117 protein-coding genes and 3 tRNA genes (2 of these 120 running past the window's edge) are annotated in these 108,888 nt (G+C 63.2%); 72 read left to right on the plus strand and 48 right to left on the minus strand.

Going from position 1 to position 108,888, the window contains the following annotated elements:
• On the plus strand, nt 1-683 hold the 3' portion of the coding sequence (locus tag AB7A72_RS15355) for a DUF429 domain-containing protein (RefSeq protein ID WP_369460448.1). Its footprint begins 175 nt before the window's first position; the window shows 683 of its 858 coding nt (coding positions 176-858); the start codon falls outside the window, past its left edge; it ends in the stop codon at nt 681-683.
• Nucleotides 684-770: 87 nt separating this feature from the next.
• Entirely contained in the window at nt 771-1,430 is a 660-nt protein-coding gene (locus AB7A72_RS15360) for a LysE family translocator (protein ID WP_369460449.1), read from the plus strand.
• A gap of 33 nt (nt 1,431-1,463) precedes the next feature.
• Here AB7A72_RS15360 and AB7A72_RS15365 read toward each other — a convergent pair whose 3' ends face one another.
• Entirely contained in the window at nt 1,464-1,856 is a 393-nt protein-coding gene (locus tag AB7A72_RS15365) for a tautomerase family protein (RefSeq protein ID WP_369460450.1), read from the minus strand.
• Nucleotides 1,857-1,960: 104 nt separating this feature from the next.
• On the opposite strand from AB7A72_RS15365, the gene AB7A72_RS15370 reads away from it, so the two are divergent.
• Nucleotides 1,961-2,818: a LysR substrate-binding domain-containing protein gene (locus AB7A72_RS15370; RefSeq protein WP_312529491.1), complete on the plus strand. Its 858-nt coding sequence runs from the start codon at nt 1,961-1,963 to the stop codon at nt 2,816-2,818.
• Nucleotides 2,819-2,822: 4 nt separating this feature from the next.
• On the opposite strand, the gene AB7A72_RS15375 is transcribed toward AB7A72_RS15370, so the two are convergent.
• The 7 genes from AB7A72_RS15375 to AB7A72_RS15405 all read right to left on the minus strand — a co-directional run bounded on the left by AB7A72_RS15375 (nt 2,823) and on the right by AB7A72_RS15405 (nt 11,062).
• Complete coding sequence (locus AB7A72_RS15375) at nt 2,823-4,163, minus strand: tetratricopeptide repeat protein (RefSeq protein ID WP_369460451.1); 1,341 nt, start codon at nt 4,161-4,163, stop codon at nt 2,823-2,825.
• A 17-nt stretch (nt 4,164-4,180) separates the two neighbouring features.
• Entirely contained in the window at nt 4,181-5,587 is a 1,407-nt protein-coding gene (locus tag AB7A72_RS15380; protein ID WP_369460452.1) for an amidase, read from the minus strand.
• Nucleotides 5,588-5,695: 108 nt separating this feature from the next.
• Nucleotides 5,696-7,186 carry an ABC transporter substrate-binding protein gene (locus AB7A72_RS15385; RefSeq protein ID WP_239810837.1) on the minus strand — a complete coding sequence of 497 codons (1,491 nt, stop codon included), beginning with the start codon at nt 7,184-7,186 and terminating at the stop codon, nt 5,696-5,698.
• A gap of 92 nt (nt 7,187-7,278) precedes the next feature.
• Nucleotides 7,279-8,130, minus strand: a complete 852-nt coding sequence (locus AB7A72_RS15390) for an ATP-binding cassette domain-containing protein (protein ID WP_369460453.1) — start codon at nt 8,128-8,130, stop codon at nt 7,279-7,281.
• The gene (locus tag AB7A72_RS15395; protein WP_239810839.1) at nt 8,127-9,152 is read right to left on the minus strand and encodes an ABC transporter ATP-binding protein; all 1,026 of its coding nucleotides are present in this window, start codon (nt 9,150-9,152) and stop codon (nt 8,127-8,129) included. Before AB7A72_RS15395 ends, AB7A72_RS15390 begins: the two co-directional genes overlap by 4 nt.
• 28 nt (nt 9,153-9,180) lie before the next feature.
• Complete coding sequence (locus AB7A72_RS15400) at nt 9,181-10,092, minus strand: ABC transporter permease (RefSeq protein WP_312529501.1); 912 nt, start codon at nt 10,090-10,092, stop codon at nt 9,181-9,183.
• A gap of 7 nt (nt 10,093-10,099) precedes the next feature.
• Nucleotides 10,100-11,062, minus strand: a complete 963-nt coding sequence (locus AB7A72_RS15405) for an ABC transporter permease (protein WP_312416349.1) — start codon at nt 11,060-11,062, stop codon at nt 10,100-10,102.
• A 199-nt stretch (nt 11,063-11,261) separates the two neighbouring features.
• On the opposite strand from AB7A72_RS15405, the gene AB7A72_RS15410 reads away from it, so the two are divergent.
• The gene (locus AB7A72_RS15410; protein ID WP_239810842.1) at nt 11,262-11,519 is read left to right on the plus strand and encodes a YfhL family 4Fe-4S dicluster ferredoxin; all 258 of its coding nucleotides are present in this window, start codon (nt 11,262-11,264) and stop codon (nt 11,517-11,519) included.
• Between the two features lie 69 nt (nt 11,520-11,588).
• Here the strand turns inward: AB7A72_RS15410 and pth are convergent, their stop codons facing one another.
• From pth to AB7A72_RS15445, 7 genes are all read right to left on the minus strand, one after another.
• Nucleotides 11,589-12,197, minus strand: a complete 609-nt coding sequence (gene pth, locus AB7A72_RS15415) for an aminoacyl-tRNA hydrolase (protein ID WP_239810843.1) — start codon at nt 12,195-12,197, stop codon at nt 11,589-11,591.
• A 105-nt stretch (nt 12,198-12,302) separates the two neighbouring features.
• The gene (locus tag AB7A72_RS15420) at nt 12,303-12,893 is read right to left on the minus strand and encodes a 50S ribosomal protein L25/general stress protein Ctc (RefSeq protein ID WP_116927040.1); all 591 of its coding nucleotides are present in this window, start codon (nt 12,891-12,893) and stop codon (nt 12,303-12,305) included.
• A 129-nt stretch (nt 12,894-13,022) separates the two neighbouring features.
• On the minus strand, nt 13,023-13,988 hold the full coding sequence (locus tag AB7A72_RS15425; protein WP_239810844.1) for a ribose-phosphate pyrophosphokinase: 966 nt from the start codon (nt 13,986-13,988) through the stop codon (nt 13,023-13,025).
• Nucleotides 13,989-14,044: 56 nt separating this feature from the next.
• Nucleotides 14,045-14,121 (minus strand) — tRNA-Gln (locus AB7A72_RS15430).
• 40 nt (nt 14,122-14,161) lie between these two features.
• Nucleotides 14,162-15,019: a 4-(cytidine 5'-diphospho)-2-C-methyl-D-erythritol kinase gene (gene ispE, locus AB7A72_RS15435; RefSeq protein WP_312451905.1), complete on the minus strand. Its 858-nt coding sequence runs from the start codon at nt 15,017-15,019 to the stop codon at nt 14,162-14,164.
• Between the two features lie 22 nt (nt 15,020-15,041).
• Nucleotides 15,042-15,548 carry an outer membrane lipoprotein LolB gene (locus AB7A72_RS15440; protein ID WP_239810846.1) on the minus strand — a complete coding sequence of 169 codons (507 nt, stop codon included), beginning with the start codon at nt 15,546-15,548 and terminating at the stop codon, nt 15,042-15,044.
• A complete protein-coding gene (locus AB7A72_RS15445; protein ID WP_369460454.1) occupies nt 15,545-17,320 on the minus strand; it encodes a tetratricopeptide repeat protein in 1,776 nt (591 codons plus the stop codon). Before AB7A72_RS15445 ends, AB7A72_RS15440 begins: the two co-directional genes overlap by 4 nt.
• Before the next feature lie 45 nt (nt 17,321-17,365).
• Here AB7A72_RS15445 and mutM point away from each other — a divergent pair, with 45 nt between their 5' ends.
• The 3 genes from mutM (at nt 17,366) to AB7A72_RS15460 (ending at nt 19,650) form a co-directional block, all read left to right on the plus strand.
• Nucleotides 17,366-18,178 carry a bifunctional DNA-formamidopyrimidine glycosylase/DNA-(apurinic or apyrimidinic site) lyase gene (gene mutM, locus AB7A72_RS15450; RefSeq protein ID WP_369460455.1) on the plus strand — a complete coding sequence of 271 codons (813 nt, stop codon included), beginning with the start codon at nt 17,366-17,368 and terminating at the stop codon, nt 18,176-18,178.
• A gap of 86 nt (nt 18,179-18,264) precedes the next feature.
• Nucleotides 18,265-19,305 (plus strand): A/G-specific adenine glycosylase, encoded by a 1,041-nt coding sequence (gene mutY / locus AB7A72_RS15455; RefSeq protein WP_369460549.1) that lies wholly within the window; start codon nt 18,265-18,267, stop codon nt 19,303-19,305.
• 108 nt (nt 19,306-19,413) lie between these two features.
• A complete protein-coding gene (locus tag AB7A72_RS15460; protein WP_239810849.1) occupies nt 19,414-19,650 on the plus strand; it encodes a DUF2789 domain-containing protein in 237 nt (78 codons plus the stop codon).
• A gap of 9 nt (nt 19,651-19,659) precedes the next feature.
• On the opposite strand, the gene rapZ is transcribed toward AB7A72_RS15460, so the two are convergent.
• From rapZ to AB7A72_RS15475, 3 genes are read right to left on the minus strand one after another with little or no spacing between them, the layout of a single operon-like run.
• Nucleotides 19,660-20,556 carry an RNase adapter RapZ gene (gene rapZ, locus AB7A72_RS15465; protein ID WP_312416317.1) on the minus strand — a complete coding sequence of 299 codons (897 nt, stop codon included), beginning with the start codon at nt 20,554-20,556 and terminating at the stop codon, nt 19,660-19,662.
• Nucleotides 20,546-22,204: a DNA repair protein RecN gene (gene recN / locus AB7A72_RS15470; RefSeq protein WP_312451896.1), complete on the minus strand. Its 1,659-nt coding sequence runs from the start codon at nt 22,202-22,204 to the stop codon at nt 20,546-20,548. Before recN ends, rapZ begins: the two co-directional genes overlap by 11 nt.
• Nucleotides 22,201-23,103, minus strand: a complete 903-nt coding sequence (locus tag AB7A72_RS15475) for an NAD kinase (RefSeq protein WP_239810852.1) — start codon at nt 23,101-23,103, stop codon at nt 22,201-22,203. Before AB7A72_RS15475 ends, recN begins: the two co-directional genes overlap by 4 nt.
• A 322-nt stretch (nt 23,104-23,425) precedes the next feature.
• Here AB7A72_RS15475 and hrcA point away from each other — a divergent pair, with 322 nt between their 5' ends.
• Both hrcA and AB7A72_RS15485 read left to right on the plus strand, forming a co-directional pair.
• On the plus strand, nt 23,426-24,427 hold the full coding sequence (gene hrcA, locus AB7A72_RS15480) for a heat-inducible transcriptional repressor HrcA (RefSeq protein ID WP_239810853.1): 1,002 nt from the start codon (nt 23,426-23,428) through the stop codon (nt 24,425-24,427).
• Between the two features lie 52 nt (nt 24,428-24,479).
• A tRNA-Ile gene (locus AB7A72_RS15485) sits at nt 24,480-24,556 on the plus strand.
• A 154-nt stretch (nt 24,557-24,710) separates the two neighbouring features.
• Here the strand turns inward: AB7A72_RS15485 and AB7A72_RS15490 are convergent.
• Together AB7A72_RS15490 and AB7A72_RS15495 are read right to left on the minus strand one after the other, a co-directional pair.
• Nucleotides 24,711-25,043, minus strand: a complete 333-nt coding sequence (locus AB7A72_RS15490; protein ID WP_312529540.1) for a type II toxin-antitoxin system PemK/MazF family toxin — start codon at nt 25,041-25,043, stop codon at nt 24,711-24,713.
• A complete protein-coding gene (locus tag AB7A72_RS15495) occupies nt 25,040-25,339 on the minus strand; it encodes an AbrB/MazE/SpoVT family DNA-binding domain-containing protein (protein WP_239810855.1) in 300 nt (99 codons plus the stop codon). The genes AB7A72_RS15490 and AB7A72_RS15495 overlap by 4 nt, the downstream gene beginning before the upstream one ends.
• A 129-nt stretch (nt 25,340-25,468) precedes the next feature.
• On the opposite strand from AB7A72_RS15495, the gene AB7A72_RS15500 reads away from it, so the two are divergent.
• A complete protein-coding gene (locus AB7A72_RS15500; RefSeq protein WP_369460550.1) occupies nt 25,469-25,951 on the plus strand; it encodes a GreA/GreB family elongation factor in 483 nt (160 codons plus the stop codon).
• On the opposite strand, the gene AB7A72_RS15505 is transcribed toward AB7A72_RS15500, so the two are convergent.
• Nucleotides 25,948-26,754 carry an IPTL-CTERM sorting domain-containing protein gene (locus tag AB7A72_RS15505; RefSeq protein WP_369460456.1) on the minus strand — a complete coding sequence of 269 codons (807 nt, stop codon included), beginning with the start codon at nt 26,752-26,754 and terminating at the stop codon, nt 25,948-25,950. The genes AB7A72_RS15500 and AB7A72_RS15505 overlap by 4 nt on opposite strands.
• 677 nt (nt 26,755-27,431) lie before the next feature.
• Between AB7A72_RS15505 and AB7A72_RS15510 the strand changes: the two genes are divergently transcribed.
• Entirely contained in the window at nt 27,432-28,475 is a 1,044-nt protein-coding gene (locus AB7A72_RS15510; RefSeq protein ID WP_239810857.1) for an NAD(P)-dependent alcohol dehydrogenase, read from the plus strand.
• Nucleotides 28,476-28,638: 163 nt separating this feature from the next.
• Entirely contained in the window at nt 28,639-29,502 is an 864-nt protein-coding gene (gene ygiD, locus AB7A72_RS15515) for a 4,5-DOPA-extradiol-dioxygenase (protein ID WP_369460457.1), read from the plus strand.
• On the opposite strand, the gene pdxR is transcribed toward ygiD, so the two are convergent.
• Complete coding sequence (gene pdxR, locus AB7A72_RS15520; protein ID WP_369460458.1) at nt 29,503-30,981, minus strand: MocR-like pyridoxine biosynthesis transcription factor PdxR; 1,479 nt, start codon at nt 30,979-30,981, stop codon at nt 29,503-29,505.
• A 125-nt stretch (nt 30,982-31,106) separates the two neighbouring features.
• Between pdxR and AB7A72_RS15525 the strand changes: the two genes are divergently transcribed.
• Nucleotides 31,107-32,000, plus strand: a complete 894-nt coding sequence (locus AB7A72_RS15525) for a dihydrodipicolinate synthase family protein (protein WP_369460459.1) — start codon at nt 31,107-31,109, stop codon at nt 31,998-32,000.
• Between the two features lie 13 nt (nt 32,001-32,013).
• Here AB7A72_RS15525 and AB7A72_RS15530 read toward each other — a convergent pair whose 3' ends face one another.
• Nucleotides 32,014-32,982 carry a LysR family transcriptional regulator gene (locus tag AB7A72_RS15530; RefSeq protein ID WP_369460460.1) on the minus strand — a complete coding sequence of 323 codons (969 nt, stop codon included), beginning with the start codon at nt 32,980-32,982 and terminating at the stop codon, nt 32,014-32,016.
• 273 nt (nt 32,983-33,255) lie between these two features.
• Between AB7A72_RS15530 and AB7A72_RS15535 the strand changes: the two genes are divergently transcribed.
• The 4 genes from AB7A72_RS15535 (at nt 33,256) to aldA (ending at nt 38,091) form a co-directional block, all read left to right on the plus strand.
• Nucleotides 33,256-34,554, plus strand: coding sequence for an MFS transporter (locus AB7A72_RS15535; RefSeq protein WP_369460461.1), 1,299 nt, complete (start codon nt 33,256-33,258; stop codon nt 34,552-34,554).
• Nucleotides 34,555-34,578: 24 nt separating this feature from the next.
• Nucleotides 34,579-35,766 (plus strand): L-rhamnonate dehydratase, encoded by a 1,188-nt coding sequence (gene rhmD, locus AB7A72_RS15540; protein ID WP_369460462.1) that lies wholly within the window; start codon nt 34,579-34,581, stop codon nt 35,764-35,766.
• 80 nt (nt 35,767-35,846) lie between these two features.
• Nucleotides 35,847-36,647, plus strand: coding sequence for an HpcH/HpaI aldolase family protein (locus AB7A72_RS15545; protein WP_313336604.1), 801 nt, complete (start codon nt 35,847-35,849; stop codon nt 36,645-36,647).
• A gap of 10 nt (nt 36,648-36,657) precedes the next feature.
• Nucleotides 36,658-38,091, plus strand: coding sequence for an aldehyde dehydrogenase (gene aldA, locus AB7A72_RS15550; RefSeq protein ID WP_369460463.1), 1,434 nt, complete (start codon nt 36,658-36,660; stop codon nt 38,089-38,091).
• A gap of 105 nt (nt 38,092-38,196) precedes the next feature.
• Here aldA and AB7A72_RS15555 read toward each other — a convergent pair whose 3' ends face one another.
• On the minus strand, nt 38,197-38,784 hold the full coding sequence (locus AB7A72_RS15555) for a TetR/AcrR family transcriptional regulator (RefSeq protein ID WP_369460464.1): 588 nt from the start codon (nt 38,782-38,784) through the stop codon (nt 38,197-38,199).
• A gap of 87 nt (nt 38,785-38,871) precedes the next feature.
• Here AB7A72_RS15555 and AB7A72_RS15560 point away from each other — a divergent pair, with 87 nt between their 5' ends.
• Nucleotides 38,872-40,155 carry an MFS transporter gene (locus AB7A72_RS15560; RefSeq protein ID WP_369460465.1) on the plus strand — a complete coding sequence of 428 codons (1,284 nt, stop codon included), beginning with the start codon at nt 38,872-38,874 and terminating at the stop codon, nt 40,153-40,155.
• Here the strand turns inward: AB7A72_RS15560 and AB7A72_RS15565 are convergent.
• The 3 genes from AB7A72_RS15565 to AB7A72_RS15575 are packed head-to-tail and all read right to left on the minus strand — an operon-like array spanning nt 40,152 to nt 43,377.
• Entirely contained in the window at nt 40,152-41,165 is a 1,014-nt protein-coding gene (locus tag AB7A72_RS15565) for a Bug family tripartite tricarboxylate transporter substrate binding protein (protein ID WP_369460466.1), read from the minus strand. The genes AB7A72_RS15560 and AB7A72_RS15565 overlap by 4 nt on opposite strands.
• Nucleotides 41,162-42,178, minus strand: a complete 1,017-nt coding sequence (locus tag AB7A72_RS15570) for an NADPH:quinone oxidoreductase family protein (protein WP_369460467.1) — start codon at nt 42,176-42,178, stop codon at nt 41,162-41,164. Before AB7A72_RS15570 ends, AB7A72_RS15565 begins: the two co-directional genes overlap by 4 nt.
• A 14-nt stretch (nt 42,179-42,192) precedes the next feature.
• The gene (locus AB7A72_RS15575; RefSeq protein ID WP_369460468.1) at nt 42,193-43,377 is read right to left on the minus strand and encodes a CaiB/BaiF CoA transferase family protein; all 1,185 of its coding nucleotides are present in this window, start codon (nt 43,375-43,377) and stop codon (nt 42,193-42,195) included.
• 151 nt (nt 43,378-43,528) lie between these two features.
• On the opposite strand from AB7A72_RS15575, the gene AB7A72_RS15580 reads away from it, so the two are divergent.
• Complete coding sequence (locus tag AB7A72_RS15580) at nt 43,529-44,467, plus strand: LysR family transcriptional regulator (protein ID WP_369460469.1); 939 nt, start codon at nt 43,529-43,531, stop codon at nt 44,465-44,467.
• 16 nt (nt 44,468-44,483) lie between these two features.
• Here the strand turns inward: AB7A72_RS15580 and AB7A72_RS15585 are convergent, their stop codons facing one another.
• From AB7A72_RS15585 to AB7A72_RS15620, 8 genes are all read right to left on the minus strand, one after another.
• Nucleotides 44,484-44,789: a hypothetical protein gene (locus tag AB7A72_RS15585; RefSeq protein WP_239810872.1), complete on the minus strand. Its 306-nt coding sequence runs from the start codon at nt 44,787-44,789 to the stop codon at nt 44,484-44,486.
• Nucleotides 44,782-45,225 (minus strand): DUF3325 domain-containing protein, encoded by a 444-nt coding sequence (locus AB7A72_RS15590; RefSeq protein WP_369460470.1) that lies wholly within the window; start codon nt 45,223-45,225, stop codon nt 44,782-44,784. Before AB7A72_RS15590 ends, AB7A72_RS15585 begins: the two co-directional genes overlap by 8 nt.
• On the minus strand, nt 45,222-45,545 hold the full coding sequence (locus AB7A72_RS15595; protein WP_239810874.1) for a hypothetical protein: 324 nt from the start codon (nt 45,543-45,545) through the stop codon (nt 45,222-45,224). The genes AB7A72_RS15590 and AB7A72_RS15595 overlap by 4 nt, the downstream gene beginning before the upstream one ends.
• A complete protein-coding gene (locus tag AB7A72_RS15600) occupies nt 45,542-47,131 on the minus strand; it encodes a PepSY-associated TM helix domain-containing protein (RefSeq protein WP_369460471.1) in 1,590 nt (529 codons plus the stop codon). Before AB7A72_RS15600 ends, AB7A72_RS15595 begins: the two co-directional genes overlap by 4 nt.
• Nucleotides 47,132-47,182: 51 nt before the next feature.
• Complete coding sequence (locus AB7A72_RS15605; RefSeq protein WP_369460472.1) at nt 47,183-49,771, minus strand: TonB-dependent siderophore receptor; 2,589 nt, start codon at nt 49,769-49,771, stop codon at nt 47,183-47,185.
• Nucleotides 49,772-49,895: 124 nt separating this feature from the next.
• Entirely contained in the window at nt 49,896-50,891 is a 996-nt protein-coding gene (locus tag AB7A72_RS15610; protein WP_369460473.1) for a FecR family protein, read from the minus strand.
• The gene (locus tag AB7A72_RS15615; protein ID WP_369460474.1) at nt 50,891-51,358 is read right to left on the minus strand and encodes a sigma-70 family RNA polymerase sigma factor; all 468 of its coding nucleotides are present in this window, start codon (nt 51,356-51,358) and stop codon (nt 50,891-50,893) included. Before AB7A72_RS15615 ends, AB7A72_RS15610 begins: the two co-directional genes overlap by 1 nt.
• 226 nt (nt 51,359-51,584) lie before the next feature.
• Nucleotides 51,585-53,594: an IPTL-CTERM sorting domain-containing protein gene (locus AB7A72_RS15620; protein WP_369460475.1), complete on the minus strand. Its 2,010-nt coding sequence runs from the start codon at nt 53,592-53,594 to the stop codon at nt 51,585-51,587.
• Between AB7A72_RS15620 and AB7A72_RS15625 the strand changes: the two genes are divergently transcribed.
• The 6 genes from AB7A72_RS15625 to AB7A72_RS15650 all read left to right on the plus strand — a co-directional run bounded on the left by AB7A72_RS15625 (nt 53,581) and on the right by AB7A72_RS15650 (nt 60,205).
• A complete protein-coding gene (locus tag AB7A72_RS15625; RefSeq protein ID WP_369460476.1) occupies nt 53,581-53,937 on the plus strand; it encodes a hypothetical protein in 357 nt (118 codons plus the stop codon). The two genes, AB7A72_RS15620 and AB7A72_RS15625, sit on opposite strands and share 14 nt — an antisense overlap.
• 80 nt (nt 53,938-54,017) lie before the next feature.
• Nucleotides 54,018-54,533 carry a sigma-70 family RNA polymerase sigma factor gene (locus tag AB7A72_RS15630; protein ID WP_239810881.1) on the plus strand — a complete coding sequence of 172 codons (516 nt, stop codon included), beginning with the start codon at nt 54,018-54,020 and terminating at the stop codon, nt 54,531-54,533.
• Entirely contained in the window at nt 54,530-55,498 is a 969-nt protein-coding gene (locus AB7A72_RS15635; RefSeq protein WP_369460477.1) for a DUF4880 domain-containing protein, read from the plus strand. Before AB7A72_RS15630 ends, AB7A72_RS15635 begins: the two co-directional genes overlap by 4 nt.
• 108 nt (nt 55,499-55,606) lie before the next feature.
• Nucleotides 55,607-58,165, plus strand: a complete 2,559-nt coding sequence (locus tag AB7A72_RS15640; protein ID WP_369460478.1) for a TonB-dependent siderophore receptor — start codon at nt 55,607-55,609, stop codon at nt 58,163-58,165.
• Between the two features lie 299 nt (nt 58,166-58,464).
• Nucleotides 58,465-58,899 carry a LexA family protein gene (locus AB7A72_RS15645; RefSeq protein WP_369460551.1) on the plus strand — a complete coding sequence of 145 codons (435 nt, stop codon included), beginning with the start codon at nt 58,465-58,467 and terminating at the stop codon, nt 58,897-58,899.
• Between the two features lie 13 nt (nt 58,900-58,912).
• Nucleotides 58,913-60,205: a Y-family DNA polymerase gene (locus AB7A72_RS15650; protein ID WP_369460479.1), complete on the plus strand. Its 1,293-nt coding sequence runs from the start codon at nt 58,913-58,915 to the stop codon at nt 60,203-60,205.
• Between the two features lie 212 nt (nt 60,206-60,417).
• Here AB7A72_RS15650 and AB7A72_RS15655 read toward each other — a convergent pair whose 3' ends face one another.
• A complete protein-coding gene (locus AB7A72_RS15655) occupies nt 60,418-61,494 on the minus strand; it encodes a phage portal protein (protein ID WP_369460480.1) in 1,077 nt (358 codons plus the stop codon).
• Nucleotides 61,491-63,269 carry a terminase large subunit domain-containing protein gene (locus tag AB7A72_RS15660; protein WP_407064991.1) on the minus strand — a complete coding sequence of 593 codons (1,779 nt, stop codon included), beginning with the start codon at nt 63,267-63,269 and terminating at the stop codon, nt 61,491-61,493. The genes AB7A72_RS15655 and AB7A72_RS15660 overlap by 4 nt, the downstream gene beginning before the upstream one ends.
• Nucleotides 63,270-63,582: 313 nt before the next feature.
• Between AB7A72_RS15660 and AB7A72_RS15665 the strand changes: the two genes are divergently transcribed.
• From AB7A72_RS15665 to AB7A72_RS15810, 30 genes are all read left to right on the plus strand, one after another.
• The gene (locus AB7A72_RS15665; RefSeq protein WP_369460482.1) at nt 63,583-64,437 is read left to right on the plus strand and encodes a GPO family capsid scaffolding protein; all 855 of its coding nucleotides are present in this window, start codon (nt 63,583-63,585) and stop codon (nt 64,435-64,437) included.
• Between the two features lie 41 nt (nt 64,438-64,478).
• On the plus strand, nt 64,479-65,495 hold the full coding sequence (locus AB7A72_RS15670) for a phage major capsid protein, P2 family (RefSeq protein ID WP_369460483.1): 1,017 nt from the start codon (nt 64,479-64,481) through the stop codon (nt 65,493-65,495).
• Nucleotides 65,496-65,563: 68 nt separating this feature from the next.
• Nucleotides 65,564-66,289 carry a phage terminase small subunit gene (gene gpM / locus AB7A72_RS15675; protein WP_369460484.1) on the plus strand — a complete coding sequence of 242 codons (726 nt, stop codon included), beginning with the start codon at nt 65,564-65,566 and terminating at the stop codon, nt 66,287-66,289.
• A gap of 101 nt (nt 66,290-66,390) precedes the next feature.
• Nucleotides 66,391-66,879 carry a head completion/stabilization protein gene (locus tag AB7A72_RS15680; protein WP_369460485.1) on the plus strand — a complete coding sequence of 163 codons (489 nt, stop codon included), beginning with the start codon at nt 66,391-66,393 and terminating at the stop codon, nt 66,877-66,879.
• Nucleotides 66,876-67,094, plus strand: a complete 219-nt coding sequence (locus tag AB7A72_RS15685) for a tail protein X (protein WP_369460486.1) — start codon at nt 66,876-66,878, stop codon at nt 67,092-67,094. Before AB7A72_RS15680 ends, AB7A72_RS15685 begins: the two co-directional genes overlap by 4 nt.
• Nucleotides 67,095-67,099: 5 nt before the next feature.
• Nucleotides 67,100-67,768 (plus strand): hypothetical protein, encoded by a 669-nt coding sequence (locus tag AB7A72_RS15690; RefSeq protein WP_369460487.1) that lies wholly within the window; start codon nt 67,100-67,102, stop codon nt 67,766-67,768.
• Nucleotides 67,765-68,208, plus strand: a complete 444-nt coding sequence (locus tag AB7A72_RS15695; RefSeq protein ID WP_369460488.1) for a hypothetical protein — start codon at nt 67,765-67,767, stop codon at nt 68,206-68,208. Before AB7A72_RS15690 ends, AB7A72_RS15695 begins: the two co-directional genes overlap by 4 nt.
• On the plus strand, nt 68,201-68,752 hold the full coding sequence (locus AB7A72_RS15700) for a lysozyme (protein WP_369460489.1): 552 nt from the start codon (nt 68,201-68,203) through the stop codon (nt 68,750-68,752). The genes AB7A72_RS15695 and AB7A72_RS15700 overlap by 8 nt, the downstream gene beginning before the upstream one ends.
• Entirely contained in the window at nt 68,749-69,303 is a 555-nt protein-coding gene (locus AB7A72_RS15705) for a hypothetical protein (RefSeq protein WP_369460490.1), read from the plus strand. Before AB7A72_RS15700 ends, AB7A72_RS15705 begins: the two co-directional genes overlap by 4 nt.
• 2 nt (nt 69,304-69,305) lie before the next feature.
• Nucleotides 69,306-69,830 carry a phage tail protein gene (locus AB7A72_RS15710; protein WP_369460491.1) on the plus strand — a complete coding sequence of 175 codons (525 nt, stop codon included), beginning with the start codon at nt 69,306-69,308 and terminating at the stop codon, nt 69,828-69,830.
• A 2-nt stretch (nt 69,831-69,832) separates the two neighbouring features.
• Nucleotides 69,833-70,306, plus strand: a complete 474-nt coding sequence (locus AB7A72_RS15715; RefSeq protein WP_369460492.1) for a phage virion morphogenesis protein — start codon at nt 69,833-69,835, stop codon at nt 70,304-70,306.
• A 69-nt stretch (nt 70,307-70,375) separates the two neighbouring features.
• Entirely contained in the window at nt 70,376-70,954 is a 579-nt protein-coding gene (locus tag AB7A72_RS15720) for a phage baseplate assembly protein V (RefSeq protein ID WP_369460493.1), read from the plus strand.
• 2 nt (nt 70,955-70,956) lie between these two features.
• On the plus strand, nt 70,957-71,310 hold the full coding sequence (locus AB7A72_RS15725) for a GPW/gp25 family protein (protein ID WP_369460494.1): 354 nt from the start codon (nt 70,957-70,959) through the stop codon (nt 71,308-71,310).
• Nucleotides 71,307-72,155 (plus strand): baseplate J/gp47 family protein, encoded by an 849-nt coding sequence (locus AB7A72_RS15730; protein ID WP_369460495.1) that lies wholly within the window; start codon nt 71,307-71,309, stop codon nt 72,153-72,155. Before AB7A72_RS15725 ends, AB7A72_RS15730 begins: the two co-directional genes overlap by 4 nt.
• On the plus strand, nt 72,155-73,093 hold the full coding sequence (locus AB7A72_RS15735; protein WP_369460496.1) for a phage tail protein: 939 nt from the start codon (nt 72,155-72,157) through the stop codon (nt 73,091-73,093). The genes AB7A72_RS15730 and AB7A72_RS15735 overlap by 1 nt, the downstream gene beginning before the upstream one ends.
• Nucleotides 73,090-73,611, plus strand: coding sequence for a hypothetical protein (locus tag AB7A72_RS15740; protein WP_369460497.1), 522 nt, complete (start codon nt 73,090-73,092; stop codon nt 73,609-73,611). Before AB7A72_RS15735 ends, AB7A72_RS15740 begins: the two co-directional genes overlap by 4 nt.
• A 16-nt stretch (nt 73,612-73,627) precedes the next feature.
• Entirely contained in the window at nt 73,628-75,805 is a 2,178-nt protein-coding gene (locus AB7A72_RS15745; RefSeq protein ID WP_369460498.1) for a DUF4815 domain-containing protein, read from the plus strand.
• The gene (locus AB7A72_RS15750) at nt 75,795-76,823 is read left to right on the plus strand and encodes a virulence-associated protein (protein ID WP_369460499.1); all 1,029 of its coding nucleotides are present in this window, start codon (nt 75,795-75,797) and stop codon (nt 76,821-76,823) included. The genes AB7A72_RS15745 and AB7A72_RS15750 overlap by 11 nt, the downstream gene beginning before the upstream one ends.
• A 9-nt stretch (nt 76,824-76,832) precedes the next feature.
• Complete coding sequence (locus tag AB7A72_RS15755) at nt 76,833-77,348, plus strand: hypothetical protein (RefSeq protein ID WP_369460500.1); 516 nt, start codon at nt 76,833-76,835, stop codon at nt 77,346-77,348.
• On the plus strand, nt 77,345-77,830 hold the full coding sequence (locus tag AB7A72_RS15760) for a hypothetical protein (RefSeq protein ID WP_369460501.1): 486 nt from the start codon (nt 77,345-77,347) through the stop codon (nt 77,828-77,830). Before AB7A72_RS15755 ends, AB7A72_RS15760 begins: the two co-directional genes overlap by 4 nt.
• 44 nt (nt 77,831-77,874) lie before the next feature.
• Complete coding sequence (locus tag AB7A72_RS15765) at nt 77,875-78,366, plus strand: hypothetical protein (RefSeq protein ID WP_369460502.1); 492 nt, start codon at nt 77,875-77,877, stop codon at nt 78,364-78,366.
• A gap of 162 nt (nt 78,367-78,528) precedes the next feature.
• A complete protein-coding gene (locus AB7A72_RS15770; RefSeq protein WP_369460503.1) occupies nt 78,529-79,725 on the plus strand; it encodes a phage tail sheath protein in 1,197 nt (398 codons plus the stop codon).
• A 26-nt stretch (nt 79,726-79,751) separates the two neighbouring features.
• Nucleotides 79,752-80,258, plus strand: coding sequence for a phage major tail tube protein (locus tag AB7A72_RS15775; RefSeq protein ID WP_369460504.1), 507 nt, complete (start codon nt 79,752-79,754; stop codon nt 80,256-80,258).
• Nucleotides 80,259-80,359: 101 nt separating this feature from the next.
• Nucleotides 80,360-80,752, plus strand: coding sequence for a phage tail assembly protein (locus tag AB7A72_RS15780; RefSeq protein ID WP_369460505.1), 393 nt, complete (start codon nt 80,360-80,362; stop codon nt 80,750-80,752).
• An 8-nt stretch (nt 80,753-80,760) separates the two neighbouring features.
• On the plus strand, nt 80,761-80,913 hold the full coding sequence (locus AB7A72_RS15785; protein ID WP_369460506.1) for a GpE family phage tail protein: 153 nt from the start codon (nt 80,761-80,763) through the stop codon (nt 80,911-80,913).
• Between the two features lie 9 nt (nt 80,914-80,922).
• Nucleotides 80,923-83,487: a hypothetical protein gene (locus tag AB7A72_RS15790; protein WP_369460507.1), complete on the plus strand. Its 2,565-nt coding sequence runs from the start codon at nt 80,923-80,925 to the stop codon at nt 83,485-83,487.
• 6 nt (nt 83,488-83,493) lie between these two features.
• Nucleotides 83,494-83,961, plus strand: coding sequence for a phage tail protein (locus AB7A72_RS15795; RefSeq protein WP_369460508.1), 468 nt, complete (start codon nt 83,494-83,496; stop codon nt 83,959-83,961).
• Between the two features lies 1 nt (nt 83,962).
• Entirely contained in the window at nt 83,963-85,072 is a 1,110-nt protein-coding gene (locus AB7A72_RS15800; protein WP_369460509.1) for a contractile injection system protein, VgrG/Pvc8 family, read from the plus strand.
• Between the two features lie 151 nt (nt 85,073-85,223).
• On the plus strand, nt 85,224-85,373 hold the full coding sequence (locus tag AB7A72_RS15805; RefSeq protein WP_369460552.1) for a DUF4160 domain-containing protein: 150 nt from the start codon (nt 85,224-85,226) through the stop codon (nt 85,371-85,373).
• Nucleotides 85,316-85,834 (plus strand): DUF2442 domain-containing protein, encoded by a 519-nt coding sequence (locus tag AB7A72_RS15810; RefSeq protein WP_369460510.1) that lies wholly within the window; start codon nt 85,316-85,318, stop codon nt 85,832-85,834. The genes AB7A72_RS15805 and AB7A72_RS15810 overlap by 58 nt, the downstream gene beginning before the upstream one ends.
• A 498-nt stretch (nt 85,835-86,332) precedes the next feature.
• On the opposite strand, the gene AB7A72_RS15815 is transcribed toward AB7A72_RS15810, so the two are convergent.
• From AB7A72_RS15815 to AB7A72_RS15825, 3 genes are all read right to left on the minus strand, one after another.
• Nucleotides 86,333-86,869, minus strand: a complete 537-nt coding sequence (locus AB7A72_RS15815) for a hypothetical protein (protein ID WP_369460511.1) — start codon at nt 86,867-86,869, stop codon at nt 86,333-86,335.
• A gap of 289 nt (nt 86,870-87,158) precedes the next feature.
• Entirely contained in the window at nt 87,159-87,569 is a 411-nt protein-coding gene (locus tag AB7A72_RS15820) for a hypothetical protein (RefSeq protein WP_369460512.1), read from the minus strand.
• Between the two features lie 15 nt (nt 87,570-87,584).
• A complete protein-coding gene (locus AB7A72_RS15825) occupies nt 87,585-88,391 on the minus strand; it encodes an XRE family transcriptional regulator (RefSeq protein WP_369460513.1) in 807 nt (268 codons plus the stop codon).
• A gap of 37 nt (nt 88,392-88,428) precedes the next feature.
• On the opposite strand from AB7A72_RS15825, the gene AB7A72_RS15830 reads away from it, so the two are divergent.
• The 14 genes from AB7A72_RS15830 (at nt 88,429) to AB7A72_RS15895 (ending at nt 96,800) form a co-directional block, all read left to right on the plus strand.
• Complete coding sequence (locus AB7A72_RS15830) at nt 88,429-88,647, plus strand: hypothetical protein (protein ID WP_369460514.1); 219 nt, start codon at nt 88,429-88,431, stop codon at nt 88,645-88,647.
• Between the two features lie 106 nt (nt 88,648-88,753).
• Nucleotides 88,754-89,098 (plus strand): DNA-binding protein, encoded by a 345-nt coding sequence (locus AB7A72_RS15835; protein WP_369460515.1) that lies wholly within the window; start codon nt 88,754-88,756, stop codon nt 89,096-89,098.
• Between the two features lie 21 nt (nt 89,099-89,119).
• Nucleotides 89,120-89,872: an ogr/Delta-like zinc finger family protein gene (locus tag AB7A72_RS15840; protein ID WP_369460516.1), complete on the plus strand. Its 753-nt coding sequence runs from the start codon at nt 89,120-89,122 to the stop codon at nt 89,870-89,872.
• A 109-nt stretch (nt 89,873-89,981) separates the two neighbouring features.
• Nucleotides 89,982-90,275: a hypothetical protein gene (locus AB7A72_RS15845; protein WP_369460517.1), complete on the plus strand. Its 294-nt coding sequence runs from the start codon at nt 89,982-89,984 to the stop codon at nt 90,273-90,275.
• Nucleotides 90,272-90,433 (plus strand): hypothetical protein, encoded by a 162-nt coding sequence (locus AB7A72_RS15850; RefSeq protein WP_369460518.1) that lies wholly within the window; start codon nt 90,272-90,274, stop codon nt 90,431-90,433. The genes AB7A72_RS15845 and AB7A72_RS15850 overlap by 4 nt, the downstream gene beginning before the upstream one ends.
• Nucleotides 90,430-90,900: a hypothetical protein gene (locus AB7A72_RS15855; RefSeq protein ID WP_369460519.1), complete on the plus strand. Its 471-nt coding sequence runs from the start codon at nt 90,430-90,432 to the stop codon at nt 90,898-90,900. Before AB7A72_RS15850 ends, AB7A72_RS15855 begins: the two co-directional genes overlap by 4 nt.
• Nucleotides 90,901-90,903: 3 nt before the next feature.
• On the plus strand, nt 90,904-92,964 hold the full coding sequence (locus tag AB7A72_RS15860) for a replication endonuclease (RefSeq protein ID WP_369460520.1): 2,061 nt from the start codon (nt 90,904-90,906) through the stop codon (nt 92,962-92,964).
• Complete coding sequence (locus AB7A72_RS15865; RefSeq protein ID WP_369460521.1) at nt 92,955-93,245, plus strand: hypothetical protein; 291 nt, start codon at nt 92,955-92,957, stop codon at nt 93,243-93,245. The genes AB7A72_RS15860 and AB7A72_RS15865 overlap by 10 nt, the downstream gene beginning before the upstream one ends.
• On the plus strand, nt 93,242-93,457 hold the full coding sequence (locus AB7A72_RS15870) for a hypothetical protein (protein WP_369460522.1): 216 nt from the start codon (nt 93,242-93,244) through the stop codon (nt 93,455-93,457). Before AB7A72_RS15865 ends, AB7A72_RS15870 begins: the two co-directional genes overlap by 4 nt.
• A 4-nt stretch (nt 93,458-93,461) precedes the next feature.
• On the plus strand, nt 93,462-94,634 hold the full coding sequence (locus tag AB7A72_RS15875; RefSeq protein WP_369460523.1) for a DNA cytosine methyltransferase: 1,173 nt from the start codon (nt 93,462-93,464) through the stop codon (nt 94,632-94,634).
• Between the two features lie 20 nt (nt 94,635-94,654).
• Nucleotides 94,655-94,861 carry a hypothetical protein gene (locus tag AB7A72_RS15880; protein ID WP_369460524.1) on the plus strand — a complete coding sequence of 69 codons (207 nt, stop codon included), beginning with the start codon at nt 94,655-94,657 and terminating at the stop codon, nt 94,859-94,861.
• A gap of 38 nt (nt 94,862-94,899) precedes the next feature.
• Nucleotides 94,900-95,355, plus strand: coding sequence for a hypothetical protein (locus tag AB7A72_RS15885; RefSeq protein ID WP_369460525.1), 456 nt, complete (start codon nt 94,900-94,902; stop codon nt 95,353-95,355).
• A 95-nt stretch (nt 95,356-95,450) separates the two neighbouring features.
• Nucleotides 95,451-95,729, plus strand: a complete 279-nt coding sequence (locus AB7A72_RS15890) for a DUF4224 domain-containing protein (RefSeq protein ID WP_369460526.1) — start codon at nt 95,451-95,453, stop codon at nt 95,727-95,729.
• A 3-nt stretch (nt 95,730-95,732) separates the two neighbouring features.
• Nucleotides 95,733-96,800 (plus strand): tyrosine-type recombinase/integrase, encoded by a 1,068-nt coding sequence (locus AB7A72_RS15895; RefSeq protein ID WP_369460527.1) that lies wholly within the window; start codon nt 95,733-95,735, stop codon nt 96,798-96,800.
• 22 nt (nt 96,801-96,822) lie between these two features.
• Here AB7A72_RS15895 and AB7A72_RS15900 read toward each other — a convergent pair whose 3' ends face one another.
• The 6 genes from AB7A72_RS15900 to AB7A72_RS15925 form a co-directional block, all read right to left on the minus strand.
• Nucleotides 96,823-97,440, minus strand: a complete 618-nt coding sequence (locus AB7A72_RS15900) for a hypothetical protein (protein ID WP_369460528.1) — start codon at nt 97,438-97,440, stop codon at nt 96,823-96,825.
• Nucleotides 97,441-97,505: 65 nt separating this feature from the next.
• Nucleotides 97,506-97,595, minus strand: a tRNA-Ser gene (locus AB7A72_RS15905).
• Between the two features lie 202 nt (nt 97,596-97,797).
• The gene (locus AB7A72_RS15910) at nt 97,798-99,456 is read right to left on the minus strand and encodes a Na/Pi cotransporter family protein (protein WP_369460529.1); all 1,659 of its coding nucleotides are present in this window, start codon (nt 99,454-99,456) and stop codon (nt 97,798-97,800) included.
• A 200-nt stretch (nt 99,457-99,656) separates the two neighbouring features.
• Nucleotides 99,657-100,175 (minus strand): signal peptidase II, encoded by a 519-nt coding sequence (gene lspA, locus AB7A72_RS15915; RefSeq protein ID WP_239810885.1) that lies wholly within the window; start codon nt 100,173-100,175, stop codon nt 99,657-99,659.
• Nucleotides 100,175-103,030, minus strand: a complete 2,856-nt coding sequence (gene ileS, locus AB7A72_RS15920) for an isoleucine--tRNA ligase (RefSeq protein ID WP_369460530.1) — start codon at nt 103,028-103,030, stop codon at nt 100,175-100,177. Before ileS ends, lspA begins: the two co-directional genes overlap by 1 nt.
• 150 nt (nt 103,031-103,180) lie before the next feature.
• On the minus strand, nt 103,181-104,221 hold the full coding sequence (locus AB7A72_RS15925) for a bifunctional riboflavin kinase/FAD synthetase (protein ID WP_239810887.1): 1,041 nt from the start codon (nt 104,219-104,221) through the stop codon (nt 103,181-103,183).
• Between the two features lie 202 nt (nt 104,222-104,423).
• Between AB7A72_RS15925 and AB7A72_RS15930 the strand changes: the two genes are divergently transcribed.
• Complete coding sequence (locus AB7A72_RS15930; protein WP_239810888.1) at nt 104,424-104,981, plus strand: HNH endonuclease; 558 nt, start codon at nt 104,424-104,426, stop codon at nt 104,979-104,981.
• A gap of 88 nt (nt 104,982-105,069) precedes the next feature.
• On the opposite strand, the gene AB7A72_RS15935 is transcribed toward AB7A72_RS15930, so the two are convergent.
• Complete coding sequence (locus AB7A72_RS15935) at nt 105,070-106,389, minus strand: methyltransferase (protein ID WP_369460531.1); 1,320 nt, start codon at nt 106,387-106,389, stop codon at nt 105,070-105,072.
• Nucleotides 106,390-106,509: 120 nt separating this feature from the next.
• Here AB7A72_RS15935 and purN point away from each other — a divergent pair, with 120 nt between their 5' ends.
• On the plus strand, nt 106,510-107,091 hold the full coding sequence (purN, locus tag AB7A72_RS15940; protein WP_369460532.1) for a phosphoribosylglycinamide formyltransferase: 582 nt from the start codon (nt 106,510-106,512) through the stop codon (nt 107,089-107,091).
• A 16-nt stretch (nt 107,092-107,107) separates the two neighbouring features.
• On the opposite strand, the gene AB7A72_RS15945 is transcribed toward purN, so the two are convergent.
• Complete coding sequence (locus tag AB7A72_RS15945; protein WP_312529598.1) at nt 107,108-107,353, minus strand: DUF1653 domain-containing protein; 246 nt, start codon at nt 107,351-107,353, stop codon at nt 107,108-107,110.
• 84 nt (nt 107,354-107,437) lie between these two features.
• Here AB7A72_RS15945 and AB7A72_RS15950 point away from each other — a divergent pair, with 84 nt between their 5' ends.
• Nucleotides 107,438-108,888 carry the 5' portion of a M48 family metallopeptidase gene (locus AB7A72_RS15950; protein ID WP_369460533.1) on the plus strand. 511 nt of this gene lie beyond the right edge of the window, so the window shows 1,451 of its 1,962 coding nt (coding positions 1-1,451); it begins with the start codon at nt 107,438-107,440; its stop codon lies off the right edge, out of view.

Raw genomic sequence — 108,888 nt, forward strand, 5'->3', positions numbered from 1 at the left:
AGCCTGCCTGGGTCGGGGGTTTTGACCTGCCGTTTGCACTGCCGCGCGAACTGGTCAGCCAACTGGGCTGGCCCAGCGACTGGCAGGCCTGCATGCAGCATTACGCCAGCATGGCGCGCAGCGAGATCCGCACCCTGTTCAAGGCCTTTTGCGATGCCCGGCCTGCCGGCGGCAAGTTTGCCCACCGCGCCACCGATGGGCCCGCGGGCTCCAGCCCGTCGATGAAATGGGTCAATCCGCCGGTGGCCTGGATGCTGCACGCCGGTCTGCCCCGGCTGCAGGATGTGGGGGCGGATTTTCCAGGTCTGCTGCGCCGAGAAAGCGCCCGTGTGGCGCTGGAGGCCTACCCCGGCATGCTGGCGCGCGAGCTGATTGGCCGCCGCAGCTACAAAAGCGACGACCGCCAGCGCCAGACGCCCGAGCGTGCCCAGGCTAGGGCAGAGTTGCTAGATGCCTTGCAGCAAGGCCAGCACCGTTTGGGGCTGCGTCTGCTGGCTGATACCGCGCAACTGCAGACCATGGCGGCAGATGCCAGTGGCGACCACCTCGATGCCGCCATCTGCATGTTGCAGGCTGGCTGGGCGCTGGCCCAGCATGCGGCGGGCCATCCGCTGTATGGCCTGCCGCCCGGCATTGACCCGCTGGAAGGCTGGATCGTCACTGCGCCGCTGTCACGCCCGTAAGCGCAGGCAGATCTGGTCGGCTGGGCCGCAGGCCATAATGTGCCGGTTCTTCGCCGCTGGTCTGCGGCTCATTCCCGAGACATTCCTATGCCCACTTTCCAATCCCTGCTGGCCTTTTTTGGTGTTGCCGTGTTGCTGGCGCTGTCGCCAGGGCCGGACAACCTGTTTGTGCTGATGCAATCGATACAGCGCGGCTGGCGCGTGGGCATTGCCGTAGTGGTAGGCCTGTGCCTGGGCGTGGTGGTGCACACCACGGCGGTGGCGCTGGGGCTGGCAGCGGTGTTTGCCGCGTCCAGCATTGCATTCACGGTGCTCAAGTGGTGTGGCGCGGCCTACCTGGCCTACCTCGCCTGGGGTGCCTGGCGGGCACCGGTGGCTGCAGATGCATCTGCTGGCGGAGCGGCCGCCAGCGGAAGCGGTCGGACGGACATCGCAGGCAAGGACCTGCTGGTCATGGTGCGCCGTGGCTTGGTGATGAACCTCACCAACCCCAAAGTGCTGATCTTCTTCCTGGCCTTTTTGCCGCAGTTTGCCGACCCTGCCATCGGCCCGGTCGGCCCGCAGATCTTTGTGTTTGGCGCCGTGTTCATCCTGGCGGCCTTCCTGGTGTTTGGCGCCATTGCGCTGTTCTCGGGCGCCTTTGGCAATCTGCTGCTGCGCTCGCCGCGCGCACAGTTCTGGCTCAACAAGATTACCGCCGTGGTATTTGTGGGCCTGGCGGTCAAGCTGGCCACCGCGCAGCGCTGAGGCGCTGCCAAGGGCGCCTGCGCTGGCGGCGCATCAGCTGTGGTGGTAGCGGTATTCCTGCGTCTTGCCGCCATAGCCATAGGCGGCGGCGCGGGCATCGATCACATGCACATAGGATACCGGGTGCAACTGCGGCATCAGGCTTGCCATCGTGTCATACACCGCTTGCAGGTAGCGCGCTTTCTCCGCCTTGGTATTGGTCTCGTCGGTGATGCTGATATCCAGCTGAAAGGCCGACTGCCCCAGCTCCTCCAGCGTGTGGCCTGCAATCCACCAGTCCTGCGCTGCGACCTGGGTAAAGGCGATGGCAATCACCTCGGGGCGCTTGCCCAGAATGTCTTGCGTCAGCCGGGCAATGGCCTGGCTGATCTGTTGCTGGCGCTCCGCATGGCGGGGGCCGGAGAGTTGGATGGCGATATGGGGCATGAAAGGCTCCTGGGTGGGACGATGGGGCGATTGTGCGAGTCCTCTTTGCATTTGAAAAACGGGAAGATATGATCGTATCCATCTGTTATGCCGTTGGATAGACCATGGCCCATCTGGACCTCGCCCAGCTCCGCACCCTGATCGCCGTTGTCGAGGCCGGCAGCCTCACGGCCGCCGCGCCGCAGCTGTTTCTATCGCAGTCGGCGGTGAGCGAGCAGGTCAAGAAGCTGGAAGACTGCATTGGCAAGCCGCTGCTGCTGCGCAGCAAGACCGGCGTGCTGCCCACGGCGGCCGGCACCCAGCTGCTGGGCCATGCACGGGCGCTGGTAGGCATGGCCGACCATGCCTTGCGTGACATGCGCGGCCTGGCACTGCAGGGGGCCCTCAAGCTCGCCGTTACCGACTACTTCAAACCCGATGCGCTGGCGCGCATGCTCAAGGCCCTGGCCGAGCGCCACCCTGCTGTGCGGCTGGAGGTCAGCGTGCTGCGCAGCGCCGAGGTGGAGGCCGCCTATGCCCAGGGGCAGTGCGACCTGGGCGTGGTGATGGCGCTGCCCCCTTTCAAACAGCGCCTGCAGTTGCTGGGGCCGGAGGAGCCGCTGGTCTGGGCCCGTGCCCGCCAATGGGTGGCCGAGCCCGGCCAGCCGCTGCCGCTGCTGGTGCTGCCCGACAGCTGCGCGCTGCGCCACTATGCCGAGACGCGTTTGCGCCAGCAGGGCGTGGACTATGTGGTGGCCCACCAGGCCTCTGGCGTTGCCGGCCTGCAGTCGGCCATTGCGGCCGGTCTGGGGGTGGCCTGCATCAATGCGGCGGTGCTGACCGAGGCGATGGCGCCCGTCCTGCCCGCTGCGGGCTTGCCGCGCCTGAGCCGTGTGCGTTTTGGCCTGCTGCCGGTGCAGGGGGCCGAGCCTGCGCTGGTGCAGCAGGTGCGGGCCTTGCTGCAATCGGATTGGGTCGCCTGAACCTTCACGCGGCCAGGGAGGGCGGCAAGCCCAGGCCCTGGTAAATGCGCCGCATATGCGCGGCCAGCCGTTTGGATTGCGGCTGCTGGTTATGCCAGGGCTGCACCAGGTTTTGCAAGGCCGTCCACTGGCCGCTGTGCCGCAGCGCGCTCCAGTACAGCTGGCTGAACAGGTCGCGCTGGGCATGGCTGCCGCCTATCTCGACCAGGCGCGCAATCAACGGGCCCAGCAGCTGGGCAGCCTGCAGATACCGGCCCTGTGCATGGGCCAGCAGGCCCCGCGCCGCGGGCAGGCAGACATCCTGCCAGACGGTGCGCAGCCGGGGCTGCACCTGCGCATCGGCATGGCTTTGCATGCTGGCCAGCAGCTGCTGCGCGGCCTGCCACTGCCCGGCGCGGGCGAGGCCGTACAGGTACTGCAGGTCGAGAAACGGCAGCACATGGTCATGCTGGCGCTGCAGCAGGTAGGGGCTGAGCTGCTGCCAGCGCTGACCCACATCGACGCCTTCGAGCTCCAGCCGCGCCAGCAGCGAGATGGAGCCGATCTGGTCCTGCGAATAGGCGGGCACCACCCCCCAGACCTGGCGGTCATGCAGCTGCAGCGCTTCGTCGTGGCGCGCATCCTCCATCAGGAACAGAGCCAGGTGCCACCAGTTGTGCGTCTGCATGAAGGAGTTGAGCCCCGTCCAGCTGCCGCTGGCGCCTTGCATGAAGGCCAGGCCTTCATCCACACGGCCTTCGGTCAGCAGCACATGGGCCAGCGCATGGTGGGCCCAGGGCTCTTTGAAACGCAGCTGCAGCGCATGGCGCGCTGCGCGCTCGGCCGGCCCGAGCAGATGGCATTGCTCATAGGCAAAGGCCAGCATGCCGTGGAAGTAGGGGATATCGGCGCAGTGCGGCAGGGCGTTCAGTGCCATGCGCAGCATGGCCGGTGAATCGCCCAGGTTGAAGGCATGGTAGTGCGCGAGCTTGAGCGCAGCCAGATCGCGGGGGTAGTGATGGACCAGCGCTTCCAGCCTGTGCGCGGCCAGGGGCGTGTCGCCATCGGCCCAGGCCTCGATGGCGGCCAGCCATTGCGCTTCGCGGTCATGGGCCTGCGCCAGCTGGGTGCGGGCGCGCTGCAAAAAGGGCCGCGCCTGCTGGGCGGCCTGGGCGTCTTCGGCAAACAGATGGAGCGCCGCGCACCAGGTCTGCACCAGCGGGCTGGGGTCCTGCGCGGCGATGTCCAGGATGCGCAGCACGCGCATCTCGCAGGCGGCAAAGCCTTCTGCAAAATCGTTCAGGTAGGGCAGGGCGGCCGCATCGCTGCTCACCGGGTTGCCATACAGGTCGTGCTGCATACCCATGCGTTTGTCTCCTCGGCTCAGGCCTTGGGCGGCTGGGGCCAGGGCTTTTGCGGGCCACGGATCTGCTCGAAAGCCCGCGACAGCTGCAGCACGCCCAAGTCGTCAAAACGCGCGCCGGCAATCTGCAGGCCAATGGGCAGGCCGGCAGCGGTGTAGCCGCAGTTGATGGAGGCGGCCGGCTGCTCCGACATGTTGTAGGGCACGGTAAAGCCGATGTGCTCCAGCGGGCGCAAGGGGTCATTGGTCGGCGATGCCCATTCGGCATCAAAGGCGACGTGGGGCGCCACCGGCGAGATCACAAAGTCGAACGCGCTGCAGGCCTTGACGGTGGCCAGGCGCACCTGGTGGAACTGCTGGCTGGCCTGGAAGACCGCGCTGCCGCTCATGCCCTCGGCGCTTTCGGCCCAGGTACGGATATACGGCAGCACCTTGTCGCGCTGCGCGCTGCTGAGTGCCTGCAGGTCGGTCAGCGAGCGCATGCGCCAGAAGCGGTCCATGCCGTCGAGCATCGCGGGCGTCATGAAGGCGGGCATCGGCGTGATCCGGGCGCCAGCGGATTCCAGCAGTGCAGCAGCCTGCTCGATGGCGGCGCGCACCTCGGACTGCAGCGGCAGGCCGCAGCCCGCATCGAGCAAGAGGCCAATGCGTTTGCCCCGGATAAAGTCCGCACCGGTGGCGGCCACGGTGCTCCAGGCCATCTCCTGCGGCGGCAGGCTCATGCTGTCGCGCGCATCGGGGGCCGACAGCACCTGCATCATCAGCGCCGAATCGTCCACGCTGCGGGTCATCGGCCCCGCAGCGCGGCCTTGGTACGGTGGGTCGATGGGAATGCGGCCCAGGCTGGGCTTGAGACTGTAGATACCGCACCAGCTGGCCGGCAGGCGCAAGGAGCCACCGATGTCGGTGCCGATATGCAGCGGCCCGTAGCCTGCGGCTGCCGCCGCACCGCCACCGGCGCTGGAGCCGCCCGGGCCCTTGCTCAGGTCCCAGGGGTTGCGCGCCAGCGGGTGGAAGCTCGACAGGCCCGACGACAGCATGCCGTAGTCCGGCATCGTGGTCTTGCTGAAGCAGATGGCATGGGCCTCGCGCAGGCGGGCTGCGGGCGGCGCATCCGCAGCCGCAGGCACCAGGGTGACGGCCGCTGTGCCTGCGGGCAGTGGGTCGCCCTCGGTGGCGATGTTTTCCTTGATCGTCACCGGCAGGCCATCGAGCAGGCCGGCGGGTGTGCCCTTGTGCCAGCGTGCTTCGCTGGCGCGGGCCTGCGCCAGCGCCTCTTCAGGCCGGTACAGGTAGGTGGCGCACAGATGCGGCTCCCACTGCCCGACATGGTCGATGACGGATTGCATGACATCGACAGGGGAGAGTTCTTGCTTTTGGTAGGCGGCCAGCAGCGCTGTGGCGGGCCAATCGTGCAACGCGGTCATATCGGGCAGGGGGTGTGAAAAGGGTAGGGACGCGGAAAGAAAAAACGCCCATCTCGGCAGGCCGTAGATGGGCGGTGTGCTGGTTTGAAGCCTAGCGCAAGACCGGGTTCAAGCCCAGTACATGGATGACAGGTCGTTGATGAAGATCGGCATGTCCTTCCACAGGCCACGCACGTTCTTCGCGGCAATGGTCACCCACTGCGGCTGGTACAGGTAGACGTTGGCGGCATCTTCGGCCAGCAGGCGCTGGGCCTCGCCCAGCAGGCGCGAGCGGTCGGCCGGGCGGGCTTCGAGCTTGATCTGTTCGAACAGCTTGTTGAACTTCTCGGACTTGTAGCCCCAGTAGTAATCGGGCCGGGTGTAGTTCTCCAGGTCGAAAGGCTCCACGTGCGAGATCAGCGACAGGTCGTAGTTCTTGTTGGTGTAGGTGCCCGAGAGCCACTGCGCCCATTCCACGTTCTGCAGCTTGACCTCGACGCCGATCTTGGCCAGTTGCGCGGCAATGATCTCGCCGCCCTGGCGCGCATACGGCGTGGGCGGCAGGGTCATGCTCAGGCTCAGCGGCGTCTTCACGCCGGCCTCGGCCATCAGCTTCTTGGCCTTTTCCACATCAAAGGGGTTGATGCCGGTGGTGTCCACATAGCCATAGGCGCCGGGCACGTAGTGGCTGCCAATCGGCACGCCCAGGCCTTCGGCCGCACCGGCGATGACGGCCTTGCGGTCGATGGCCGCAGACAGTGCGCGGCGCACACGCACATCGTCCAGCGGCTTGCGGCGCTCGTTGATGGCGACGATGGTCTTGGCGCGCGAGCCGGAGATGACCACCTGGTAGCGCGGGTTGGTCTTGAACTGGTCGATGCCACGGGCCGAGACACGCGCGAAGATGTCCACATCACCGGCCAGCAAGGCGGCCACTTGCGCGGCGGCATCCGAGATGAAGCGGAAGGTGGCGCGGCGAATGCGGATGCTGCCGGGGTTGCGGTACTGCGGCCAGGCATCCAAGGTGATCGATGCCCCTTTGCTCCAGTTGCCCAGCTTGTAGGGGCCGGTGCCGATGGGCTTGGTCGCGTTGCTGTCGGCGCTCTTGGGCTCCACGATGATCGAGGTGGCCTGGCCCAGCACGAACAGCAGGTCCGGGTCGATTTCCTTGTTGAGGATCACCACCGTGTGGTCGTCCACCACCTGGGCCGTGAGGTTGGCGAAGGTACGCTTGTCCTTGTTGGTGCTCTTCTCACCGGCTGCGCGGTCAAAGGAGAACTTGACGCTGTTGGCGTTGAAGGGCTCGCCATTGTGGAAGCTCACCCCTTTGCGCAGCTTGAAGGTGTAGGTCTTCAGATCGGGCGAGACCTCCCAGCTCTCGGCCAGCAGCGGCGAGACGCTGCCGTCCGAATTGATCTTGGTCAGCGTCTCGTAGAGGTTGTAGTGGGTGATCTCGGCAATCGACGAGGCGGCGCCGGCGGTGGGGTCCAGCCCTGGCGGCTCCAGGGTCATACCCAGCACAACGGTGTCTTTCTTGGCCTGCGCCTGGGCGATGCCAGGCAGCCACAGCGGCAGCGGTGCCAGGGTGCCTGCAGCAAGCAGGTGTCTACGGTTCAGCATCCGGGACTCCTTGGATAGGGTTTATTCAATTTATGGGGAAAGCTGGGCAGTGGCGCCGCCGTTGCCGGGCGCGCCGGGAAGCTCAAGCACGGTTATACAGGACTTGCGCCAATCCCTGCTGGCATGCGGTGACGCCGGGGCCTGACCTGGGGTACGGCCTGCACCAGTTTTTGTGTATAGGGGTGCTGGGCATGCTGGAACAGCTGGGCGGGCGTGCCGCGCTCGACGATCTCGCCCTGGTAGAGCACCACCACCGCATCGCAGAGGTGGTTGATGACGGCCAGGTCGTGGCTGATGAGCAGGTAGGTGATGCCGTGCTCACGCTGCAGGTCCTGCATCAGGTTGAGCACCTGGGCCTGCACCGACACGTCCAGCGCACTCACGGGTTCATCGGCGATGATCAGCCGGGGCTTGGTGATCAGTGCGCGGGCGATGGCGATGCGCTGGCGCTGGCCGCCGGAGAACTCATGCGGGTATTTGTCCACATCCTGCGCGCGCAGGCCCACCTGCTGCAGTACCTGGCTGGCGCGCTCGCGCTGCTCGGCCCGCGAGCTGGTGTTTTGGGCCTGCAGCGGTTCGCTGACGATGCGCTCGACGGTCTGGCGCGGGTCGAGCGATCCGTAGGGGTCCTGGAAGACCATCTGGAAATCCTTGCGCGCGCGTTGCAGCGCCTCCGCTTCCATGCGGTGCAGGTCCTGACCTTCCAGCAGCACCTGGCCGGAGGTCGGCTGGTCCAGCGCCATCACCAGGCGCGCCAGGGTGGACTTGCCCGAGCCCGACTCGCCGACGATGCCCAGGCTCTGGCCGGCATGCAGGTCAAAGCTCACGCCCTTGAGGGCGCGCACCGTCGGAGGCGCGGAAAACAGCTTTTCGCGGGGCAGCGTGTAGGTGCGCACCAGGTCGCGCACTTGCAGCAAGGGGGTGTCGTGGGAGGCTGCCGTCATGCGGGGGTCTCGTCAGGGGTCTCGGTGGCGATGGCGTAGGCCTCGGGCCGCAGGCAGTGCACCTGGTGCGTCTCGTGCGGATGGGTCGATGGCAGTGCCACACTGGGCGGCTTTTGCACAAAGCAGGGGGCCTGGGTAAAGCTGCAGCGCCCGGCAAAGGTGCAGCCAGCCGGCAGGTCGACCAGCTCGGGCACCGAGCCGGCAATGGTGTGCAGGCGCTGGGGCTGGCCCTGCAGGCGCGGCTGCATGCTGGGGCGCGCGGCCAGCAGGCCCCGGGTGTAGGGGTGGGCCATGTGCTCGAACACGGCCTCGGTGCTGCCCGATTCGACGACGGTGCCGCCGTACATCACGACCATCTTGTCGACGTTCTGCGAGATCACACCCAGGTCGTGCGAGATCAGCAGCAGGGCCATCTGGCGCTCTTCGACCAGGCCATTGATCAGGTCCAGGATCTGCTGCTGGATGGTGACGTCCAGCGCCGTCGTGGGTTCGTCGGCGATCAGCAGATCCGGGCCGCAGGCCAGCGCCATCGCGATCGTGATGCGCTGGCGCTGTCCGCCCGAGAACTGGTGCGGATAGGCATCAAAGCGCTGCGCCGGCTGGGCAATGCCGACGCGATCGAGCAGCGCAATTGCTTCTTCACGGGCCTGGCGCGCGCTCCAGCCCTTGTGCAGCCGCAGCGGTTCGCTGATCTGGCGGCCGATGGTGTGTACCGGGTTCAGTGCCGTCATCGGCTCCTGGAAGATCATCGCAATGCGGTTGCCGCGCACACTGCGCCACCAGCGGTCGGGTTGCTGCACCAGGCTTTGGCCATCCAGCGTGGCACTGCCATTGACCTGGGCCGATTCCGGCAGCAGGCCCATCAGGGCCATGGCCGTGATGGATTTGCCGCAACCCGATTCGCCAATCAGGCCCAGCGCCTGGCCGCGCTCGATCTGGAAGCTCACATCGCGCACGGCGCGGGCAGGGCCCCGGTGGGTTTGCAGCACGATCTCGAGCTGCTGTACATCAATCAATGCCATGGACACTCCTTAGAACGTCAACACGTTCTTAGCGCTTGCGGGCGAGACGGGGGTCGAGCAGGTCGCGCAGACCGTCGCCCAGCAGGTTGAGGCCCAGCACCGACAGCGCAATTGCCACGCCGGGGAAGACGGCCAGCAGCGGCGCCTGGAACATCAAGGTCTGCGCCTCGCTCAGCATGCGGCCCCAGGACGGCTGCGGTGGCTGGGTGCCCAGGCCCAGGTAGGACAGCGCGGCTTCTGCCAGGATCGCAATCGCAAAGCGGATGGTGCATTGCACGATCAACGTGGCCGAGATATTGGGCAGCACATGCTGCCAGGTGATGGCCCAGGCGCCCTTGCCGCAGGCGCGCGCAGCGGTGACGTATTCGCGCCCCCAGATGGTGTTGGCCGAGCCGCGTGCAATGCGGGCGAACATGGGAATGTTGTAGATGCCGATGGCCACGATCGCGTTGACGATGCCCGGGCCGAAGACGGCAGTCAGCATGATGGCCGAGAGAATCGCGGGGAAGGCCAGCGAGAAATCGGCCAGGCGCATGATGGCTTCTTCGACCCAGCCGCGTTTGGCAGCGGCCAGCAGGCCCAGCGCCGTGCCGACCACGACGCCGATGCCCACGGCAATGACGCCGACCAGGATCGAAGCCCGGGCGCCCAGCAGCAGCTGGGATGCGACATCGCGGCCATAGGCATCGGTGCCCAGCCAGTGGGCGAGCGAAGGCCCTTGCAGCTTGGCCTCCATGTTCATCTCGAAGGCCGAGTAGGGCGTCCAGACATAGGACAGGCCAGCCGCGAGCAGGAGCAGTGCTGTGAGCACCAGTCCGATCATGAAGCTGGGGTTGCGTGTGGCGCGGCGCCACAGCGCGTTGCGGGGTGCGGTATGGCCCGGTGCTGTGCTGGCCGGGGGCGTAGGCAGGGTGGGGGCGACGGAGGTAGGTGGCTGCATGGCGTGCTCAGATATCGCTGGCTTTGGTGCGGGGGTCGATCCAGGCATAGAGCAGGTCCACCACGAAATTGACGATCACCACCATGGCTGCCAACAGCATCACACAGTTGCGCACCACCATCAGGTCCCGGTTGGCAATGGCCTGAAAGATCAGGCGGCCCATGCCGGGCAGGTAAAACACGTTCTCGACAACGATCGTGCCGGCCATCAGCTCGGCAAACTGCAGGCCCATCACGGTGACCACCGGCACCAGTGCATTGCGCAGCACATGGCCATACAGCGCTGCACGCTGCGACAGTCCCTTGGCCCGGGCGGTGCGGACAAAGTCCTCGCGTAACACTTCGAGCACCGACGAGCGGGTGATGCGCGCCAGGATGGCGGCCTGCACCACCGCCAACGACAGCGCTGGCAGCAATAGCGACTTGACCGCTGCCCAGGGCGAGCCGCCCGAAGCCTCGGTCCAGCCCGGAAAGCCGCCCGCCGAGAACCATTTGAGCTGCACCGAAAACAGCAGGATCAGCAAAATGGCGAACCAGAAATTGGGAATCGCAATACCCAGCTGGGCGAGGCCCATGACGCTGACATCACCGATCTTGTTGTGGCGGCTGGCGGCATAGATGCCGGCGGCCAGTGCGACGACGGTGGTGATGGCCATGGCCATCAAGGCCAGTGGCAAGGTGAGCGCCATGCGCTCGGCAATCAGTTCAATGACGGGGGTGCCGTAGCTGTAGCTGTTGCCCAGGTCCAGGTGCACGAGTCCCGAGATCCAGTGCACGTAGCGCTCCCACGCAGGTTGGTTGAGCCCGAGCTGCTCGGCCAGTTCCGCCACCGCTTCGGGAGCGGCATCGGGCCCCATCAGCATCTGGGCGGCGTTGCCCGGCAGGATCTCCAGCACGAGGAAGACGACAATCGAGGTGCCCAGCAAGGTGAGCAGCAAGGTGAGTGTGCGCTTGAGAATGAATAAGCCCATGGATAGCCATCGTGGTTAGGAAAGGCGCGCAGACTGCAGGTGCTGGTTGTATTTTTTCGCAGCGGCAAGCATAACGCGAACAATTCCGACACACCATACATGCTTACTCGCAGTGCCACGAGTATGGCTAAGGCGCACGCGGGATAATGTCGCTCATGTCACACTTCTTCCCCCGTGCTGGAATCTTGGAGACGCCGCCATGGCCTTGATGATTACCGACGAGTGCATCAACTGCGATGTCTGCGAGCCCGAGTGCCCCAACGATGCCATCTCGATGGGGGAGGACTACTACGAGATCGATCCGCACCGCTGCACCGAATGTGTGGGCCATTTCGATGAGCCCCAGTGTGTGCAGATCTGCCCGGTCGCCTGCATTCCGGTGCACCCCGATTTTCAGGAAGACAAGCCCACGTTGATGCAGCGCTATCTGCGCTTGCAGGCCGACAAGGCGTTGTGACAGGTCAGCGGCGCTGGCTGCTCCAGGCGATGGGCGGGGCCTGGCCGCTGCGCTGACCTTTGCCTGCACTCAGGCAGCGGGAGGGCGTGGCAGCTTGGGCCGCTGGGGCTTGGTGGTGTGGATCTTCAACGTGGCCTTGTCCATGTCGCCGGCCAACAGCTCGGGCGATGCCTGCAGCGCATGGATGATGCTGTCTTCAATCAAGCTGCGCTGGTCTGGCGCGGGTTTGCGCAGCACCCAGTTGGGCACCTCCTGCTTGTCACCGGGGTGGCCAATGCCGATGCGCAGGCGCCAGTAATCGGATGATCCCAGCTGCGCATGGATGTCGCGCAGGCCGTTGTGGCCGCCGTGACCTCCGCCTCGCTTGAGCTTGACCTGGCCCGGCGGCAGATCGAGTTCGTCGTGCACGACCAGAATCTCTTCGGGCTTGATCTTGAAAAAGCGTGCGAGCGCGCCGACCGATTTGCCCGACAGGTTCATGAAGGTCTGGGGCTCCAGCAGCCAGACCGACTCGCCTTGCACTGAGGTGCGTGCGACCAGACCGTAGTAATTGCGGTCGGGTACCAGCTGCAGGCGCAGGTCGCGGGCCAGTGCATCGATCCACCAGAAGCCGGCGTTGTGGCGCGTGCCTTCGTATTCAGGGCCGGGATTGCCGAGGCCAACAAACAGCTTGATCATGGGCGGATGGAGTGAAGTGGGGGGAGGAATGAAAAAAGGCTGCATTGACCAGCAATGCAGCCTCTGGCTTGCAGACGCCAGAGGCGTCAGCAGCTTGCCGTGCAATTAAGCAGCAGGCGCTTCGCCTTCTGCGGGTTCAGCAGCAGCAGGAGCGGCCACGGACACCAGCGCAGGGTTGGTTTGTGCAGCCAGCTTCACGCCCTTGGGCAGAGCGATGTCCTTCAGGTGGACGGTCGAACCCTTTTCCAGCTTGCTCAGGTCCACCGCGATGAATTCGGGCAGGTCCTTGGGCATGCAGATCACCTGGATTTCGGTCACAACCGGGGTCACCAGGCACTTGTCGATCTTGACAGCTGGGGACTCTTCAGCACCGCTGAAGTGGACGGGCACCTTCATGGTCAGCGCGGTGTTGGCATCGACGCGTTGGAAGTCGATGTGCAGCACCAGCTGCTTGTAGGGGTGGTATTGCACGTCGCGCAGCAGCACTTGGCTCTTGGCGCCGTCCAGGTCCAGTTCCAGCACGGATGCGTGGAAGGCTTCCTTCTTCAGTGCGTACCACAGGCTGTTGTGGTCCACTTCGATCAACTGAGGCTCAGCAGCAGCACCGTAGATGATGCCAGGCGTACGGCCAGAATTACGCAGGCGGCGGCTCGCACCCGTACCTTGCTTAGCGCGCGCAAAAGCGACAACGTTCATTTCATTACTCCAATGGGGGATGAACCGCGACCAGTTCACCCGGTTAAAAAGGCCGCTGCAAATTGCAGCGGCCAGCGAAAACTATCTATTTTAGCAGAAAGCAGAAAAAGGGCCTTGCGGGCCCTTGGTTCACTCGGCTTCCTGGAACAGGCTCATCACCGATTCGCCGGTGGCAATGCGGTGCATCGTCTCACCGATCAGCGGCGCCACCGACAGCTGGCGGATCTTGCTGCAGTTGCGGGCATTGGGCGACAGCGGGATGGTGTTGGTCACGACAACTTCGTCGAGAGCCGCGCCATTGCCGATACGCTCGATGGCCGGGCCCGAGAAAATGGGGTGCGTGCAATAGGCGTAGACCTTCTTGGCGCCACGTTCCTTCAGCACTTCAGCCGCCTTCACCAAGGTGCCTGCGGTATCGATCATGTCGTCCATGATGACGCAGTTGCGGCCATCGATGTCACCGATCACGTGCATGACTTCGGAGACATTGGCCTTGGGGCGGCGCTTGTCGATGATGGCCAGATCGCAATGGAGTTGCTTGGCCAGTGCGCGTGCACGCACCACACCACCCACGTCCGGCGACACGACGATCAGATCTTCGTAGTTCTTCTGGCGCAGGTCACCCAGCAGCACAGGCGATGCATAGATGTTGTCGACAGGAATATCGAAAAAGCCCTGGATCTGGTCGGCATGCAGGTCCATGGTCAGCACGCGGCTGACGCCAGCGGCTTGGAGCATGTTGGCAACGACCTTGGCCGTGATGGGCACGCGGGTCGAGCGGACACGGCGGTCCTGGCGGGCATAGCCGAAATAGGGGATCACGGCACAGATGTGCTCGGCCGATGCGCGCTTCAACGCGTCGACCATCACGAGCAGTTCCATCAGGTGGTCGTTGGTGGGAGCGCAGGTAGGCTGCACCACGAACACATCGCGGGTACGAACGTTTTGCTTGATCTCGACGGTGACTTCACCGTCAGAGAAACGGCCTACGTCGGCGTTACCCAGGGAGGTATGGAGGTGTTGTGCAATTTCAGAGGCAAGCTCGCGGTTGGCGTTGCCTGTGAAAACCATGAAGTCTGGATGATGGTCTTGCATAGCGTCCCAGTGGGTATGGGTTAGCTGTGTGCGTTGCTTGTACGCGGTAAGAAATATGGCAGGGGAAGAAGGATTCGAACCTTCGCATGCCGGAATCAAAATCCGGTGCCTTAACCAGCTTGGCGACTCCCCTACAAGAATTGGTGCTAAGCATCACCAATCCTTTAAAACTTTCAGTCTTGGGTCCAACCTCTGAGAGGATGTTCCATCAGACTTGTGCAATCTTTCACTGTCCAGTCTTGTGAAAAACTGCTCTGGCAGCTATTAGCTTGCATTCTCTTCACTGCGAAAACTGCGCTACCTGAGCCCGTCATTCTAGCATGTAATCCTTGTGATTTCAAAAAGTCAGAAACTTTTTTTATCGAAGGGCACAGGCTTTCTGCGACCGGCTGCAAGTCGTTTCGACCGAAGTCAAAGTTCTCTGCAGCGAAGCTCGTCATTGTAGCAGCTTCTGAATCGCGTTTTAGGTTCGGACTTGAAAAAATTAATTTCGTATCCAGACCCTCTTGCGGCTTCACAACTACCAGCGCGGTGTCTGCTAGTTGCTGCTCGTTTTCGAGTGGACGTATTATGTCACCGATTCCTTCGACCCAAGCCGACTTTCCAAAAATAAAAAAAGGAACATCTGCGCCCAAGGTCAGGCCGATGCGCTGCAGTTCGCTGCGCGAGAGCTTCAGATCCCAGAGCTGGTTGAGCGCCAGCAAGGTGCTGGCCGCATCCGATGAGCCGCCGCCCATACCAGCCTGGGCTGGCAGGTTTTTGTGCACGCCGATGTGCACACCCTGGCGGCAGCCGGTGGCCTGCTGCAAAGCCCTAGCGGCGCGGGTGATCAGGTCATCGGCAGGCAGCGGCGTGTTCAGGTCTTCGCGGCTGATCTGGCCGCCGCTGCGCAGCTCGAAGTGCAGGGTGTCGGCCCAATCGATCAGCATGAACACCGACTGCAGCAGATGGTAGCCATCGGCGCGTCTGCCGGTGATATGCAGGAACAGGTTGAGTTTGGCAGGCGCAGGAACGTCGTACAGCGTACGCATGGATCTCGGTCTCACAAAAAAATCATCGCGCGTCGAGGACGATGCGCAGGCTCGCCTCGGGCCGTGGATCGATGCGGCGGGCCAGAATTTTCCCCTCGCTGTGGGCCTCCAGGTCGGCCTGCCAGCCGGCCGCGGCCGTGGGCTTGCCCTGCAGCCAGTCAAACAGCGCGGCAATCGGCAAGCTGGTGCCCAGCAAGCTTTGGGTCAACTCGTCGAGCGAGCTGGCCTGGCGCGTCTGCGTGCCTTGCTGCGCGCTGGCCTGGCCGGGCGACCATTGCACGCGCGCGACGATATTGCCCAGCGGGTTGAGCAGCACCAGTTCGCCCGATGCGGGGCTTCCGGATAGCTCGAAGCTGCCACTGGTGCTCTGCGGTGGGCTGTCGAGCACCTGCACCGACATGCGGCCCGACCAGTAGGTCACGCCCGGTGCGGCCTCGAGTTGGCGCGCTGCGGTACTGCAGGCCGAGAGCATGGGCAGCAGGGCAGCGCCTGCTGCGGCCAGGCAGAGGTGTCTGCGCTGCACCTTCATGGTTGGATGCCCAGGCGCTCGAAGGTCTTCTTGACCATGTCATTGTTCGGCGCTGTCTTCAGAACGGTGCGCAACAGCTCTTCGGCGGGCCGGTTCTTGCCCTGTTTCCACCAGACTTCGGCCAGATGGGCACCAATCTCGGCATCGGGTTGCTTGGTGTAAGCCTGCTCCAGCAGTTCGGCGGCGCGATCGAGGTTGCCCAGCTTGAACTCCACCCAGCCCAGGCTGTCGGTGATGAAGGGGTCGCCGGGTGACATGCTCAGCGCTTTCTCGATCAGCCGCTTGGCTTCGTCGAGCTTGAGGCCGCGATCGGCCAGCGAGTAGCCCAGCGCGTTATAGGCATGGTGAAAATCGGGCTGCAGCTCGATCAGCTTGCGCAGCTGGGTCTCGGCCAAGTCCATGTTGTTCATGCGCTCGGCGAGCATCGCTTGCTCGTACAGCGCGTCCGGGTCCTGCGGTTGCAGTGCGACCAGGCGGCCTTGCAGCTCCAGCGCCTGTGCATAGTTCTTCGCGGTCTTTTGCAGCTGCACCTGCGCGGCCAGCTTGGCGCGCGCTTCGCCGGCATTGCCTTCGGGCAGCTGGTCCAGCAAGACCGCCGCAGCATCGTAGTTGCCCTGCTGCATCTGAATGGAGGCCTTGCGCAAGGTGGCCAGCGCGTTGTTGCCGGCCTTGGCGATCTCATCGGCCCAGCGGTCGGCCTCAGCCCATTTCTGCTGGGCCTCGGCCATCTGCTCGCGCAGCATCAGGCTTTGGATGCGCACTTCACGCTGCAGCACCGCCGAGGGGAATTTGTCGATCAGGGTGTCGAGCTTGAGCAGCGAGACATCGGCCTCGGTGTACTGCTTGAGCTGGGCTTCCAGCGCCGCCTTCAGCATCCAGGCATCGGCAGATTCGGGGCTCAGGCGCGTGGCGTTTTCCAGCTGGGTCTTGGCCTCGGCAAAGCGCTCGGCGTTCATCAGGCTGCGCGCATAGGCCAGGTGGGCCTCGCCGCTCTTGGATTTGTCAAGAAAATCCACCACCAGCGATTCAGCGCCGGGTACACCGGCGTTGACCAGGTCGGCCGCCAGCTTGGCCGCGCTCTCGTTGTCGGGATTGAGTTGCAGCGATCTGCGGGCAGAGGCCAGTGCCTCGGTCTTCTGGTCTGCGGCCAGCTCCATGCGGCCGATGGCGGCCCAGGCCTCGGGGCCGGTGGCGGGGTTTTCGAGTTCGGGGGTCAGTGCCTCGCGCACGATGCGGGCGGCCAGGGCCTGGTCACTGAGGCGCCGGTAGATGCTGGGAATGGCGCGAATCCATTCCAGCTTTTCATCGGGCTTGGCCAGCGCGATTTCCTGCTTGAGCAGCGGACCGGTTTCCTCGCCATGGTTGGTCGAGAGCATCACCTGCAGCATGTAGCGGCTGGCCGCGCGCGATTGCGGGAAGGCGCTTTTCCAGGCCTCGGCCACTTCGGTGGCGCGGCTGGCAGAGCGCGACAGCAGCGCCAGCTGCGCGCTGCGCTGGTAGACCTTTTCGTCGCCCGAGCGGCGGGCGGCGTCGAGCAGCAATTCCACGCTGGTCGCCGCATCACCACGGTAGGCGTACATTTCGCCCAGCAGCAGTTCGTAAAAAAGCTCCGCATCCAGCTCGACTCTGGCGTCGTCGGCCCGCTGGGCTGCCGCCAGCGCCAGCTGCCGCTGGGCAGCGCCGGGCTGCGGTGCTTGGGCAGGCGCTGCAAACGCGGGTGCCATCAGGCCGGAGGCCAGAAAATAAGCCAGTAAACGAAGTTTTTGCGTCATCGGCCCATAATAAACGATGCCCAAGGGCCTTGCAGAAGGAAGAAAGTGCCAGAGTTACCAGAAGTGGAAGTCACGCGGCGAGGACTGATTGCGCCGCTGCAAGGCGCGCGCATTGCGTCTGTGCGGATCGGAAAACCTTTGCGCTGGCCGCTGGGTATCGAGACCGCAGCGTTGGCTGGCCGCACCATCACCGATGTGCAGCGCCGGGGCAAGTACATCGTGCTGGCGCTGGACCAGGGTGTGGTGCTGATACACCTGGGCATGTCCGGCAGCCTGCAGGTCAGCCCGATGGATGCGCCTGCCGGCCCGCATGACCATTTTGACCTGTTCACCGACCAGCAACTTCTGCGCCTGCATGATCCGCGCCGGTTTGGTGCGGTGGTGTGGTCGCCCGACACCGAATCGGGCATGGCCGCCAAGCTGTTGGCCAACCTGGGCGTGGAGCCCTTGGGCGCCGGCTTCAGCTTTGAGCACCTGTGGGCCGGGCTGCAAAAATCGCGCATGCCGGTCAAGCAGCTGCTGCTGGGCGGCCAGGTGGTCGTCGGCGTGGGCAATATCTACGCCAGTGAGGTGCTGTTCCTGGCCGGCATAGCGCCCACCAAACCGGCCAACCAGACCACGCGGCCCCAGGCACGACGCCTGCATGCGGCGATTGTCGAAGTGCTGACCCGCTCGATTGCACTGGGCGGCAGCACCTTGCGCGACTTTGTCCAGGTCAATGGCTATGCCGGTGCTTTCCAGGCGCAGGCCAGCGTCTATGGCCGGGCCGGAGCGCCTTGCCCGCGATGCGGCCAGCCGGTGCAGGTCATCAAGCAAGGGCAGCGCAGCACCTATTTCTGCAAGCGCTGCCAGAAATAAACACAGATAAACACAGGGCTGGCGGGCCGCTCCAGCGCGGCCGCCCCCACAGCCCCCGATAACTATTCCATCCCCCGAGAACAGCGATTGTGAGCCGATTTTCCGAACAGATCGTGGCCTGGCAGACAGTCCACGGAAGACACCACCTGCCTTGGCAGAACACCCAGGATGCCTACCGCGTCTGGCTGTCCGAGATCATGCTGCAGCAAACCCAGGTCAGCACTGTGCTGGGCTACTACGAGCGGTTCTTGCAGCGCTGCCCCACGGTGGCCGATCTGGCCGCGGCCAGCGATGAAGAAGTCATGGCGCTGTGGAGCGGCCTGGGCTACTACAGCCGCGCACGCAACCTGCACCGCTGCGCCAAGGAGGTGATGGACCGCTTTGGCGGTGCGTTCCCGCACACGGTGGAAGAGCTCTCGTCCTTGCCCGGCATTGGCCGCTCGACCGCAGGCGCGATCGCCTCGTTCTGCTTTGCGCAGCGGGCTGCCATTCTGGATGCCAATGTCAAAAGGGTGCTCACCCGCGTGCTGGGCTTTGAGGACGACCTGGCCAGCAGCGCTGCCGAGAAAAAGCTCTGGGCGCTGGCCGAAGACCTGCTGCCCACCACCGACCTGGCGCGCAACATGCCGCGCTACACGCAGGGCATGATGGACATGGGGGCCACGATCTGCACCGCCAAAAAGCCCAGTTGCCTGCTGTGCCCGGTGCACGGTGATTGCGTGGCGCACCGCCAGGGCCAGCCCGAGCGCTATCCCGTCAAGACCAAGAAACTCAAGCGCAGCGCCGCCAGTTGGTGGCTGCTGTGCTGGCAACGGCCCGATGGCGCCATCTGGCTGGAAAAGCGCCCGGCACCGGGCATCTGGGCCGGCCTGTTCTGCATGCCGGTCTGCGACAGCGAAGAGGCACTGCTCCAGCAGGCGGCCCGGCACGGTGCCACGTCAGCGCCGGTGCATGGCGCCGCTTTTTTGCATGTGCTCACCCACAAGGATTTGCATCTGCATCCAGTGCGGGTCCCCGTTGCTGCCGATTTTGTGCCGGCACAGCCGGGCCAGTGGGTGCTGCCTGCACAGTGGCCGGATGTGGGCCTGCCTGCGCCGGTTCGCAGTCTGCTGCAGCGCGGTTTCTGAGGCGGGCCGGGGCAGCAGGCGCTGGCGTCGATTGCAGTGCTTGTCCTGCAATGGGCACCGCTGGGCGGCGCTTAGACTGCAGCCATCTTTTTGCTTTGAAAGTGCGCCATGGAACCCACTGTCCATCCGTTCTCGTCCCTGTTCCAGCAACTGGGCCTGCCCGATGACGATGCATCGATTCGCGCGTTCATCGAAACGCACCGCCCGCTGCCCGACACCTTGCTGATGGCAGACGCTCCGTTCTGGTCGCCGGCACAGGCGCGCTTTTTGCGGGAGAGCATCACTGCCGATGCCGATTGGGCGAATGTGGTGGACCAGCTCAGCGTCGCTTTGCGCACCGAATAGCCAAGGCTTTCATCCGCTGTGCTTGGCGCCCAGTTCGCGGTGGCGCTGCAAGGTGGTCCAGCGGTCTCCAAAGTGCTGGGCCAGCGCATTGACCAGGTAGACCGAGCGGTGCTGGCCACCGGTGCAGCCCACCGACACCGTGGCATAGCTGCGGTGGTTTTTCACCAGCTCCGGCAGCCAGTTGTCCAGAAAGCGGATGATGTCGTTTTGCATCTGCAGCACCTTGGGCTGCTGAGCCAGAAAGTTGGCGACCGGCGCTTCCAGCCCGGTGTGGGGGCGCAGCTCGGGCTCATAGTAGGGGTTGGGCAGCATGCGCACATCGAACATGTAATCGCTGTCGATCGGGATGCCGTGCTTGAAGCCAAAGGACTGGAACAGCAAGGTCAGGCTCGATTGCGGTGCCTGGATCCAGTCCTTGATCTGCGCTTGCAACTGCGAGCCGCGCATATTGCTGGTGTCGATGACATGGGCCTGTTCGCGCAGATCGGCCAGCAACGCGCGCTCTTCCTCAATCATCTGCACCAGCGCGCGCGGGCCTTCCTGCAGTTTTTCGTTGGTCAGCGGATGGCGCCTGCGGGTTTCGGAAAAGCGGCGCATCAGCGTATCGCGCTGTGCATCCATGTAGATCAGCCGAACCTGGGCGCCAGCGGCGCGCAGGCGGTCGAGTTGCGCAGGCACCAGGTACAGGCCCTTGGCACTGCGCGCATCGATGGCGATGGCCACGCGGCTGCCATGCTGCCACTGCTCCAGCGACACCAGCGCCTGCAGCAGCTCGGGCGGAAAGTTGTCCACACAGTAGTAGCCCACGTCTTCAAGCGCGTGCAGCGCCACGGACTTGCCCGAGCCGGCCATGCCGGTAATGACCACCACTTCGAGCGGCTGTGAGAGGGATGTCTTAACGGTCATTCATTCCTCCGGCAATCATCTCTTGGGCATGGGCCCGGCTCGTCGCAGACAGGTTCTCGCCGCCGAGCATGCGGGCAATTTCATTGATCCGCTCGTCATCGGCCACGGTGCGTATATGGCTGGTGGTGCCGCCCTTGCTGCGCTGCTTGGCCACCAGCAGGTGGTGGTCGCCGCGCGCGGCCACCTGGGCCAGGTGGGTCACTGCCAGCACCTGTCGGTCGCGCCCCAGTGCCCGCATCACGCGGCCGACCGAATCGGCCACGGCGCCGCCGATGCCCGAGTCGATCTCGTCAAAGATCAGTGTGGGTGCCTGGCCGAGCTGGCTGGTCGAGATCGCAATCGCCAGCGAGATGCGCGAGAGCTCGCCGCCCGAGGCCACCTTGGCGATCGGCTTGGGGTCGGTGCCAGGGTGGCCGGCCACCAGCAGCTCCACATCGTCGATGCCATCGCTGCGCGGTTCGCGCGCCGGGCTGACCTGCGCCACAAAACGGCCGCCGGCCATGCCCAGGTCCTGCATCGCTGCAGTGATGGCCTTGGACAGGCGCTTGGCCGCCTGTTGGCGCGCCTGGCTCAGCGTGGCGGCTACCTTTTGGTAGGCCTCCTGCGCCTGCTGGGCATTCTTGGTGAGCTGCACCATGTCGGACGAGGCCTCCAGCGCCAGCAGCTCGGCATGCCAGCCCTGCAGCAGCGCGGGCAGGTCTTCGGGCGCACGCTTGTAGCGGCGTGCCAGCGATATCCAGCTGCCCAGGCGCTGGTCCAGCTGTTCGAGCTTGTCCGGGTCCAGCTCGGCATGGCGCAGGTAGCCGTTGAGCGAGCGCATCACGTCTTCGAGCTGGGCCAGGCAAGACTCCAGCGACTCGGCCATCGCGGAGAAACCGGGCTCCACATGGGCCTGGTCCTGCAGCGCGTGCAGGCTGCGGTTGACCTGCGTGATGGCGCCACCGTCTTCGCCTTCCAGGCTGGCGATGGCGTTGTTGGCCGCATCCATCAAGGCCTGGGCATTGGACAGGCGCCCGTGCTGGGTGTTGAGCTCTTCCCATTCCTGCGGGCCGGGCGCGAGCTTGTCGATTTCGGCAATCTGCCAGAGCAGGCGTTCGCGCTCGCGCTGGTGGGTTTCTTCCATGCTGCGGGCCTGCTGCAAGGCCTTGTCGGCACTGCGCCACAGCGCGTAGGCGCGCTGGGTGGGCGTGCTGTCGGCGCCGGCATAGGCATCGAGCAGCTGGCGCACCGATTCGGGCTGGGTCAGCCCCTGCCAGGCATGCTGGCCATGGATATCGACCAGCGCGCCGGCAATGCTGCGCAGCTGCGTGGCGGTGGCCGGCACGCCATTGATCCAGAACTTGCTCTTGCCCTGCGCATCGATCACGCGGCGCAGCAGCAGGGTTTCTTCGCCCGGCATGTCGTTGTCGCTGAGAAAGCCTTCCAGCGTGGCGGGCGTATCGAACTCGGCCATCAACTCGGCGCGGCTGGCGCCCTGGCGCACAAAGCCGGTGTCGGCGCGGTGCCCCAGCACCAGCTGCAATGCATCGATCAGGATCGATTTACCGGCGCCCGTCTCGCCCGTCAGCGCCGTGAAGCCGGTCTGGAAATCTACCTCCAGCTGCTCGACGATGACGAAATCACGCAATCCAATGCGTCTGAGGCTCATGGCGTGATGCCCCCTTCGTTCCAGCCCAGCTTTTTGCGCAAGGTGGCGTAGTAGTTCCAGCCCCGGGGGTGCAGAAAGCGCGCCTTGTGCGGCGCGCTGCGCACCAGAATCTTGTCACCGCGCAGGATGGAGGCCAGCGACTGCATGTCGAAATTGGCAGCGACATCGCGCCCGCCAATCACCTCGATCGAAATTTCCTGCGTATCCGGAATCACGCTGGGCCGGTTGGACAGCATGTGGGGCGCAATCGGCGCCATCACCCAGCAAGGCACCGTCGGATGCACGATGGGGCCGCCGACCGACAGCGCATAGGCGGTCGAGCCCGTCGGTGTCGCAATGATCAGACCGTCCGCACGCTGGTTGGCGACCAGCTGGCCATCGACCTCGACCCGCAGCTCGACCATGCCCGAGGTACCACCCCGGTTCACCACCACATCGTTGAAGGCCAGGGCCTCGAAGACGCATTGGCCTTCGCGCATCACGCGGGCATGGATCATCGAGCGCACTTCTTCTTCGTATTCGCCGGCCAGAATGGCCGACAGCGGGCCCATGAAGGTCTGCAGCGGCACGTCGGTCACAAAGCCCAGGCGCCCCTGGTTGATGCCGACCAACGGCGTGTTGTACTGGGCCAACTCGCGTCCCACACCGAGCATGGTGCCGTCACCGCCCAGCACGATGACCAGGTCGCAGCGCTCACCGATCTGCTGCATGCTGAGCGTGGGGTAGTGTTCCATGCCGGTGAAGGCGGCGGTTTCCTTCTCCAGGAATGCAGTGCCGCCCTGGGCCTCGATATAGCAGGCGATCTGGCTGAAGGCCGCATAGGACTGCTGGCGCACCTCGGCAGTGGGGGGCGCATGGTGTTTGCCGATCAGGGCAATATGTTGAAAGCGAGACTGCATACGCAAATTACATCACCAAAGTGACGCAATCTTTTTGAATTTCTTGAGCAGCCCCAGGTTGCAGCTGCTGCGTGCCCTGCGAAGGCATGCCGCGCCGGTAGCCAGGGCTGGGCCTGAAGCCACTCGGGCGTGTGCAGGCAGACGCACCGGGCAGCCACAGCGCCATTGTTGCATGGCTACAAAAATCCAGACCAGCGCAGCCCTTCCGGCGGCGTTGAGGCGCTTCGGCGTTCGGGCATCCGGCACTGCCCCGGCCCCTGCATTACCCTTGGTCCGCGCAATACCTGCCGCCAGGACCGGCGGACACGGATAAAATGCGCCCATGCTCGATGACCGTGCCCGGCTGCTGCTTAAAACCCTGGTGGAACGCTATATTGCGGATGGCCATCCGGTGGGATCCCGTGCACTCACGCAGGAGCCCGGGCTGGATTTTTCGCCGGCCACCATCCGCAACGTAATGGCCGACCTCGAAAGCCTGGGCCTGATCGCCAGCCCCTACACCTCCGCCGGCCGCATTCCCACCGCCAAGGGCTACCGCCTGTTTGTCGACACGATGCTGACGGTGGACGCGGACCAGGTCGTCGCCGCCGAAATTGCGCCTGAGCAGCCGCAAAAGGTCATCACCAGCGCCGCAGGCGTGCTGTCGGAGCTGTCGCAGTTTGTCGGTGTGGTGCAGGCGCCGCGCAAAAGCTCCTCGTTCCGGCATATCGAGTTCTTGCGCCTGTCGGAAAAGCGCATTTTGCTGATCCTGGTCTCGCCCGAAGGCGATGTGCAAAACCGCGTGATCTTCACCGAATCGGACTACTCCCAGAGCCAGCTGATCGAGACCGCCAACTACCTCAATGCCCATTACGCCGGACTGGCGATGGAGCAGGTGCGCCAGCTGTTACGCAAGGAAGTCGACAGCCTGCGCGACGAGATTGCCGCGCTGATGCTGGCGGCGGTGAATGTGGATGAAGATGCCGAAGCCGCCCCGCATGAACTGGTGATTGCCGGCGAGCGCAACCTGCTGGCCGTCAGCGATTTCAGCAACGACATGACCAACCTGCGCCGGGCCTTTGACCTGTTTGAACAAAAGACCCAGATCCTGCACTTGTTGGAGAATTCCAACCGCGCCGAAGGTGTGCAAATCTACATCGGCGGTGAGAGCCAGCTGCTGTCCGTCGAGGAGCTGTCCGTCGTCAGCACCCCCTACCAGGTCAATGGCAAAGTGGTCGGCACCCTGGGCGTCATCGGCCCCAAACGCATGCCTTACGAGAAGATGATTCAGATCGTTGGAATCACCTCAAAGCTCGTCTCCAACGCACTGAGCCATCCGAAATAGACGCTAGAATGCAAAGCTTCACTCGCCGGGGATCCCGGCAAGTGGTGGTGCCGGGGCGTTAGCTCAGTTGGTTAGAGCAGAGGACTCATAATCCTTTGGTCGCGGGTTCAAGTCCCTCACGCCCTACCATATTCATTGGCTGCACAGCTATCATTTTTGATGCTGTGCGGCTTTTTTATTGGTGCTTATGTGCATAGCTTGTGCACTGTCTTGCTGGCAAAGCGGCGCCCATTGCCTGGTAGAGCTCAGGCCTCGCCCTGGACCTGGTCCATTGCGGGGGGCGTCAGGAATACATCTCCTGCAGTGCCTTGAGACAAGCTTGCGTTACGTGGGTTTTCAGATCGCCCCGTTTATCAATGAGGCGTGACTTGTCTACTGCTCGCATCTGGTCCAAAAGAATCAGTCCCTTGCTGCTTTGAAATGTCACCGGAATGCGGAATGGGGCAGCATGGCTGCCGGTTGTCATCGGTGCGACCGTTACGATGCCCAATGCGAGGTTCATTTCATCGGGCGACAGCACCACGCAAGGGCGCGTCTTCTGGATTTCCTTGCCCTGTGTGGGATCAAGATTGATGAGCCAGATTTCACCGCGCTTGACACAGTGGCTTGCGCTCACCATTCGACAGGTCCCCCGGTAAGTTGCGGGCTGGAGGTTTCTTCTCCCCAAACAAGATCTGCATCCGCTGCGTTGCCGAACTCGCCCATGACAAGACGGTCATCATTCGATTGAGCTATGGCAGCCGCAGCCTCTGCCCAGCCGCTGCGTAAAGCAGGCTGGGCCTTGATGACGATCGATCCATCGATGACTTCGACGTCAGCTACCTGTGCTGTGTCCAGGCCGGCCTGAGCCAGCAAGGCTTTCGGTAACACGACTCCCTTGCTGTTGCCGAATGCGCGAATGGTGAGCTGCATAATCACTCCTTGGTTATAACTATGTTATTACAATCCCGATTTCAGCGCAAGCTCGGTAGAGTTGGTATCCAACGGGAAGGAGCCGTTCATAATCAGCCCCCAACGTGTTCGAGAGGCCCATTTCTCATGGTGGACAAATCCTGGTTGCAGCAGCAGGTGCTGGAGCGGCTTGCGGCGGACCTGTTGCAGGTCGAGCAGGCAGTGAGCGTTGCGCATGAAGCGGCGACGCATGAGGAAAACATTGCCGAAAACAAGTACGACACCTTGGGCCTGGAGGCGGCCTACCTGGCGACGGGCCAGGCGCGCCGCGCAGAAGCCATCCGCCAGGCGCTGGTCCAGTGGCGGCTCTTTCGCCCGCAGCCCTATAGCGCCAGCCAAGGCATACAGTTGGGTGCGCTGGTTTGTCTGCTGGGTGCGGATGAGAAACAGCAGCAGATCTTTCTCGGCCCTGAAGGGGGAAATATGAAGCTGCTCATCGGTGCTGAAACCATCCAGGTCATCAGCAGCCAAGCGCCCTTGGGCAAGGCGCTGCTGGGCAAGGCTGAGGGGGATGAAGTGACGCTGGAAGTGGCACAGGTCAAGCAGCAGTGGGAAGTGCTGTCGGTGACCTAGGACCCTGAAGGCCTGCGGCCCTTGCGGCGCAGCTGTAGCACGGCCATGGCCCCAGCCAGCAAGGCTGACAGCAGCATTGCTGCCCAGGTGCCCAGTGCGGGGACTGGCTCGGGCGTGCCAGGGTTGGCGGTCGGGGCTGCGGTCACCGCAAAGCTTTGCTGCTCTTGGGGTGCAGCGAAATAAGCACCATTGCCTGCCTGGTTCGCCTTGACCATACAGGTGCCCACGCTGAGGAAGCTCACCGTGCTGTTCGTGACGGAGCAAATCTCAGCTGCCGAAGCGTCAATCGAGAAGACCACCGGCTCGCCAGACTCACCGCCGGTGGCGGCAATGTCGTAGCTGCCTCCCACTGGGGCGGGATCGGGCGGGGTAGAGGTGAATGCAATGGTCTGAGGGGTGGCGCCGTCTGATGAGCCCCGCAGGATAATGGACTCGACGCCCAACTCCGTACTTTCAAAACTGAAGGTGTCGGACACCGGGCCAGCCATAGTGGGTGCGGTGAACGTGAATGTGATCGTGCAAGGCTCAAATTGCGGGTAGAGGCCTTCAAGACAACTGTTGTTAACGACTGTAAAAGCGGGGTTGGCGGGGGGCGTGATGCTGTTGACGTTCAATAAGGGTGGAATAGGGCCGAAGAATTGCACCGTCACGGTTTCCTCTGGCGAGATGCTGCCTGCCACCGTATTGTCGAAATCGATGCTGCCTCTGCTGAAGTTAAGGCCCTGCGCCTGCACCGCCTGCAAGCCCAGCGTGGCCATCAAAACAAGCAGCGACTTGGTGATCCATGAAATGAATATTTTCATGCCAACTCCAGATAATTGGGTTGGATGTTAGCACTTGCCTACTTTTCTGAATCATCGGGTATAGCCCGATGGCGGTAGCAGCAGCGGCCCTGCCAGTACATCAGCAGCGCGATGGATCAGAAGGGAGAGAGAGTATCGCCATGCCGCGAGGGCAGATGCCTGCTTCCGGAACACAGACCTGGCAAGGTCCATGGGAAGGGCTGGTGCGGAGCGCGTCGCAAAGACGGAGGGAGCGCTTCAACGTGAAAAAAATGCCTGGCTACATGGAAAACCGCTGGCTAGCAAAAACGACCACTGGAGTGAAAACCCAGTAGGTCGCCCCACGATGAAACAAGGAACCGCGGCAATCGCTGTACCTTGGGGTCGATCATATTCGCAAATGAGAATTATTCGCAAATAACCACTTGCGTACCAGGGCAATCCTGCGCTGCAGCACCTGTGGCACCCACCGTCGCACCCCGGAGGGGGGCGGTGGCGCGTTGGTCCAGATCAAGGCGGAGGCGATGGCTCCCGGACTGCTTACCGATTTGCCACGCTTGCGGCGTAAGATGGCTGCGCCTCGCTGTGCGCATCACGGATGGTGCCCCTGCAGAGTGGCAGCCCCCGTGTATCTGCCGGCTGGTGCTGCCATCGCTGCGGTATGCGAGGTACTTCTCGAACGGAATAGGACCTTCATCATGACCGTTAAAGCCTATGGCGCCCACGCGGGTGACCAACCTCTTGAAGCGCTGCATATCGAGCGGCGAACGCCAGGCGCCCAGGATGTGCAGATTCGCATTGCCTACTGCGGTGTCTGCCATTCCGACATCCACCAGGTGCGCTCCGAATGGGCCGGCACGCTCTACCCCTGTGTGCCGGGGCATGAGATTGTCGGCGAGGTGGCGGCCGTGGGCGCAGACGTCACTGAGTTCAAGCCGGGCGATCTGGTCGGGGTTGGCTGCATCGTCGACAGTTGCCAGCACTGTGTGGACTGCGGCATGGGGCTGGAGAACTACTGCAACCACATGGTCGGCACCTACAACGGGCCTACCGCCGATGCGCCGGGCCATACCCTGGGCGGCTATTCGCAAAGCATTGTGGTGCACCAGCGCTATGTGCTGCGGGTCAGCCATCCACCCGAACAGCTGGCCGCTGTGGCGCCGCTGCTGTGCGCCGGCATCACCACCTATTCGCCACTGCGCCACTGGCGCGTGGGGCCGGGCCACAAGGTGGGCGTGGTGGGCATTGGCGGCCTGGGCCATATGGGCATCAAGCTGGCGCACGCGATGGGCGCGCATGTGGTGGCGTTCACCACGTCCGAATCCAAGCGCGATGCGGCCAGGGCGCTGGGCGCCGCCGAGGTCGTGGTCTCGCGCAATGCCGATGAGATGGCCGCCCATGCGCAAAGCCTGGACTTCATCCTCAACACCGTCGCCGCGCCGCATGACCTGGACCCGTTCTTCCATCTGCTCAAGCGCGATGGCACGATGACCCTGGTGGGTGCGCCGTCGACCCCGCATCCATCGCCCGGCGTGTTTGGTCTGATCATGAAGCGGCGTAGCCTGGCAGGTTCATTGATCGGTGGTATCCCCGAGACCCAGGAGATGCTCGACTTCTGCGCCGAGCACGGAATTGTGGCGGACATCGAGCTGATCAAGGCCGAGGAGATCAACGACGCCTACGAGCGCATGCTGCGCGGCGATGTGGCCTACCGCTTTGTGATTGACAACGCCACGATCTGATCCGTCGATAGCCTGACGATCTAAGCCCATGCAGTGCATGCCTACCGGCAAGCACTGCATTTTTCTTGTGGGTTGCGGCGGAACTTGTGCCCCGGGGCCGCCTCAGACAGCGGCCTTTTGTTTTTTGGTATTGGCCGCTATGTTGTCACGTCGCTCCCTGGTTATGTCTGGCAGTCTGTCTGCGGTGATGGCTGCGCTGCTGCCGATGGGCGAAGCGCTGGCCCGCAGCCAACAGCCGCCGCGCAACATGCCGGTGCTGTTCATCGGTCATGGCAGCCCGATGAATGCCATCAGCGCCAACCCCTTTACCCAGCACCTGCAAAGCTGGGGCAGCAGCCTGCCCAGGCCCAGCGCCATCCTGGTGGTGTCGGCCCACTGGCTCACGCGCGGCAGCACGGGGGTGACGGTGAATGACAAGCCCGCCACGATCCATGATTTCTCCGGCTTTCCGGCCGAGCTGCATGCGATGCAGTACCCGGCCGCCGGCCACCCGGCGCTTGCGGCGAAGGCGGCCGCGCTGGTACGCAGCGGCCAGGCGCAGCTGACGGACCAATGGGGGCTGGACCACGGCACCTGGACCGTTCTGCACCACCTCTATCCCCAAGCTGACGTGCCGGTGTTCCAGGTCTCGATCGACTACAACCAGCCCGGCCCTTACCACTATGCGGTGGGCAGGGAGCTGGCTGCGTTGCGCGCACAGGGCGTGCTGATCATCGGCAGCGGCAATATCGTGCACAACCTGCGGGCAACGGTGCGCGGCGCGCCCGAAGGGCTGATGGCCGCCCGCGACTGGGCCCAGCAGTTTGACGAAGCGGTCAAGCAGGCCTTGCTGGCAGGCAACCAGGAGGCCCTGGTGGCCTACCAGCAGCTGCATGCTTCCGCCCGGATGGCCGTGCCCACGCCGGACCACTACTGGCCCCTGTTGTATGCGCTGGGCGCCGCCCACGGCAGTGGTCCGGCGCGCCAGGTGTTCGAGGGCTTTCAGTCGGGCACCATCAGCATGCGCTGCCTGCAGTGGGATGCCTGATCAGCGCAGGCTCTGCAGCGCTTCGGCCAGGCGCTGCACGCCCCGCTCAATCTCTGGCAGGTCCAGCAGCGCATAGCCCATCACCACGCCGGCTTGGGCGTGCCCGGCAGGCTGCCGGTACAGCGGGCTGATCGGGTAGACGCGCACGCCGCGCTGCGCTGCCGCTTGCACCAGCTGCGCCTCCTGGCTGGCGGCCAGACCAGGGAACCATACCGACAGATGCAGGCCGCTGGCCGCACCCTGTATGCGCACCTGGGTGCCCAGATGCCGCTCCAGCGCCTGCAGCAAGGCCTGCTGGCGCGCATGCTGTTTGCGCCGCATGCGCCGCACATGGCGGGCATAGCTGCCGTCGTCGATCAGCTGGGCCAGCGCGCGCTGGGGGCCGGTGGCGGTGTGGCGGTCGGTCAGCAGCTTGGCCTGGGCAAACAGGCTGGCCAGCGCCGGGGGCAGCACCATATAGCCCAGGCGCAGCTGCGGCGACAAGGTTTTGGAGAAGGTGCCCACGTGGATCACGCAGTCCGCGCTGTCCAGCGACAGGAGGCTGGGCTCGGGCCGCACGCCGTAGCGGTAGTCGCTGTCGTAGTCATCCTCGATCACCCAGCAGCGCTGCGCATGTGCCCAGTCGAGCAGCGCATGCCTGCGGGCCATCGGCAGGTAGCCGCCCAGCGGAAACTGGTGGCCCGGCGTCACATAGGCCAGCCTGGCGGGCGCCTGCGCGGTCAGCGCCGCCAGCTGCGCGGTCTGCAGGCCATCGTCATCCACATCGGCGCAGAGCAACTGCGCGCCATAGGCCTCAAACACCTGGTGCGCCATGCGGTAGCCGGGGTTCTCGACGACCACCGGATCGCCCGGGTTGAGCAGCAGCCGGGCGCAGAGATCCAGCGCATGCTGCGAGCCGTTGACGATCAGGATCTGCGCGGTCGAGCAGGCCAGGCCGCGCGTCTGGTGCAGGTGCTGCTGCAGCGCCTGGCGCAGCTCGGGCGCACCCAGCGGCGATGCGTACTCCAGCCGCTGGCTGCGCTGGCCTTCGGCCCGGCGCAAGGCCTTGAGCCAGGGCAGGGTGGGGAAGTCGCGGCCCGCCAGCGGCCCGTAGACAAAGTCGATCACCCCGGCTGGATCGGGCGCAGCCGGGCGCAGCGGCATGGCCTGCAGCCGCTGGGCAAAGGCGGACAGGCGGCCGCTATCGGGCTGCTGGCGCTGGGGCTCGGAGGCCGCGGCACCCCGGCCCTGGGCGCGGATGCGGTCAGCAGCCCCTGCGGCCACACGCGTGGCCGCCCCGGGCCGGGTATCGACAAAGCCGTCCGAGGCCAGCTGCTCATAGACCAGGCTCACGGTGCCGCGCGACACCCCCCGCTCAGCGGCCAGCGCCCGGGTCGAGGGCAGGGCCATGCCGGCCGCGTAGCTGCCATCGCCAATGCGCGCGCGGATGTCGCGGTACAGGCTGCGGCTGCTGGGGCGGGTGGACGAAGGTGCTGGCATCGCGGGCAACTGGACCAGTGATTTTGTTGAAAACTGGCTATTTTTAACCAGAAGCTGCAGCCGCACAATCCGGGCTTGGCCGTGACCCAACTCGGGAATGGCAGCTGTTTTGACAGGATGAAAGAATGTTCAAAGGTTTGAGTGCGTTCGCGCTGACCCCCATGGATGAGCGCGGTATCGACATGCCGGCATTGGCGCAGCTGGTGCAGCGCCTGGTGGCCGCTGGTGTCGATTCCATCGGCGCGCTGGGTTCCACCGGCAGCTATGCCTATCTCTCGCGGGCGGAACGCGCTCAGGTCGCAGCGCTGGCGGTCGAACAGGCCCAGGGCGTGCCGGTGGTGGTGGGCATTGGCGCGCTGCGCACCCGTGATGTGCTGGCCTTGGCCGATGATGCGCAAAAGGCCGGTGCGAGCGGCCTGCTGCTGGCCCCGGTCTCGTACCAAAAGCTGACCGACGACGAGGTCTATGGTCTCTTCCAGGCAGTGTCGCGTGCGGTGTCGGTGCCCATCGTGGTGTATGACAACCCGGGCACCACGCGCTTTGAATTCAGCGACGCGCTGCATGGCCGCATTGCGCAGCTGCCCCATATCGCCTCGATCAAGATCCCCGGCGTGCCGGCAGATGCGGCCGAGGCCCAGGCACGTGTGCAGCGCTTGCGCGCTGTTGTGCCGGCCCATGTCAGCATTGGCGTCAGTGGCGATGCCTTGGGCGCCAAGGGCCTGGTGGCGGGTTGTGATGCCTGGTATTCAGTCATCGGCGGCCTCTGGCCCCAGACCACGTTGGCGATCACCCGCGCTGCGCTGGCGGGCCAGGCAGAGCAGGCGCTGGAGCTGTCCAACCGCCTGGCGCCGCTGTGGGCCTGGTTCCAGCAAAAGGGCGGCAGCCTGCGCTCGGTCGCGACTGCGGCCGAGCTGATGGGCCTGGTCCGCTCGCCCTGCCTGCCGCTGCCGTTGCACACCTTGCAGGGGGCCGACCGCGAGGCACTGGCCGCGATGCTGAAAACGCTCGATCTGGCCTGAGCCCGGGCCGCACTCAAGCCGCCATGTGCCGGGCCTGCTCGCGCAGCAGATCCATAAAGCGCTGCTGCTCCTGCGAGGCCTCCTGGTCCTTGCGCGTCAGCATGCCAAACGGGGCCATCGGCACATCGATCTGCACCGGCAAGGTCTTCACCAGCCCCATGCGCAAATAGTCCTTCAAGGCCGAGTCGGACAGCAGCATCACCGCATCGGTCAGCTGCACCAGTTGCTGCATCGAATAGACGGAGCTGCACTCGGTGACGTCGGCCGGCACCGGCAGCTCCAACCGCTGCAACAACTGGTCCAGCGCGATGCGCGCGGGGGTGCTGGCCGGCTGCAGTATCCAGGGCCAGTCGCGCACCAACTCTTCCCAGCTCAGCTTGCGGCGCCGCGCCAGCACATGGCCGCTGCGCACCACCACCAGCAGGCGCTCATTGCCCAGCGCTTCAAAGTCATAGGCCTCGCTGTCGCCGGCAATGCGGCGGCGGGCAATGGCCAGGTCAATGCGGCGCTGGTCCAGCAGGCGCAGCACCTGGTCGCTGGTGTCGCCCATGATGCGCAGGCGCAGCTGCGGGTTCTGCGCTTTCATCTCGGCCACGGCCGTCATCACCAGGTCGGGCGCCGCGCCCATGATGGTGCCAATCGCCAGGTAGCCATAACCGCCTTGTCGGCGCACCGCCAGGTCCTCGGCGCAGCGGTCCAGGCTGTTGAGCGAGGCCTCGGCAAAGCGCACCAGCTGCAAGCCCAGCGCGGTAGGGCGCATGCCGCGCGGCAGCCGCTCAAACAGCTGGCAGCCAAACATGTCTTCGATCTCGCGCAGCATGCGCGTGGCAGCCGGTTGCGACATTGACAGGCTGATCGATGCGCGGTGCAGATTCAGGCTCGATCCCAGCGCCACCAGCATGTGCAGATGCTTGTAGCGCAGGCGGTTGAGCAGGCTGCGTTGCAACGGTGGTGTGGCCGGTAAAGCGGGTTTTGCAGACATAAATAAAAGGTATCGGATATGACTGAAATTTGATTTGTTAGGCATCAATCATGCGCGTACATTCAGCTCCACACAAGAACGAATATCCCTTCCAGGAGACAAACATGAACGCCTTCGCGCACACTTTTTTCAGACCCCCCGCCTCACGACGGCGCTAGCGCTAGCCGCGCCCCACCGGCGCAGCAACCGCTACGCCAGCTTCTCCTTTCTCGCTCCCGCTGCGCCTGCTCTTTCGCAGGCGTGATGGCCGCGCATTGTCTTTAAGGATTTGTCGTGAAAAAACTCCCCGCTCCCCTGCTCGCCAAGATCTCCTGGCGTCTGCTGCCCTTCCTGCTGCTGATGTACATCATGGCCTTTCTGGACCGGGCCAATGTGGGCTTTGCCAAGGTGGCCTTCCAGGCCGATACCGGCATCAGCGACGCTGCCTTTGCGTTTGGTGCCGGCGTGTTCTTTGTCGGTTATGCGCTGCTGGAAGTGCCCAGCAATCTGATCATGCACCGCATTGGCGCGCGCATCTGGATGTGCCGCATCATGGTCACCTGGGGCCTGGTGTCGGCCGCGATGATGTTTGCCCATAACGAGACCACCTTCTATGTGCTGCGCTTCCTGCTGGGCGTGGCCGAGGCGGGCTTCTTCCCCGGCGTCATCCTGTACCTCACCTACTGGTTCCCCGCTGCGCACCGGGCGCAGGCGATGGGCTTTTTCTACTTCGGCGCGCCGCTGGCCTTTATCTTTGGCAGCCCCTTGTCGGGCCTGCTGCTGGAGCTCGATGGCATGGGCGGCTGGCACGGCTGGCAATGGCTGTTTGCCGTGGAAGGCCTGATGGCCGTGGCCGTCGGTATCTGGTCGTATTTCTACCTGACCAACCGCCCGGCCGATGCCCAGTGGCTGACGGCCGACGAGCGCCGCGAGGTGCAGGAGATCATCGACAGCGAAGAGCGTGCCAAGGGCGGCCACCAGCACAGCCTGCTCGCTGCCATGTGCCAGCCACGCGTGTTGTATCTGGCGCTGGTCTATCTGCTGATCCAGGCCAGCGTCTACGGCGTGGTGTTCTACCTGCCCAGCCAGGTGGCGGGTCTGTTGGGCACCAAGGTGGGTCTGCAGGTGGGCCTGGTCTCGGCCATCCCCTGGCTGTGCGCGCTGCTGGCGGCCTGGTGGGTACCCGGCCTTGCCCAGCGCAGCCAAAAGCCCCGCAGCGTGGCCAGCATGACCTTGCTCGTTGCTGCGATCGGCATGGCCGCATCGGTGAGTTTCTCCAGCCCGCTGCTGGGTGTCGCAGCCCTGTGCTTTGCGGCGGCAGGTTTTATCGCGGTGCAGCCGGTGTTCTGGACCTTTCCTGCCAACACGCTGGCCGGCGCCGCCGCCGCGGGTGGCATTGCGCTGATCAATTCACTGGGCGCTGTAGGCGGCTTTGTCGCCCCCATCGTCAAGAACTGGGCCGAGGGCCATTTCCACTCACCCGCCGCAGGCCTGTACCTGCTGGCAGGCACAACGGTACTGGCAGCGCTGCTGGTGCTGGGCATCCGGGCCCGCCTGGCGCCCGCTGCGCTGCAGCCCCATGCCACTGCCTAAATTGCATAAGGAGCAAACACCACCATGAGCCAGATCCCCACCATCAAGCAAGTGCGCGCCTATACCCTGAAAGGGGGCGGCGCCGACTACCACGACCAGGCCGATGGCCACTGGATCGACGACCACATCGCCACGCCGATGGCCAAGTACCCCGAGTACCGCCAGAGCCGCCGCAGCTTCGGCATCAATGTGCTGGGCACCCTGGTCGTGGAAATTGAAGACAGCGCTGGCAACGTCGGCTTTGCCGTCACCACCGGCGGCGAGCCCGCAGCCTATATCGTCGAGAAGCACCTGGCGCGTTTTCTGGAAGGCGCCAAGGTCACCGACATCGAACGCATCTGGGACCAGATGTACTGGTCCACCCTGTACTACGGCCGCAAGGGCATCGTGATCAACACCATCTCCGGCGTGGACCTGGCGCTGTGGGATTTGCTGGGCAAGGTGCGCGGCGAGCCGGTGCACCAGCTGCTGGGCGGCGCGGTGCGCGATGAGCTGCAGTTCTACGCCACCGGTGCGCGCCCCGATCTGGCGCAGAAGATGGGCTTTATCGGCGGCAAGATGCCCCTGCACCATGGGCCGGCCGAAGGCGAAGAAGGCCTGCGCCGCAACCTGGAGGAGCTGGCCACGATGCGCGAGCGCGTGGGCCCGGACTTCTGGCTGATGCTGGACTGCTGGATGAGCCTGGACCTGAACTACGCCACCCGCCTGGCACAGGGTGCGCAGGAGTACGGCCTCAAGTGGATCGAAGAAGCGCTGCCGCCCGATGACTACTGGGGTTATGCCGCGCTGAAGAAGAACGTGCCCACCGGCATGCTGGTGACCACCGGCGAGCATGAGGCCACGCGCTGGGGCTTTCGCCAGCTGCTGGAGATGGGCTGCTGCGACATCATCCAGCCCGATGTTGGGTGGTGCGGCGGCATCACCGAGCTGCTCAAGATCTCGGCGCTGGCCGATGCCCACCACGCGCTGGTGATTCCGCATGGCTCCAGCGTCTACAGCTACCACTTTGTGGCCACGCGCCACAACAGCCCCTTTGCCGAGTTCCTGATGATGGCCCCCAAGGCCGACGAGGTCGTGCCGATGTTCCACCCGCAGCTGCTGGGCGAACCGGTGCCGGTGCAGGGCCGCATGCGCCTGTCGGCACTGGACAAGCCCGGCTTTGGTGTGGAGTTGAACCCCGCCTGCGAACTGCACCGCCCCTATACCCATTGATCAACCATTGATCAGACATTGATCAGACATTGATCAGCCATTGATGGGCCCGCGCCGACGGGCCACCCAGGAGACATTCTATGGATTTGCCATTGAACCCCTTCAAGGCCGCGCTGCGCCGCAGCGAGCCGCTCTACGGTATCTGGGCCGGCTTTGCCACGCCCTATGCGGCCGAAATCATTGCCACCACCGGCTATGACTGGATGCTGGTGGATGGCGAGCATGCGCCCAACACCGTGCCGACCCTGCTCGCGCAGCTGCAGGCGGTGGCGCCCTATGCCACGCACCCGGTGGTACGCGCTGTGCACGGCGATGCGGTGCTGATCAAGCAGCTGCTGGATGCCGGCGTGCAGACCCTGATGGTGCCGATGGTCGAGACGGCCGAGCAGGCCCGCGCGCTGGTGCAGGCCATGCGCTACCCGCCGCATGGCATCCGGGGTGTGGGCGGCGGCCTGACCCGTGCCACGCGCTGGGATGCGGTGCCCGACTACATCCGCACCGCGCATGAGCAGCTCTGCCTGGTCGTGCAGATCGAGTCGCGCCTGGGCGTGGAAAACGCCGCCGAGATCGCGGCGGTCGACGGTGTCGACGCCGTCTTCATCGGCCCGGCAGACCTGTCCACCGGCATGGGCCATGCCGGCGATGCCAGCCAGCCGGAAGTGCAGGACTGCATACGCCGCACCATCGAAACCACCTTGGCCCATGGCAAGGCCTGCGGCATTCTGGCGCCGCGTGAAGAAGATGCCCGCCGCTACACCGAATGGGGCTGCCGCTTTGTGGCGGTGGCCATCGATATCAGCCTGATGCGCCAGGCCGCCGTGGCCAACCTGGCGCGCTACCGTGCGCCCAGCCAGCCGGCCATTGTCTCTACCACCTACTGAGGACGACCCCATGCCCACCACCCCTGTTTTGCGCAACTACATGGCCGGTGCGTTCAGCGACAGCGCCGAGCTGCACGAGGTCCGCAACCCTGCCACCGGCGCGCTGCTGGCACAGTCGCCGCTGTCCACCCAGGCCGATGTGGACCGCGCGATTGCTGCGGCGCGCGGCGCGCAAAAGGCCTGGGCGCGCCGCCCCGCGATTGAGCGTGCACAGTACCTTCGCCGCATTGCCGCCCGCCTGCGCGAGAACGTCGCGCGCATTGCGCGCACCATCACCGAAGAGCAGGGCAAGGTGCTGGGGCTGGCCGAGGTGGAGGTGAACTTCACGGCCGACTACCTGGACTACATGGCCGAATGGGCGCGCCGCATCGAAGGCGAAGTCATCAGCAGCGACCGGGCCAACGAGCAGATCTTTCTGCTGCGCAAGCCGATGGGCGTGGTGGCCGGGATCCTGCCCTGGAACTTCCCCTTCTTCCTGATCGCACGCAAGATGGCGCCGGCGCTGCTCACCGGCAACACCATCGTCATCAAGCCCAGCGAAGAGACCCCCATCAACTGCCATGCCTTCACTGAACTGCTGGCCCAGTGCGAGCTGCCGGCCGGCGTGTTCAACGTGGTCTATGGCCAGGGCGCTACCGGTGGTGCGCTGTCGGCCCATGCCGGGGTGGACATGATCAGCTTCACCGGCAGCGTGGGCACCGGCGAGCGCATTGCCGCAGCCGCTGCGCCGCATATCACCAAGCTCAACCTGGAGCTGGGCGGCAAGGCGCCCGCGATTGTGCTGGCCGATGCCGACCTGGATCTGGCCGTCAAGGCCATCCGTGATTCGCGCATCATCAACACCGGCCAGGTCTGCAACTGTGCCGAGCGCGTCTATGTGCAGCGCCAGGTGGCCGACGAGTTCACCGCACGCATCGCCAAAGCGATGGCCGCCACCCGCTATGGCGACCCGATTGCGCAGAGCGATGTGGAGATGGGCCCGCTGATCAACCAGAAGGGCCTGGACAGCGTGGACGCCAAGGTGCGCCGTGCGCTGGCCGATGGCGCGCAGCTGGTCACTGGCGGGCAGGTGGCCGATCTGGGTGCCGGCTTCCACTACCAGCCGACGGTGCTGGCCGGCTGCCGCGCCGACATGGAGATCATGCGCAAGGAAATCTTTGGCCCTGTGCTGCCGATCCAGGTGGTCGAGGACCTGGACGAGGCGATTGCGCTGGCCAACGACTGCGAATACGGGCTCACGTCCTCCCTCTACACCCGCGACCTGTCCAAGGCCATGCAGGCGATGCGCGAGATCGACTTTGGCGAGACCTACATCAACCGCGAGAACTTCGAGGCGATGCAGGGCTTCCATGCCGGCGTGCGCAAGTCGGGTGTCGGCGGTGCCGATGGCAAGCATGGGCTCTATGAGTACACCCATAGCCATGTGGTGTACCTGCAGTCCTGATGGAACGCTGACGCTGAGGTGTTGAGCCCCAGCTAGCCGCCATGAAGAAGGCCGCCAACCCGGATGAGCCGGGTTGGCGGCCTTTTGTTGTTGGCATTGCGGCGATCAGGTCTTGGCGCTGAGCCCTTCCACCACCGCACGCACCTGCTGCAGCACCTCGTCGGCCAGCGCTGGATCGGCCTTGACGACGCCGCGCGAGATGGCCATCGCGCCCACCAGGGCGGCGACCAGGGTACTGGCCAGTGCCTGGCGCTGCTGCGGGTCGGCGCTGGGTGGCAAGGCCGCCTCGATGCCGGCGCGCAGCTCGGCAAAGCCGTCGCTGAAGCTGCGGCTCACGGCCTCGCTCTGGCGGCCGGCATCGCAGGCGGTGGAGACCAGCGGGCAGCCCCGCGTCATGTCATCGCGCACCTGGGGATTCAGGTAGCTGTCCAGGTAGGTGGCCATCGCATGCTCGCTATTCTCGCTGGCCTGCTTGACCCGGCCAAAGCCTTGCCCAAACCCATAGGCCAGCGCCTGGGCAGCCAGGTCCTGCTTGTCGCTGAAATGCTTGTACAGCGCGCCCTGCGTCAGGCCCGCCTGCTGGCAGATATCAGCCACGCCCGTGCCATCGATACCGCGTTCCTTGAACAGTGCAGCGGCGGCATCCAGCAGTGCCTGGCGGTTCTGTTGCGCTTGTTCCTTGGTGACTTTCATCGCAAATACCCTGCTTGAACCTGTGCTTGACAGTTTTTGATTGTGATCGCTATCATTGTAGCCCCTCCGTCGATAAAGTCCAATAACATGCTCGCTTCCCGACTCGCCGTGCTGCTCCAGCGCCATGGCATCCATTACGCCTGGGTGATTGCCGCCATCACCTTCCTGGCCATGCTGGTCACCTCGGCGGCGCTGGGCCTGCCGGGGGTGCTGATGCAGCCGCTGGCCGTGGAGTTTGGCTGGAGCGTGCGCGATCTGTCCTCGGTGTTTGCCACCCGCTTTGCGCTGTATGGCCTGCTCGGGCCCTTCGCAGCCGTCATTTTGCTGCGTTATGGCGTGTCGCGTGTGGTGGCGCTGGCGGCGGCGGTGATTGCCAGCGCCTTGCTGCTGGGCCTGTTCATGCACAGCCTGGGCCAGGCCTTTGTGCTTTGGGGCATGGTGCTGGGCCTGGGCACGGGCCTCACGGCCATGGTGCTGGGCGCCACGGTGGCCAACCGCTGGTTTGTGCAGCGCAAGGGCCTGGTCATGGGTTTGCTGGCGGGCAGCAGTGCCACCGGCCAGCTGCTGTTCTTGCCGGCTGCTGCCTGGCTGATTGCGCAGTACGGCTGGCGCTGGGCGTTGCTGCCGGTGGTGGCGGCATCGGCCGTGGTGCTGGTGCTGGTGCTGCTGTTCATGCGCGACAGCCCGGCCCAGATGCAGCTGGCGGCGTACGGCGCTGACCCGGCTGCAGCGCCCGCCGCCCCGGCACCCCGCGCCAGCTGGGGCCTGCCGTTCAGCACCTTGGCCGCTGCCGCGCGCGTGCCGGCATTCTGGATTCTGGCGGGCACCTTCTTCATCTGCGGGCTCAGCACCAATGGACTGATCCAGACCCACTTTGTCTCGCTCTGCGGTGACTATGGCCTGGGACCGGTGCCAGCCGCCTCGGTGCTGGCGATGATGGGCATCTTTGACCTCGTGGGTACGACCTTGTCGGGCTATCTGTCGGACCGCTATGACAGCCGCAAGCTGCTGTTCTGGTACTACGGCCTGCGCGGGCTGTCGCTGTTCTGGCTGCCGTATTCCGAGTTCACCGTGGCCGGCCTGTCGCTGTTTGCGGTGTTCTATGGGCTGGACTGGATTGCCACCGTGCCGCCCACCGTCAAGCTGGTGGCCAGCGAGTTCGGGCCCGAGCGCGCAGCGCTGGTGTTTGGCTGGGTATTTGCCGCCCACCAGCTCGGTGCGGCGGTAGCCGCCTATGGCGCAGGCCTGGCGCGCTCGGTGCTGTCGTCTTACTCGCCCGCATTGTTTGTCGCAGGCGCTGCCTGCCTGGTGGCGGCAGCGGCGGTGCTGTGGGTGCGCAAGCCAGCGATGGCGATGCGCGCCGTGGGTTAATCCGCCCGCGCGCCCGAGCGTTTCACGATCTCGGCCCATTTCTTTTCTTCGCTGCGCATATAGGCCAGAAACTCCTGCGGGCTTGATCCGACGGGCTCGGCGCCCATGCGCTGGTACTGCGCGGCCACCTCGGGCTTGCGCAGGGCCTGCTGCGCAGCCTGGGCCAGTTTGCCCACGATCTCGGGCGGCGTGTTCTTGGGGGCCCAGAGGCCGTACCAGGTGCTGGTGGCGTAATCGGCAATGCCCGATTCCTGCATCGTCGGAATCTGCGGCAGCGAGCTGGAGCGCTTGGCGGTGGTGACGGCCAGCGCCTTGAGCTTGCCCGAGGTGATAAAGGGCATCGCCGAGGGCATCGAATCGAACATCAGCTGGATCTGGCCGCCCATCAGATCGGTGAGCGCCGGCGAGCTGCCCTTGTAGGGCACATGCTGCATCGCGATGCCGGTCTTGAGCTTGAACAGCTCGCCCGACAGGTGCTGCGACGAGGCATTGCCGGCTGAGCCAAAGTTGACCGTGCCCTTGCTCTTTTTCAGGTAGGCCACCAGCTCCTGCACGTTCGACACCGGCAGCTCGCTGTTGACCACCAGCACCAGCGGCACATCGACAATCTGCGTGATCGGCGCAAAATCGTTGAAGGAGTCATACGGCACCTTGTCGTAGACCGAGGGGTTGATCACCTGCAGCGAGGCATTGGCCAGCAAGGTGTAGCCATCGGGCTGGGCCTTGGCGACCTGGGCCGCGCCCACCATGCCGCTGGCACCGGGCTTGTTGTCGATGAAGATGGTCTGCTTCAGGCTCTCGCCCATCGAGATCGCGACCAGGCGCCCGACCAGGTCGGTGGGTCCGCCGGGCGGGTAGGGGATCACCATGCGGATGGTCGAGGCCGGGTAGTCGGCTGCCGATGCCGCGTTGGCGGCTGGCAGGCCGCTGCCCAGCAGCGCCAGGCCCAGGCCGGTATGCAGCAGCGATTGCAGGGCCTGGCGGCGCTGCGCTGAATGGCGTTGTCTCATGTCTTGTCTCCTTGTATTTGTAGCGCGACCTTGCCCAGCACCTCGCGGCTGTGCAGCGCATCCAGCGCATCGCAGAGCTGGTCCATGGCATACACCCGCGAGATGTCGGGATGGATGGCGTCGCGGTCGGCCATCTCAAACAGCGCGGCCATCATGGCCTGCATGGCGGCGGCATGGCGCTGGCGCTCGTTGGCGGGCGTCCAGCCGATGTACTGGCCATAGAAGAAGCCATGGATCGTCAGGTTCTTGACCAGCGCAATATTCATCGGCACCTTGGGGATCGTGCCGCTGGCAAAGCCGATGATGACGATGCGCCCGTTCTGCGCGGTGCAGCGCAGCGCCTGCAGCAGCAGGTCGCCGCCCACCGGGTCAAACACCAGCGTCGCGCCTTTGCCAGCGGTCACCGCCTTGACCTGCTCGATCAGGTGCTGCGGATCGACGGCGTGCTGCGCGCCATGGCGCAGGGCCGCCTGGCGCTTGTCTTCGCTGCTGGCGCAGGCAATCACCTGCACGCCGGGTACCTGGGCGGCCAGCTCCACGGCCGCCGCGCCCACGCCCGAGCCGGCCCCCAGCACCAGCAGGCTGTCGCCCGCCTGCAGCGCCGCACGCCAGTGCAAGGCGGTGTAGGCCGTGCCGTAGGAGATCGGCAGCGCCAGCGCACGCAGCGGATCCAGCCCCGCCGGCACGGCATACACGGTGCTGGCATGCACCTTGGCCAGCTGCGCATAGGCGCCCCAGTCGCAGATGAACACGACCGGGTCGCCCACCTGGACATGGCGCACAGCGCTGCCGCATTGCAGCACCCGGCCTACGCCTTCGGTGCCGGGCACAAAGGGCAGCGGCGGGGTCTTTTGGTATTTGCCCTCGATCAGCAGGCCGGTGGCGTGGCTGACGGTGGCATGGCGCACGTCGATCAGCACCTCGTCGGCCGCCAGGGCGGTGGGGGGCTCGGTGGTCTGGACGGCGGTCACATCGCGGGGCAGGCCGAAGCTGCGGCAGACAATGGCTTTCATGGGTGCGGCTCCGTTCACAGGCCTACGACCTGGCGGGCCGCCAGTGCGTCGATCTCGTCCGGTGCCAGGCCCAGGCTGCGCAGAATCTGCTGGCTGTCGGCACCAATGCGCGGTGCAGGCAGCGGTGCTTCGGGCTTGGCTGGCCAAGGGGTGGCCGCCATCAGCACCTCGCCAAAACCGGGCTGCTGCACGGTCTTGAACGTGCCAAGGTGCCGGGCCTGCGGGTGCTGCACCACGTCGGCCGCGCCATGCACCACCGCATGCAGCACGCTGTGCTGGTGGAACAGCGCGCGCAGCTCGGCCAGCGATCGGTCTGCCACGGCAAGGGCCAGGTCGGCATGCAGCTGCGCCTTGTGCTGCAGCCGCAGCGCATTGCTGGCAAAGCGCGGGTCGCTGTCCCAGCTGGTCAGGTCCAGCGCCTTGCCGATGCGCAGAAACTGCTCGTTGTTCAGCGCCAGAATCGTCAAACGGCCATCGGCCGCATCAAAGATGCCATTGGGCGCGCTGACGGCCGCCTTGACGGTCTGGCCGCCCAGCACCTCTTCCGACAGCGCGGTCGATTGCAGCGCGCAGCAGACGTTGAACAGGTTCAGCTCCACATGCTGGCCCTTGCCCGTCTTCAGGCGCTGCAGCAGCGCGGCAGTGCAGGCCTGCGCGGCATACACGCCGGTGGCAATGTCGGCCAGCAAGAAGCCGATGCGCTGCGGCGCGCCTTGGGCATCGCGGTTGCTGTTCATCAGTCCGGTGTCGGCCTGCATCACCGAGTCGGTAGCCGGGTTGTCGGCAAAGGGGCCGTCCGCGCCATAGCCGCTGATCGACACATAGACCGGCTCCAGCCCCAGCGCCTGAAGCGCGGCAAAGTCCAGGCCCAGGCGTTCCACCACCTGCGGGCGAAAGTTCTGTACCACCACATCGGCATCACGCGCCAGCTGCAGGATCAGCGCCTTGCCGTCGGGGTGCTTCGCATCGACCGCCAGGCTTTGCTTGCCGGCGTTGTAGGTGCTGGACAAGGTGCTGTGGCCGTTGCGGGCCACCCCCACATGGCGGCCCCAGTCGCCCTGGGCGGGCTCGACCTTGATGACCTCGGCGCCCTGGTGGGCGAGCAGCTGGGCGCAGTAGGGGCCGGCCACGCCCTGGCTCAAATCCAGCACCTTGAAACCGGCGAGCGGGGTAAACCCCAGTGTTGACTCTGGCGTCACGTATTGTCTCCTTGCATGGCCCGGGCTATGCGACACCCGCCCGGACGTTTGTTGTGAGACCCATGTTAAAAACGCGAAGCCGCTTTGGGAACTGCCAAAGCACAGCCATCAGTGGTGATTCAGAATCAACAATCAAAAGAGGATGCCGGCCATGGACCTGAACCTGGTGCGTTTGTTTGTGGCGATTGCCGAGTCGCGCAACCTGAGCGATGCGGCCCAGCGCTCAGGCGTGACGCGCTCGAATGTGTCGCGCCGGCTGGCGCTGCTGGAAAAGCAGTTTGGCGCGCAGCTGCTGCGCCGTACCACCCGGCATATGGAGCTGACCCAGGCCGGCCGCATCCTGCACGGCCAATGCCTGCAGGCCCTCAATGCGCTGCAAAGCGCCCAGCTGCAGATCGACCAGATCCACCAGACCATCAGCGGCGAGATCCGCGTGCGCATCCCCACCGGCCTGGGGCATTTCCACCTCAAGCCGCTGATCCTGGACTTTTGCCAGGCGCATCCCGATCTGCTGCTGCGCCTGGTGATCAACGACCAGATCCATGACCTGGTGGCCTCCAAGGTGGACCTGGCGATCCACATCACCTCGGCGCCGCTGGAAGACCATGTCGCCACCCGCGTCTGCGGCATCGAATGGGGGCTGTTTGCCACCCCGGCCTATCTGCAGACCCTGGGCCTGGCGCTGCAAACCCCCCAGGACATCAAGCATGCCCGGCTGCTGGCGCCCCTCAACATCCACCACCGGCTGGAGTTTTGGCGGCACAGCGATGGTGTGCATGAACAGGTGCAGAGCACGCCGTCGATCCAGTCGGGCGACTACCAGTTCCTGTTCAACGCTGCGATGGCGGACCTGGGTGTGGTGCTGCTGCCCTACTACGCGGTGCGTGAGGCCATGGCCCAGCGCAGCCTGGTGCAGGTACTGGGCGGCTTTGGCGTCAAGGGTGTCGGCGATGCGCTCTATGTGGTGCGTGCGCCCAATCGCCAACCCTCAGCGGCGACCCTGGCGCTGATCGAGTTGCTGGTCTCGTCGATCCAGAAGATGGCGCCGGGCTGGCGCCTGGGCACGGAGATGGCAGGCGCCAGGCTGTGATCTTGGCGCGGTGTTTCTAGATGCCCGCCGCCAGGCTGTAGACCGTCAAACCGCCATCTTCGCGGTCGCGCATCAGCAGGCCGGCCTGTGCCATCTCCTTGGCCACGCAGTAGATGGTGGCCGCTGGCAGGGGCGCGCCGCTCAGGGCCAGGTGGGAGGAGATATCGGCGCACTTGACCCGTGAGCGGCCGAGCTGGACGATGGCCTCCAGCACCCGCAGCCGGGCCGGCGTGGGCCGTATGCGCACATGGCGGCTGCGCTTGAACCAGTGGGCAGCAGGCAGGGCCGGCGCTGCCTTGCGGGGTGCGTGGTCATCATTCATGGGCGCATGCTGGCATGGCAGTTTGGAGGCGGTTTGTCGAAGTGTGGCAATTTGTGTCAATGCCCAGTTGCTGATCCGCCCAGCTACCACACAGCAGCACCGCGCAACAGGCCAGCAGTGCTGCTGCCGTGCCGCGCCGGGGCGCATAGCTCAAGATCAGCACCAGGCACCACGCCGCCACGCTGAGCCAGCCCAGCCAGGCGACCGCACCCACTGCTGCGCCCGAGGCCGCCATGCAGCGCTGCAGCGCCAGGGCCAACAGCAGGCATGCCGCCAGGCGCAAGACCCAGCGCAAGGGTCCGCCAGGTTCGCCCCGGCGCAGGATCTGTTCGCAGTGGCGGTCCATGGCCTGGCTCAGCAGCAGCATGGCTGGCAGGCACAGTGCCAGCGGCAAGGCGATGGTGCTGATCTGGGTGATGTGGCTGAAGGCGTTCATCCGCAGCACTCCAGCAGCGCGCGCAAGCTGGCCAGCAGCAGCGCGGCAGCGGCAAACTGCAGCGCCAGCCGGGCCAGTCGCTGCACATGAAAGGCCCACAGCAGCAGCCCGGTGTACAGCACAAAACCCAGCAGGGTGCTGAGCAGTACCGCATGCGCCGGCGCGAGCAGGCCCGCCAGCACCAGGGCTTGCGCCAGCACTGCGCAGCCCAGGCCGGTGAGCAGGTAGCCACCACCGGCCGCCAGGCTGATGCGCAAGCCCAGCCGCATGGCATGACGCCAGGGCTGTGGAGCGGTGACCACTTTGGCGGGGGCGTTCATGCGCGTGCTCCTTGGCGGGGCCCGGGCCGGGCGGCGCGGGCGGGGGGCGTAGTGTGTGTTGAAAGCCGGTGGCGCCAGGCGCCCCAGGCGGCGAGCAGGCCCAGCGCGATGCTGGTCAGCTCCACCCCGGCGCGTAGGCCATCGGCCTGGGCCAGGTAGAGCAGCAGGTGCTGGCCCGTGGTGGCGGCGTTGAGCAGCGGCAGGGCCATGCACAGCAAAGCCAGGGCGCAGAGCTGCTCCTGCCAGGCCGAGCGCGCGGGGCGCAGCAGCGCATGCAAGAGGCTCAGAGCCCACAGCGCAAAAAACAGCCGTATCTCGGCACTGGCCCGGGCCTCGATGGCCAGTGGCAGCAGGCGGTTGCCGTAGAGGTAGCCGATGGAGGCCAGCGAGGTGCCGGCCAGCGCTGCGATGTTCAGCGCATCGATGCAGCGGTAGACGGCAGGTGTGGCCCGGCCCCAGCCATGGTCGCTGCGGGTTCGGCGTTTGCTGGCAAACAGCAGCAGGCCTGTAGCCACCATGGCGGTGCCGGCCAGCCCGCAGACAAAGTACAGCCATTTCATGGTCCAGCCGCCAAAGCGGGCCATGTGCAGCGCCTCGATGGCCGGGTGCACATCGCGGGCGCTGGCGGCTGGCTCGGACCGAGGCGGCGCCTGCAGCACCTCACCGGTGTCGGCAGCGATGCTGACATGCTCGGCAAGGTTATGCATACGCCTGGAATCGGCGCTATCCGCCAGCTGTGCCGTAAAGCGGTGGCTGGCCGGGCCTTGCGGCGGGTGCTGCAACGCAATGGATGCCACTGGCTGGCGCAGCAGCGACTGCGCCAGTTGCAGCTGCTGGGCCAGCTGGGGGCCGGCTGGCGGCAGATCCGGGCGCGCGGCCTGTGTGCCCGCGTTCAGATCGGTTTGGTAGCGGCTGTAGGCCTGGCGGTCTTCGCCATAGAGCGACTGCAGCGCATGCGGCATGTAGCTGGTGTAGAAGTAGGCCAGCCCGGTGTAGACGATCATGAACAGAAAGGGCAGGGTCAGCACGGCCGAGGCGTTGTGCGCATCCAGCCAGGAGCGCTGGCCCTTGCCGGGGCGAAAGCAGAAAAAATCCTGAAAAATGCGCCGGTGCACGATGAGGCCCGAGACCAGCGCCGCCATCATGCCCATGGACACCACACCCACCACCCAAAAGCCCGCCAGGCCGCCTTGCAGCGAGTAGTGGAAGGACATGAAGTGCCGACCACCTTCGGTCTGGCGGATGGGTGGCAGCGCCTGGGGTGCGCCGCTGGCCGGGTCGAGTGCAGCCTGCAGCACGCCGTCCGGCCCGCGTGCAGACAGCTGCAGGGCATCGCCCGCGCGGGCCGGCAGATCGATCTGCCACTGCCGGGCTTGCGGCGCTCTTTGCTGCAGATAGTCCTCAGCCGTGTGCAGGGCCTGCAGCCGGTCCTGCAAGCCCAGCGCGGCGCCAGGTGGCCCGTTGGCAGGCGCTGCCTGCATCCAGCGCGTGATGGGCTCGCGGAACACGCTCAAGGTGCCGGTCACAAAGATGGCGCAGAGCAGCCAGCCGCAGACCAGGCCACCCCAGGTGTGCAGCCAGGACATGGTCTGGCGCCAACCTGGCTGGCGCGCCGTACCGGGGACGGTACCGTGCATTTAGAAGCTGCCGCGCAAGGTCAGCTTGACGCTGCGGGGCTCGCCATACCAGTTGCCGCTGCCCGAGCTCCCCACGGTCTTGTAGTAGGTCTTGTCGAACAGGTTGTTCAGGTTGAGCGTGGCCGACCAGTGGCGGTCGATGCGGTACTGCAGGCTGGCATTCCAGACCGCGTAGCCGGCCTGGGTGAACTTGTAGGGCACGCCTTCGCTGTCGAACTTGCCGGTGGCCGGGTTGTAAGGGTAGGCGGTGCCGCTGGCATAGGTGGTGCTTTGCACGGTCACGCCGTTGCCCACCGTCCAGCGCGAGAATTCGCCGGGCAGCTGGTAGCTGCTCCAGAGCTTGAGCAGGTGCTTGGGGGTGATGGTGCTGTAGACCAGCTGCTCGGCATCACTCTTGTTACGGTTGTGGTTGTAGGTATAGCCGGCAAACAGCTGCCACCCGCGCGCCAACTGGCCCGAGATCTCCATGTCCACCCCCTGGCTGACGATCTTGCCCTGGGCGATGTAGCAGCAGCTCAGACCCAGATCGCCCACATCGGTGTCGGGGTAGCGCGGGTCGCGCGCAGCCTCGCCGGTGCGCTCGATGCGGTAGAGCGCAAAGGCGGTGTTGAGCTTGCCGCCGGCCAGCTCGCCTTTGACACCCAGCTCGAAGTTGCGCCCCTTGATGGGATCGAGCGGGGTGCCCGGCAGCGGGCCTTGCAGGCTGCTGGCCTGGGATTTGTGGATCTCGGAGACGCTGCCATACGCCGTCCAGCGGTTGTCCAGGTCATAGACCAGGCCGGCATAGGGCGTGAGGATGCCGCTTTCCTGGTAGTAGCTTTTGCCGCTGGAGCGCAGCGAGCCATCGGCGTTGTAGTTGAAGTAGGGCGTGACGTTGGAGTAGCTGGCATAGCGTCCGCCCACGATGGCGGTGAGCTTGTCGGTCAGGCTCAGGTTGACGCGGCCATACAGGCCTTTTTGCGTGGCGCCATAGCCGGGGTAGCTGCGGGTCTTGTGCTCGCTGACCGCATGCGGAATCTTGTCGGGATCAAAGCCATAGACATTGGTGAGCGACTCGTCCGTCTCCATCTCGGAGTAGTAGGTGTCCTGGTCATCGCGGATCTTGGCCCAGTCGGCGCCCAGCAGCAGCTGGTGGCTGCGGCCCAGCAGCGAGAAGGGTCCGCTGATATTCAGGTCCACGCTCTTCTTGTCCGAGCGGAAGTCGTTGGAGAAGCCGGTCCAGCTCGCACCCAGGCCGGTGGCGGGATCGACGGCGCCACTCAGGCTGGCCAGGCGGCTGTCGCTGTCCACCTTCTGGTAGTTGAGCTGGGCCTTGGCTTTCCAGCCGCCGGCCAGCTGCTGGTCGAGCTGGGCAAACAGCTCCTTGGCGCTTTTGTCGTAGTGGCTCCAACCGGCCATCAGTGCGGTGTTGCGCGGCAGGTGCAGGTCGTCGCCATTGGGGGCGCGCGGAATGCCTTCGCGCCAGGGCGTGGCACTGAGCTTGTCGTAGCTGGCGCCTAAGGTGACCTTGCTGTCTCGGCTGAGGTCGGCTTCGACAATGCCGTAGAGCAGGCTGTTCTTGGAATCGGCACTGCGGTAGAAGAAATCCTTGTCGGTATGGGCCAGCACCGCACGGCCGCGCACGCTGCCATCGCTGTTCAAGGGGCCGGCCACATCCAGCTCCAGCTGCTTGCGGTTCCAGCTGCCCAGGCTGGCCGAGGCCTGGATCTGGCGCTGGGCCGTGGGGCGCTTGCGCACCAGGTTGATGGCGCCACCGGGCTCGCCATTGCCGCTGAACAGGCCATTGGCGCCGCGCACGATCTGCACGCTGTCGTACATCGCCAGGTTGGGGTCAAACAGCTGCTGGCTGAAGGCATCGACGCTGGCGCCATCGATCTGCACATTGCCAATCTCAAAGCCACGCGAGAGAAAACGCGTGGCCTGACCGCCCAGGCCGCCGGCACCGACGTAGTCCACCGTCACGCCGGTGGCCTGCTGCATCACCTCGCCAACCGTGCTCAGTGCCTGGTCCTCGATCAGCTGGTGGGTCATCACGGTGATGGACTGCGGTGTCTCGCGCACATCCTGACCCTTGCCCAGCGACACGCGCCCACTGGTGTAGGAGCCACTGCCTTCGGTGGCCTCCGTGCGCTCGGCCTGGGCGGTAACCAGCACCTCCTGCAAGGTGTGGGAAGCGATGCTGCGCCGCTGCACGGTGATGGCCGCGCCGGCGGGCATGGCCTCCAGATCGCTGCCGGCCAGCACCTGGGCCAGCGCCGCTTGCAGGCTGAGGCTGCCTTGCAGCGCTGGTGCCTGGCGTCCTTGCACCAGGGCGGCATCCACCGAAATGGCCACGCCCCAGGTGCGTGCCAGTGCATTGAGTGCCTGGCCCAGCGGCTGCGCTCGCATGTTCAGGCTCTGGGTGGCTGCCATGGCCGTCTGGGCGGCTGCCGGCTGCGCATGCACCGGGCCGGGCAAGGCCAGCAGGGCCAGCGAGCCGGCACAGGCCAGGCTGCAGGCCAGCGCGATGACAGGCTGGCGGCGTTGGGCAGTGGCCGGCGCTGCGGAGCGGCGGGACGGGCTGCAGGGAAGTGGCAGATCTCGGGACATGCGAATGCTTTCTAGGGTGTTGTCCCAGTGAAGACGTAGCAGCGGCGATATACCGGACAAAAATTTCGAGAGAGGTGGGTGGCAGGCTGTTTGGCGCTGTTCATCCACGCGCACGGCAACCCGACTAGCGGCGGCGAATCAGGCTGCTGCCATCGGGCAGGCGCTCCACCCGCACGGGCAGCGAGCGCGGCAGGCTGGCGACAAAGGTGGCCGGGTCGCGCAGCTGGAAGCTGCCGGTCAGGTGCAGCGACTGCAGGCCGCCGGCAGCATCGAGCTGCAGCGGGCGCTCCAGGTAGTCGTTCCAGCGGCTCAGTACCTCCGGCAGCGGCGTGTGGTCAAACACCAGCCAGCCATCGCGCCAGGCGCCTACATCCTGGCGGTTGACACTGCTGGTGTGCAGGCCGCCTTGCGCATCCAGGCGCGCGGCCTCGCCAGCGGCCAGCACCACATCGGCGGCCTGGCTGGCATCGCTGTCCAGGCCCCAGACGGCAACGCGGCCCTGGGCCACGCTCACCTGCAGGCCCGATGGGCGCAGTGCCACCGAGAACACGGTGCCCAGCACCTGCACCCTGCCCAAAGGCGTCTGCACTTCCAAGGGGCGCTGGGCATCGTGCACCACATCCAGGCGTATCTCGCCGCGCGCCAGCTGCAGCACGCGGCGGTCGCGGTACAGCACGGCCTCTACGGACGTGGAGGGCGCCAGATCCAGGTGCGAGCCATCGGGCAGGTTCTGGGCCAGCATCTGGCCATGGCCGGTATGCAGCGCCATGCGTGCCAGCGGCTGCTGCCAGTACCAACGCCCACCCAGGCCCAGCAGGCTGGCCAGCCCCGCCGTGCCCAGCAGCGACAGGCTGCGGCGGCGCTGCTGGCGGCTGCGCTCGGCCTGGCTGGCGGGCAGCGCAAAGTCGGCTTGCAGCGCATGGGCTTCGGTCGCGCCCCAACCTTGCAGCGCGCGCTGGGCGGCGGCTTCGTGTTCGGCCGACTGGGCCCGCCAGCGTGCAAAGGTCTGGCTGGCGGTCTCGGCGGTGGCGGCATCGCCCGCGTGCTGGCGGGCGATCAGCAGCAAGGCATATTCCAGGTGTTTGCGGTGGGGGTCTGCCCCGGTGCTGGCCGCTGCCATCAGGTGTCCAGCCCCATGCAGCCGCAGACGGCGCGCACCACATGCTTTTCCACCGAGGCGATGCTGATGTCCATGTGCGCGGCCGCTTCGGCATGGCTGAAGCCATAGATGCGCACCAGTACAAACACCTCGCGGCGCTTGCGCGGCATGGCAGTGAGGCGGCGTACCAGCAGCTCCAGCTGCTGGCGGCTGGCGATGACGCGCTCGGTGGACGGGGCGTCGTCAGCCGCCACCAGCGCCAGGGTTTGCAGCAGCTGGGCATCGACCTGGCGGCGCCGGGCGTCGTCGATGACGATGTTCTTGCCGGTGCGAAACAGCAGTGCCCGCAGGTCTCTGACGGCTACTTCGCGCGCCTGCAGTGCCAAAACACGGGCATAGCTTTCCTGCACGACATCGGCCGCCGCCTGCCGGTCATTGAGCGAGCGGGAGAAGAAGTTCAGCAGTTCTGCGTAATAGCTCGCAAGCACGAGAGGACACCTTGGCCATGGGGCTGCAGAAAGGGGCCCCAACAATGCGCCCGGCAATGGTGCGGGACAGGGGCTGGCTTGCAGCGAAGGCGCGATCTTATCAAAAAATAGAAATGAATCTCATTTCTAATAAGACGACCCAGGATGTGGTGGGTCAGGTCCAAAGGTTCCAGAAGGGGGAAGGCGGGGGCGCTGCGCCTGCGCACCCCGATCATCGGTTAAGCGCTTAGCCGATGCGCTGGCCGCGCGAACGCATGCGCCAGGCGCCGAGGCCGCCGGTCAGCAAGGTCAGCAGTACCAGGCTCCATTGCTGCAGGCTGGGCACAGGTTCCACGCTGGTGGGCACAGGCGGGGGTGGTGGGGGCACAGGCGGGTTGGTGGTGGCAACGGTGGCGGAGGCGATGCAAGGCTGCGCGGTGCTGCCAGTGCATTGCGCATTGGCTTCGCCCACCGCCAACGAGGCTGTGTTGACCAGGCTGGCAGGGGGCTGCGCGCTGACGGTGGTGGCCAGCTCGATCGTGACACTGTCACCGGCGGCAAGCGATGCGACCGTCACATCTACTGCACCGGTGCCGCTGGCGGGCACGCAAGGAGCGGCGCCGCTGCTGGTACAGGTCCAGCTGGCGTTGTCCAGGCCGGCGGGCAGCGGGTCGGTGATATGGGCCTGGGTGACGGGCACCTGGCCTGCATTGAGTGCCGTGATCGTGTAGTTCACCGGCTGGCCGGCATACACCGCAGCACTTGCCTGCGCCGTCTTGCTCAGTTGCAGCAAGGCGTTGGGCCACAGATCCACCGCTGCCGATGCGCTGCAGGGCTTGGCCTGGGTCTGCGCGCTGGTTGGGTTGTAGCACAGCCACTCGGCATTGCTGGCTGCCACGCCGGCAGTGTTGAGGACCTGGTCCATGCGGGTGGCGATGCTGTCCACCGTGGCGACCACGGTGTAGACCAGGCTGGCGTTGGCGCGCATGCTGGCGATGGTCTGGCTCAGCACACCGCCTGCCGCGAGGCTGCCGCTGGCTTGTGGGCAGACCGCAAGGCTGCCGACCGGTGACTGGCAGCTCCAGGTAGCCGACGCAAATCCGGCAGGCAACGTGTCATTGAGTGCAACGCCGGTCAGCTCGGCTGCTCCTTCGTTCTTGACCGTCACGGTGTAGGTGGCCGTTTGCCCCGGGTAGAGCGGGCCGGTGGCGTCCACCGTCTTGGTCACACTGAGCAGCGGGCTGGTGGCCACCGATGCCGACGCGCTGCAAGGCGTTGGAAAGCCTTCACGGGCATCGCAGCTGAGGGTGCTGGTGGCAGGCGGCTCGATGGTGGCGGTGTTGGTGATGACCGTGGCGCCTGCGGGCAGCGGGTTGCTGAAGCGCGAGTTGACGCGGAACACCAGTGCGCTGCCTGCCGGCAGGGTCGGCAGGACGGTATCGAGCGGAAAGACGCCGGTGGCTGGTGTGGGGCAAACGGCTGCGCTACCAGTGGGGCGGCTGCAGCTCCAGCTGCTGGCCGCTGTCTGCAGGCCATCGGGCAGGGTATCGCGCAGGCGGGTGCCACTGGCGTCGCGCGTGCTGGCATTGGTCACCGTGATGTCGTAGAACACCGGGCTATTGGCGCTGGCCAGGCCGGTGTAGGCGCTGCCGTCGCTATTGACCGCTTTTTTGGCCACCGACAGCGGCGGCGAGCAAGAGGCGGTGCCGCTCGACTGCACCAGCAGACCCGAGGGGTCTCCCTGGTTGCCGACGACGACGTAGATGGTGTTGGTGCCGGTCTTCCAGCCATTATTGAGAACGACCGGAACATTGCCTGCAGCCGTGAAACCACCGACGCCCAGAATGGCGCCATTGTTGGTGTAATCGAAGACGGTGTCGTTCACCAAAACGCGTTTGACCTGGTTGTCCACATACAGACTCAAACTCAGGTTGAAACTGTCCGGGTCCACGGCTGGATCCATCGTGAAGCGGTATTGGTAGACGTAGTAGCTTCGGCCATACTGCACCCCGATCCACTGGGCGTTGCCAAACGGCGATTGCACCCAGGCGCCATTGCCGGCACCGGGGCGGTCGACCGGGCCTTGGGCATAGCTCAGCGCTGCAGCGGCGGCAGGTGTGGTGATATCGCCAGGTGCCGGGGCGATGGACCAGTGCGCATCCAGACTCCCCAGCGGGAGCTTGGGGCTGTTGATGCTGTAGCCGTTGCTGCCGTCAATCCCGGTATTGAATATGGCGGGGTCCGTGCTGCATGACACAACCGGCACCGTTTGGGCCTGGACCGCCAAGGGGTTGAGAAGTGCTGCGACCGCACATCCCAGGCCCAGAGAATGGGCCATCGATATTCTGAAGCCGTTCATTGCATTCCTATTTGAAATAAATTTATTCAATATGGATATGCATCGTAGTAGGGCGAAATCGCAGCGAAAACAGGGCAATGTCAAACATCTTCATGCCGGCGCATGGTTGACATTTTTTATGAAAAGACTTGCTTTAGTTGAAGCGATTGACGGCGCTCAAGGTGTGGGCTGCAACGAAACAGCAGCTACACCGCAGCGCGGGGCGCAGGTGCGGGGAGGCGGTAGTGCCAGCTGCCACTGAAGGCACTGCCTCTTTGGGGGAAAGAAGAATCATTATCAATTATGATCTTGCGGTTGTTCGCGTTCCTCACCGGGTTGCCCATGCCACAGCCTCCGCTCCACACCGAGGTGGAAACCATCTTTCGCCAGCACCACGCATGGCTGCGTGGGCGCTTGATGCTGCGCACATCCAGCCACAGCGAGGCCGAGGATGTGGCGTCGGAAACCTTTTTGCAGTTGACGGAAAAAGGGAGCGCGGCTGAAGGCGAGACGCTGGATATCCACCATCCGCGTGCCTTTTTGTCGACGGTGGCCAAACGCATCCTCATCAAGCTCTGGCAGCGCCAGGATCTGGAAGCCGCTTACGAGGACACGCTGCGCCATCTGCCAGAGGCGGTGGCGCTGTCCCCCGAAAGCCATGCGATGCTGGTCGAGGCCATCTGCCAGATCGACCGGGCGCTGGCTGCGCTGCCGCTGCCGGTCAAGACGGTGTTTCTGCTGTCGCGGCTGGAGGGCATGCGCTACCCCGACATTGCCGCGCACATGGGCATCTCGCTGGCCACTGTCGAGCGCCATATGCGGCGGGCCCTGCTGCAATGCGTGCGCAGCGTGCCATGAGCGCCACCCCACTCCCCAGCCCCGCACTGCACGCCGCCGTCGACTGGCTGGTGCGCCATGAGGCCGAAACGATGAGCGCGGCCGACCACCAGGCTTTTGCGCGCTGGCTGCAGCAGGACGCGCAACACCAGGCCGCATGGGAGCGTGTGCGCGCGGCATTGGCCGAACCGCTGACCGCCGTCCGCCATCTGCAGGCCCATACCCAGGGTCTGCATGCACAGGCGGCCATGCAGGCGCTGGTCCGGACCCGCCGCCGCCGGGTCCTGCGCGGCGCGCTGGCGTTGGGCGGTCTCGGCGTGGCCACCGCACTGGTCGCAGACCGGCTGGCGCCGTTGGGCGAGCTGATGGCCGATTGGCGCACCGGCACCGGTGAGCGCCGTGAATTCACGCTGGCCGATGGCACCAGCGTGTTGCTGGATGCCCGCTCCGCCGTCGATGTGCACGATGCGGCCGGCGTGACCGTGCTGCAGCTGCGGGCCGGGGCCCTGATCGCCACGCGCGCCGGTGCAGGCGCGTCCCTGTTGCAGATCCACACCCGCGATGGCGTGGCACTGCTCGATGCCGGCCGCATGATGGGCAGGTTGTATGCGGACCGGACGGAAATGGTGGCGCTGGACCAGGGGCTGACCCTGCGGCCCCGTGAATCAGCGCAGACGCTGCTGCATGCCGGGGAGGGTGCGCGTTTCACTGCCCATCGGCTCCAGGCGCTGGGCGGCCATGCAGTGCAGCGCGCCGCATGGCAGCAGGGCATGCTCGCCGTCGATGACTGGCCGCTGGCCGATGTGGCCCAGGCGCTGCAGGCCTATTTTTCTGGCTATATCCGCGTGGCCCCTGCGGTGGCGGAGCTGCGGGTGTTTGGCATCTTCCGGCTGGATGTGGATGCGCTGCTGACCACGCTCAGCCAGATGCTGCCGCTGCAGATCCAGCGCTGGGGACCGTTGATCCGCATTGGCGAGAAGGTCTGACGCGCAGATCGCGGCCAACCCCGATGCGGTGCCTGGTGCAAATAGATGAGGGGTTTTTTAGTCTCGGCGCACTGGTTAAACAGTACCCAGCGAAAAGGAACTTCTGCCGTGACGACTTCCCCTCTCCAGCGCCGCCATGACGGCGCCCCATTGACCGTGCGCAGCTGCGCCGCACACTCGCCTCTCCATGCGCTGGCCCTGGCTGCCGTGCTGGCCTGCACGCTGGCGCCTGCCACCAGCCGGGCGGACGATGCGCCCCAGGCCGCTGCGGTGCAGCTCGACATTCCGGCGGGCAGCCTGGCCGATACGCTGACCCGCATTGGCCAGCAGACCGGGCGCAGCATCGTTGCCGACCCCGCCATACTGCAAGGCCAGCGCAGTGCCGCTATCCAGGGCAGTTGGACGGCGGAGCAGGCGGTGCGCAAGGCGCTGGAGGGATCGGCGCTGCAGGTGCAGACGCTGACCGGTGGCGCGCTGCAGGTCCGCAAGCCAGCGGCCCCTCAGCCTCCGGTGGCAGGCACTGCACCGGCAGCGGAGGTTGTTGCGCCAGTCGGCGCCGTAGCTGCAGCCGCTGAGGCCAGCCACCAGCTGCCCGTCGTGGTGGTGACCGACCAGCGCTCCGACAGCTCGCTGATGCAGCCGACCCGCCAGGTCACGGTGATCGAGGGGGAGGAGCTGGACGACCTGCGCGCCACCTCGGCCAACCTGAACAGCCTGCTGGCCAAGAGCGTGCCGGGTATGGCGGACTCCAGCCGCAATCTGAGTGATTTCGGCATGACCCTGCGCGGCAGAAATGTGCTGGTGCTGGTCGATGGCATCCCGCTCAACACCAACCGCGACACGGCGCGCAACCTGGTCAATGTGGAGATGAGCCGCATCGAGCGGGTCGAGGTGTTGCGCGGCAGCAATGCCATCTATGGCAGCGGTGCGACAGGGGGCGTGATATCGGTCACCACCCGTCCGGTGGGGGGCAAGCCGGTGGCGCGTACCACGGTGGGTTTTGACAGTTCGCTCTCGCGCCTGAGTGGTGACGGCCTGGGCGGCCAGGTGCAGCACTATCTGTCGGGGGCTGGTGATGTTGTCGATTACGAGGTCGATATCTCGGCCCGCCGCATCGGTGGTGCCTTTGACGGCCACGGCGACCGTATCGCGCCGGATGCCAGCCAGGGCGATCTGTTCGACTCGAACACTTACAGCCTGGGCGGCAAGATCGGCTTTCGCATCGATGGGGGCCAGCGCATCCAGCTGGCGGCCAGCCACCTGCGTGCGCACCAGAAGTCGGACTATGCCAACGACCCCAGCGTCAACCAGGCGCCACTGGGTTCGGTGGCGGCCCGCGCCATCCGGGGGCTGAAGCTGGCGGACCAGAACCAGGTGGAAAACACCTTGCTGAGCGCCAGCTACGAACACAAGGACCTGGGGGGCAGCACCCTGAGTGCGATGGTCTATGGCCGTGACAACTACGTGCGCTTTGCGCCCTTCGATGCCCGCAGCAATACCAACCGGGGCAATTTTGTCGACCAGGTGATGCAGAACAACAAGGTGTTCGGCAGCCGCCTGACCATCACCACGCCGATCGGCGAAGACAAGACCACCAAGCTGGTCTGGGGCGCGGACTACATCCAGGAGCGCAGCAACATGCCGCTCGATACGTTTGACGCCTCCGTCTATGACGCCAGTGGCGGTCTGGTGTTCCAGCCCACCGGTCAGCGCATCTACATGCCCTGGGTTACCGTCAAAAGCGCGGGCGCCTTTGGTCAGCTGCAGCACAAGTTCAGCGACCAGTGGTCCGCCGAAGGCGGCTTGCGCTATGAGAAATCGCAGGCCAGTTTTGACGATTTTCAGCCACTGTCGCAGTCGCGCCTGCCCAACCCGGCCACGGTGGCGGGCGGCAAGGTCTCCTACGACGCGGTGCTCTACAACCTTGGTCTGGCCTTCAAGCCCTGGAAGAACCATGAGTTCTACACCTCGTTCAGCCAGGGCTTTGACCTGCCCGATGTGGGCCTGCAGCTGCGCAATGCCGGGGCCAAGTTCGATATCAATGCCTCCGAGCTGGAACCGGTCAAGACCGACAACTATGAAATCGGCTGGCGCGGCAGCTTCGGCGACACCATGGCAACATTGGCGCTGTTCCATTCGCGCTCGGACCTGGGCGCCGTGCAGTCCTTCAACAACGGCCTGCACCTGACGCGCACGCGCGAACGCATTCGCGGTGTCGAGCTGACCGCCGACCACTATGCCGACCACTGGTCCACCGGCGGCACCGTCACCTGGATGCAGGGCCGCGAGACGCCCCCAGGCGCCAGCAGCGATCAGCGCATGACGGGCTACCGCATCCCGCCGCTGAAGATCACCGGCTATGTGCAGTACAACCCCAGCGGCCGCTGGAGCCTGCGCACCCAGTTCAACTGGTTTGGCGCACGCGACTACCGCCTGGCCGATGGCAAGACCCAGTTCGCCCGGGCCGATGTCAAAAGCTACTACAGCGTCGATGTGGTGGGCCGCTACCAGTTCGACAACAAGAACCAGCTGACCATCGGGGTGCAGAACCTGTTCAACCGCTACTACCTGCCGCTCTACAGCCAGCCGATGCGCAGCGGCAAGAACGACAGCCGCCTGCCGGCAGCCGGTGCGACCTTGACGGCGAGCTATACGCACAACTGGTGATCTGGACGGGAGTGGCTGGAGCTGCCAACGAAAAAGCACCCTCGGTGGGGTGCTTTTGCTGTTCTGGCGGAAGCTCAGGGATTCGAACCCTGGAACCCTTTCGGGTTGCCGGTTTTCAAGTCCTGAGTATTTCTAAATAAAATCAATAAGTTATAGTCTAATCGTTTCCGCATGTACATGAATTTGGGGTGCAGTAAGCCCATGTTTTGCATCATGCGACAGGAGGGGATGCGGAAACGATTTCCAGCCCGGATTGCTCCACCGGCAGCAACTTTACCGAGCTGATTTATACTGTATACATGCACAGTATTTTGCAGCTCCTTTCGGTTGACGTCAGCCCCCTAGCCATCCCCGTGGCTGGCTGCACTGTGCACGCTGGTTTCCCAAGCCCTGCCGATGACTGGAGCCATGAGCGGATCGACCTGGCCAAGCTGCTGGTGCCCCATCCCGCCTGCACGTTCTTTGTGAAGTCTGGCGGCCTATCCATGAAGGATGCCGGGATAGGCGATGGCGATTTGCTGGTGGTCGACCGATACTTGCGGCCGCTAAATGGCGACATTGTTGTGGCGGTCCTTGACTCAGACTTCACCGTGAAGCACTTTTCTAAGCGCAATGGCGTGGTGAGACTTTCGGCGGCCAACCCCACCTATCCGGATATCGTGCCGCGCGAAGGCCAGACGATGGAAATTTGGGGCGTTGTCACGGCCTGCGTGAAGCGCTTTCGCAAGGCATAGCCAGAGGTGCAACATGTTCGCTTTGGTGGATGGCAACAATTTCTATGTCAGCTGTGAGCGGGCTTTTCGGCCTTCGCTGATTGGGCGGCCCGTTGTGGTGTTGAGCAACAACGACGGCTGCGCTATCGCCCGGAGCAACGAAGCCAAAGACCTGGGGATCAAGATGGGCGCGCCATATTTCCAGATCAAGCACTTGGAGATAACCGCCGGCCTAGTGGCGCTATCCGCAAACTTTGCGCTTTATGGCGACATGAGCGAGCGCATGATGAGCCTGGCTGCGGGCCTGGGGCCAGAGCAGGAAATCTACAGCATCGACGAAAGCTTTATCAGCCTGGCCGGCGTTCGTGATGTGACGCGGCGGGCCTGGGCCGTGCGCGAGCGCATTGCTCGCGGCGTGGGCATCCCCTGCGGTATTGGCATTGGCCCCACCAAGACCCTGGCCAAGCTTGCTAACGCGATAGCCAAGGATGCGGAGCGCAAGCCCGGCAGCTACCCCGCGCATTTGGCCCGGGTATGCAACCTGGCCGAGATGCCGCCAAGGGAACTGCAGACCCTGTTCGAGCAGATGCACGTGGGTGATGTGTGGGGCATTGGCCGACGCATCAGCAACCAGCTGAACGTGGCAGGCATTGCCAACGTCTGGCAGCTCACGCAAGCCGATTTAGGCACCATCCGCAGGCGCTGGTCGGTGGTGCTGGAGCGCACAGTGCGCGAGCTGCGCGGCGAAAGCTGTATAGCCATGGAAGAAGCGCCGCCACCAAAAAAGATGATCGCCTGCACGCGGTCCTTTGGCCATCCCGTTGAAGATCTGGCGCCACTGATCGAGGCCGTCAGCGAATACGCGAGCCGCGCTGCCGAGAAGCTGCGCCGCCAGGGTGGATTGGCCGGCCAGGTGCAAGTGTTTGCGCATACCAGCCCGTTCCGCCCGGGCCCCAGGTACAGCAGATCGGTCATCGTGCCCCTGGTGCGCCCGAGCGCGGATACCTCACTGATCGCCCGCAGCGCAATCGAGGGCATCAAACGCATTTACGAGCCAGGGTTTGAGCTGATCAAAGCCGGAGTGATCCTGCTCGACATTTGCGATGGCAGCGTGCAGCAAAACGAGCTGGCCTTGGGCGATGCGTTCCGGGATCGAAGCGCGCTCTATGGTGCCCTCGACAAGATCAATACGCGCTACGGGCGCGGCACACTGCACCTGGCCGCCACGGGCATGAATGCGGGTGGCGCGCGCTGGGGTATGAGGCAAGAGCGCCGCACGCCGCACTACACCACCAACATCGAAGATATTCCAGTCGCAAGGTGCTGACATGCAGAATGAGCAGTTGGATTTTTGGGTGCTTCCGTTGGCGGCCTCTCAAACGAAAGAGCAACTTGAAGCACCGGTGCGAGGATGGCATGTACCCATCCCGCCGCCTATGTCACCGCAAGAATTGGAACGCCTGTACCGGCAGCTGGAGCCAGACGTTCCATATTGAAACCGGCCACAGGTACAGAGCGGCACGGCACCGGGTGGCGGCATTAGATCTTTTTGGGATCTGTGTCTTTGTCTTTTTCCGCGTCCGGGTCATTGCCCAATGTGTAGGGCACAAAGGTGCAGGCTTCTACGCCGGCCCATTCGTTGATTGCACTTTTGATGCGCATTTGAAGTGGGGCAATTTCATTGCGCGCAAACACCCGGGAAGCCTTTTCTACATCACCAAAGCCACTGGTGTTGTTGGGCATCATGCCCATCAGCTGGGGCGGCACGCGGTGAGCGGCAAGCACATCGTCGCGGCTGCTGTTCTTGATGCTCATGAATTCATCTTTTGCGGCCACTTCGCTGATGGGTATCAGCTTGATACCGTCGGCCTTGCCATTGGGGGCGTAGTAGAACAAGTTTTTGAAGTTGCCCATGCCTTTGGCTTTGGTGAGCTGCTCACGCATGCGATCAACGTCGTCTTGATCCTGGGCCGGATCAGTGATGTAGAGGATGAAGCCGGCGTGGCTGCCGTTGGCATAGTAGCGGCGGCGAAATAGCGTTGCCGCTTCGTTCAGGAAGGCCGCTTGCAGGGCTCCCAGGTATTGGGGTAGCCCATAAACTTCCTGATGGATATCGGGCTCGCGCAGATGGAACACCTTGCCTTTAGCGAATTCATGCACGCGGCCGTAGTCCTCCACAAAATAGTATTGATCCAGATCCCGGCCACGGCGCGTGTACTTGCCCAGCGAGTGCTTGAGTTTGAGCAGCGTTTTGCCGCGGCTCTCGCGTGCCTCCAAAAATCCATTGCCCAGTACCAGGTAGTCCAACGCAAAGGCCTGGAAGGTTTCTGCGCTGAGATAGCTGGTGGGCTGCAGGGTACTGGTCAGCACGTTGACTTTGAAGCGCAATGCACTTTCGTGGTGGGCTCCAACCCGCAGGCATCGGGCCAGCTCGCCAAAGTCCACGGGTGGTTCATACCAGCGGTCATTGTGCAAACACTCGATGTAATCCATGATCATCGAGCGCCCACCCACCACGGGTTCAGGCTCGCCAAAGGTGAACATTTGCGGCGCGGCGGATTGCAGGGGAGCGCTGTGATCTTGCTCAGGCGCTGCTATGGTTTCTGTAGTGCTCATTCTGAAAACTCCACGATAGATTTGGTTCGCACGGTGGCCAGGCCGGTGCCTTCTTCAAGCGGTTCGTTCTGCAGCGCGTGCATAGTTGCCCACGCCAAATCGCCATGGCCCGTTTGCGTGTTCCGACCTGATGTGTAGGTGACGCTCTTTTGGCTGGCGGTCAGCTCGCGCTTGACCGACATGAAAGCCGCCGCGAGCTCTGTGTCGCTCGCATTGAACTCAAGGCGGCCGGCACGCAATACCGCCTGCGCTTTGAGAACAAGCAGTGTTTTCTGCTCAAGGGTGTAGCGGATACCTTGGACGGACGGAAAGAACTTCTTGACCAGCTCATACACACCATTGCCCATGCCGGTGGCGTCAATGCTGATCTTTTCGACGTTGTACTGGTCGCAGACTGTTTTGATGGCTGCAGCTTGGGCTTCGAAGTCAACACCGTGCAACTGCAGCTTGTACAGAATTCGGAACTTACCGCCTGCCTGATCTGGGGGCGCCAAGACCACCAGTGCGGCCTTGTCACCCGTAAGGCTGGGGTCATAGCCAACCCACACGCGCTTGCGACCAAAGGGCCGCATTGCAAAAGGCTTGAAGTCTTTGCGCCATGCATCCCAGCTATCAACCATGCAGCGTTGCAGGGTAGAGAGTGGGAAGACCGCCAAAGCATCGTCGACAAACTGGCACATGTAGAGGTTGTTGAAGACATCCTCTGATTTGCTTGTCCGCAGCTGGTTGATATCGAAGAGATCGCAGCCGCCACGCTCCGCATCTTCCACAGTGACAATGTGCCGCCAAATCCCATCTTCGCCACGAAAGCCGCTTGCGAGCTTGGCATGTGACGTGTCAATCTTGAGCTTGCGGTCTTCAATGTGAGAACCGTCCCAAAGCGCATGGGCAGGATGCCGGATGCTGCTGGGCGTGCTGAAATAGGTGAGGTGCCACTTCTTGTGCGACGACATGCCGCTGGCAACGTCATTCAGCTCCTTGAAATTGTGAGTCCAAAAATACTCATCAAAGTAGAGGTTGCCGTGATAGCTCTGGGCGGTCTTGCTGTTGGTACCAAGGAAGTGAAGTTCTGCCCCATTAGGGAACACCATCGGATCGCCAGTGAGCGTTACGCCCGTAACCTGCTTGACGAATGCCACGATGTACTGGCGGAACACGTATGCTTGAGAGCGGCTGGCGGACAGGAAGATCTGGTTGCGGCCCGTGGTTAGCGCATCTATCAGGGCTTCACGCGCAAAGTACCAAGTCGCGCCAATCTGCCGACTTTTGAGGATCTGCCGCACGCGCTCGCCGATGTTCTCCCACCATACGCGCTGGTAGTCAAACAGTGAATCGAGAAACGCTTTGCGCAGATCCTCGATTTGCTCGGGGCTCAAGTAGTTCTTCTCTGGCTTCTTCTTGGGTGCTGCGTTGCGCGCTTCAATGCTCGGGGTGAGGTGCTTCTCCTTCCCAGAAACTTGGTATTTTTCGATGCGGGCCTGGCGCTCCAGCTGGCGATGCAGTAGGTCAATTTCTTTGAAGTCGCCGCCCGTCTTCTGATCCTTGTTGATGAGCTTGACCAACCGTGTTTCAAGCGCACCGCCGATGCGCTCCAGCGGCGTGGCATCCTCCCAGCCTTCGGCCTTGTGCCAGCCATACAAGGTGGTGCGTGGGATCTCAAGATGCTGCGCAATGTGGGTCAGCCGCCACCCCGACCAGTACAGGCTGCGAGCAGTGAGTCGTAGGCCCGCACTGCGGTCTATGGCGCTGGCCGGGCCGGCAGGCAGGCCAGCCACTGGCGCGTCAATAGGCGCCGCCGCCGCCGCATCGGCGCGGGCAGTGATATCGGCAAACGGGTCAAAGCCCATTTCCTTGGCCACCTGATCGCGGCTTTTGGCATGTTTGGTGACCGCCTTTTGGGCCGGGCTTCGGCGGGCAGGGCTGGCCTTCGCGGGCGCTTTCTTCATGCATGCCAGTGTGTGCCGCGCGCGCGCGGAAATCACCCACCAGAAATTGTCGGAGCGCTAGCCACAGTGCGCGCTGATTGCTACAAAAACAGGGGGAGCGGAACATAAGCGGTAGATCAACTCAACACCGCGAAAGCCGCACATGAGCCGCAAACATTCCGCCGTACAGGCACCAAAGTTTTTCCGCGTTGCCGTTGAAGGCGCGACGGTGGATGGCCGCACCATTCAACGATCCTGGCTGACCGAAGCTGCCAACAACTTCGACGCCGATGTGCGCGGCGCGCGGGTCTGGGTGGAACACATGCGCAGCAAATGGTCTGACAGCCCATTCAGCGCCCAGGGCGATGTGGTTGCGCTCAAGGCAGAAGAGATCAAGGAAGGAAAGCTGGCCGGGAAGATGGCCCTCTTTGCTGCCATCAAACCACTGCCCGAGCTGGTGGAGCTGAACAAGCGCGGCAAGAAGATCTATTCCAGCATCGAAATTGAGCCGAAGTTTGCCGATACCGGCGAAGCCTATGTGACCGGCCTGGCCGTCACTGACGACCCCGCCAGCTTGGGCACCGAAGTGCTCAAGTTCAGCGCCAAGCGCGATCAAAACAAGTTCAGCACCGAATTCCTGGAAACCACGCTGGAATTCAGCGCGGAAGAAGAAGACGACGACCGCGCTGACGCGAAGGCGGCGCGCGCTGAGTCGCAAGGCCTGCTGTCTCGCCTGATGAAGCGGTTCGCTCGCAATGAGAGCGACAGCGGCCAGGCATTCAAGGTGATCGAGGCCATGGGCGACACCATCGAAGTGCTGCAAGACCAGGTGGACGATCTGGAAGAGAAGAACACCAAGTTCAGCAAGGACTACGCCAAGCTGGCCAAACGTCTGGACGCGCTGGAGAAGCAGGGCACCGATCTGCAGGAATTCCGCAACAAGCTGGAAGGTGAGCCAGATGGCGCCACCGAGCGGCCGAATGCTTCGGGCAACAACAACGACGCCGCCGACTGCTAAGCGCGGCTGGACGAACTGACAACTTTTGGAAGGGAATAGAAATGGACAACCTGACCCGTGAGCGCTGGAACGCCTACACCGCTGGCTTGGCACGTGCCAATGGCGGCGTGGATGTGGCGAAGAAATTCAACGTGACGCCTTCTGTGCAGCAAAAGCTGGAAAAGAAGATCCAGGAATCGAGCGCATTCCTCAAGCGTATCAACGTGGTGCCTGTCACCCAACAGATGGGGCAGAAGCTGGGCCTGGGCATGACAGGGCCTACTGCCAGCCGCACCAACACCACGGGCGACAAGAGCCGCAAGACCAAAGATGTGTCTGTGCTGGACGGCCAAAACTACCTGTGTTCGCAGACCAACTTTGACACCCACATCCGCTATGACAAGCTGGACATGTGGGCAGCCTTCCCTGAGTTTGCCTCGATGGTGAGCGATATGCGCTTTGAACGCTGCGCACTCGACCGACAAATGATCGGCTTCAACGGCACACATGCGGCAGAAGATACCGATTTGGCGGCCAACCCGTTGCTGCAGGACGTTAACAAGGGCTGGCTGCAGCTGGTGCGCGAGTTTGCTCCAGAGCGAGCATTGACCGAAGGGGCTGCAGGCTCCGGCAAGATCAAAGTCGGTGGTGTCGGAAGCGACTTCAAGTCGCTCGATGGTTTGGTGTATGACTTGGCGAACACCATGGTAGATCCATGGCACATCGGCGCGCCAGATCTTGTGGTGCTTTTGGGCCGCGACCTGATGCATAGCAAGCTGTTCCCAATCGTAGATGGCCAGGTCGCGCCAACTGAGATGCTGGCCGCTGGCCTGGTTGTGAGTCAAGCACGCTTGGCAAACATGCAGGCGGTAGCGGTGCCGTACTTCCCGGCCAATGGACTCATGATCACCAGCTTCAACAACTTGTCTATCTACTGGCAGAAGCAAGGCCGGCGCATGCATGTGCAGGAAAAGCCGGAAAAAGACCGCGTGGAAACCTACGAATCTTCCAACGACGCCTACGTGGTTGAAGACTTCGGCAAGGTGGCCATGGCCGAAAACATCGAGATGGAACTGTAAAACCGGTTGCACGCTGGCCGCCGGGCAACGGCGGCTGGCTGCCACTAGGCAAGCGGGGGAATATCAACATGCCACTATCACCAGCCCAACGGCACCGGCTGCGCGTGCTGACGGAAAAGGAAGAGCGGCGCGCGGCGGCGGAGAGCGAATTTGGCGCCACGCGGGGCGAGGCTTTTGAGCTGAACATGGCCCAGCTCTATGAATTCAAGAAGCGCTTGAAAGATGTGCAAAGCACGGAAGGCAAGGCGGTGCTCAAGCGCAGCATGCTGCCCGAGCTGGATCCGTACATCAACACCGTCTTGGCAACCGACGGCGGACAGCCCAACGAAGTGCTGATGACCGCGCTGGTTTGGAACATCGACGCGGGCAACTACCTGCGTGCCATTGAATTGGCCGACTACGCGCTGCGCCACAAGCTGCCGCTGCCTGACCAGTACAAGCGCAATCTGCCCACGCTGCTGCAAGACGAAATCAGCGAGGCCATCTTGCTGGGCACGCTCAAGGGTGACGAGGCCATGCAGGTGGCCGGAACCGTGTTGCAGATGACCGAGCAGCTCGACAGCCACGACCAGGCCAAAGCCAAGCTCTACAAGGCGGGCGCATATGCACTGCTGGGCCGTACAAGCCAGCCCAGCGAATACCACAAGACAGTCCCCATTGCTGTGGCCCAGCAGGCCCTGCCGCTTCTGCGGCGAGCGATGGAGCTGTTCGCCGGCATCGGCGTGAAAAAAGACATTGAGCGTTTGGAATCGCGTGTCAACGGCAAAAAGCCTGACGCGCCCCAGGCCTCATAACCGAGCGTACCCCGCACCCGTGGCGGCCCCAGGACAAAGCAGCATTGATTTGCCTGCCAGCGTCCTGGGCCACCGCCACACCTTACAACCGAGTGGCCCTCATGCTTGTTGCACAGCACCACACTGCGAACCCGCCGGATATTCCCGATGCCGCGCCCGTCGCCAATGACGGCTGGTTTCCAGCCATCGATCTGGAGCAGATCAAAAGGGAATGGCGTTTTGACAGCACGGTGAGCGATGAGCGTTTGCGCCGTGAAGTGCTGGACGCCATGGTTGAGATCAATGAACGCCTGTCCGACTGGCAAGGCGCGCAGCGAGCGCTGGGTTTTGCCAGCCTGGCCGAGGTGCCAGCGACCCGCGTTGACGGTGAGCCCGCCAAGCTGCGCCACTACCGGCGAGCGGTGGCGGCAACTGTGCTGGCCAAGGTGGCCGCAGAGTACCGAGACGTCAGCACCATGCCTGATGGCGCTGGAAAAGAAGCCCGGGTGAAGGCTGCGCTCATGGTGCGTATTGACGACTTCTGGCGTGATGTGCGCTGGGCCCTGGCTGACCTGCAGGAGCGGCGCCGCACGATTGTGGAGCTGATATGACCACGCAACGCGGACTGGAGACGAGGGCCAGGCAGAACGAAATGCTTGATGCCCTGGCCCTGCGCAAGCTGGGTGCCACAGCGGGCCACGTAGAGGCCACGTTGGCCGCCAACCCCGGCTTGGCAAAGCTTGGCCCACACCTGCCGATGGGCCAGCCTGTGCGGCTGGTTAAGGGCCAGGAACCGAACAAAGAAACCGTTTACCTGTGGGACTGATCGCAATGAACAAGCTGCAAACCTATTTGACCGAAGCCGGTGTGCCCGCTGAGCTGCACGCGCAGGCGCTGGCCAGCCTGCAAAGCGCGCGCAAGCCAGCATTGATCCGCTTTTGGCTGGGCCTGACCGCGCCCATCGTCTGGGCGTTCATCGCAGCACTGCTGCCCCGCAAGGCCGAGCAGCTGCCGCGCTGGCTGCGCTGGTACGACAACAACATCAGCATCAATGGCGACCGCTCTGACTGGGCGCTGATTGATGGGCGGCATGTGCGCATGCCGGCGCCTGATGAAGATGTGGTGCACGAGGATGGCCAGCATGTGAGCTACTGGCCCCCGTACAGCCCGCGCAGCTTCTTGCCGCGCTGGAACTTCAACGGCATTCGCAACCGGTGCGGGTGGCTTGCCAAGAAGTGGGGCATGCCCCTGCAGAACATCGCCTATCGCGACGGGCTGCCGGTGCTGGATGGCGAATGGGGCAACCCCGATATCGGCCGCCAGGTGATGGGCATCCGCGTGGCCTGCGCCGGTGGAGTCTGGCAGCTGGTGCGCACCAGCAAGCGGTGGGGCGGCACCAAGACCGAGAACTACGGCTTTGAGGTGCTGAACGCCAACACCATCGACCGTTTTGCCACCTGCACATGGACGGCATGGAGCTGGAAGGGGCCCAAGAAATGAACATCAAGGCCCTTTGGGTTGAAAGCCGCACCTTTGTTGTCGGGCGCATCAGCGCAGGCGCAACCTATGTTTTTGGCAGCCTCACGACTGCGGGTGGTGCGGCGAAGGCCGCGACCGACGCCAATGTGGTGCCGGCGTGGTTTCCAACTATCACGGTGGACACAGTGCTTTTGATTATCGGCGCAGCTATGACGGTGGCCACCGGCCTGGTTTCCATCTGGGCGCAGCGCCAAGGCGTGAAAGCCAAGCAGGCGGAGAAGCGCCGCAGCGACCGGGCTGAAGAACGCAACCGCATGGCCTGGGTGATGGAAATGCTGGAGAAGCACGGCGAAGAAAAGATGGTGAGCACCTTCGGCCAGAACTGGCGCGAGCGTGCGATTCAGATTCAGCGCCACCCCGGCAATGCCTCTACCGACTTTGGAGCGCTGTCCGATGACTAGACCGCTGCCATACGTACCTAAGACCACCATCGTTGCCAGGGGCGCCACGGCCGTGGCTGGTGGTGTCGCTGCCATCCTGCTCACCACCTTGCCGGTGGACGAAGGCCGGGTGCTGCCGGCCTACCTCGACCCGGTGGCCATCCCCACTATTTGCGAGGGATGGACGCGCGGGGTCAAGCTGGGCGATGTGGCAACCCATGCCGAGTGCGATGCACTTACCCTGCAGGGCATACAGGAGGCCTGGCAGCTGTTTGAGCGCTGGGTGCCCGCCGAGGTACGCAACGGCATGCCAGACACCAGCGTGGCTGCATTCCTCTCATTCATCTACAACACCGGCCCGGGCGCGCCAGATGTGAAGGATGGCTTTGTCTACCTGAAAAACGGCAACCACAGCACCATGCTGCGCCTGCTGCGCGGCGGCGATGTGGAAGCAGCATGCCGCCAGCTGCCCGCCTGGGCATCGGCCAAGGGGCGCAAGCTGCGCGGCCTGGCCTTGCGCCGTGATCGTGAGATGGCCATGTGCCTGAAAGACCTCAAGCCATGAAGAAACAATGCGGGTTGACGGATCTCTTCCTGGTCGCGTTGGTAGCGCTGGCTGTGCTTTCGGTGCTGGTGGGCCTGTTGCAGCAAAACCGCATCAACAAGCTGCGTGTGCAGCACGCTGACACGCTGACCGGCATCGCGCAGGCCAATACCAAGGCCTACGAGGCGCTCGACCGCTATCGCTCTGCTGTGGACACAGCAAACCGCACGCTCGCACAACAGATTCAAACGCAAGAAGGGGAAACCAATGCAAAGCTTGAAACGCTCTCTGATCTTGCTGGCCGCGAGCGCGCTAGCCGCTTGCTCGACCAGCGCACCTACGCCGACAGCCTCGGTTATTGGCAAGGTGTGGCCCGGCGTGCCAGCACTGACGGCGAGCGCCAAGCAACTGCCGCCGCCATCGGAGTGTTTGCCGACCTGCACGCAAGACTTGATGAAAGAGCGGGAATCTACGCGGGCCAGGCTGACCAGTGCCGCGTCCGAGGCCTGGCCTGCGAAAGAGCCTACCAAACCGTAGCCGACATGATCAACGCCGGCCCACCTAAGGAGTAGCCATGTACAAGCTCGAAAGCCTGGGCAAGCTGCTCAATGCCAGCCTTCCCAAACAGGTGAAGGCCAACCCGGAGAATTTGATAATTCAGGCCACCGATGGCCACCTTGATGCAGCCTACGGGGATAGCCTCAGTTTCGCCTACGTGTACAACGCGGAAATATCGGTGTTGAACTGGCCCGCCAAAGTCCATGTGGATGCCTTGATGGTGCCGCTGCTCGCTTGGCTGATGGTTCACCAGTCGGACTTGCTGGACAACCCGACCAAGCGCAAAAGCGCCTTGAAATTTTGGGTTAACCCAGTCACCGCTGACAGCTACGATTTGGGGATCGACATTCCCCTGCGCGAGTCTGTGTTGGTCAAAGAAGATTCAAAGCATCCCAAGCGCTTCACCACCGAACACCTGCGCGAGCCCTGCCACGTATCCACGCCCTGCATTGATGAGCACTGGGAGCTGTGGCTGAAAGACACCAAAATCGGCGAATGGGACATTCCAGCACCCGGCCGCATCAAACGGTTTGACATGTAGCCATGGCAGATCTGCAGCAGCTGGAAACCTGGTGCGGCGACATGCTGCGCAAAATGGACGCCGCCAACCGCCGGCGCCTGACGCTCGACATTGCCCGGCACCTGCGCGCAAGCAATACCGGGCGAATGAAGGCACAAACAAGCCCCGATGGTGAACCTTGGACCAAGCGTAAACCGCAGGGGGATGGTTTGGGCAACCAGGCACGGGCAGCCGCGCTGCGCAAGAAGTCAGCCCGGCCGATGTTTGAGAAGCTGCGCCGCGCAAAGTGGCTCAAGGCAAAGGGCACTGCAGACAGGGCGACTGTGGAGTTTGCAGCCCGTGCGGCGCGGATCGCAGCAGTACACCACGATGGGCTCACGGATGAAGTAAAGCCAGGCGGCCCAACCTACCGCTACCCAGCGCGCCCATTGCTTGGTATATCGGCAGCGGACGCAGACCAGATCCGCGACATCATCCTGCAGCACCTGCATAGCTAAAAAATGTGCCAACCGTAGCCACAGCGCACGCTGCTGGCCCCCGCGCGCGCGCAGCGGCAACATGGCCGCATGCCCGAAAAAACCCCGCAACATGAAAGCCCGTACGAGCTGCAACGCCTGCTGCAAAACCTGCTGAAATGGGGCACCGTGGCGGCCGTGCGCGCCAAGCCACTGGCTGTGCGCATGCAATGCGGCGACAACACCACCGACTGGCTCACGCCCGCAGGCCTGGCCGCCGGCGCCGTTTTTAGCGCCTACCGCATGCCAGAAGTGGGCGAACAAGGCCTGGCGCTGTGCGCGGGTGGCGACCTTGGCCAAGGCGTGGCCCTGCTGGGCATCTACAGCGATGCCATGCCCCAGCCCAGCGACGGCCCGCCCCACATCAAGCTCAACAAGCCGGGCACCCACTTTGTGCGCTATGAGGCCGGAAAACTGCTGCTCACCATCGGCCCTGCACGCATCACCCTGGCGCAAGACTCCATCACCCTGCAAGTGGGCGGCGCCCATTTCACGATGGAAGAGGGCGGCATAACCACCAACATCAACATCGAAACATTGGCCGATGTGATTGCCAGCGGCATCAGCCTCAACAGCCACCCGCACGGGGGCGTAACCCCAGGCATGGGCCTGACCGGGGAGCCAGTCTGATGATGAACCGCACCAACGGCCGCCGCATTGGGCGCGTGCAGCACCTGCAGCAATCCGTGGCCGACATACTCACCACCCCCATCGGCAGCCGCGCCATACGCCGCGATTACGGCTGCCTGAACTTTGCCATGCTCGACCAGCCAGACAACAAAGCCACCCAGGTGCGCGCCATTGCCAGCGGTGCCGCCGCCCTCATGCGCTGGGAGCCGCGCTTGCAAGCCCTGCGCCTGCAAGCCAAGCGCAACCCCGAGCAGCCCGGCGCCGTGGTGTTTGAAGTCACCGGCAACATGCTCGATAGCTATGCCCGCAAGGCCCGGCCCATCAGCCTGACCGTCACTATGGGGGGGGGTGTATGACAGCCACCACCCTGCCGCCACCAGCGGCCGTAGAAACGCTATCGTTTGAAGGCATTTACACTGCAGCGCGCAGCACCTTTGCCGACCTGCAGCGCCCGAACCAGCCCGACATTGACGCCGTACTGCAGCTCGAATCGGAGCCGGCCGCAAAGTTACTGCAGGCCCACTCCTACCGCGAAATGCTCATTCGCGCCCGCCTCAATGATTCGGTGCGCGCACACTTCCAGCCAACGGCCAACGGAACCGATCTCGACTGGATTGCCCAAGACTTTGGAGTGACCCGCCAAGACGGCGAAACTGATAGCCGCCTGCGCGACCGCATTGCTAAGCGCATTGCATCCCTGGCAGGACAAGGCACCCGCGAACACTATGAATACACCGCCCTGTCCGCATCGAATCAGGTGCGCCAGGCGCAAGCCACATCACCCGTAGCCGGCAAAGTGATGGTCATGCTGTGGGTGTGGGATCAAACCCAGGCTCAGGCTGTGCGAGAGCTGGTAAACACAGCCATCAATGCCGAAAACGCCCGCATGCTGGGTGTAGCCGTGGCCGTGGCCGTTGCCGTGCCAAAGCCCATAAACATCACCGCTGCCATCACCCGCCGCCGCACGGCACCAGCCAACCTGCTGGCCATGCTCCAGCAGCGTCTGGTCGATGGCTTTGCCGCCATGGCCACTATGAGCGAAGGCGTAGCCCGCAGCTACATTACCGCGCTGCTGCAAGTCGATGGCGTGCATGCGGTGGAGTTTCCAGACTCCGATCAGCCAGCAGCCAACACCGCCATCAGTGTGGGTCAATATCCCGCGCTGGGCGCCGTGCAGCTGATCGACGACGGGGTTGTGTAATGCCAGCGCGCCGCACGATCCTGCCGCCCAACGCAACTCCGTTGGAGCGCGCCTTTGATGCCGCCGTGCCGCAGTGGGATGCCCTAGCCGACCAGGCCGAACCTGCCGCGCTGCGCCAAAACGACAGCATGCTGCCGTGGATGGCCGCCCACTGGCAGCTCAGCCAGTTTGACCGCTACTTTGCCGACCCGCGCGAGCTGCTGGCCAAGGGCCTGCCATGGTTGCGCGAGCGCGGCAGCGCGGCAGCCGTCAAGCGGGCCATGGGCTGGCTGGGTTACGCCGGCGTGCGGATCGAAGAAGACGGCGCGCGCCTGCACATCAGCCCGGGCCGCGAAGTCTCCATTGCCGACATGCAGCACATCGCCTACATGGTGCGGGCCAGCATCCCGCTGCATGTGAAGTTTTACCGCCTGTTCCACCGCTATGACCTGCGCCGCATCCGGCTGGACAACCGCCCGCGCCTGGACAGCGGCATGCTCGACACCGATAGCGGCGTGCCCATCGATGTGGGCGGCGAAATCATCCTGGGCAGCCAGGGGCAGTTTTTTAGCGCGGTGGCCCAGCGCCCAGGCAACGCCAAGGTGCGCGCACTATCCACCATCGGCTGGAGCCTGACCACACGCCGCAGGGATGCGTTGCGCCTGGACTCTTGGCATCTCGACCGGCGTCTGCGTAAGGCGCCACGCCTGCTGCCCACCCAGGTGGAGGCGCCCACCACGCCGGCCTATGTCCGGCTGCTCGCACAAACCGCCTATGGCAAGGCCTACGCCATCACCGCAGCTGCTCGCAACGCGCAGCCGGCGCAGATGCGGGCTGACACCTACTGCGCTGTGGTGCCCCGCACGATCCGCGCGCGCACCTGGACGGGCGCGTGGGACGGCCGCGCCTGGCAAGAGTCTGAAATCGCAACCAAATACACCGAGGAAACCACACCATGACAGCAGCAGTCCTGCAAGAAGCTGGCCGCATTGCGCTGGCCAAGGCCCTGGCCGCCATGCCCGCCCATTTCGCATGGGGCCGGGGCGACGGGGTTTGGCAGGCGCCGCCCGCCGTGCCCAGCAACCGCAACACCTTGCTGGCCGAAGTGGGCCGCCGCCTGGCCACCATCGTGGCGTTTGTGCAGCCGTCAACGAAGGAAGAGATGGAGGCTGCGTTGCCAGAGGACATTAAAAAGTTTGTCGAGATGGACGCGGGCGCTTTCTACAAGATGGCGGACTCGCCTACGCCCTACCTGTACTTGCGCGCTGAGTTTTCGACTGACGACGCCTTGAACGAAGAGATCCGCGAATGCGGCCTGTTCTTTGGCACGGTGGCCAAGGCTGGCGTGCCTGCGGGCCAGCGCTACTTGAAGCCCGAGCAGGTGCAGGACGCCGGTTTTATCTACCACCTGACCTACCGCAGCAAATCCACCCGCGAGGGCCAAAAGGCCTACGAAGAAGCGGTGCTGCCACTCTAAGCACAAGGCCAAGAACATGACGGTTTACAACAAATTCGATGCCAAGGATGGTTATGTCAGTGTGGACTACCACGCTGACCGCATTCTGCAGTCGCGCGAGCTGAACGACGAGCAGGCCATGCAGCAGCACGCGCTGCGCCGGATAGCAGACGGTATCTTTAGCGATGGCGACCTGATCGAGGGTGCCCGCTGCGCCATGAGCGCTGCCACAGGCATGGCCACCATGGAGGCGGGCAGTATCTACATTGCCGGTCGCATCCACGATGTGGTTGCCGCGCTGGTTGCTGTGCCGGTACTGGGCACCCAATATGTGGGCGTCTACCTGGAAACCACGACAGTGACGGCGGTGGATGATCCAGGGCTGTACAACCCAGCGGTAGAAGGTGAAGGCCAGCAGCAGCCCGGAGCCGACCGCACCCGCATGGTGGCGCGCTGGGGGCTGGCTGGTAGCCAGGTCCTGCCGGGTGATTTCTTCCCCGTTTGGACGATTGAAGATGGCGTGGTCAAGCCCCGCGAGGCGCTCAGCACGAACAACCCCATTACCGTAGCCATCAAGGATTACGACATTGCCAGCACTGGCGGCGGCAATTACGTGGTGGACGGCATGACCGTTCTCATGCACGACGATGACCAAGACGGAAACCAGATCTATACCGTCAAGGCCGGTGAAGCGCATGTAGGCGGCATACCTGTGTTTCGCCCAGCTGACAGAACCGTGGTTTATGCCGCAGTGCCCAACACCATGCAGGTGTTGAGCGAGCCTCATGCAGCCAGCGGTGAAGCCTTGCAGACCGTCACCTTTGACCGTTTCCCGGTTTTGAAGCCCGCCACTGTCCGCGTGCAGCGCAAGAAAACCCAGCAGGTGAACCGGGGGCCGGTGCTGGGTGGCGCTGACCAGCTCAACGAAAACAGCGTGGTCAAGATCAACAGCATCAAGCTGGGAGGAATCACCTATTACGAGCCTGCCGACTTCAAACTGACGGCGGGGCAGGTGGACTGGAGCCCTAGCGGCGCAGAGCCAGCGACCGGCAACCTGTACACGGTGGAGTTTGAATTCATCAGCATCGAGCCGGTGCTGAACCAAACGCCAACCACGTTCCAGATTGCGAACCCGGTCAATGGCACGGTGCATTACGTGGACTACGAATTTGCCATGCGCCGCTATGACCGCCTGGTGATGGATGACCAGGGGGTATACAGCGTTATCAAGGGTGTGCCTGCTACCTGGCAGCCAGTGCCGCCCGACGTGCCTGGCGGCCAGCTGCTGCTGGCCACCATCTACCAAAGCTGGATGCAGGAAACACGCCGCTTGGTGCTGGACAGCTGGCGTATGGTGCCCATGCAGACCATCGCCAACTATTCCAACCGCATGGACGATATCGAGCTGGACTTGGCCGAGCTGCGATTGGCGACCGATGTGAACGGGCGCTACAGCGGCCTGAAAAAGGGCTACTTTGCTGACCCCATGCGCGACGACAGCATGCGCGACCAGGGGCTGGAGCAGACTGCCCAGATTCTCGATGGCGCGCTGCAGCTTTATGAGGACTTCGGCGCCCATCTGCTCGATGACGGCAAGACCTCGTATTCGATGGGTTTCGATATCGTGACGGGCCTGCGCCAAGCAGCGTACAGCCGCAGCATGGCCATCAACCCCAGCATTGGCGTAGGCCAGCTGCCCGCGTCTGTGATCCTGGCGCCGCCCATTGACCGCTGGGAAGTGCCGGGCGTGCGCCAATATCCCAAGGGCGTGAAGTTCCATTACAACCCGATCTGGAACCCGGGCCAGACGGTGGCGGGCAGCGTGCAGGCCGAGTTTGAAAAGACCTTCGATAAATCGCTGGTCGATACCAGCGATATCTACCTGCGCGAGATCGATGTGGGTGTGACGCTCACCGGCTTTGATCCGCTGGAGCCGGTCAAGTCAGCCACCTTTGACGGCCAGCCTGTGGCATTCAAAAACGCCCAGGGCCAAACGCCATCGGCAAATGCGCAAGGGGTGGTGGAGGGCAGCTTCAAGGTGCCAAAGGGCATCACCGTGGGCACCAAGCGCGTGCGCATCGAGGGGGACAACGGAAGCTATGGCGAAGCCAGTTACACGGGATCGGCCACATTGAAACTGCAACTCTATTACCTGTACAGCGGCAACTTTATTACTGCCGGTGTAGGCATCGAAACGGTGAACTATGTCTTATAACGTCCTGACCCAAGCCATCAACCCGCCAACCACCTGGCAGTCTGCCGGTGCCAACCTTTTCTTCGCACGAAAGGGCCAGGCCGTGCTTGTCAGCATCAGCCGGGCCGATGAAAAGGGTTTGCCCAAAAATGAACTGGCCACCGTGCGGCTGGAGCCCGACCAGATCAACACCGTGGGCGCTACCGCTGTCTCCTGGCCTGCACCCGTGCTGATGCAGGCCGGCGTACCGTATGCCCTGAGCATCAGCGCTGCCGATACCGACACCGCGCCTTATGTGGCGCAGGTGGGCGAGGTCAACCAGGCGGGCGGCTACGTTACGCAGCCGCCTGCAGAGATTGGTGCGCTCTCGCACACGAACGAATCCGGGGTGGTGACCAAATACTCCAACCGCTTCTTGCGCTTTGAGCTGCTGGCCGTCCAATACAAGCAGACGGCACAGACCTTTGTGGTGGGGCAGCAGCCGGTAGTGAACGCCACCAATCTGACGGTGAATGCGGGCGCCATCCAGCCTGCGCCCGATGCCCGGGTGACCTACCAGCTCAAGCTGCTGGACGATCAAGGCGCCGTCAAAGCTACCCACGATGTGGATGTGGCGCAACCCATCCAGCTGGCTGCGCCACACACTGGCGCCGTGCAGGTAGAGGCCACATTGCGCCGGGCGGCCAATGGCCTGGCGCCGGTACTGGAGCAGGGCACCGTGCTGGTGGTGGGCAGCTTGCTTACCCAAGGCACTTACATCACGCCTGCGGTGCAGTTGGCAGGTGGCAATACCGTTACTGTGATTTTTGAGGCGAGCTTGCCAGCGGGATCATCCGTGAAGGTGGCATGCAGCACCGACAGCGGCGCGACCTGGGTAGATGTGCCCTTTGACAGCAGCAGCGCGCAGACGGCTGGCAATGTGGAGCTGACCCACAAAAAGACCGGGCTGGCAGGTGCTGCGCTGCGCTTGCGCCTGCAGCTGTTGGGCAACACCAATGCCCGGCCCAAGGTGCGCAATCTGCGCGCGGTGATTCTGTAAGGGGTGGCCATGGCAATACAAGAAGACATTACAGACTTCTTCGGGCTGGAACTGCCTTACGCGGGCAATCCGCTGGAAGTGGATGTGGAGCGCCTGCGGGCGCTGGGCCGCGCTGTAGACAACGCGCTCAATGGCTTGCGCGAGCTGATCGACGAAAAAGCCGGTGCACAGGAGGTAGACGGAGCGCTCGATGCGCTGCAGCGGGCCATCAACGACATGGGCGCCGCGCGTGTGCAGTCGGTCAATGGGAAAGCAGGCGTCAACATCACTCTGGCGCGTGCCGATTTGAAGCTGGGGCCGGCCAACGGGGCCAGCACCACCAGCATTGCCTACGACACAAGCGGGCGCGTGTCGGTGGTAACTGAGATGCTGGACGCCAAGCAAGCGGTAACGGTCATCAGCTATGACTCGACCGGGAATGTCAAAACCGTGGTCACCACCTATGACGGGCGCAAGCGCACCGAGACCATGACCTACAACAACGGGCGGCTGGAGGGGGCCGCCGCAACAGAGGAGGCTGTATGAGCGTTCCATTACTGGCGCTGGCCCTGGCAAAGCTGGGCGACTTGGCCACAAGCCTGGGCACGGCGCTGACCAATATCGCGGGGGTGCAGACCACTGCGAACACCATCCGCACGGACGTTACCAGCGCGCGGGACAACGTGAATGCAACGACAAATGCCGCGCGCGATAACGTTAAGAGCCATGTGACTTCGGCGGTAGGTGGCATTGTTCGGCAGAGCTATACCGTTTTACCCACGGTGCTTTGGGTCAATGGAAACGGAGGCGCGGGCGGTGTTTTATATGCCGATATTCCGATTGGTGCAGTCAATGTCAACAAGGCTTTTATTCAGCCTCAAAGACCATTGATTTCTCAGAATGGCATTGCGTATTTGACATACAGATTCATTAGCAGCACGGTTGTCCGCGTCGAGGCTTCTTATGGTTCAGCTGTTACAGCTGGCTCAAATTGGGTAGTTGGTTTTAGTGTCACGGAGTTTTCATAATGGCAGCCTCTTATGCATTTACGAATGATGTTGGAATATGCACGGTGGAATGTGAGTACCCTTTGGCGCTCGATCCGCTGCCTGCCAATGCAGTCGTGCTGAAACAGGGTGAGACGCGCATCGGCCAAAAGTGGACGGGCAGCAAGTGGGTGCCCGTGGTGGCCCAGGCCGACCAGCGCCCGGCCATCGTGGTGGAGAACATCACCGCCGATGCAGGCAGCAACGCGCATACCATCATTGCGGACAACTTCGCCGAGGTGCGCACCGTGGTGGGGGCCGTGCTGGCCATCACCGTGCGCATGGAGGTGGGCGGCCAGCTCTACCCGATCAATGAGGCATTCGATATGCCCATTACCAGCGTGGACGGCCGCGTCTATCCCAAGCGGGTGCTGTTTGAAGCGGGCCGCGCCACGTTCACCATCACGATGACGGAGCCACGAATCTGGATCGTGACGGCGGAAATGGTCAACAGCGGCCTGCCCCCTGAAAAGCACATGCGCTTTTCCGGCCTGCGCGTGGTGGCTGCCGAAGTCTAGCCACCCACCACCCCATCAAAAGCCCGCCCGCTTGCAACAGCCGGCGGGCTTTGTTTTGTCTGCATCGCAGCCACAGTGTCACCCGCTGGCCTTTGCGCGCGTGAAACCCGAACATAGCCATATCACGCGCCCACCGCGCAAATCCACTCCGAAGGATTACCAATGGCTACCCAAAGTTTTCACCACGGCATCCGCGTTTTTGAAGAAGGCGACAGCATCAACACGCTGCGCCTGGCTTCGTCTGCCGTCATCGGCATGTTGGTGACAGCCCCCGATGCCGACCCCGATTACTTCCCGCTCTACAAGCCCGTGCTGGTGACCAACATCAGCCGCGCCCAAGGCCTGGCCGGCACCGCTGGCACGCTCAAGCCAGCGCTTGATCGCATCGCAATGCAATGCCGCCCGGTACTCATCATCGTGCGGGTAGAAACTGGCGTGGGCGATACCGAAGAAGAGAGGGAAGCCGACCAGACCAGCAAGGTGGTGGGCACAAACCTGCTGGGCCAGCGCACCGGCATCCAGGCTCTTCTGGCAGCACAAGGCCAGACCGGCGTGCGCCCGCGCATCCTGGGCGCCCCTGGACTCGACACCAAGCCCGTGGCCGATGCCCTGGCCAGCGTCTGCAAAGATCTGCGCGCATTCAGCTACGTCTATGCACACGGCGCTGAAGACGTCAGCGAAGTGCTGCAATACCGCGAAGGATTCGGCCAGCGCGAAACCATGTTGATCTGGCCTAACTTCATGGATTGGGACACCGCCACCAGCAAGAACGTGCCCGCCGATGCCGTGGCCTACGCGCTGGGCATGCGCGCCCGCATCGACCAAGAGATGGGCTGGCACAAGAGCCTGTCCAACGTGCCCATCAACGGCCCCACCGGCCTGGCAAAAGATATTTCGTGGGACTTGCAGAGCGCATCCACCGATGCGGCCCTGCTCAACCAGGGCGACATTACGACCGTCATCAATCACAAGGGCTACCGCTTCTGGGGCAACCGCACCTGCACCAGCGATACCGACTTTGTGTTTGAAGTGTCGGTGCGCACCGGCCAAATCCTGGCCGACACGATTGCGGAAGGCTTTTTCGAATTTCTCGACAAACCCATGTCGCCCCGCCTGGTGCGCGACATTGTGGAAACCATTAATGCACGCTTCCGCACGCTCAAGGCGGACGGCTACATCTTGGGCGGCCGGGCCTGGTTCAACGAAGAAATCAACACCACCGAAAACCTCAAGAGCGGCAAGCTGGTGATCGACTACGACTACACCCCCGTGCCACCGCTGGAAGACCTGAGCTTCCGTCAGCACATCACCGACCGTTACCTGGTGGACTTCGCCACGCAAATGGCATCGGCCCGCTGATCGAACCACCCAAGCGAGGATAGAAAATGCTCCCACGCCAACTACTCAACTTTGCCGTTTTTGCCGACGGCGGCGACTACAAGGGCGAAATTCCCGAAGTCACCCTGCCCACCCTGGCGCGCAAGCTCGAAGAACACCGGGCCGGCGGCATGGATGGCCCCATTGATTTTGACTTTGGCCAGGAAAAGATGGAGGCCGAGTTGAAGGGCGCCGGCTTTATCGCGGGCCTCACCAGCAAGTGGGGTGCCCGCCAGCACGATGCGACGATGCTGCGTTTCGTGGGTGCTCTCTCGCGCGGCACCAGCGAACAGGTGGAGAGCTGCGAGGCCGTCATGCGCGGCCGCATCGCCAAGATCGACCCCGGCAGCAACAAGGCCGGCGACCCCACCGAGCAAACCTACAGCTACAGCCTGAGCTACTTCCGCCTGACGGTGGGCGGGCTGGTGATGTTTGAAATTGATCTGGTCAACATGATTTGCATCGTGGACGGTGTAGACGTTCTGGCCGATGTACGCGCCGTGCTGGGCTACTAAGCCCGCAGCGCAAGCGCCAACCTGGTAAGGGGCTTAGCGGGTCGAGCCGTCACACACTTCGGCAAGGCCCGCTCTTTTTTGATTTTGAAACGGGGTACGAAATGAGCGACAAAGCCGAAACCGAAAACACCAACACCAACACCGCAGCCGCACAAGCAGGCCAGGCGACGGCCGACAACCAGGCGATGGACGAAACCATCAACGGCCGCCCCTACCAGCTGGTGCCACTGGAAACTCCCATCAAGCGCGCCGGCGGCGACATTACCGAAATCAAGGTGATGAAGCCCCTGGGCGGCGACCTGCGCGGCCTCTCTATCAAAAGCCTGGCCGACATGGATGCACTGTCCGTGCAGGTGCTGCTGCCACGCATCACCCAGCCGAGCATCATTCAGGCCGAGGCCAACGCCCTGGACTTGGTAGATCTGGCTAACTGCGCAGGGGTGGTGTGGGATTTTTTGCAACCTTCTTCGGTGCGCAAGGCGATACGTCAATAGAAGACTGGATGGCCGACATTGCGGCCGTCTTCCACTGGCCGCCCGATGTGATGGGCCGCTTTGACGTCGATGAGCTGCTGCAGTGGCGCAACCTGGCCATCGAGCGAAGCAACCAGAAACTAAGGTTCTACGCCCAGCTACTGGGCAAAAAATTGCAATGAGGTAAGCAAATGGGAATGGAGCGGCTGCGGCTAGACGTCATCCTGAGCGCGAAGGAAAAGCTGACCGGCCCGCTCAAACGTGTCATGGCCGGCAGCAGCGCTACATCGCGCTCACTCAAAGGCCTGCGCGACAGCCTCAAGCAGCTGGAAAACCAGCAGGGCCTGGTAGACAAGTTCCGCAATGCGCATAAGGCCAGCAAAGCCTTGCGCGCAGAGATTGCAGCGCAAAAACGCAAGATCAGAGAGATGGCCGTCGAACACGCTGCGGCCGGCAACGTGACCGACGCCATGGCCCGCCGTATGGCCAGCGCTAAGGGGGAGCTGGCAGGCCTGCAGGCGCGCGTGTCGCCCCTGCGGCAATCCATCCAGACGCTGACCGGCCGCATGGAGCAAGCAGGTCTCTCCACCCGAGGCCTGCGCACCCAGGAAGCCACGCTCCGCGCCGAGATGGAGCGCACTACGGCCAGCATCGCCAAACAAAAGCAGCGCCTGCAGCAACTGAGCGCGGCCCAGCACAACATGCAGCGCATGGGTGTCAAGGGCGCGGCAATCACCGCCGGCGGCATGGGTGCCATGTACGCCAGCCGCCACGCGGCCCAAACCATGGCCCCGATGATGGGCCAGGGCAAAAGCCTGGAAATGGAAGGGGTGCGCATCAACGCCCTGGGCCTGGGCGCCGAAGAGTCGGGTAAGGCTATCGACTTTGCCAAGGGATTCAAAAGCTACGGCACCAGCCAGCTGGACAACATGCAGTTGATGCGCGATGCCATCACCGTTTTTAACGATCGACACCACGCCGAAGAAGCCCTGCCGTTCTTGGCCAAGATGAAGTTTGCGAATGAGGGCGCGTTTGGCGCCGAGCATGGCGCGGATAACGAGAAAAAGTTCATGGACATGATGAAGGTTATTGAGATGCGCAACGGCGCCAATAACCGCGAAGACTTTGAACGAAACGGAAACCTGGTTCAGCAGGTGATTACCGCAACCGGCGGCCGCGTGGGCGCAGAAGACTGGCTCAACCTCATCAAGACCGGCGGGGTGGCTGCCAAGGGCATCGGCGAGAAAGAATTCTTCTACCGGCTTGAACCGCTGGTGCAAGAAATGGGGGGGCACCGCGTGGGCACCGGCATGATGAGCGCCTACCAAAATATTTACCAGGGCAAGACCACCAAGCGCTCGGCCATGTTGCTGGACAACCTGGGTCTGATCGCCGACCGCTCCAAGGTCAAGCACGACAAGGTGGGCCAGGTGGCACAGCTGGGCGTGGGCGCGCTCAAGGGCAGCGACATATTCCAGCGCTCGCAGTTTGAGTGGTTGGAAACGGTGTTGATACCGGCCCTGGAGAAAAAAGGAATCACCAGCGAAAAGCAGATCCTGGATGCGATGGGCGGCATTTTCAGCAACCGCAACGCGGCCGGCCTGTTTGCAACCATGTACCAACAGCGCGCCATGCTCAACAAGAGCTACAAGCTCAACGAAAGCGCCGACAACGTAGAAACCCTGTACGGCCGCGTAAAGCCCACTGCCGCCGGTAACGAGCTGGAATTGCTGGCACGCCGAAATGACCTGTACGCCCGCATGTCCACCACCTTGCTGCCTGCCTACGTGAAGCTGCTGCAGGTGGTGACCGACGCCACCGAGGGCATTTCCCGCTTTGCTGGCGAACACCCGCAGCTCACCAAATGGGTGCTTTACGGCGTGGGCGCGCTGGGTCTGCTGACCGCCGGGCTAGCGGCGGTAGCCATCCCCATTGGCCTTGTCATGGCCAAGGGTGCGCTTCTGCGCTTTGTCCTGGCGCGCGTGGGCCTGAGCATTGGCGGCATTGGCACAGCAGTGCGAGCGGTGGGCAGCGCGTTTACGTTCGGCGGCCAATGGTTGGGTGCATTTGCGGCGCGCATGGCGCTCTACGGCCCGGCGGTGCTGCGCTTTGGTGCGGTGTTCCTGCGGCTGCTTGGCCCCATTGGCTTGCTGATGACGGCCGGCACCATGCTTTACTCCCGCTGGGACGATGTAGTGGGCGGCGCCAAACTGCTGTGGGCCGACCTGAGCGAGGCCGTAAGCAATGGCCTGCAGTCGGTGCTGGGCCTGACCACCCGTTTTTACGAAGCCGGTGCCAACATCGTGCAAGGGCTGGTCAACGGCATTACCGGCCGCTTATCAGCCGTGCGCGACACCATCAGCACCATGGCTGATGACAGCATTGGCTGGTTCAAAGACAAGCTGGGCATTCACAGCCCAAGCCGCGTATTTATGCAGTTGGGCGGCTTTGTGAGCGAGGGCGCAGCGCTGGGCATTGAGGGCGGCACCGGCCGCGCCAAGGCTGCCGCGTTAAGCCTGGCGGCCGCCACCATGGTGCCACTGCCAAGCCTGGCCGCCGCTCCCGTGCCAAGCATGGGCGGGATGGGCGGTGCAGGAGCAGCCGGCGGGGCCGGTGCACCAAAGATCGAAATCAATGTGTATGCCCAGCCGGGCATGGATGCCGCAGCCATTGGCCGCGCCGTGGCCGCCGAGCTGGAAAAGCGCGAGCGCGACAAAGGCACGCGCCGCCGCAGCAGCTACACCGATATGGAGTAACCCGCAATGCTTGCAGCCCTGGGCCAGTTTGTGTTTGCCATGGACAATCTGGCGTTTGAAGAAATGCGCCGCAGCACCGAATGGCGCCACCCAGAAAACAGCCGTATCGGCGCCATGCCAGCCCGCCAGTTTGTGGGCAAGGGGGCGGATACCATCACACTGAGCGGCCTGCAGGCGCCTGAGCATTTTGGCGACCGCAAGGCCATCGACAAGCTGCGCGCCATGGGCGACACCGGCGCGGCCTATGCCATGGTCAACGGCGCTGGCGAAATCTTTGGCGCCTGGGTGATTACCAGCGTTGAAGAAACCGGCAGCATCCTAACGCCAGAAGGCGTGGCCCGACGGGTGGAATTTACGATCAACCTGGCCCGCGTGGACGACCAGCAGGCCGACCCCACCGGTGGGGCAGAAGAAGGCGACGGCGACAACCCGCAGGAATGGGGCAGTCTGGACGATTGGTTGATGGATTACTGACATGCAAGCCGATCTGCAAAACCCCCAGGGCGTGTACCAGCAGCCCAGCTACCGCCTGGTGGTGGACGGGCGCGACATTACCCCCACCGTGCAAGCGCGCCTGCAGCGCCTGAGCTTGCGCGAAGCCCGCAGCGGCGAGGCCGACCAGCTCGACATAACCCTGGACGACAGCGACGGCAAACTACGCATACCCGCGCGCGGCGCCAAGGTGCAGCTGCAGCTGGGCTACACACGCGGCGGCGCCATGGCTGACAAGGGGGAATTCGTGGTCGATGAGGTGGAGCATAGTGGCGCCCCTGACGTCATCAACATCACCGCCCGCAGCGCCAACATGCGCGGCAAGCTGCGCAGCCGCACCAGCACCAGCTGGCACCGGCAAACCCTGGGCAAGGTGGTGGCCGACATTGCAAAGCGCAACGGACTGGAGCTGACGATCGAATCCGCACTGGCCGCCAAACAGCTGCAGCACATCGACCAGACGAACGAGAGCGATGTGAATTTCTTGGCGCGCGTGGCCGAGCTGCACGATGCCGTTGCCACCGTCAAAAAGGGCAAGCTGCTTTTCTTGCCCATCGGCACCGCCGCCAACGCAAAGGGCCAGGCAATGCCGCGTGTCACCATCACCCGCCAATCCGGCGACCGCCACCGCTACCACAGCGCAGACCGCAACAGCTACACCGGCGTGCGCGCCTACTGGCACGACAAAGGGAGCGCTAAGCGCCAAGCCGCCGTGGAGGGCCAAGAAGAAAACCTCAAGACCCTCAAAGAAAGCTACGCCAGCGAAGCCGCAGCCCTGGCCGCCGCCCGCGCAGAAATGGGCCGCCTGGCGCGCGGAGAATCCACATTTGAACTATCGCTGGCCATTGGCGACCCATTCCTGATGGTGCAAGGCACCTTTGCCGTGCAAGGCTTCAAAGCCGAAATCGACAGCACCGAATGGCTGGCAAAAATCATCGAACACACCCTGGACGAACAGGGCCTGGTCACCCGCTTGGAGCTGGAGCGCAAGGGCAGCGGCAACACATCAACGGGCGGCGCGACGGTGCCCGCCGATGATTGGGAAGAGGCTGGCCAGGATCTGCCAGAAGATGGCATAGACATCAGCGAATAGCCTGCATTGATTCGTTGAAAATGTATGTGCAACTATTGCACAATGCAATGGTTGCACATATAATGGAGCCATGCCAACGATAACCCGCCTCTCAAACTGCACGATCAACATGTATGCCGCTGATCACCCGCCACCGCATTTCCATGTGCGCATGGGTGATGGCCGGCAAGCACTGGTGGCAATCATCGGGCAAGCAGTGTTGAGGGGTAACATTCCAGCACGCGAGTTGGTAGAGCCCATTGCATGGGCCAGCGCGAATGTGGAATATTTGATGTTGAAATGGAAGGAGCTAAACCCATGAGCAAGGCATTCACCCTGATGGCCGTTAAGGCCAAGGCTGGCCAGGTGCTGCACCTGGTTTTTGCGGATGGCGCCGAATTTGATGTAGACCTGAGCCGCATCATTGCCAAGCACCCGACCATTGCCGACTTGGCAGATCCGGCCATCTTCAAACGCGCAAAGGTAGGCGAATGGAAAGACACCGTAACCTGGGGCACCGATGACTTGGAATTGGCTGCCGACAACCTGCGAGCCCGTGCGGTAGAGCAAGCCGGTGGCTTTTCGCATGAGGACATTGTGAAATGGATGCATCAGCACAAGCTCACTCAATTGCAGGCCGCCGAAGCGCTTGGACTTTCGCGCCGCATGCTGGCCTACTACCTGAGCGGCGAGAAGCTGGTGCCACGCACCGTGGCGCTAGCCTGCATCGGCTGGACACAAGCCAAGGCTGCGCACGATGAACGCTTTGCACTAGCCGCGTAGTCCACGCTACCCACACCCCTTACTAGGCCCGCCCCGTGCGGGCCTAGCCATGTCTGCAGCCTGGCCCTAGTGTCACCAGGCAGGCCGGCGGCTGCCCCTATCGCACATAGCCCGCACAGGCCAAAGCGATATGCAGCCCTACAACGCAAAAAAACCAACTACCCAGCCCACCCCCTTGGCGTGCCCGCGCGCGCCCTGCCTGCGCACGCCTGCACACTCCAGGCCCTGCCCTCGCCACCCCCTTGCCCATAGAAAGCGACCACAACCCCCTATCTAACCCCGCCGCGCGCAGTCGAGACCCCGCCGCGCCTGCGCGCTAAAAGGGTGCTTTTCGTCGAGGGCGTCGCAACAGGGCAGCGCTAGGCTTAGAGCCGCTTGAAGCCCGGTTTTGCGTGAACGCCGGACGTCGGCAATTGACTAAAATTAACCGTTTTCGTCTATCACATAAGTGGAGCTCTAAACACATCAGCCATGGACTGGATGAAACATGTTCTGCAACTAAAAAAAATGCATAAAAAGCTGAGCAAAAGGGCTGACTTTTAATTTTTTAGCAATGTCTTCGTGACCTTCTACACATGCTTGTTCCCATTCGCACTTCGCTGCAAGAGTTTTCAGAGTGGGCGGTTCTCGTAATTCAATCTTTGTGCGAATACGCTCCCAGTGGGTAATTAACTTATCTGTTAGTTGGGCATCAACAATAGGTGCAATCTCACCAGCCAACTCGCGAGACAGATCTGCCAGTTCTCGGTGACACTGTTTCCGATCTGCGTATGTGAACACCAAAGCCATCACCCCTAAGCAGGCAATTGAGAAGCCAACATAGGGCAGGTGATCCTGTACTGTCTTTCCAAACAAGGACAGGCCCATCACGATAGACGCAGATTGGGTTACCTTGTCGCACAGGTCAAAGAACCATTGACGCTTGCGATGGTAGCGATAGGTAATATTCGCCCAATTGAGAATTTCGCTTCTGACATCCCAGCGAGCTTGTCCTGAATCAATGGGCGACTGTGTGTTGTTAGTCGTGTTGGTCATGGCGTAATTCTGAAAAGTGCAGCACGCATGTTCAACCAAGATAATTTGTGCATGCTGCAGCTACATTCAGAGCCAGCTATCTACGAGGTGGAGATGGAGGAGGTGAGACATTGCGCAATATATCGTTGAAGCCTTCGTTGCCCCATGACTTGCCGAAGTCCTCATTTACTTGCGGCGGAGATGGCGCAGGCGGAGGAGGGGACGGTGGCGGTGGGGGTGGTGCTTGTCTCTTTTGATCGTTGCTCATCGTAATTACCTCCTTGTAAAGAACTTCATATCGGGTAGAAAGCTAATTTGGGATTTGGCATTGATTCTGCAGAAGATAGTTGCTAGTCCGGTCTTGGACTAGCCATCTTCCTTTTCGTTTAACTAGGGTGAAGTTGTTTTGGAACTTGCACTTTTCTTGGGCGCGGGGTGAGGGAGTGGTGGTTGTGAACTGGTAGAGGACGTCACCGCGCTTGATGTGATCTGGATCTATCTCGACTTCATCAGCGGTAACCGTGCCATAGCTCACGCCATTGACAGACACGCCCAAGCTGTCGAGACGTTCGACAAGTGTCTTGTGAGGCATAGCGATATTGTTCACTGGGATTGAGGCAAGCAATTTGTCGATGGAGGCTTGGTCGCTGATGGTTTTCGTTTGACCGAATGCACCACTGCACATCAGCAATAAACAGGAGGCTATCAATCTTGATTTCATGGCTACATCAAAAAACTAGAAACGCCGACCATTCCAGCCGTAGACAACCATGCCGCATATCCGCACCTCATGGCCACCATTCAGAATGTCGGTCTGCTTGATTGCAGGGTTGTCGCTGCTGATCTCGTATGCGCCATCGATGCGCTGCCGCACCCTTTTAATGAAAAGGCGCTGATGGGCTTCGAGCACATAAACACCATCAACGTCTACTGAATGAATGTCCGTGTCGACAAGCGCGAAATCACCACTTTCAAGCGTGCCACGCATGCTGTCGCCGTAGGCATGCACCAAGCGTAAAGCTTCGGGTCGGCTGCGTGGAAGGTTCGTCCGTATCCAAAGAACAGAGATGGGTACATCACCCATAACCACATCAGCCGCGAAGGCCTCTGTGCCGGGCCCCATGCTTCCCGTAGCACTGAGAAGCGGGATGTAAAGCGTGTCATCCGAGTGGGCGGGCGTCGGGGCAGGGCCAGTGAGTGACTGCCGCCTTGGCGCGAGCACATCTTGGTTGCTGGTGGCTGGGGCGGGCGTTCGTTTGCCAGTAATGATGAATGGAATGTCAAGACCAAGTTCTTGTACAGACGCAAAAAATTCAGCCTTTGGAGTGGCTAACCCGGACTCCCAGCCATAAATGGTTCGAGCAGGCCAGTTCCCAAAATTGCCGAAATCGGCAGCTTTTAGGCCCAAGCGCTCCCGTTCCAATTTGAGACGCTGGCCGATTTCTGTCTTTAGTGCAGAAATTTGTTGTTCGTCTGTGCTGTTTTTAGCGTTCATTGCTTGCAATGTGCCGAAATCGGCACTATCATCTGCACCGTAGTGCATAAAAGTGTTGCACAAAGTTCTAACCGCAGGATACAGCATGCCCAAGCTTCAAACCATCAAAAAAGACAGCTACGCACCTCGCGGGCTCCAAACCGAGAAGCCTGTGGCGGTTCGCTACTTTGCTGACGAGCGTGCGGAGCTGGAGCGCGAGGCTACAGCCGATGGCCGCTCCCTCTCGTCCTATGTCCGAATCGCATCGAAGCTCGGGATGGAGATCCTGAAAAAGCAGCGAGTCGAAGCTGGTGCTGCATCCTGAGCCAAACACCATGCCTGCATATTGCGCGCGCCTGCGCGCAAGCACACGCAAAACAAATTGCTCCTGGCTGCGTGGCCAGAAACAAGTCATCTAGGAGGGTGTGACCGTGAGTCAAAAACCAGTAACCATGATCCGCAATAGCGGTAGCGGCCACGGGCCAGGCACCGTAGAGCGCGTGCTACGCCAGGCGCTTGCGCAGCCTGGAAATGCGGTGGCCGATGCTGCTGGATGGGATGCATCCAACACCAGCCGTTTCCTGTCGGGGCAGCAGGGTGTGCCCATTGGAAAGCTCGATGCAGTCTTGCAGGCGGCTGGCTATGTGATCGTCAGCCGCCGCTACTTCGACGCCACCGGTGTCATGGCAGAGGTCGGCATGTACTGCCGGTGCGCTCGGGAGGGCGGCGGCGAATGCGGCCCATCTTCACCAAGCAATTGCGCTGGCTGCCAATAAAAACAACAAAGCCAAGCAGACATGAACGCCCCAACACCTATCACCAACCTGCTGCCAAGCACTGAGCAGGGCCGCGTGCTGCGCCGCGAAGGCACGCGGGTTGCATGCCCGCATTGCGACACCCCCAGCGAGCTGCGCGATATGTGGCGCAAGGGGCCTCTGCAGTGGCAGGCCAGCTACCGCTGCGACAACGATGAATGCGGCCACACCTTCCTCACCGCCATTGAATTGGTGCGCCGTCTAAAGGCCAGCGCGCTGCAAAACAACGCTTTGGATTTGCCTATGTCAACCCACATCCGCGAGCTTGCAGAAGCGCAGGGAGAGGTGCCAGCGATGAGCCATGATTTGTTCGTCGGCGTGGATCTGGACAAATTCAACATCATGCCCACCGGTGCGCTGGGCTTGCATTTTCCGCGCCGTCTGCGCAAACGCGCAAGCGCCGATGGCGAGCGAGTCGCCTGCCCGGACTGTGGTGCAGATGCAGTGATTCGCACAAGTTGGGTGATGGCCCCGCTTCTGCGCGAAACCACCTACCACTGCACCAATGACTGCTGTGGTGGCGTATTTGTGGCACACAAGGAAATCGTCTGCAGCCTGAGCCCAAGCGGCACACCAGACCCCACTGTGCAACTGCCCTTGAGCGCTCACATTCGTCGCGATGTTCTGGGCATAGTGCTGGACGCTGCAGGCTCCTACGACTACACCCCGCGCCGCACGGCCCCGGTGACGGCTGACCTGTTTGCAGGCGACAAACCGGCAGGTGCTAGCAGCTAGCGCCCGAGCCGCTTAATAGCGGCCACCCCCACCACCAACCCCAATCAATTTTTGCAAGGCCTGCGGGCCTGGCAGGGGCTTTTTTTGCCCAAAAACCGGAGGTAAGACGATGGAAACGAAACTGAATAGCGAACAACTGCTGGACAAGTACGGTCGGCACAACGTGCGCGAAGCCGGGTATTTGCGCAATGAGCTGGGGCAGGAGCTGGAAGTCTGGAGCTATGACAACGGCTATGGCGCAACCGACATTCAGGTTTGCATCAACGACCAGCGTTGCGGCGCCATTGCAAATGTCAAGCTCCAACTGTGCCCCGAAGATGCCGCCGCTTTGCGCGACATGCTCACCAACGCCCTGGCCCGCCTGGAAGCCGTGGCAGCTGCAAAGCAAGGCGGTGCGCAATGAGCCTGTACGCCATTCACTACCGCGCAGCCTCAGGCGTGCGCCACACCCTGCACATCTTGGCCAGCTGCATGCGCGCGGCCTATGACGCCGCATTCGACATTGCCGAGCAGCAGCCACGCATCGGCGGCTTTTCTGTTGAAGGGCTGGCCAGCGCATGAAGCAAGACAAGGCCGAAGCCAATGCAGTGGCAGCCGTATTGCCCTATGGCCTGCGCAAGCTGCCTGTGCGTGATGTGCCGCAGCTGCAGTACCTTGCGCCTGAATTGCGGATACCAGAGGCCCCCGCTCGCCCAGCGCCAGTTGTGCCGCCGCTCAAGAATCCGGCAGTCACTGTCGAGGAAGCCAAGGCCATGCTCGATGGCCTGCGCGATGAATTTGCCAAGAAGGCCAGCGGTGGGCTATATCGCGATGCAGCTGATGCGGAATGGCGGCGCTTGCCCATTGAAATGCGCGAATGCCTGCTGCGTGTCGCGGGTATTAGGGCGAAGAGCAAGCCGGAGCTGCATGGCCTAGCCAGCCGCGCCTGGCAAGAAATGCCGGAGACCGAGCGCGAAGCCATCAAACGTGTGGTGCGCCTGTTCAAGCGCTACGTGATGCCGCTGTCAGCCCTGGCCGCCAAGGTCTAAATGATGGTCGGCCGCATACCCCGTCAAGAGCCCAAGCGCGATAGCGTGCATGAGTGGTTGCAAAACCGCCCAACCCACGCGCTCGCAGACTCCCACTTGGAGCGGATCGTTGAATCTGCGCCAGTCGAGTGGCAGGACGCATTGCGCAAGCGATATGCCTATGTGGAACTGACACCGAAAAACGACCCCAAGGGCCAGGCCGACAAATCCATCCGGTTGATCAAGCGCGGCACCGTGGCCTATGACAAGTGGGAGCTGCAGCAGGCGCCTGAGAGCTTCCGCGCCTGGGATCGCATGCAAGCCATGGCCGACTTTGAAGACAAGTTTGGCGCCGCGCTGCGTTTTAACCTGAGCGACGAAGAGATCCGCGACTGGGCCAATAAGCTGGTGTTTGATGTGGAGGAGCTGGACGCATGGGCCACTGTTGCTGGTGTTCCGCTGCATGCCCGTGTTGACATGGTGCGCAAAATCGCGCGTGTGATCGGCATCACTGAAGAACAGCCCATCAAAGGAGAGCCAGCAATCAAGCGGGCCAAAGACCCAAAGTGGTGGCGCCGGCGCTTGCGCAGCCACGTTGCCCGCGTGGTGGAGGCTGGTTTTATCAGCATGGGCCAGGTGCATTTGCGTGAAGGCAAATATGTCAGTAACGCTGGCATGACTCGCCGCCGCCAGCAGGTGGCGCGCAACGCCGCTACGCTGCAGCAAACGCTGTTCACCAACGAAGCGGGCCAGGTTTACAACCTGGGTGAACTGGCGGCCCTGGGCACCAGCAATCCACTGGTGCGTGGCGGCGAGCTGATGACCCGTATCCGGGGCGCCGAAGAGTATGCAGACCAGCGGGCGCATGTGGGCTTATTTGTCACCTTGACGGCCCCCAGCCGCTTCCATCCCATCACGGTGGGCGGTGGAACACCCGTGCGCAATAAGAATTACAAGGGCGCAACGCCACGCGATGCGCAGTTGTGGCTACGTGACAAGTGGACAAAAACTCGCGCAAGCCTGAACCGCCAAGACGTGCGCCCCTACGGCCTACGTGTTGCAGAGCCCCACCACGATGGCACCCCACACTGGCACGCTCTGTTCTGGGTGGAGACGGAAGCCCAAGCGGAGCTGTTGGAAGAGACCATTCGGCATTACTGGCTGAGCGATGGCGGTGACGAACCCGGCGCCAAGCAGAACCGCGTCAACATCAAGCGCATGGTGTCGGGTGGTGCTGCGGGCTATGTGGCTAAGTACATATCGAAATCTGTTGGCCACCATGCGCTGGCCGAGCATTACGACTTGGTGGACGGTGAGCTGATCGAAATGCGAATGACAGCCCCCGCACCTGATGGCCAGGCCGTGCAAGCCGCCATCAGCGATATCGCCAAGCCTGAGAAGAAGGCCAAGCCGGAGATCGTCAACGGCCATTTGCGCGTTGATGCCTGGGCCGCTACGTGGGGCATCCGCCAGTTCCAAACCATTGGCATGCCATCGGTCACCGTGTGGCGTGAGCTGCGCCGGGTGACGCATGACCAACTGGAGCTGTTTGACTGTGAGGGCGACAGCAAAACCGTGCAGGCCTATCGCGCCTGTCATCGCCAAGGCGAGATAAAAGCCAACTGGTGCGAATTCATGGAAGCCATGGGCGGCCATGCACGCAAGCGCACCGATTGGCACCTGGCCCCCGTGCGCCGCCATGTAGAAGAGGGCGCCGCTAACAAATACGGCGAGGAACTGAAATGCGGGCGCCTGATTGGTTTGACGCCCCAGCGTGGGCGCATGTGTGGCCGATACCTCGTGAGCCGTCGCATTGCGTGGAAGCCATTTGTTCAAACCGCCGAATCGGCTGCAGCTGCTGCAGTGGACGGCCCAAATTTTGAGCATGAAGAAGGCCAAGCGCAGGGCGTGGGTGCAGCCGCGTCCCGGCAGGCTCTGCCTGCCGCTTGGACTCGTTTCAATAACTGTACGGCCCGCCTGGATGCGACCCAAAACACCGAGTTGCTGACCACCAGATTGCAGGAATTGGGCAGCTTAGAGGCCGCTATCGAGGCCGTCGAGTTTGAGGAGGGCGCATGGCTATGACCAAAACCACAGCCCAGATCAACGCCGCAGCCCCCCAGCCGGGCCGCCGCGTGCGCGAAATCAGCCCGCTGCTGCAGCAGGCCCTGGATGCAGGCCGCCGAGTGTGCGACGACATGCTAGACGGCCCCGAGGCCCGCCAGGCGATGAAGCGCGAGATCCTGGAATTTGCAGATATGGGCGATCGCTTCCTTCTTGGGCTGATCGCCGGCCTGACCCATCCCCGCCTAAAGCGTACCGACTTTTCCACCACCACCCAGCAACCAAAGGAGTACGTGCCATGAACGCAAAACGCACCGAGCCCCGCACCCACACCTACCAGCGTAAGCCTGGCACCTATGTGGGCTCCGGCCACGACGCCAGCCACCTGGCCGCAGTGTTTGCGGCCGAGCGCGCGCGCCTGGCCACCGACGCCGCCAAGGCCAAGCGCCGCCGCAAGCCCAAAGCGGAGCCACTTCCAGAAGAGAACCCGAACCAGCTGCGGCTGGTGGGCTGAGTCCATGTTGGTCAAGCCCGCCTACTACAACGAAATCGACAAGTTTGCTGCGCAGACGCTGCGCAATCTCATCGCTGCGGGCCACATCGCCCCGGGTGATGTTGACGAAAGGAGCATTGAAGATGTTCACCCCAACGACCTCAAGCCATACACCCAGTGCCACTTCTTCGCAGGCGTTGGTGTTTGGTCCTACGCCCTGCGCGCCGCAGGCTGGCCAGATGACCGACCTGTTTGGACCGGTTCCTGTCCTTGCCAACCTTTCAGCCAGGCAGGCCAAGGCTCTGCGTTTGATGACGAGCGGCACTTGTGGCCAGCCTTCCACCACCTCATCCGCGAGCGCCGCCCTGCAGCAATCTATGGCGAGCAGGTTGCGAGCAAAGATGCAGACCCTTGGCTCGACCTTGTACACACTGACATGGAAGCCCTGGGTTATGCCTTCGGGGCGGTTGCGTTCCCGTCTGCGGGCGTCGGTGCGCCGCACATCCGCGACCGAACCTACTGGCTCGCAGTGCGTGGAACTGGGCGGCGTGTGGGTGCCGGTGGAGCTTCTGAAATCGTGTCCGACGCCAGCGGCACGAGATTTCCGAACGTCCAACTTAAAGCCGTTTTCAGAGAGGGGCGGCGGCAAGAAGGGCGAGCAGCTGAACAACGCGGTAGTTCACCTGTTGTCGGGCTGGCCAACAACTACCAGCACAGATGCGCTTCGTTGTCCCTCGATCGAGGCCACGACCAAAAACATCACGTTGAACCATGCAGCCAATCTGGCGGGCTGGCCGACACCGCAGACAAGCGACAGCACGGGCGGCGGCCAAGCCAAGCGAGCGATGGGGGAAACGCGGCACGGCTCCAACCTGAACGACTTCGCAATGCTGGCGGGATGGACAACGCCGAGCGCCTCGGACTCGACCAGATCGGGAACGGGGATCACCGAGGGAATGACGGGCAGCTCCCTGGCCCAGCAATGCAAGGAAGCGCAGGGCCCGGCCCGGTTAACGGCCTCTGGCGAGCTGCTGATTGGCTCCTGTGCCGGGATGGAAAGTGGCGGCCAGTTGAACCCGGCACATTCCCGCTGGCTCATGGGGCTGCCGCCCGAGTGGGACGCCTGCGCGCCTACGGCAACGCCATCAACGCCAAAGCCGCGCAAACCTTCATCGAAGCCACGCAAGACCTGATCTGACCACCACCGAAAGAACAACCATGATCCAAGCAACAAACATCCAGCCCATGCGCAGCTACCGCGCATTCGTCTATCCCGTCACGGCCAGCACCTGGGACTTGGAGGGCGAGGAGGGCAGCAAGCTGCTGCAGTCTGTCCAGCTCAAGGCCGCCAGCTGCGAAGACGCCGAGGAAAAGGCCAAGTGGGTGACCGGCATGAATGTCTATACCGTTGAGCGCAAGGACTAAGTTCCATGACGCATAAATCGCCAAACCACAGCCGCGCAATGAAACGCGGCCTCTACCGCAAGGCGGCGCCCATGATGGCGCTGATGGTGCGCAAGAGCATGGAGGCCGAATACACCAGCGTGGGGCTGCACTGTGTGCAGGCCGATCACCAGTCAAACCAGACCGAGCTGCTAGCCCGTCTGGCCTACCTGCTTGGGATGGGAGCAGAGATTGCGCGAGCCATTCCGGTGGCCGGCGACAACCGGCCAGGCCTGCACCAGGCGCTGGCCACCGTGGTGGGAATGGCGGTGGACGGGCACCGCTGGGATTCCAGCTGGGGCGCGCAGCTTTCACTGGCGGCCGATATCAGCATTGACCTGTTTTGCAGCTACTGCAACCTGGCGCGCAGGTTTGAGCCTGGCGCGCGCCTGCTGTCACGGCATGTGATGGCTGGCACGGTGAGCGCCGATGTGATCAGACCGGTGGAATTCCCGAACGGGAATGAAATGGCCTAGGTGCTGGGCCTGGCCGCTGAATGTTCCTGTTCGGGAAGATCAGCGGTGCCAACAAATAGACAACCCATAAAAAGAGAAAGATTGCGAGGTCATAAGTGTCTGATAAAGATTCTGAATTCCTCTCGGACGACGAAGTATCCCGAGTGACGGGCTACAAACAGGCGGCACCCCAGCGCGAATGGCTCGACAACAACGGCTGGGTGTACACCGTGTCAGGCGCTGGCCGTCCGATAGTTGGGAGATGGTTTGCGCGCCTGCGCATGGCCGGCATGAAGGCAGTCAACATCACATTGCAGCCGGTAGAGATGGGGATGCAACCTGTTATGGCGAACGTGCAATCGGCTGCAAAACCCAACTTTTCCGCGCTGGATTAAGCTATGCAGATGCGTCCAAAGACTGTCAACCGAGATTTGCCGCCGCGAATGCTGCGCCGTACCCGCACGCTCAAGAGCGGCAAAGTGTGGGAATCGTTCTATTACAACGGCAAGGATGCCAGCGGGCGCCGAGTGGAAATTGCGCTCGGGCCCGACCTTAACGAGGCCAAGCGCAAATGGGCAGAACTGGAATGCAGAAGCGCGCCAGTTGAAACCGGTTTGATGCGTTTCGTCTTTGACCGCTACCTGCGCGAGATACTGCCAACAAAGGCACCCAAGACCCAGGCGGACTACCGTGGCAGCATCGATATGCTGCGGAAGGTCTTTGATGATGTGCCTGTCGATGCCATCAGCCCGCAGCACATCGCCATCTATCGGGACAAGCGTAGTCAAAAGGCAGCAGTGCGTGCCAACCGCGAAATATCAGTGTTTTCTACGCTGTGGAACATGGCGCGCGAATGGGGATACACGGAGAAGGAAAACCCAGCCAAGGGTGTTCGCAAGAACAAAGAAACGCCCCGTTCCTATTACGCGGCATCAGATGTTTGGAGTGCGGTATACGCCCAGGCGCCGGAAGAGCTGCAGGACGCAATGGACATCAACTATTTGACCGGCCAGCGACCCGCCGATGTGCTGAAAATGCGCGTGTCCGATATCCGCGATGGAGCGCTTGAAGTCACCCAGAACAAAACCTCCAAGAAGCTGCGCATCCTGTTGGAGGTGGCCGGCGTGCCAACAGAGTTGGGCAATGTGATTGAGCGAATCAAGAGGCGACCACGTAAAGTGGCGGGTCTTTCGCTGATTGCAACGCCTGCTGGATCAGCTTTGAACCGCTGGACACTGCGGACCCGGTTTGATGAGGCCCGTTCCACCGCAGCAGGTTTGGCAGAAGCGGCAGGACACTTGGAACTGGCTTCGCGCATACGAGAGTTCCAATTTCGGGACATTAGGCCAAAGGCAGCTTCTGAAACTGATCTTGACCACGCTAGTCAGCTGCTAGGCCATTCTAAACAAGAAATAACGCGCAAGGTCTATAGAAGAGTCGGCGAGACAGTTAAGCCCACTAAATAAAAATAAACCATCGCTCAAACTATTACATATCATCAAAGGATTTTTTATCTCTGATTTCGATGCTGTTGGCTCTGGCAAGTAATTCATCTTCATGTGCAGCGATAAATATTTTACCTTGAGCGGTTAAGTAATATCTAACTTCGATGTCGCCAATATTGGCGGACTGCATAACAAATCCTTTATCCATCAGATGAAGAAATGCCGCTTCGATCTGTGCTACGGATTCATTGACGAGATCAGCAACTTTTTTGGGGATGAGAAATGCTGAAGAACCCTGAGCTTCCATAGTCATCATGAAGCCAAATAGAACTGTTATCTCTTTGTTGGAAAGTTGATCCAAAGACGTTATCTTGACATTCGGAGCAACAATTTCTGAAACGGGTTTTTTGAAATATTCCAATAATGAAGTAACAACGATCCATATTAATATTACAAATATTAATAGGCATAGCCATCGTGGAACATTCCAGCCGCCATTTATCCAATTCCAAAAAGCTGGAAAGATCGTAAATAGTGGATCATTTGGGTGTGTATCAAAATGAGCAGAAATTGCTACCCAAGCGGCCGGAATAGAAATCAGCAAAAGAATTGTTGCTAACACCCGGCCTACTGTCTTATGAATTAGCTTGAAAATACTCATAAATAATAGAATACCGTTGCTTGCCGAAATCGAAAAAAAGCGCCATCAAGGCGCTTTCGTATGTTTGGCGGAGGCGGTGAGATTCGAACTCACGGACGGCTTACACCGTCGCGGGTTTTCAAGACCCGTGCATTAAACCACTCTGCCACGCCTCCAAACTGACCACAGTTGCGGAAATCATTTCCGTAAGATGCGGAAACGATCCTAAAAAATTCTTGCCAATCAATAGCTTAAAAACGCTTGCACCGGCTTTCAAGACCGGTGCAATCGACCACTCTGCCAAACTTCCTGGAGGCTGCTGGGCGGAGTGCTCGCCTGGCAGCATCAGGGATTGTATGCGAATTCCGGCCCGCCGCCTCAGTGGCGGGCGGGTTCGGGATCGTCCTTGAGGCGGCTGTGGGCCAGCGCGCCGGCCGCTTCCAGAATCGGGTAGGCGACCGAGCACAGCAGCGAGTTGATGCGCTTGAGGTCACTGATCAGGTCGATGTGCAGCGAGCTGGTCTCGATGCTGGGGACGGTGTTGTGCGACAGGCGCTCCAGATGCGAGGCGGAATAGGCCAGTTCCAGGTCGCGGAAGCGCGCCTTTTCTTCCAGCAGCTTTTGTGCATCACGCACATTGCCCGAGAGGAACACGCTCATCGCCAGGCGCAGGTTGTCCAGCAGGTGCGAATGCAGCTCGTTGATCTCTTCCATGCCCTGCTTGCTGAACTGGCGGCGCTTCTTGATCTTCTTGTTTTCCACATCGGTGAGCACGCGCTCGATGATGTCGCCGATCTGCTCCATGTTGATGGTGAAGTTGATCACTTCAGTCCAGCGCTGGCTCTCGCGTTCGTCCAGTTCGGCGCGCGAGATCTTGGTCATGTAGTACTTGATGGCCGAGTACAGCTCATCGACCGTATCGTCGAGCTTGCGCAGGTCCTGTGACAACTGCTGGTTGTCGGTCTGCACCACGTTGTGCAGGCCGATCAGCATCGACTCGACCACATCGGCCTGGTGCAGCGCTTCACGTGCGGCGCAGGAGATGGCCAGCGACGGGGTGGACAGCGCAGAGGCATCGAGGTGGCGCGGGCGCTGGGGGCCCTTGTTCGCCTCTTCCTTGGGCAGCAGCTTGCGCATCCAGTCGCCGATCACGCCGGTGAACCAGATGAAGCCCAGTGTGTTGAGGATGTTGAAGGCCAGGTGGAACAGCACCGCCGAGCGGCCCGCATCGTTGATGAAGGGCATCGCATAGGTGGACCACAGACCGACGAAGGGCGCGACGATGGCGACGCCCATGATCTTGAAGACCAGGTTACCGATGGTGACCTGGCGCACTTCGATGCTGGATTTGGCCGTTTGCAGCACGGCCAGCACACCGCTGCCCAGGTTGGCGCCCAGCACCAGGCCCAAGGCCATGTCGCCGGTGATGGCGCCCGATGCGGCCATGGCCGCAATCAGCAGCACGATGGCCAGGCTGGAATAGGCGATGACGGCCAGGATGGCGCCCAGCAGCAGCTCCATGAAGAAGTCGCTCTTGACGCTGACCAGCAAGGTGCGCACGGCCTCCGATGCAAGCAGCGGCTCGGTGGCCTCGACGATCAGGCGCAGCGCCAGCAGCATCAGGCCCAGGCCGATGAAGACGCGGCCCACGCGCCCGGGCGTGGAATCCTGCTTGGAGATGAACAGCACGACCCCGGAGAAGATCAGCAGCGGCGACAACCAGGACAGGTCGGTCGAGAACAGCACCGCCATCAAGGCGGTGCCGACGTCGGCACCACGCATGACCGACAGCGCGGCCGTAAGCGGTATCAGGCCCTGGCCGACGAAGGAGGCGGTCATCAGGGAGGTGGCACTGCTGGACTGGACGAGGGCCGTCACCCCGATGCCCGAGAGCATCGCGGTAAAACGGTTGCTCATACTGCGCGCCAGCAGGTTGCGAAGGTTGGCGCCAAAGACGCGCAGCACCCCTGTGCGCACCATATGAGAGCCCCAAACCAGCAGCGCAATGGCGGCAAGAAGATTGAGCAAGTGTTTCATAAGGCGAACCGGACACTATACCCCTGATAAGCGCGCCGCGCTGTAGGGCGAATGCCATTGTGTCTCTTTTTATGCAGGCCAGCGGTGTTTGGCCCCTGGCCGCGCTGCCCTGGTGGCGTGTGGACCACCGAAAAAAACACCGCCGTCGCGGAGCGAGGGCGGTGTTTGCGTGTTGCCTATCGAGGCGTTGAATTGCCTGATCAGCTTTTTTCGCCCCGGCGCATGCGCAGCAGCTCATCCAGGATCAGCAGAAACGCGCCCAGGCAAATGGCCGAGTCGGCCAGGTTGAAGGCCGGGAAATGGCTGCCCATCCAGTGGAAGTCGAGCATGTCGACCACATAGCCGTGGCGCATGCGGTCCACCACATTGCCGATGGCGCCGCCCATGATGCAGGTGAGCGCCAGGCAGAACAGGGTTTTGTGGCTATGGCGGTAGAGCTGCCAGACGATGACTGCCGTCACGACGACCCCAATCCCAGTGAACAGCCAGCGCTGCCAGCCGCCGGCGCTGGCCAGGAAGGAGAAGGCCGCGCCAGGGTTGTGGGCCCGGACGATGTTGAAAAAGCCGGTAATGGTCGTGTATTCGCCCAGCTGGTAGTGGGCCAGGATCCATTCCTTGCTCCACTGGTCCAGCCAGAAGATCACCGCAGCAATCACCAGCCACAGCACAAACCGGCCTTTGCCGGCGCTGCCCACGGCAGCGGGGGCGGCGGCGTTCATCAGGCCATCCGGCGGGTTTCACCCGCGCCATAAAGATTGCTGTCGCAGCGGCCGCACAAGGTGGGGTGGGCAGGGTTGTGGCCCACATCGTCGCGGTAGTGCCAGCAGCGCTCGCACTTGGCCTTGTCCGATGGGTTGACGGCCACGCTCAGCGCATCACCGGCGGCCACCGTGGCGGCCGAGGTGATCAGCACAAACTTCAGGTCGTCGGCCAGGGTCTGCAGCAGCGCCAGGTCTTCAGGCTGGGCGCTGATGGCCACCTCGGCCTGCAGCGATGCCCCCACCTTGCCATCGGCCCGCAGGGTTTCGATGTCCTTGTTGACCACATCGCGGATCTCGCGGATGCGGGCCCACTTGGCCAGCAGGGCTTCGTCGCCAGCGGGCAGGTCGCAGAATTTCTCCAGGAAGATGGTTTCGCTGTTGCCGACGATCTTCCAGGCCTCTTCGGCGGTGAAGGACAGGAAAGGCGCCATCCAGCGCAGCATCGCCTGGGTGATCTGGTGCAGCGCGGTCTGGGCCGAGCGGCGTGCCAGGCTGCCTTCGGCGCTGGTGTAGAGGCGGTCCTTGAGGACATCCAGGTAGAAGCCACCCAGGTCCTCAGAGCAGAACAGCTGCAGCTTGGCCACCACCGGGTGGAACTCGTAGACCTTGTAGTGCGCCAGCAGCTCTGCCTGGAACTGCGCCGAGCGTGCCAGCGCCCAGCGGTCGATCTCCAGCATGTCCTCGTAGGCGACCGCATCCTTAGCCAGGTCGAAGTCGCTGATGTTGGCTATCAGAAAACGCAGGGTATTGCGGATGCGGCGGTAGGCGTCTACCACGCGGGCGAGGATCTTGTCGTCGATGCCCAGGTCGCCCGAGTAGTCGGTCGAAGCCACCCACAGGCGGATGATCTCGGCGCCCATCTTGCCGCTCACATCCTGCGGCGCGACGGTGTTGCCCAGCGATTTGGACATCTTCTTGCCCTGGCCGTCGACGGTGAAGCCGTGGGTCAGCAACCCCTTGTAGGGCGCGCGGCCAAAGATGGCCGAGGCCAGCAGCAGGGAGCTGTGGAACCAGCCCCGGTGCTGGTCATGGCCTTCGAGGTACAGGTCGGCCTCAGGGCCGCTGTCGTGGTGGTGCTCGGCGTGGGTGCCGCGCAGCACATGCCAGAAAGTCGAGCCCGAATCGAACCAGACTTCCAGGATGTCGGTGCTCTTCGTGTAGAGCTTGGCTTCTTCGGCACCCAGGATCTCTTCGCTGGTCACACGGCTCCAGGCCTCGATGCCGCCCTTTTCGACGATCTCGACCGCCTGGTCCAGGATCTCCATCGTGCGCGGGTGCAGCGCGCCCGTGTCCACATGCAGGAAGAAGGGGATGGGCACACCCCAGCTGCGCTGGCGCGAAATGCACCAGTCCGGACGGCCGGCGATCATCGCGCGCAGGCGCTCCTGGCCGTTTTCCGGGTAGAAGCTGGTGTGCTCGATCGCGTCCAGCGCGATCTGGCGCAGAGTCTGTGCCGGCTTTTGGGCCGGGTCGGTGAACACGCCTTCGCCTTCGTCCATGCGGATGAACCACTGGGCGGCGGCGCGGTAGATCACCGGCGTCTTGTGGCGCCAGCAATGCGGGTAGCTGTGGGTGATGGTCTTGGTGTCCATCAGGCGGCCGGCGACCTTGAGCGCGTCCAGGATGACCGGCACAGCCTTCCAGATATGTTGGCCACCGAACAGCGGCAGCTCGGGCGCATAGACGCCGTTGCCCTGCACCGGGTTGAGAATGTCCTTGTAGTCCATTCCATTGCTGACGCAGGAGTTGAAGTCATCCAGACCGTAGGCGGGCGCCGAGTGCACGATACCGGTACCGTCGTCGGCCGTCGCATAGTCGGCCAGGTAGACGGGCGAAATGCGGTCATAGCCCTTGTCCACATGGGCCAGCGGGTGTTTGAAGGGCATGTGGTCCAGCACCTTGCCGGGCGCCGATGCGATCACCTTGCCGTCGATCCCCCAGCGCTCCATGCACTTGTCCACCAGCGCGCTGGCCAGCACCAGCAGGCCGCGCCCGGTATCGACCAGGCTGTATTCCAGATCGGGGTTGACGTTCAGGGCCTGGTTGGCCGGGATGGTCCAGGCGGTGGTCGTCCAGATGACGATGAAGGCTTCCTTGTCCAGCTTGGCCAGGCCGAAGGCGGCCGCCAGCCGGGCCGGGTCGGCCGCCGGGAACATCACATCCAGGGTCTGGCTTTGCTTGTCGGCGTATTCGATTTCGAACTCGGCCAGCGACGAGGCGCAGTCAAAGCACCAGTAGACCGGCTTCAGGCCCCGGTAGACAAAGCCACGCTCCATGACCTTCTTGAGTGCGCGCAGCTCGCCCGCCTCATTGGCATAGTTCATGGTCTTGTAGGGGTGGTCCCAGTCGCCCAGCACGCCCAGGCGCTTGAAATCCGCCATCTGCTGGCCGATCTGCTCGGTGGCGAAGGCGCGGCTCTTGGCCTGCATCTCGTCGCGGGGCAGGTTGCGGCCATGGAGCTTTTCGATCGCGTTCTCGATCGGCAGGCCGTGACAGTCCCAGCCAGGCGCGTACAGCGCGTCATAGCCTTCCAGTTGGCGGCTCTTGACGATCATGTCCTTCAAGATCTTGTTGACGGCGTGGCCGATGTGGATCTTGCCGTTGGCGTAGGGCGGGCCATCGTGCAGGATGAATTTGGGCGCGCCGCTGCGGGCAGCACGCAGACGCTTGTAGATACCCTTGTCCTCCCATTCCTGCACCCAGGCCGGTTCGCGCTTGGGCAGATCGCCCCGCATCGGAAACGGGGTGTCGGGCATGTTCAAGGTGGCGCGGTACGCAGAGGCCTTTTCTGCGGGAGACGATTTGTCGGACATAAATACCTTCAAAGCAAAACATGGTCCTGATCCGGGCGGGGTGATCATGCCGGTCAGTGGAAAAATGTATAGCGCAGAAGCGTTGTCTGACGTGCACGGGCGTGCAGGCGACGGCTGACTTCTGCGCGGCACGGCGCAGTCAGGTCAGCGTCAAATTCGGTCGCGCGTGGTCTGGCGACGGGTTTCGGCGTGGCTGGCCGTATGAAAGAAGGCACGGGCATCCGCGCAGTCCTTGGCAATCCCTGTGGTCAGGGCGTCCAGACTGTCGTATTTGAGCTCGTCGTGCAGTTTGTGTAGGAGTTCCACTCGGATGATTTTACCGTATGCCCCGTCACCACCCAGTTCGGCGGGCCATTGCAGGCAATGGGTCTCCAGCAGCACGCGGCCACCATTGACGTCATTGGGGTCCAGCGAGGGGCGCACGCCCAGATTGGCCACGCCGGGCAGCGGCTCTGCCGACAGGCCGTGCACCAGCACGACAAAAATGCCGCTGGCCGCCGGTTTCCAGTGGTCAAAACGCAGGTTCAACGTGCGAAAGCCATCGCCTGCGCCCGCGCGGCTTTCGGCCAATTGGCGGCCGAGCTTGCGGCCATGCACCACATGGCCGGATATCGCATAGGGGTAGCCCAGCAACTTGGCCGCCGCCGGCATGTCGCCCTGGCTGAGCGCATGGCGCACCGCCGTGCTGGACACGCGCAGGCCATCGGATTCGTAGCTGTTCATTCTTGCTACATCGAAGCCCTGCTTGCGGCCGGCGTCGACCAGCTTGGCGTAGTCGCCCGCGCGCTGGTGGCCGAAACGGAAGTCGTCGCCCACCAACAGGTAGCCCGTGCCCAGCCCTTGAAGCAGCACATCGTCGATGAAGGCCTGCGGGGCCTGCGCCGCCAGGCGTGCATTGAAGGGCAGCACAATCGTCTGGTCGATGCCGCATTGGGCCAGCTGGTCGAGCTTGTCGCGCAACGTGGAGATGCGGGCGGGCGCCAGATCGGGCTTGTGCAGCAGCTGGGCAAAATAGTCGCGCGGATGGGGCTCGAAGGTGAGTGCGCAACTGGCCAGACCCCGGCGCTGCGCTTCGCTGCGCAGCAGCGCCAGCATGGCCTGGTGGCCCCGGTGCACCCCATCAAAATTGCCGATGGTCAGCGCGCAATGCCTGGTGACCTCGGGGTGGTCAAGTCCTCTGAAGATCTTCATCTTTGCTTTGTTTTTTGTAGCGGCTTGCGCTTTCGATCCGAGCGCTGGTGTGCAATTTCACGATAAAAGTGTATATTGGCCATTATGACTTGGTGCCCGGGTCTGCGTGCGGCATGTGCGTGGGCAGTGGCATTTTTCGTGGCCAGGCGCCGCGCGGGTCAACGGTATTTCGGTTCAATTCCCAATGCGCAGGAGGCCCATTGTGAAGGTGTTGAAGTTATCGGCAAGTGGCGTTCCGCAATCCTGGATCAGTCTGCAGGAGGCGGTGACGCACTACGCAGCAGGCGATGTGCGCTGGGAGGCGGGCTCAAGTGTGGCCTGCTTCCGTGGCGGCCACAACGCCATCACCGGCCTGCAGTCGCGCATTGAGGTCGCCAGCATCATTGGCACACGTGGCAAGCCCGGCATTGACCCCTTTGCGATGCGCATGACGCTCACCAACAGCAAGCTGTTTGGCCGGGACCGCCATATCTGCGCCTACTGCGGCGAGCATTTCGACGAAGAACATCTGACGCGTGAGCACGTGATCCCGGTGTCCCAGAAGGGGCCCGATACCTGGATGAATGTGGTGACGGCCTGCGCCTCGTGCAACCACCACAAGGCTGGCCGCACGCCCGAGCAGGCGCATATGCCGCTGCTCTATGCGCCTTACACGCCCAGCCTCTGGGAGGATTTCATCCTGCGCAACCGGCGCATTCTGACGGACCAGATGGAGTTTCTGATGGCCCATGTGCCCAAGAGTTCGAGGTTGACAGCCTGACGGCCGCCTTCGATGACAGCAGCAAAAAGGCCTTGTCGCAAGACAAGGCCTTTTTCTTTCTGGTCAGTGCTCTGGGCGCCGCTGCCTATCAGGCTTGCTTGGGCTTGTAGGCGGTGACCACAAAGCCGTCCACGGCCTGACCGGCTTCCATGCGCAGTTCTACATCGCGGGTATCGACCTGCTCAAAGCCTGCCGCCTTGGCCAGGCGCACGGTGCTGCTCAGGGTATGGGTGTAGCGGCCAAAGGGTTGCAACTGGCTGTCCGGGCCGGTGACGTCGCCGTGCTCGCAGGAGAAGATCAGCACGCCGCCAGGGGTCAGCACCCGGTAGGCATCGGCCAGGGTCTGCTGCAGGTCGCCGACATAGATCAGCACGTCCAGCGCGGTGATGGCCTCGAAGGTGTTCGCCGGTGTGGCAGCCAGCGCCTCGAGCAGGTTGACCTGGTGGAACTTGTAGTAGACCTTGTGCTTGGCCGCTTGCTCCAGCATCTTGCCCGACATATCGACGCCCAGGATGTAGCCATCAATGGCGCCCAGCGTAGCGCCCAGCAGGCCGGTGCCGCAGCCCAGGTCCAGCAGGTTGAAGCGGCGGTCCGGGTAGATCTGCAGCAGCTGGTCGGCCACCTGCTTGGGCAGGCTGTAGGCCAGGTGGCGCACCATGTGCATGTCATAGACCGAGGCCATGTCATCGAACATGTGGGTGGTCAGCTCGACCGGCACATGTGCGGGCACCTGGCCCAGGGCCAGCTGGTGGTAGTACTGGTAGACCTTGTCGTCCGGCTGCAGGGCGAGCAAGGCTTCGGTATCGGGCAGGGCCTCTTGCATGGTGCCACGCGCTTGCAGCATCTGCACACGGCCGATGCGCGAGAGGTGATCGTCCGGCTGCTCGTCGATCAATGGGCCGAATACCGCCAGGGCATCGTCATACTGGCGCACCGTGCCAAGGTCTACCGCCAGATGGCGGCGCAGTGTACGGTCACCAGGAATCAATTCCAGCGCACGGCGCAGGTGGCGGATGGCCATCTCCGTATTGCCGATGCGGTGGGCGATATCGACAACGCCGGCAATCACGCGGGCATTGTTGGGCTCCAGCGCAATCACTTTTTCGGCGGCTGCCATGGCTTCGTGCTCGCGGTTGTGGCGGGCATACAGCAAGGCTTGTTCCAACAGGCCTGGCGCCCAGTCTGGCGCTAGGGTCACGCTGCGCTGCATCGCGTCGAAGGCGCCTTGGAGGTTGCCCGACTTTTCGGCCATCAGGCTGGCGAGCACGAACAGGCGTGGATCGCGTGGCGCGCGCTGCCGCGCATCATTGAGCGTTTGGGCTGCACCGGTGAGATTGCCCACGGAAATCTGGTGGCGGGCGGTTTCGAGGAATTTGCGAATCGGATCGACAGGTGCTTTTGCGCTCATGGAGTAACTGCGGGCGAGCCCGTAAACGTGGCTGTGAATTCAGTAAAGCCTTTGATTATCCGCCATTTGACGGTGCAACGTGTTTCGGGACGTTCTGCACCCTGCGATAATGCCGCCTCCATGAAAAACATCGTCATCCTGATCTCCGGCAGCGGCTCCAACATGGCGGCCATCGTGCGAACCGCGCAGCAAGAGCGCTGGCAGGAGACCTTGGGAGCGAGGGTGGCGGCGGTCATCAGCAATAAGGCCCAGGCCGGCGGCCTGCAGTTTGCGCAAGCGCAGGGCATTGCCACCGCCGTGGTGGACCACCAGGCCTATGACAGCCGCGAGAGCTTTGACGCGGCACTGGTGCAGTGCATCGACGCCCACGCGCCTTCGCTGGTAGTGCTGGCCGGGTTCATGCGCATTCTGACCCCTGGCTTTGTCTCGCACTACAGCGGCCGGCTCATCAATATCCACCCCTCGCTGCTGCCGGCCTTTGCCGGGCTGCACACCCACCAGCGCGCGATTGATGCCGGTTGCAAATTTGCCGGTTGCTCGGTGCACCAGGTCACCGCCGATCTGGATGCCGGCCCCATTCTGGAGCAGGGCCTGGTGCCCGTGTTGCCGGGCGATACGGCCGAGCTGCTGGCCGCGCGCGTGTTGGTGCAAGAGCACCAGATCTACCCCAAGGCCGTGCGCGCGCTGCTGCAGGCGCGCTGAGCGCTGCCCAACACTGTTAAATCGGGTCAGGCGTTTCGGTCTGTGGCGTATAAGCCGCAAACCGGGGCTGGCGCTGGCCGTTCACTTCCACGTCTTCGCTGAACATGGCCGCCGGCCGCACCCACCAGCCGTAATCGCCATACAGGGCCTGGTAGACCACCAGCCATTCGCGTGTCTCGCTGTGCTGCGCCAGTTGCCAGACCTGGTAGAGCCGGCCCTTGTAGTGGCGGTAGAGCCCGGGCGAAATAGCTGGTGCTGGCATAGGGTGCTGTTCCATAATCCGAAAAATAAACAAGCCTAGCAGACCGAATGGCATCGCTGGGCAAGAACTTATTCGGAGGGTGGGGTGGAGCAGATCGATTTTGTGCAGCGGGTCGATGCCTATGTGCAGGCCGCTGCGAACGACCCGGCCAGATTTGACCGCCATGTCCTGGGCATGGCCTTGCTGGCAGGACTGTGGGTGTGGGGCGGTCTGCTGCTGGGCCTGGCCTTGCTGGCCTGGTCAGTACTGTCCTATGTTTACCAAGGCTTTTACGGCCTGCAGATCTTTGGTTTTTTCGCGGGTGTGGCGCTGCTGATCAGTGTGCTGCGCCTGACCCGTTCCGACTGGGTCGACCCCGAGGGCATCGCCGTGCCCGCTGCCGAATGCCCGCGCCTGTTTGAGGCGCTGGAACGCATCCGCCAGAAGGTGCGCGGCCCGCATATTTCCCAGTTGGTGATCACCGAGGACTACGGCCTGCGCATAGCGCAGCAGATGCGGCTGGGCGGGCTGCTGCCGGCACGCTACCACCTGCTGCTGGGCCTGCCGCTGGCGATGGCGATTGACCGGCCCCGTCTGGTGGCGATGATTGCGCAGGAATACAGCCATCTGCGCCGCCGCCAGGGATGGCTGCAGGCGGCGGTCTACCGCGCCCGCCGCCGCCTGCAAGGCCTGCATGACCGGCTGGCCGATGCGCGCCAGATGACGCGGCTGGGCTGGGCCAATGAACGCTTCATGCGCTGGTATCTGCCGCGCTGGTGGGCGGCCAGCTTTGTCGTGGCGCGGCAGGACGAGGCGGTGGCCGACCGCATGGCGGCCCGCTGGGTCAGCAAACCGCTGATGGGCGAGGCGCTGTCCGAAGTGGCGGTGCGCGGGCGCTGGTTCCGCGAGCAGTTCTGGACCATGCACTGGCTGCGCGCCCGCGAACTGGCCTCGCCGATGGGGCCGTTCAGCCTGATGGCGGGCGTGATGAACCACCGCATGGATGTCAACTGGGTCTACCAGGGCTGGAAACAGGAATACCATGCGCCCGCCGGCTACCAGGACACGCCCCCCAGCCTGCGCGAGCGGCTGCGGGGCCTCGATGTGCCTCCCGGCCTCACGCCGATGTCCAGCAGCAACTGCCTGGCCTGGCTGGGCAAGCGCTCGGAGCGCTGGATCGAGCTGCTCGACCAGCGCTGGTGTGTACGCCATGGCCATGACTGGCTGGCCTACCGCAAGATCCTGAGCGCCTCGGCCGCACGCGTGGCTGCGCTGATGCCGCGCGAGCCCTACCTCGATGCCGACCAGCTGGTGGAGCTGGGCTGGCAACTGCAGAGCACGGCCTTGCAGCACCACGATGCCCCCTTGCCCATCTACCAGCGCGCGCTGGAGCTGGAGCCTGCAAATGCCCGCGCGCTGGCCGCCTGCGCCAGCCTGCACATGGGCATGGACTGGGAGGCGCAACTGCAGTACCTGGCACAGGCCTTTGCACAGCTGCCGGCCATGGGCGCGGCCTGGTGCCGGCTGGCCATGGGCGTGCTCGATGTGCTCGAAGA

This window comes from Comamonas sediminis, assembly GCF_041107495.1.
Classification (GTDB): domain Bacteria; phylum Pseudomonadota; class Gammaproteobacteria; order Burkholderiales; family Burkholderiaceae_C; genus Comamonas; species Comamonas sediminis.

Excerpts from the sequence above, each read along its gene's own strand:
- AB7A72_RS15360 (WP_369460449.1), top strand. The coding sequence starts at position 771 with ATGCCCACTTTCCAATCCCTGCTGGCCTTTTTTGGTGTTGCCGTGTTG.
- AB7A72_RS15365 (WP_369460450.1), bottom strand. The coding sequence starts at position 1,856 with ATGCCCCATATCGCCATCCAACTCTCCGGCCCCCGCCATGCGGAGCGC.
- AB7A72_RS15370 (WP_312529491.1), top strand. The coding sequence starts at position 1,961 with ATGGCCCATCTGGACCTCGCCCAGCTCCGCACCCTGATCGCCGTTGTC.
- AB7A72_RS15375 (WP_369460451.1), bottom strand. The coding sequence starts at position 4,163 with ATGGGTATGCAGCACGACCTGTATGGCAACCCGGTGAGCAGCGATGCG.
- AB7A72_RS15380 (WP_369460452.1), bottom strand. The coding sequence starts at position 5,587 with ATGACCGCGTTGCACGATTGGCCCGCCACAGCGCTGCTGGCCGCCTAC.
- AB7A72_RS15385 (WP_239810837.1), bottom strand. The coding sequence starts at position 7,186 with ATGCTGAACCGTAGACACCTGCTTGCTGCAGGCACCCTGGCACCGCTG.
- AB7A72_RS15390 (WP_369460453.1), bottom strand. The coding sequence starts at position 8,130 with ATGACGGCAGCCTCCCACGACACCCCCTTGCTGCAAGTGCGCGACCTG.
- AB7A72_RS15395 (WP_239810839.1), bottom strand. The coding sequence starts at position 9,152 with ATGGCATTGATTGATGTACAGCAGCTCGAGATCGTGCTGCAAACCCAC.
- AB7A72_RS15400 (WP_312529501.1), bottom strand. The coding sequence starts at position 10,092 with ATGCAGCCACCTACCTCCGTCGCCCCCACCCTGCCTACGCCCCCGGCC.
- AB7A72_RS15405 (WP_312416349.1), bottom strand. The coding sequence starts at position 11,062 with ATGGGCTTATTCATTCTCAAGCGCACACTCACCTTGCTGCTCACCTTG.
- AB7A72_RS15410 (WP_239810842.1), top strand. The coding sequence starts at position 11,262 with ATGGCCTTGATGATTACCGACGAGTGCATCAACTGCGATGTCTGCGAG.
- pth (WP_239810843.1), bottom strand. The coding sequence starts at position 12,197 with ATGATCAAGCTGTTTGTTGGCCTCGGCAATCCCGGCCCTGAATACGAA.
- AB7A72_RS15420 (WP_116927040.1), bottom strand. The coding sequence starts at position 12,893 with ATGAACGTTGTCGCTTTTGCGCGCGCTAAGCAAGGTACGGGTGCGAGC.
- AB7A72_RS15425 (WP_239810844.1), bottom strand. The coding sequence starts at position 13,988 with ATGCAAGACCATCATCCAGACTTCATGGTTTTCACAGGCAACGCCAAC.
- ispE (WP_312451905.1), bottom strand. The coding sequence starts at position 15,019 with ATGCGTACGCTGTACGACGTTCCTGCGCCTGCCAAACTCAACCTGTTC.
- AB7A72_RS15440 (WP_239810846.1), bottom strand. The coding sequence starts at position 15,548 with ATGAAGGTGCAGCGCAGACACCTCTGCCTGGCCGCAGCAGGCGCTGCC.
- AB7A72_RS15445 (WP_369460454.1), bottom strand. The coding sequence starts at position 17,320 with ATGACGCAAAAACTTCGTTTACTGGCTTATTTTCTGGCCTCCGGCCTG.
- AB7A72_RS15460 (WP_239810849.1), top strand. The coding sequence starts at position 19,414 with ATGGAACCCACTGTCCATCCGTTCTCGTCCCTGTTCCAGCAACTGGGC.
- rapZ (WP_312416317.1), bottom strand. The coding sequence starts at position 20,556 with ATGACCGTTAAGACATCCCTCTCACAGCCGCTCGAAGTGGTGGTCATT.
- recN (WP_312451896.1), bottom strand. The coding sequence starts at position 22,204 with ATGAGCCTCAGACGCATTGGATTGCGTGATTTCGTCATCGTCGAGCAG.
- AB7A72_RS15475 (WP_239810852.1), bottom strand. The coding sequence starts at position 23,103 with ATGCAGTCTCGCTTTCAACATATTGCCCTGATCGGCAAACACCATGCG.
- hrcA (WP_239810853.1), top strand. The coding sequence starts at position 23,426 with ATGCTCGATGACCGTGCCCGGCTGCTGCTTAAAACCCTGGTGGAACGC.
- AB7A72_RS15495 (WP_239810855.1), bottom strand. The coding sequence starts at position 25,339 with ATGCAGCTCACCATTCGCGCATTCGGCAACAGCAAGGGAGTCGTGTTA.
- AB7A72_RS15505 (WP_369460456.1), bottom strand. The coding sequence starts at position 26,754 with ATGAAAATATTCATTTCATGGATCACCAAGTCGCTGCTTGTTTTGATG.
- AB7A72_RS15510 (WP_239810857.1), top strand. The coding sequence starts at position 27,432 with ATGACCGTTAAAGCCTATGGCGCCCACGCGGGTGACCAACCTCTTGAA.
- ygiD (WP_369460457.1), top strand. The coding sequence starts at position 28,639 with ATGTCTGGCAGTCTGTCTGCGGTGATGGCTGCGCTGCTGCCGATGGGC.
- pdxR (WP_369460458.1), bottom strand. The coding sequence starts at position 30,981 with ATGCCAGCACCTTCGTCCACCCGCCCCAGCAGCCGCAGCCTGTACCGC.
- AB7A72_RS15525 (WP_369460459.1), top strand. The coding sequence starts at position 31,107 with ATGTTCAAAGGTTTGAGTGCGTTCGCGCTGACCCCCATGGATGAGCGC.
- AB7A72_RS15530 (WP_369460460.1), bottom strand. The coding sequence starts at position 32,982 with ATGTCTGCAAAACCCGCTTTACCGGCCACACCACCGTTGCAACGCAGC.
- rhmD (WP_369460462.1), top strand. The coding sequence starts at position 34,579 with ATGAGCCAGATCCCCACCATCAAGCAAGTGCGCGCCTATACCCTGAAA.
- AB7A72_RS15545 (WP_313336604.1), top strand. The coding sequence starts at position 35,847 with ATGGATTTGCCATTGAACCCCTTCAAGGCCGCGCTGCGCCGCAGCGAG.
- aldA (WP_369460463.1), top strand. The coding sequence starts at position 36,658 with ATGCCCACCACCCCTGTTTTGCGCAACTACATGGCCGGTGCGTTCAGC.
- AB7A72_RS15555 (WP_369460464.1), bottom strand. The coding sequence starts at position 38,784 with ATGAAAGTCACCAAGGAACAAGCGCAACAGAACCGCCAGGCACTGCTG.
- AB7A72_RS15560 (WP_369460465.1), top strand. The coding sequence starts at position 38,872 with ATGCTCGCTTCCCGACTCGCCGTGCTGCTCCAGCGCCATGGCATCCAT.
- AB7A72_RS15565 (WP_369460466.1), bottom strand. The coding sequence starts at position 41,165 with ATGAGACAACGCCATTCAGCGCAGCGCCGCCAGGCCCTGCAATCGCTG.
- AB7A72_RS15570 (WP_369460467.1), bottom strand. The coding sequence starts at position 42,178 with ATGAAAGCCATTGTCTGCCGCAGCTTCGGCCTGCCCCGCGATGTGACC.
- AB7A72_RS15580 (WP_369460469.1), top strand. The coding sequence starts at position 43,529 with ATGGACCTGAACCTGGTGCGTTTGTTTGTGGCGATTGCCGAGTCGCGC.
- AB7A72_RS15585 (WP_239810872.1), bottom strand. The coding sequence starts at position 44,789 with ATGAATGATGACCACGCACCCCGCAAGGCAGCGCCGGCCCTGCCTGCT.
- AB7A72_RS15590 (WP_369460470.1), bottom strand. The coding sequence starts at position 45,225 with ATGAACGCCTTCAGCCACATCACCCAGATCAGCACCATCGCCTTGCCG.
- AB7A72_RS15595 (WP_239810874.1), bottom strand. The coding sequence starts at position 45,545 with ATGAACGCCCCCGCCAAAGTGGTCACCGCTCCACAGCCCTGGCGTCAT.
- AB7A72_RS15600 (WP_369460471.1), bottom strand. The coding sequence starts at position 47,131 with ATGTCCTGGCTGCACACCTGGGGTGGCCTGGTCTGCGGCTGGCTGCTC.
- AB7A72_RS15605 (WP_369460472.1), bottom strand. The coding sequence starts at position 49,771 with ATGTCCCGAGATCTGCCACTTCCCTGCAGCCCGTCCCGCCGCTCCGCA.
- AB7A72_RS15610 (WP_369460473.1), bottom strand. The coding sequence starts at position 50,891 with ATGGCAGCGGCCAGCACCGGGGCAGACCCCCACCGCAAACACCTGGAA.
- AB7A72_RS15630 (WP_239810881.1), top strand. The coding sequence starts at position 54,018 with ATGCCACAGCCTCCGCTCCACACCGAGGTGGAAACCATCTTTCGCCAG.
- AB7A72_RS15635 (WP_369460477.1), top strand. The coding sequence starts at position 54,530 with ATGAGCGCCACCCCACTCCCCAGCCCCGCACTGCACGCCGCCGTCGAC.
- AB7A72_RS15645 (WP_369460551.1), top strand. The coding sequence starts at position 58,465 with ATGCACAGTATTTTGCAGCTCCTTTCGGTTGACGTCAGCCCCCTAGCC.
- AB7A72_RS15650 (WP_369460479.1), top strand. The coding sequence starts at position 58,913 with ATGTTCGCTTTGGTGGATGGCAACAATTTCTATGTCAGCTGTGAGCGG.
- AB7A72_RS15655 (WP_369460480.1), bottom strand. The coding sequence starts at position 61,494 with ATGAGCACTACAGAAACCATAGCAGCGCCTGAGCAAGATCACAGCGCT.
- AB7A72_RS15665 (WP_369460482.1), top strand. The coding sequence starts at position 63,583 with ATGAGCCGCAAACATTCCGCCGTACAGGCACCAAAGTTTTTCCGCGTT.
- AB7A72_RS15670 (WP_369460483.1), top strand. The coding sequence starts at position 64,479 with ATGGACAACCTGACCCGTGAGCGCTGGAACGCCTACACCGCTGGCTTG.
- gpM (WP_369460484.1), top strand. The coding sequence starts at position 65,564 with ATGCCACTATCACCAGCCCAACGGCACCGGCTGCGCGTGCTGACGGAA.
- AB7A72_RS15680 (WP_369460485.1), top strand. The coding sequence starts at position 66,391 with ATGCTTGTTGCACAGCACCACACTGCGAACCCGCCGGATATTCCCGAT.
- AB7A72_RS15685 (WP_369460486.1), top strand. The coding sequence starts at position 66,876 with ATGACCACGCAACGCGGACTGGAGACGAGGGCCAGGCAGAACGAAATG.
- AB7A72_RS15690 (WP_369460487.1), top strand. The coding sequence starts at position 67,100 with ATGAACAAGCTGCAAACCTATTTGACCGAAGCCGGTGTGCCCGCTGAG.
- AB7A72_RS15695 (WP_369460488.1), top strand. The coding sequence starts at position 67,765 with ATGAACATCAAGGCCCTTTGGGTTGAAAGCCGCACCTTTGTTGTCGGG.
- AB7A72_RS15700 (WP_369460489.1), top strand. The coding sequence starts at position 68,201 with ATGACTAGACCGCTGCCATACGTACCTAAGACCACCATCGTTGCCAGG.
- AB7A72_RS15705 (WP_369460490.1), top strand. The coding sequence starts at position 68,749 with ATGAAGAAACAATGCGGGTTGACGGATCTCTTCCTGGTCGCGTTGGTA.
- AB7A72_RS15710 (WP_369460491.1), top strand. The coding sequence starts at position 69,306 with ATGTACAAGCTCGAAAGCCTGGGCAAGCTGCTCAATGCCAGCCTTCCC.
- AB7A72_RS15715 (WP_369460492.1), top strand. The coding sequence starts at position 69,833 with ATGGCAGATCTGCAGCAGCTGGAAACCTGGTGCGGCGACATGCTGCGC.
- AB7A72_RS15720 (WP_369460493.1), top strand. The coding sequence starts at position 70,376 with ATGCCCGAAAAAACCCCGCAACATGAAAGCCCGTACGAGCTGCAACGC.
- AB7A72_RS15725 (WP_369460494.1), top strand. The coding sequence starts at position 70,957 with ATGAACCGCACCAACGGCCGCCGCATTGGGCGCGTGCAGCACCTGCAG.
- AB7A72_RS15730 (WP_369460495.1), top strand. The coding sequence starts at position 71,307 with ATGACAGCCACCACCCTGCCGCCACCAGCGGCCGTAGAAACGCTATCG.
- AB7A72_RS15735 (WP_369460496.1), top strand. The coding sequence starts at position 72,155 with ATGCCAGCGCGCCGCACGATCCTGCCGCCCAACGCAACTCCGTTGGAG.
- AB7A72_RS15740 (WP_369460497.1), top strand. The coding sequence starts at position 73,090 with ATGACAGCAGCAGTCCTGCAAGAAGCTGGCCGCATTGCGCTGGCCAAG.
- AB7A72_RS15745 (WP_369460498.1), top strand. The coding sequence starts at position 73,628 with ATGACGGTTTACAACAAATTCGATGCCAAGGATGGTTATGTCAGTGTG.
- AB7A72_RS15750 (WP_369460499.1), top strand. The coding sequence starts at position 75,795 with ATGTCTTATAACGTCCTGACCCAAGCCATCAACCCGCCAACCACCTGG.
- AB7A72_RS15755 (WP_369460500.1), top strand. The coding sequence starts at position 76,833 with ATGGCAATACAAGAAGACATTACAGACTTCTTCGGGCTGGAACTGCCT.
- AB7A72_RS15760 (WP_369460501.1), top strand. The coding sequence starts at position 77,345 with ATGAGCGTTCCATTACTGGCGCTGGCCCTGGCAAAGCTGGGCGACTTG.
- AB7A72_RS15770 (WP_369460503.1), top strand. The coding sequence starts at position 78,529 with ATGGCTACCCAAAGTTTTCACCACGGCATCCGCGTTTTTGAAGAAGGC.
- AB7A72_RS15775 (WP_369460504.1), top strand. The coding sequence starts at position 79,752 with ATGCTCCCACGCCAACTACTCAACTTTGCCGTTTTTGCCGACGGCGGC.
- AB7A72_RS15780 (WP_369460505.1), top strand. The coding sequence starts at position 80,360 with ATGAGCGACAAAGCCGAAACCGAAAACACCAACACCAACACCGCAGCC.
- AB7A72_RS15785 (WP_369460506.1), top strand. The coding sequence starts at position 80,761 with ATGGCCGACATTGCGGCCGTCTTCCACTGGCCGCCCGATGTGATGGGC.
- AB7A72_RS15790 (WP_369460507.1), top strand. The coding sequence starts at position 80,923 with ATGGGAATGGAGCGGCTGCGGCTAGACGTCATCCTGAGCGCGAAGGAA.
- AB7A72_RS15795 (WP_369460508.1), top strand. The coding sequence starts at position 83,494 with ATGCTTGCAGCCCTGGGCCAGTTTGTGTTTGCCATGGACAATCTGGCG.
- AB7A72_RS15800 (WP_369460509.1), top strand. The coding sequence starts at position 83,963 with ATGCAAGCCGATCTGCAAAACCCCCAGGGCGTGTACCAGCAGCCCAGC.
- AB7A72_RS15805 (WP_369460552.1), top strand. The coding sequence starts at position 85,224 with ATGGGTGATGGCCGGCAAGCACTGGTGGCAATCATCGGGCAAGCAGTG.
- AB7A72_RS15810 (WP_369460510.1), top strand. The coding sequence starts at position 85,316 with ATGGGCCAGCGCGAATGTGGAATATTTGATGTTGAAATGGAAGGAGCT.
- AB7A72_RS15815 (WP_369460511.1), bottom strand. The coding sequence starts at position 86,869 with ATGACCAACACGACTAACAACACACAGTCGCCCATTGATTCAGGACAA.
- AB7A72_RS15820 (WP_369460512.1), bottom strand. The coding sequence starts at position 87,569 with ATGAAATCAAGATTGATAGCCTCCTGTTTATTGCTGATGTGCAGTGGT.
- AB7A72_RS15825 (WP_369460513.1), bottom strand. The coding sequence starts at position 88,391 with ATGCACTACGGTGCAGATGATAGTGCCGATTTCGGCACATTGCAAGCA.
- AB7A72_RS15830 (WP_369460514.1), top strand. The coding sequence starts at position 88,429 with ATGCCCAAGCTTCAAACCATCAAAAAAGACAGCTACGCACCTCGCGGG.
- AB7A72_RS15840 (WP_369460516.1), top strand. The coding sequence starts at position 89,120 with ATGAACGCCCCAACACCTATCACCAACCTGCTGCCAAGCACTGAGCAG.
- AB7A72_RS15845 (WP_369460517.1), top strand. The coding sequence starts at position 89,982 with ATGGAAACGAAACTGAATAGCGAACAACTGCTGGACAAGTACGGTCGG.
- AB7A72_RS15850 (WP_369460518.1), top strand. The coding sequence starts at position 90,272 with ATGAGCCTGTACGCCATTCACTACCGCGCAGCCTCAGGCGTGCGCCAC.
- AB7A72_RS15855 (WP_369460519.1), top strand. The coding sequence starts at position 90,430 with ATGAAGCAAGACAAGGCCGAAGCCAATGCAGTGGCAGCCGTATTGCCC.
- AB7A72_RS15860 (WP_369460520.1), top strand. The coding sequence starts at position 90,904 with ATGGTCGGCCGCATACCCCGTCAAGAGCCCAAGCGCGATAGCGTGCAT.
- AB7A72_RS15865 (WP_369460521.1), top strand. The coding sequence starts at position 92,955 with ATGGCTATGACCAAAACCACAGCCCAGATCAACGCCGCAGCCCCCCAG.
- AB7A72_RS15870 (WP_369460522.1), top strand. The coding sequence starts at position 93,242 with ATGAACGCAAAACGCACCGAGCCCCGCACCCACACCTACCAGCGTAAG.
- AB7A72_RS15875 (WP_369460523.1), top strand. The coding sequence starts at position 93,462 with ATGTTGGTCAAGCCCGCCTACTACAACGAAATCGACAAGTTTGCTGCG.
- AB7A72_RS15880 (WP_369460524.1), top strand. The coding sequence starts at position 94,655 with ATGATCCAAGCAACAAACATCCAGCCCATGCGCAGCTACCGCGCATTC.
- AB7A72_RS15885 (WP_369460525.1), top strand. The coding sequence starts at position 94,900 with ATGAAACGCGGCCTCTACCGCAAGGCGGCGCCCATGATGGCGCTGATG.
- AB7A72_RS15895 (WP_369460527.1), top strand. The coding sequence starts at position 95,733 with ATGCAGATGCGTCCAAAGACTGTCAACCGAGATTTGCCGCCGCGAATG.
- AB7A72_RS15900 (WP_369460528.1), bottom strand. The coding sequence starts at position 97,440 with ATGAGTATTTTCAAGCTAATTCATAAGACAGTAGGCCGGGTGTTAGCA.
- AB7A72_RS15910 (WP_369460529.1), bottom strand. The coding sequence starts at position 99,456 with ATGAAACACTTGCTCAATCTTCTTGCCGCCATTGCGCTGCTGGTTTGG.
- lspA (WP_239810885.1), bottom strand. The coding sequence starts at position 100,175 with ATGAACGCCGCCGCCCCCGCTGCCGTGGGCAGCGCCGGCAAAGGCCGG.
- ileS (WP_369460530.1), bottom strand. The coding sequence starts at position 103,030 with ATGTCCGACAAATCGTCTCCCGCAGAAAAGGCCTCTGCGTACCGCGCC.
- AB7A72_RS15925 (WP_239810887.1), bottom strand. The coding sequence starts at position 104,221 with ATGAAGATCTTCAGAGGACTTGACCACCCCGAGGTCACCAGGCATTGC.
- AB7A72_RS15935 (WP_369460531.1), bottom strand. The coding sequence starts at position 106,389 with ATGAGCGCAAAAGCACCTGTCGATCCGATTCGCAAATTCCTCGAAACC.
- purN (WP_369460532.1), top strand. The coding sequence starts at position 106,510 with ATGAAAAACATCGTCATCCTGATCTCCGGCAGCGGCTCCAACATGGCG.
- AB7A72_RS15945 (WP_312529598.1), bottom strand. The coding sequence starts at position 107,353 with ATGCCAGCACCAGCTATTTCGCCCGGGCTCTACCGCCACTACAAGGGC.